107 protein-coding genes, 3 tRNA genes and 1 pseudogene (2 of these 111 cut by a window edge) are annotated in these 115,343 nt (G+C 72.2%); 48 read left to right on the forward strand and 63 right to left on the reverse strand.

The genetic code is table 11. From position 1 onward, the window contains the following. A protein-coding gene (locus AB0G01_RS03960; RefSeq protein WP_360939396.1) for a helix-turn-helix transcriptional regulator crosses the window boundary here: on the reverse strand, positions 1-814 show its 5' portion. It extends 512 nt beyond the left edge of the window; only the first 814 of its 1,326 coding nucleotides appear in the window; it begins with the start codon at positions 812-814; its stop codon lies beyond the left edge, outside the window. A 252-nt stretch (positions 815-1,066) separates the two neighbouring features. On the opposite strand from AB0G01_RS03960, the gene AB0G01_RS03965 reads away from it, so the two are divergent. Continuing rightward, a complete protein-coding gene (locus AB0G01_RS03965; protein WP_360939398.1) occupies positions 1,067-1,414 on the forward strand; it encodes a hypothetical protein in 348 nt (115 codons plus the stop codon). A 13-nt stretch (positions 1,415-1,427) separates the two neighbouring features. Continuing rightward, positions 1,428-1,790 carry a hypothetical protein gene (locus tag AB0G01_RS03970; RefSeq protein ID WP_041311488.1) on the forward strand — a complete coding sequence of 121 codons (363 nt, stop codon included), beginning with the start codon at positions 1,428-1,430 and terminating at the stop codon, positions 1,788-1,790. Between the two features lie 280 nt (positions 1,791-2,070). Here AB0G01_RS03970 and AB0G01_RS03975 read toward each other — a convergent pair whose 3' ends face one another. Continuing rightward, positions 2,071-2,766, reverse strand: a complete 696-nt coding sequence (locus tag AB0G01_RS03975; RefSeq protein ID WP_360939400.1) for an SDR family NAD(P)-dependent oxidoreductase — start codon at positions 2,764-2,766, stop codon at positions 2,071-2,073. A 583-nt stretch (positions 2,767-3,349) separates the two neighbouring features. Here AB0G01_RS03975 and AB0G01_RS03980 point away from each other — a divergent pair. Next, entirely contained in the window at positions 3,350-3,964 is a 615-nt protein-coding gene (locus tag AB0G01_RS03980; protein WP_360939402.1) for a TetR family transcriptional regulator, read from the forward strand. A 21-nt stretch (positions 3,965-3,985) separates the two neighbouring features. Here AB0G01_RS03980 and AB0G01_RS03985 read toward each other — a convergent pair whose 3' ends face one another. After that, positions 3,986-5,173 (reverse strand): amino acid deaminase/aldolase, encoded by a 1,188-nt coding sequence (locus tag AB0G01_RS03985; RefSeq protein ID WP_360939404.1) that lies wholly within the window; start codon positions 5,171-5,173, stop codon positions 3,986-3,988. Between the two features lie 74 nt (positions 5,174-5,247). Here AB0G01_RS03985 and AB0G01_RS03990 point away from each other — a divergent pair, with 74 nt between their 5' ends. Then, entirely contained in the window at positions 5,248-6,564 is a 1,317-nt protein-coding gene (locus AB0G01_RS03990; protein ID WP_360939864.1) for a D-arabinono-1,4-lactone oxidase, read from the forward strand. Here the strand turns inward: AB0G01_RS03990 and AB0G01_RS03995 are convergent. From AB0G01_RS03995 to AB0G01_RS04005, 3 genes are all read right to left on the reverse strand, one after another. Beyond that, on the reverse strand, positions 6,501-7,151 hold the full coding sequence (locus tag AB0G01_RS03995; protein WP_360939406.1) for an NAD(P)H-binding protein: 651 nt from the start codon (positions 7,149-7,151) through the stop codon (positions 6,501-6,503). The genes AB0G01_RS03990 and AB0G01_RS03995 overlap by 64 nt on opposite strands. Positions 7,152-7,166: 15 nt before the next feature. Continuing rightward, entirely contained in the window at positions 7,167-7,784 is a 618-nt protein-coding gene (locus tag AB0G01_RS04000; RefSeq protein ID WP_360939408.1) for a hypothetical protein, read from the reverse strand. Between the two features lie 809 nt (positions 7,785-8,593). Beyond that, positions 8,594-8,676, reverse strand: a tRNA-Leu gene (locus AB0G01_RS04005). A 118-nt stretch (positions 8,677-8,794) separates the two neighbouring features. Here AB0G01_RS04005 and AB0G01_RS04010 point away from each other — a divergent pair. From AB0G01_RS04010 to pknB, 7 genes are all read left to right on the forward strand, one after another. Beyond that, positions 8,795-9,982 carry a DUF3662 and FHA domain-containing protein gene (locus tag AB0G01_RS04010; RefSeq protein WP_360939410.1) on the forward strand — a complete coding sequence of 396 codons (1,188 nt, stop codon included), beginning with the start codon at positions 8,795-8,797 and terminating at the stop codon, positions 9,980-9,982. A 54-nt stretch (positions 9,983-10,036) separates the two neighbouring features. After that, complete coding sequence (locus AB0G01_RS04015) at positions 10,037-10,501, forward strand: FHA domain-containing protein (protein WP_015097475.1); 465 nt, start codon at positions 10,037-10,039, stop codon at positions 10,499-10,501. Then, entirely contained in the window at positions 10,498-11,886 is a 1,389-nt protein-coding gene (locus AB0G01_RS04020) for a protein phosphatase 2C domain-containing protein (RefSeq protein ID WP_360939413.1), read from the forward strand. The genes AB0G01_RS04015 and AB0G01_RS04020 overlap by 4 nt, the downstream gene beginning before the upstream one ends. 4 nt (positions 11,887-11,890) lie before the next feature. Next, positions 11,891-13,375, forward strand: a complete 1,485-nt coding sequence (locus AB0G01_RS04025; protein WP_360939415.1) for an FtsW/RodA/SpoVE family cell cycle protein — start codon at positions 11,891-11,893, stop codon at positions 13,373-13,375. Further along, on the forward strand, positions 13,372-14,835 hold the full coding sequence (locus tag AB0G01_RS04030) for a penicillin-binding protein 2 (protein WP_360939417.1): 1,464 nt from the start codon (positions 13,372-13,374) through the stop codon (positions 14,833-14,835). Before AB0G01_RS04025 ends, AB0G01_RS04030 begins: the two co-directional genes overlap by 4 nt. Then, positions 14,835-16,337 (forward strand): serine/threonine-protein kinase, encoded by a 1,503-nt coding sequence (locus AB0G01_RS04035; protein WP_360939866.1) that lies wholly within the window; start codon positions 14,835-14,837, stop codon positions 16,335-16,337. Before AB0G01_RS04030 ends, AB0G01_RS04035 begins: the two co-directional genes overlap by 1 nt. 69 nt (positions 16,338-16,406) lie before the next feature. Beyond that, positions 16,407-18,395 carry a Stk1 family PASTA domain-containing Ser/Thr kinase gene (gene pknB, locus AB0G01_RS04040; protein ID WP_360939419.1) on the forward strand — a complete coding sequence of 663 codons (1,989 nt, stop codon included), beginning with the start codon at positions 16,407-16,409 and terminating at the stop codon, positions 18,393-18,395. Between the two features lie 55 nt (positions 18,396-18,450). Here the strand turns inward: pknB and AB0G01_RS04045 are convergent, their stop codons facing one another. After that, complete coding sequence (locus AB0G01_RS04045; RefSeq protein ID WP_360939421.1) at positions 18,451-19,095, reverse strand: aminodeoxychorismate/anthranilate synthase component II; 645 nt, start codon at positions 19,093-19,095, stop codon at positions 18,451-18,453. 66 nt (positions 19,096-19,161) lie between these two features. Between AB0G01_RS04045 and AB0G01_RS04050 the strand changes: the two genes are divergently transcribed. Continuing rightward, positions 19,162-20,508, forward strand: coding sequence for an FAD-dependent oxidoreductase (locus AB0G01_RS04050; RefSeq protein WP_360939423.1), 1,347 nt, complete (start codon positions 19,162-19,164; stop codon positions 20,506-20,508). 64 nt (positions 20,509-20,572) lie between these two features. Here the strand turns inward: AB0G01_RS04050 and AB0G01_RS04055 are convergent, their stop codons facing one another. Then, on the reverse strand, positions 20,573-20,728 hold the full coding sequence (locus tag AB0G01_RS04055) for a hypothetical protein (protein WP_360939425.1): 156 nt from the start codon (positions 20,726-20,728) through the stop codon (positions 20,573-20,575). Further along, entirely contained in the window at positions 20,728-22,110 is a 1,383-nt protein-coding gene (locus tag AB0G01_RS04060; protein ID WP_360939427.1) for a class E sortase, read from the reverse strand. Before AB0G01_RS04060 ends, AB0G01_RS04055 begins: the two co-directional genes overlap by 1 nt. A gap of 140 nt (positions 22,111-22,250) precedes the next feature. Here AB0G01_RS04060 and crgA point away from each other — a divergent pair, with 140 nt between their 5' ends. Beyond that, entirely contained in the window at positions 22,251-22,517 is a 267-nt protein-coding gene (crgA, locus tag AB0G01_RS04065) for a cell division protein CrgA (protein WP_360939429.1), read from the forward strand. Positions 22,518-22,731: 214 nt separating this feature from the next. Continuing rightward, positions 22,732-23,145: a PH domain-containing protein gene (locus AB0G01_RS04070; protein WP_360939431.1), complete on the forward strand. Its 414-nt coding sequence runs from the start codon at positions 22,732-22,734 to the stop codon at positions 23,143-23,145. 43 nt (positions 23,146-23,188) lie between these two features. Here AB0G01_RS04070 and AB0G01_RS04075 read toward each other — a convergent pair whose 3' ends face one another. Both AB0G01_RS04075 and AB0G01_RS04080 read right to left on the reverse strand, forming a co-directional pair. Continuing rightward, the gene (locus AB0G01_RS04075; RefSeq protein ID WP_360939433.1) at positions 23,189-24,049 is read right to left on the reverse strand and encodes a rhomboid family intramembrane serine protease; all 861 of its coding nucleotides are present in this window, start codon (positions 24,047-24,049) and stop codon (positions 23,189-23,191) included. A 3-nt stretch (positions 24,050-24,052) separates the two neighbouring features. Continuing rightward, positions 24,053-24,601 (reverse strand): peptidylprolyl isomerase, encoded by a 549-nt coding sequence (locus tag AB0G01_RS04080; protein ID WP_360939435.1) that lies wholly within the window; start codon positions 24,599-24,601, stop codon positions 24,053-24,055. 95 nt (positions 24,602-24,696) lie between these two features. Between AB0G01_RS04080 and AB0G01_RS04085 the strand changes: the two genes are divergently transcribed. Next, on the forward strand, positions 24,697-25,314 hold the full coding sequence (locus tag AB0G01_RS04085) for a hypothetical protein (protein ID WP_360939437.1): 618 nt from the start codon (positions 24,697-24,699) through the stop codon (positions 25,312-25,314). 78 nt (positions 25,315-25,392) lie between these two features. On the opposite strand, the gene AB0G01_RS04090 is transcribed toward AB0G01_RS04085, so the two are convergent. After that, positions 25,393-25,947: a DUF2020 domain-containing protein gene (locus AB0G01_RS04090; RefSeq protein ID WP_360939439.1), complete on the reverse strand. Its 555-nt coding sequence runs from the start codon at positions 25,945-25,947 to the stop codon at positions 25,393-25,395. 125 nt (positions 25,948-26,072) lie between these two features. Here AB0G01_RS04090 and AB0G01_RS04095 point away from each other — a divergent pair, with 125 nt between their 5' ends. Beyond that, a complete protein-coding gene (locus tag AB0G01_RS04095) occupies positions 26,073-26,498 on the forward strand; it encodes a DoxX family protein (protein WP_360939441.1) in 426 nt (141 codons plus the stop codon). 255 nt (positions 26,499-26,753) lie between these two features. Here the strand turns inward: AB0G01_RS04095 and AB0G01_RS04100 are convergent. The 11 genes and pseudogenes from AB0G01_RS04100 to AB0G01_RS04150 form a co-directional block, all read right to left on the reverse strand. Continuing rightward, positions 26,754-26,826, reverse strand: a tRNA-Ala gene (locus AB0G01_RS04100). 38 nt (positions 26,827-26,864) lie between these two features. Beyond that, a pseudogene (locus AB0G01_RS04105) lies at positions 26,865-26,981 on the reverse strand (DLW-39 family protein); the annotation flags it as partial. Positions 26,982-27,016: 35 nt separating this feature from the next. Next, a tRNA-Ile gene (locus tag AB0G01_RS04110) sits at positions 27,017-27,090 on the reverse strand. A 55-nt stretch (positions 27,091-27,145) separates the two neighbouring features. Continuing rightward, positions 27,146-27,994, reverse strand: a complete 849-nt coding sequence (locus AB0G01_RS04115) for a DUF3566 domain-containing protein (protein WP_360939443.1) — start codon at positions 27,992-27,994, stop codon at positions 27,146-27,148. Positions 27,995-28,022: 28 nt separating this feature from the next. Beyond that, the gene (gyrA, locus tag AB0G01_RS04120) at positions 28,023-30,542 is read right to left on the reverse strand and encodes a DNA gyrase subunit A (protein ID WP_360939445.1); all 2,520 of its coding nucleotides are present in this window, start codon (positions 30,540-30,542) and stop codon (positions 28,023-28,025) included. A 46-nt stretch (positions 30,543-30,588) separates the two neighbouring features. Further along, the gene (gyrB, locus tag AB0G01_RS04125) at positions 30,589-32,556 is read right to left on the reverse strand and encodes a DNA topoisomerase (ATP-hydrolyzing) subunit B (RefSeq protein ID WP_360939447.1); all 1,968 of its coding nucleotides are present in this window, start codon (positions 32,554-32,556) and stop codon (positions 30,589-30,591) included. 239 nt (positions 32,557-32,795) lie between these two features. Beyond that, positions 32,796-33,305 (reverse strand): DciA family protein, encoded by a 510-nt coding sequence (locus tag AB0G01_RS04130; RefSeq protein ID WP_360939449.1) that lies wholly within the window; start codon positions 33,303-33,305, stop codon positions 32,796-32,798. 118 nt (positions 33,306-33,423) lie between these two features. Then, a complete protein-coding gene (gene recF, locus AB0G01_RS04135) occupies positions 33,424-34,539 on the reverse strand; it encodes a DNA replication/repair protein RecF (RefSeq protein ID WP_360939451.1) in 1,116 nt (371 codons plus the stop codon). A gap of 3 nt (positions 34,540-34,542) precedes the next feature. Beyond that, complete coding sequence (gene gnd / locus AB0G01_RS04140; protein WP_360939453.1) at positions 34,543-35,457, reverse strand: phosphogluconate dehydrogenase (NAD(+)-dependent, decarboxylating); 915 nt, start codon at positions 35,455-35,457, stop codon at positions 34,543-34,545. A gap of 30 nt (positions 35,458-35,487) precedes the next feature. Beyond that, entirely contained in the window at positions 35,488-36,624 is a 1,137-nt protein-coding gene (dnaN, locus tag AB0G01_RS04145) for a DNA polymerase III subunit beta (RefSeq protein WP_360939455.1), read from the reverse strand. 822 nt (positions 36,625-37,446) lie between these two features. Then, entirely contained in the window at positions 37,447-37,932 is a 486-nt protein-coding gene (locus AB0G01_RS04150; RefSeq protein ID WP_360939457.1) for a hypothetical protein, read from the reverse strand. A gap of 161 nt (positions 37,933-38,093) precedes the next feature. Between AB0G01_RS04150 and AB0G01_RS04155 the strand changes: the two genes are divergently transcribed. Both AB0G01_RS04155 and AB0G01_RS04160 read left to right on the forward strand, forming a co-directional pair. Further along, positions 38,094-38,924 carry a helix-turn-helix transcriptional regulator gene (locus AB0G01_RS04155; protein ID WP_360939459.1) on the forward strand — a complete coding sequence of 277 codons (831 nt, stop codon included), beginning with the start codon at positions 38,094-38,096 and terminating at the stop codon, positions 38,922-38,924. 3 nt (positions 38,925-38,927) lie between these two features. Then, on the forward strand, positions 38,928-39,131 hold the full coding sequence (locus AB0G01_RS04160; RefSeq protein ID WP_360939461.1) for a DUF397 domain-containing protein: 204 nt from the start codon (positions 38,928-38,930) through the stop codon (positions 39,129-39,131). A gap of 96 nt (positions 39,132-39,227) precedes the next feature. On the opposite strand, the gene dnaA is transcribed toward AB0G01_RS04160, so the two are convergent. Then, positions 39,228-40,790 (reverse strand): chromosomal replication initiator protein DnaA, encoded by a 1,563-nt coding sequence (gene dnaA / locus AB0G01_RS04165; protein WP_360939463.1) that lies wholly within the window; start codon positions 40,788-40,790, stop codon positions 39,228-39,230. Between the two features lie 442 nt (positions 40,791-41,232). On the opposite strand from dnaA, the gene rpmH reads away from it, so the two are divergent. From rpmH to AB0G01_RS04210, 9 genes are all read left to right on the forward strand, one after another. After that, positions 41,233-41,376, forward strand: coding sequence for a 50S ribosomal protein L34 (gene rpmH / locus AB0G01_RS04170; RefSeq protein WP_077010604.1), 144 nt, complete (start codon positions 41,233-41,235; stop codon positions 41,374-41,376). A 13-nt stretch (positions 41,377-41,389) separates the two neighbouring features. Continuing rightward, on the forward strand, positions 41,390-41,776 hold the full coding sequence (rnpA, locus tag AB0G01_RS04175) for a ribonuclease P protein component (RefSeq protein WP_360939465.1): 387 nt from the start codon (positions 41,390-41,392) through the stop codon (positions 41,774-41,776). After that, entirely contained in the window at positions 41,773-42,042 is a 270-nt protein-coding gene (gene yidD, locus AB0G01_RS04180) for a membrane protein insertion efficiency factor YidD (RefSeq protein WP_360939467.1), read from the forward strand. Before rnpA ends, yidD begins: the two co-directional genes overlap by 4 nt. A 3-nt stretch (positions 42,043-42,045) precedes the next feature. Further along, positions 42,046-43,134 (forward strand): membrane protein insertase YidC, encoded by a 1,089-nt coding sequence (gene yidC, locus AB0G01_RS04185; RefSeq protein WP_360939469.1) that lies wholly within the window; start codon positions 42,046-42,048, stop codon positions 43,132-43,134. An 18-nt stretch (positions 43,135-43,152) separates the two neighbouring features. Further along, entirely contained in the window at positions 43,153-43,692 is a 540-nt protein-coding gene (locus AB0G01_RS04190; RefSeq protein WP_360939471.1) for a R3H domain-containing nucleic acid-binding protein, read from the forward strand. Positions 43,693-43,836: 144 nt separating this feature from the next. Further along, positions 43,837-44,295 carry an NUDIX hydrolase gene (locus AB0G01_RS04195; protein WP_360939473.1) on the forward strand — a complete coding sequence of 153 codons (459 nt, stop codon included), beginning with the start codon at positions 43,837-43,839 and terminating at the stop codon, positions 44,293-44,295. A gap of 177 nt (positions 44,296-44,472) precedes the next feature. After that, positions 44,473-45,150: a 16S rRNA (guanine(527)-N(7))-methyltransferase RsmG gene (gene rsmG / locus AB0G01_RS04200; RefSeq protein WP_360939475.1), complete on the forward strand. Its 678-nt coding sequence runs from the start codon at positions 44,473-44,475 to the stop codon at positions 45,148-45,150. Between the two features lie 128 nt (positions 45,151-45,278). Beyond that, positions 45,279-46,190, forward strand: a complete 912-nt coding sequence (locus tag AB0G01_RS04205) for a ParA family protein (RefSeq protein ID WP_360939868.1) — start codon at positions 45,279-45,281, stop codon at positions 46,188-46,190. Beyond that, a complete protein-coding gene (locus AB0G01_RS04210; RefSeq protein WP_360939477.1) occupies positions 46,187-47,173 on the forward strand; it encodes a ParB/RepB/Spo0J family partition protein in 987 nt (328 codons plus the stop codon). Before AB0G01_RS04205 ends, AB0G01_RS04210 begins: the two co-directional genes overlap by 4 nt. Before the next feature lie 83 nt (positions 47,174-47,256). On the opposite strand, the gene AB0G01_RS04215 is transcribed toward AB0G01_RS04210, so the two are convergent. Both AB0G01_RS04215 and AB0G01_RS04220 read right to left on the reverse strand, forming a co-directional pair. Then, positions 47,257-48,201: a D-alanine--D-alanine ligase gene (locus tag AB0G01_RS04215; RefSeq protein ID WP_360939479.1), complete on the reverse strand. Its 945-nt coding sequence runs from the start codon at positions 48,199-48,201 to the stop codon at positions 47,257-47,259. A gap of 97 nt (positions 48,202-48,298) precedes the next feature. Then, complete coding sequence (locus tag AB0G01_RS04220; protein WP_360939481.1) at positions 48,299-49,615, reverse strand: PLP-dependent aminotransferase family protein; 1,317 nt, start codon at positions 49,613-49,615, stop codon at positions 48,299-48,301. 148 nt (positions 49,616-49,763) lie between these two features. Between AB0G01_RS04220 and AB0G01_RS04225 the strand changes: the two genes are divergently transcribed. Both AB0G01_RS04225 and AB0G01_RS04230 read left to right on the forward strand, forming a co-directional pair. Beyond that, on the forward strand, positions 49,764-50,408 hold the full coding sequence (locus tag AB0G01_RS04225) for a GNAT family N-acetyltransferase (RefSeq protein WP_360939483.1): 645 nt from the start codon (positions 49,764-49,766) through the stop codon (positions 50,406-50,408). A 217-nt stretch (positions 50,409-50,625) separates the two neighbouring features. Next, positions 50,626-51,621, forward strand: a complete 996-nt coding sequence (locus AB0G01_RS04230) for an ElyC/SanA/YdcF family protein (protein WP_360939485.1) — start codon at positions 50,626-50,628, stop codon at positions 51,619-51,621. Between the two features lie 356 nt (positions 51,622-51,977). Here the strand turns inward: AB0G01_RS04230 and AB0G01_RS04235 are convergent, their stop codons facing one another. The 10 genes from AB0G01_RS04235 to AB0G01_RS04280 form a co-directional block, all read right to left on the reverse strand. Next, complete coding sequence (locus tag AB0G01_RS04235) at positions 51,978-53,120, reverse strand: N-acetylmuramoyl-L-alanine amidase (RefSeq protein ID WP_360939487.1); 1,143 nt, start codon at positions 53,118-53,120, stop codon at positions 51,978-51,980. 169 nt (positions 53,121-53,289) lie between these two features. Then, complete coding sequence (trxA, locus tag AB0G01_RS04240) at positions 53,290-53,619, reverse strand: thioredoxin (protein ID WP_360939489.1); 330 nt, start codon at positions 53,617-53,619, stop codon at positions 53,290-53,292. A 26-nt stretch (positions 53,620-53,645) separates the two neighbouring features. Then, the gene (trxB, locus tag AB0G01_RS04245; protein ID WP_360939491.1) at positions 53,646-54,638 is read right to left on the reverse strand and encodes a thioredoxin-disulfide reductase; all 993 of its coding nucleotides are present in this window, start codon (positions 54,636-54,638) and stop codon (positions 53,646-53,648) included. A 95-nt stretch (positions 54,639-54,733) separates the two neighbouring features. Next, positions 54,734-55,474, reverse strand: a complete 741-nt coding sequence (locus tag AB0G01_RS04250) for a hypothetical protein (protein WP_360939493.1) — start codon at positions 55,472-55,474, stop codon at positions 54,734-54,736. Next, positions 55,471-56,088, reverse strand: coding sequence for an RNA polymerase sigma factor SigM (gene sigM, locus AB0G01_RS04255; protein WP_015105846.1), 618 nt, complete (start codon positions 56,086-56,088; stop codon positions 55,471-55,473). Before sigM ends, AB0G01_RS04250 begins: the two co-directional genes overlap by 4 nt. Positions 56,089-56,126: 38 nt before the next feature. Then, on the reverse strand, positions 56,127-56,381 hold the full coding sequence (locus tag AB0G01_RS04260) for a hypothetical protein (RefSeq protein ID WP_360939495.1): 255 nt from the start codon (positions 56,379-56,381) through the stop codon (positions 56,127-56,129). 22 nt (positions 56,382-56,403) lie between these two features. Continuing rightward, the gene (locus tag AB0G01_RS04265; protein ID WP_360939497.1) at positions 56,404-57,930 is read right to left on the reverse strand and encodes a protein kinase family protein; all 1,527 of its coding nucleotides are present in this window, start codon (positions 57,928-57,930) and stop codon (positions 56,404-56,406) included. Positions 57,931-57,967: 37 nt separating this feature from the next. Continuing rightward, on the reverse strand, positions 57,968-59,599 hold the full coding sequence (gene murJ, locus AB0G01_RS04270) for a murein biosynthesis integral membrane protein MurJ (RefSeq protein WP_360939499.1): 1,632 nt from the start codon (positions 59,597-59,599) through the stop codon (positions 57,968-57,970). Then, positions 59,596-61,869: a DUF6049 family protein gene (locus AB0G01_RS04275; RefSeq protein WP_360939501.1), complete on the reverse strand. Its 2,274-nt coding sequence runs from the start codon at positions 61,867-61,869 to the stop codon at positions 59,596-59,598. Before AB0G01_RS04275 ends, murJ begins: the two co-directional genes overlap by 4 nt. Further along, on the reverse strand, positions 61,866-62,411 hold the full coding sequence (locus AB0G01_RS04280) for an NUDIX hydrolase (protein WP_360939503.1): 546 nt from the start codon (positions 62,409-62,411) through the stop codon (positions 61,866-61,868). Before AB0G01_RS04280 ends, AB0G01_RS04275 begins: the two co-directional genes overlap by 4 nt. Before the next feature lie 129 nt (positions 62,412-62,540). Between AB0G01_RS04280 and AB0G01_RS04285 the strand changes: the two genes are divergently transcribed. Further along, the gene (locus AB0G01_RS04285) at positions 62,541-63,977 is read left to right on the forward strand and encodes a CCA tRNA nucleotidyltransferase (protein ID WP_360939505.1); all 1,437 of its coding nucleotides are present in this window, start codon (positions 62,541-62,543) and stop codon (positions 63,975-63,977) included. 95 nt (positions 63,978-64,072) lie between these two features. Next, on the forward strand, positions 64,073-64,342 hold the full coding sequence (locus AB0G01_RS04290) for a LuxR C-terminal-related transcriptional regulator (RefSeq protein ID WP_360939507.1): 270 nt from the start codon (positions 64,073-64,075) through the stop codon (positions 64,340-64,342). Here the strand turns inward: AB0G01_RS04290 and AB0G01_RS04295 are convergent. Next, complete coding sequence (locus tag AB0G01_RS04295) at positions 64,339-65,628, reverse strand: MFS transporter (protein WP_360939509.1); 1,290 nt, start codon at positions 65,626-65,628, stop codon at positions 64,339-64,341. The genes AB0G01_RS04290 and AB0G01_RS04295 overlap by 4 nt on opposite strands. Before the next feature lie 234 nt (positions 65,629-65,862). On the opposite strand from AB0G01_RS04295, the gene AB0G01_RS04300 reads away from it, so the two are divergent. Continuing rightward, positions 65,863-66,444 carry a YqgE/AlgH family protein gene (locus tag AB0G01_RS04300; RefSeq protein ID WP_360939511.1) on the forward strand — a complete coding sequence of 194 codons (582 nt, stop codon included), beginning with the start codon at positions 65,863-65,865 and terminating at the stop codon, positions 66,442-66,444. A 149-nt stretch (positions 66,445-66,593) separates the two neighbouring features. Here AB0G01_RS04300 and AB0G01_RS04305 read toward each other — a convergent pair whose 3' ends face one another. Further along, positions 66,594-66,992: an SdpI family protein gene (locus AB0G01_RS04305; protein ID WP_360939513.1), complete on the reverse strand. Its 399-nt coding sequence runs from the start codon at positions 66,990-66,992 to the stop codon at positions 66,594-66,596. 108 nt (positions 66,993-67,100) lie between these two features. Here AB0G01_RS04305 and AB0G01_RS04310 point away from each other — a divergent pair, with 108 nt between their 5' ends. Next, a complete protein-coding gene (locus tag AB0G01_RS04310; protein WP_360939515.1) occupies positions 67,101-68,192 on the forward strand; it encodes an esterase-like activity of phytase family protein in 1,092 nt (363 codons plus the stop codon). A 182-nt stretch (positions 68,193-68,374) separates the two neighbouring features. Beyond that, complete coding sequence (leuS, locus tag AB0G01_RS04315) at positions 68,375-71,149, forward strand: leucine--tRNA ligase (protein ID WP_360939517.1); 2,775 nt, start codon at positions 68,375-68,377, stop codon at positions 71,147-71,149. Between the two features lie 69 nt (positions 71,150-71,218). Here the strand turns inward: leuS and AB0G01_RS04320 are convergent, their stop codons facing one another. Further along, positions 71,219-71,965 carry a TetR/AcrR family transcriptional regulator gene (locus tag AB0G01_RS04320; RefSeq protein ID WP_360939519.1) on the reverse strand — a complete coding sequence of 249 codons (747 nt, stop codon included), beginning with the start codon at positions 71,963-71,965 and terminating at the stop codon, positions 71,219-71,221. A gap of 123 nt (positions 71,966-72,088) precedes the next feature. On the opposite strand from AB0G01_RS04320, the gene AB0G01_RS04325 reads away from it, so the two are divergent. Further along, positions 72,089-74,197 (forward strand): MMPL family transporter, encoded by a 2,109-nt coding sequence (locus AB0G01_RS04325; protein ID WP_360939521.1) that lies wholly within the window; start codon positions 72,089-72,091, stop codon positions 74,195-74,197. Here AB0G01_RS04325 and AB0G01_RS04330 read toward each other — a convergent pair. Together AB0G01_RS04330 and AB0G01_RS04335 are read right to left on the reverse strand one after the other, a co-directional pair. Then, on the reverse strand, positions 74,194-75,201 hold the full coding sequence (locus tag AB0G01_RS04330) for a YncE family protein (RefSeq protein ID WP_360939523.1): 1,008 nt from the start codon (positions 75,199-75,201) through the stop codon (positions 74,194-74,196). The two genes, AB0G01_RS04325 and AB0G01_RS04330, sit on opposite strands and share 4 nt — an antisense overlap. A gap of 282 nt (positions 75,202-75,483) precedes the next feature. After that, on the reverse strand, positions 75,484-77,514 hold the full coding sequence (locus tag AB0G01_RS04335; protein WP_360939524.1) for a DUF2339 domain-containing protein: 2,031 nt from the start codon (positions 77,512-77,514) through the stop codon (positions 75,484-75,486). Positions 77,515-77,686: 172 nt separating this feature from the next. Between AB0G01_RS04335 and AB0G01_RS04340 the strand changes: the two genes are divergently transcribed. From AB0G01_RS04340 to ptsP, 3 genes are all read left to right on the forward strand, one after another. Further along, the gene (locus AB0G01_RS04340; protein WP_360939526.1) at positions 77,687-78,553 is read left to right on the forward strand and encodes a ribokinase; all 867 of its coding nucleotides are present in this window, start codon (positions 77,687-77,689) and stop codon (positions 78,551-78,553) included. After that, positions 78,550-78,720 (forward strand): hypothetical protein, encoded by a 171-nt coding sequence (locus AB0G01_RS04345; RefSeq protein WP_360939528.1) that lies wholly within the window; start codon positions 78,550-78,552, stop codon positions 78,718-78,720. The genes AB0G01_RS04340 and AB0G01_RS04345 overlap by 4 nt, the downstream gene beginning before the upstream one ends. A 64-nt stretch (positions 78,721-78,784) precedes the next feature. After that, positions 78,785-80,416, forward strand: coding sequence for a phosphoenolpyruvate--protein phosphotransferase (gene ptsP, locus AB0G01_RS04350; RefSeq protein WP_360939530.1), 1,632 nt, complete (start codon positions 78,785-78,787; stop codon positions 80,414-80,416). Positions 80,417-80,663: 247 nt separating this feature from the next. On the opposite strand, the gene AB0G01_RS04355 is transcribed toward ptsP, so the two are convergent. The 9 genes from AB0G01_RS04355 to AB0G01_RS04395 form a co-directional block, all read right to left on the reverse strand. Further along, the gene (locus AB0G01_RS04355; protein ID WP_360939532.1) at positions 80,664-80,825 is read right to left on the reverse strand and encodes a hypothetical protein; all 162 of its coding nucleotides are present in this window, start codon (positions 80,823-80,825) and stop codon (positions 80,664-80,666) included. 146 nt (positions 80,826-80,971) lie between these two features. Then, complete coding sequence (locus tag AB0G01_RS04360; protein ID WP_360939534.1) at positions 80,972-81,841, reverse strand: LysR family transcriptional regulator; 870 nt, start codon at positions 81,839-81,841, stop codon at positions 80,972-80,974. Between the two features lie 28 nt (positions 81,842-81,869). Then, positions 81,870-83,060 (reverse strand): glycine C-acetyltransferase, encoded by a 1,191-nt coding sequence (locus AB0G01_RS04365; protein ID WP_360939536.1) that lies wholly within the window; start codon positions 83,058-83,060, stop codon positions 81,870-81,872. Further along, entirely contained in the window at positions 83,061-84,095 is a 1,035-nt protein-coding gene (tdh, locus tag AB0G01_RS04370; protein ID WP_360939538.1) for an L-threonine 3-dehydrogenase, read from the reverse strand. It abuts the gene before it with no gap. A 36-nt stretch (positions 84,096-84,131) separates the two neighbouring features. After that, a complete protein-coding gene (locus AB0G01_RS04375) occupies positions 84,132-85,595 on the reverse strand; it encodes an SDR family oxidoreductase (RefSeq protein ID WP_360939540.1) in 1,464 nt (487 codons plus the stop codon). A gap of 368 nt (positions 85,596-85,963) precedes the next feature. Then, positions 85,964-86,113, reverse strand: a complete 150-nt coding sequence (locus AB0G01_RS04380; protein ID WP_360939542.1) for a hypothetical protein — start codon at positions 86,111-86,113, stop codon at positions 85,964-85,966. Positions 86,114-86,200: 87 nt separating this feature from the next. Then, complete coding sequence (locus AB0G01_RS04385; protein ID WP_360939543.1) at positions 86,201-86,824, reverse strand: DUF1707 domain-containing protein; 624 nt, start codon at positions 86,822-86,824, stop codon at positions 86,201-86,203. Next, positions 86,821-87,474 carry a response regulator transcription factor gene (locus AB0G01_RS04390; protein ID WP_360939545.1) on the reverse strand — a complete coding sequence of 218 codons (654 nt, stop codon included), beginning with the start codon at positions 87,472-87,474 and terminating at the stop codon, positions 86,821-86,823. The genes AB0G01_RS04385 and AB0G01_RS04390 overlap by 4 nt, the downstream gene beginning before the upstream one ends. Continuing rightward, entirely contained in the window at positions 87,471-88,577 is a 1,107-nt protein-coding gene (locus tag AB0G01_RS04395; protein ID WP_360939547.1) for a DUF5931 domain-containing protein, read from the reverse strand. Before AB0G01_RS04395 ends, AB0G01_RS04390 begins: the two co-directional genes overlap by 4 nt. A 203-nt stretch (positions 88,578-88,780) precedes the next feature. On the opposite strand from AB0G01_RS04395, the gene AB0G01_RS04400 reads away from it, so the two are divergent. Beyond that, positions 88,781-89,977, forward strand: coding sequence for a GGDEF domain-containing protein (locus AB0G01_RS04400; RefSeq protein ID WP_360939549.1), 1,197 nt, complete (start codon positions 88,781-88,783; stop codon positions 89,975-89,977). 43 nt (positions 89,978-90,020) lie between these two features. On the opposite strand, the gene AB0G01_RS04405 is transcribed toward AB0G01_RS04400, so the two are convergent. Beyond that, entirely contained in the window at positions 90,021-91,196 is a 1,176-nt protein-coding gene (locus AB0G01_RS04405) for an AI-2E family transporter (protein ID WP_360939551.1), read from the reverse strand. A gap of 111 nt (positions 91,197-91,307) precedes the next feature. Between AB0G01_RS04405 and AB0G01_RS04410 the strand changes: the two genes are divergently transcribed. The 3 genes from AB0G01_RS04410 (at position 91,308) to AB0G01_RS04420 (ending at position 98,120) form a co-directional block, all read left to right on the forward strand. Next, on the forward strand, positions 91,308-93,482 hold the full coding sequence (locus AB0G01_RS04410) for a hypothetical protein (protein WP_360939553.1): 2,175 nt from the start codon (positions 91,308-91,310) through the stop codon (positions 93,480-93,482). A 165-nt stretch (positions 93,483-93,647) separates the two neighbouring features. Next, positions 93,648-94,466 carry a hypothetical protein gene (locus tag AB0G01_RS04415; protein WP_360939555.1) on the forward strand — a complete coding sequence of 273 codons (819 nt, stop codon included), beginning with the start codon at positions 93,648-93,650 and terminating at the stop codon, positions 94,464-94,466. Positions 94,467-94,727: 261 nt separating this feature from the next. Next, positions 94,728-98,120, forward strand: coding sequence for a hypothetical protein (locus AB0G01_RS04420; RefSeq protein WP_360939557.1), 3,393 nt, complete (start codon positions 94,728-94,730; stop codon positions 98,118-98,120). A 75-nt stretch (positions 98,121-98,195) separates the two neighbouring features. On the opposite strand, the gene AB0G01_RS04425 is transcribed toward AB0G01_RS04420, so the two are convergent. The 3 genes from AB0G01_RS04425 to AB0G01_RS04435 all read right to left on the reverse strand — a co-directional run bounded on the left by AB0G01_RS04425 (position 98,196) and on the right by AB0G01_RS04435 (position 100,531). Further along, positions 98,196-99,008 (reverse strand): GGDEF domain-containing protein, encoded by an 813-nt coding sequence (locus AB0G01_RS04425; protein WP_360939559.1) that lies wholly within the window; start codon positions 99,006-99,008, stop codon positions 98,196-98,198. Between the two features lie 103 nt (positions 99,009-99,111). Further along, the gene (locus tag AB0G01_RS04430) at positions 99,112-99,948 is read right to left on the reverse strand and encodes an exonuclease domain-containing protein (RefSeq protein WP_360939561.1); all 837 of its coding nucleotides are present in this window, start codon (positions 99,946-99,948) and stop codon (positions 99,112-99,114) included. Positions 99,949-99,973: 25 nt separating this feature from the next. After that, entirely contained in the window at positions 99,974-100,531 is a 558-nt protein-coding gene (locus tag AB0G01_RS04435) for a TetR/AcrR family transcriptional regulator (protein WP_360939563.1), read from the reverse strand. 148 nt (positions 100,532-100,679) lie between these two features. Between AB0G01_RS04435 and AB0G01_RS04440 the strand changes: the two genes are divergently transcribed. Beyond that, positions 100,680-103,820, forward strand: coding sequence for a BTAD domain-containing putative transcriptional regulator (locus tag AB0G01_RS04440; RefSeq protein ID WP_360939565.1), 3,141 nt, complete (start codon positions 100,680-100,682; stop codon positions 103,818-103,820). 217 nt (positions 103,821-104,037) lie between these two features. Here AB0G01_RS04440 and AB0G01_RS04445 read toward each other — a convergent pair whose 3' ends face one another. Next, a complete protein-coding gene (locus AB0G01_RS04445; RefSeq protein ID WP_360939567.1) occupies positions 104,038-104,388 on the reverse strand; it encodes a GatB/YqeY domain-containing protein in 351 nt (116 codons plus the stop codon). Between the two features lie 46 nt (positions 104,389-104,434). Here AB0G01_RS04445 and AB0G01_RS04450 point away from each other — a divergent pair, with 46 nt between their 5' ends. Both AB0G01_RS04450 and AB0G01_RS04455 read left to right on the forward strand, forming a co-directional pair. After that, a complete protein-coding gene (locus AB0G01_RS04450) occupies positions 104,435-105,058 on the forward strand; it encodes a TetR/AcrR family transcriptional regulator (protein ID WP_360939569.1) in 624 nt (207 codons plus the stop codon). A 102-nt stretch (positions 105,059-105,160) separates the two neighbouring features. Then, complete coding sequence (locus tag AB0G01_RS04455; protein ID WP_360939571.1) at positions 105,161-106,666, forward strand: carboxylesterase family protein; 1,506 nt, start codon at positions 105,161-105,163, stop codon at positions 106,664-106,666. 48 nt (positions 106,667-106,714) lie between these two features. Here AB0G01_RS04455 and AB0G01_RS04460 read toward each other — a convergent pair whose 3' ends face one another. Further along, a complete protein-coding gene (locus AB0G01_RS04460) occupies positions 106,715-107,125 on the reverse strand; it encodes a VOC family protein (RefSeq protein WP_360939573.1) in 411 nt (136 codons plus the stop codon). A 133-nt stretch (positions 107,126-107,258) separates the two neighbouring features. On the opposite strand from AB0G01_RS04460, the gene AB0G01_RS04465 reads away from it, so the two are divergent. Continuing rightward, entirely contained in the window at positions 107,259-108,236 is a 978-nt protein-coding gene (locus AB0G01_RS04465) for a WYL domain-containing protein (protein ID WP_360939575.1), read from the forward strand. Between the two features lie 130 nt (positions 108,237-108,366). On the opposite strand, the gene AB0G01_RS04470 is transcribed toward AB0G01_RS04465, so the two are convergent. Continuing rightward, positions 108,367-108,771, reverse strand: coding sequence for a VOC family protein (locus AB0G01_RS04470; protein WP_360939577.1), 405 nt, complete (start codon positions 108,769-108,771; stop codon positions 108,367-108,369). 113 nt (positions 108,772-108,884) lie between these two features. On the opposite strand from AB0G01_RS04470, the gene AB0G01_RS04475 reads away from it, so the two are divergent. Continuing rightward, a complete protein-coding gene (locus AB0G01_RS04475; RefSeq protein WP_360939579.1) occupies positions 108,885-109,862 on the forward strand; it encodes a YafY family protein in 978 nt (325 codons plus the stop codon). A gap of 121 nt (positions 109,863-109,983) precedes the next feature. Here the strand turns inward: AB0G01_RS04475 and dnaB are convergent, their stop codons facing one another. The 6 genes from dnaB to AB0G01_RS04505 all read right to left on the reverse strand — a co-directional run bounded on the left by dnaB (position 109,984) and on the right by AB0G01_RS04505 (position 114,523). Continuing rightward, complete coding sequence (dnaB, locus tag AB0G01_RS04480; protein ID WP_360939870.1) at positions 109,984-111,321, reverse strand: replicative DNA helicase; 1,338 nt, start codon at positions 111,319-111,321, stop codon at positions 109,984-109,986. Between the two features lie 446 nt (positions 111,322-111,767). Next, a complete protein-coding gene (rplI, locus tag AB0G01_RS04485) occupies positions 111,768-112,223 on the reverse strand; it encodes a 50S ribosomal protein L9 (RefSeq protein WP_360939581.1) in 456 nt (151 codons plus the stop codon). Positions 112,224-112,239: 16 nt separating this feature from the next. Continuing rightward, positions 112,240-112,479: a 30S ribosomal protein S18 gene (rpsR, locus tag AB0G01_RS04490; RefSeq protein WP_015105786.1), complete on the reverse strand. Its 240-nt coding sequence runs from the start codon at positions 112,477-112,479 to the stop codon at positions 112,240-112,242. A gap of 42 nt (positions 112,480-112,521) precedes the next feature. Next, a complete protein-coding gene (locus AB0G01_RS04495; protein WP_360939583.1) occupies positions 112,522-113,031 on the reverse strand; it encodes a single-stranded DNA-binding protein in 510 nt (169 codons plus the stop codon). Positions 113,032-113,041: 10 nt separating this feature from the next. After that, complete coding sequence (gene rpsF / locus AB0G01_RS04500; RefSeq protein WP_360939585.1) at positions 113,042-113,377, reverse strand: 30S ribosomal protein S6; 336 nt, start codon at positions 113,375-113,377, stop codon at positions 113,042-113,044. Positions 113,378-113,527: 150 nt separating this feature from the next. Then, complete coding sequence (locus AB0G01_RS04505; protein ID WP_360939587.1) at positions 113,528-114,523, reverse strand: hypothetical protein; 996 nt, start codon at positions 114,521-114,523, stop codon at positions 113,528-113,530. Between the two features lie 151 nt (positions 114,524-114,674). Between AB0G01_RS04505 and AB0G01_RS04510 the strand changes: the two genes are divergently transcribed. Beyond that, positions 114,675-115,343, forward strand: partial view of a deoxyribonuclease IV gene (locus tag AB0G01_RS04510; RefSeq protein ID WP_360939589.1) — the 5' portion only. It continues 102 nt past the right edge of the window; only the first 669 of its 771 coding nucleotides appear in the window; its start codon is at positions 114,675-114,677; its stop codon lies beyond the right edge, outside the window.

Below are 115,343 nucleotides of genomic sequence, written 5' to 3' on the forward strand. Positions count from 1 at the left end.
CGACCGCGAGCTCCGAACCGGAGTTCTGCGCCGCGAGCTGACCGAGCTGGAACACCTTCAGCGCGTCGTCGGGGGCGTTCTGGTGCAGGTAGACGCGGCCCATCCGGTACAGGATGTTCGCGACCAGCTCCTCCTTGCGACCCTGCTTCGCGAGGCCGAGCGCCTGGCCGAAGTGGTTGCGCGCGGAGTCGTACAGGCCGGTGTCGAACGACGTCCAGCCGGCCAGGTTGTGCAGGTCGGCGAGGGCGACGTAGAGCCGCTCCTTCACCAGGTCGGTGGCGTTCGCGCCGAGCATCTGCTGTCCCCAGGAGAGCTGGGCGACGACGGCGTCGCGGCACGAGCCGCCGCCGTACTGGTAGTCCAGGGTGCGCAGCGCCCTGGTGGCCGCTTCCACCTGTCGGACGTCGGTCATGCCGATCCGCCCGGGGGCCGGTGTCTGCGCGGGCGACGATGCCCAAGACCCGGAGTCCGTACCGAACACGGCCGCGCCCACGGTGATGGCGGCGGCGTGCGCGAGGAACTTCCTTCGCTTCACCGACTCGTCCTCCTCAGACTGGGGTGGCTCCGCGGTCGCGGCCACCCGCACTGCTGTGGCCTCGTCGTAGGCGAGACCCATGTACCCCCTGGGGACACCCAGGCCCTGGGCGATCCGGGCCAGGACGTCGTAGGCCATGACCTGACGACCCTTGAGGATCTCCGAGACCTCGGACTGCGACTGGCCCGTCAGCGCCGCGATCTGGCGCTGGGACACGCCGTGCCGTCGGAGCAGCCGGTACACCGAACTGATCTCGCGTCTGGCCAGCGCGTCCCGCATCTCCTGCTGGTCCCAGACATCCGGCGTAACAGGAGAGCTTTGCGAACCGATGGTGTTCAATTGCGCCCCCTCACAGTCCTTTGGGCGTCATCGGCAGAGTAGGGGCACTCCCCCAAGTGCAGGAAGTGCTGATCGGCGAGGCTGATCGGCCCTGCCGAACTCCACCGACCGCTTACCGTGGAACGACCACCGGCCAGCGCTGTGACGTCCCGATCCGGGTTGAATCATCGCAATCTGAGTTCCGGTAAGCGAGTGAGTACGGAGAGGAACTCGGCTGTGGACCTGATCGAGCGGGCGGTGACCACCTCAGGTGGGTCGGCAGCGCGCGCCGTCGCCACGGCCACCCCTTCTCCGGTTTCCCCGACTGTCCGGGAGTCGACCGACCTCGACTCCGGATGGCGCGGCTCGACCGGGCAGCGTCGCTGGTGGCGGATTCGTTGCAGCGACGTGGTGGACCGGGAGCGCTGCCTCACCGTGTTGGTCGACCGGGGCCGCGTGGTCCTGGTCGGCCCGCCGGGTGAGACCGCGGTGCTCTCGGCCGATCAACTCGTACAGCTCAGGGCCGCGCTACGCGAAGCCGCCGAGCAGGCGGAAAGGTGACGGTGACGTTTCGGTGGACGAGATCCTCGGACAAGTTCTTCGCAACGCGGTGTGGGAGAGGTTGGACCTGCTCAACGAGCTGGCCAACGAGGCCGACGCCCCGTCCCTGCTCTCGGTGGCCCGCTCCGAGCTCCCCCGGCTGACCGAGGGGTGGCGGGCGCTGCTGGCCTCGCACGAACCGGACGAGAAGGGCAACTGCCCCGAGTGCTCCGGTCGGTGGCGGCAGCAGAAGAGCCCCTGCTCGGTGTGGCGCGCCGCGTACGAACACCTGGTCGCGGGCGGTTTGGCCCCGCGCCCGGCTCGGCACCTGCGCTCCGCGCCGGTGACCCCTCCGGTCACCCGGTCGCGACGTGCGGCGGTGGCCCGAGCCCACTGACGGGCGGCCCCGACCTGTCGTTCCCCCGACGCGACACGGTCGAGCACCCGCCTACTGGCCGGCGGTCCGGGACGTGCGAACCCCCGACCGCGACGAACGGACCGCCGGCCGGCCACAACTCCACAATCATCCGCGGGCCGGTGTTGTGCACCTCCCTCCCCGACCGGCACTGGTCCGCGGGCACCACGTCGGCCCCGAATGTCTGCCCCTCCCGCGCAGACATTCGGGGCCGGTTCCACGTTCGGCCCGGGTCCCGACATCGGTCGGGCGCGGAGCCGGGTCAGCGCCGGGTGCCGGTGCGCCAGGTCAGGTAGCCGGCGACGCCGGGCAGCACCCGGCCGACGAGCTCGAAACCCTTCAACTGCCACGGGAACACCCGCTCGGCGCGGTCGCGCTCCACCACCCGGACGATCTCGGTCGCCACCCGGCGCGGGGTCACCGTCGGGATCAGCCGGGCGATGGCCGGGATGCGGTCCTCGGAGCCGGGGTTGTTCGCGAAGTACCGGCTGCTCACCTTGCCGGGCACGACTTCGCTCACCCCGACGCCGGTCCCCCGCAGGTCGAGCCGCAGGGCGGCGGTCAGCCCGCGCAGCGCGTAGCGGGACGCGGCGTAACCGGTCGCGCCGGGCCACGGCAACCGCGACGCCGGCGAGTTCACGGTGACGATCCGCCCGCTCCCGCGCTGCCGCATCCCCGGCAGGAACTCCCGGGTGAGGTGCAGCGCCGCGGTGAACGGCAGCGCGGTCATCGCGACGAGCTCGGCGGTCGGCGTCTCGTCCAGGAACAGCCACCGCCCCGCGCCCGCGTTGTTGACCAGCACGTCCGGCACGCCGTGCGCGGCGACGACCTGCTCGGCGAGCGCGCGGACCCGGTCGACGTCCGCGAGGTCGGCGGGGATCGCGACGGCACGACCGCCGAACCCGGAGATCCGCTCGACGACCGCGTCGAGCGCCTCGACGCCGCGAGCGACCAGCACGACGAGCGCCCCGCGCCGGGCGAACGCCTCCGCCGCCGCCGCGCCGATGCCCTGCGACGCCCGGTGACCACCACGGTCCGACCTGACAACTGCACGAATCCTCCTGGGCGAACGGGTAGCGCGGCGTGGTCCGAAGAGGAGCTCCGGCCCGGTCGTCCACACGGGACGGCGCGCGCGGCGGTGATCGCCAAGTCGCCGTCCAGCAGCGGCAAGCGGTCGGCCGACTCCACCGGGTAGTCACCGGCCGGCGACGGGTCGGTGAACAGCCAGTTGTGCGGGTTGGCGCAGGAGGTGGTGCTCACGGCCCGTGCGCCACTCGCCCGCAACGCGCGCACCGCGAGCCCGTGTGCGAGGTTGAGGTGGTGGACGACCGGCAGCGCGTCGTGGAGCAGGGTCCGTCCCGGCGCGTGCCCGCCGACGGTGGTCGTGGTCGCGCGCGACCTCACCGGTGTCGCCGTTCGGCACGGTCCGCCTCCAAATATGAAAGTAATTCGCATTGTAGGCGTGTTGCGCCCCAACCGGAAGTGCGGCGGCCGGGGAACCGGCACTATGGAACCCCGCACACCACCTACCAGGAGTCGCCGTGACGAGTTCGACCCCACTGCGCCGGCAACCGGTGCAGCAGCGCAGCGCCAAGCGCGTCGAGCGGATGCTCGAAGCCTGTGCCTCGCTCATCGAGGAGGTCGGCTACGACGGCGTGACAACGACGCTCATCGCGGAACGGGCCGGGGTCGCGGTCGGCTCGCTCTACCAGTTCTTCCCCGACAAGCGGGCCGTCGTGCAGTCGCTGACCCTGCGCAACCTGGAGAAGTTCATCGAGACCGTGGACGGCCGCTTCACCTCGACCACGCTGGAGCACTGGTGGGACGCCGTCGACTCGATCTTCGACGTCTACGTCACGATGCACCGCGAGGTGCCCGCGTTCAGCAAGCTGCACTTCGGCGACGTGGTCGACATGCGCCTGCTGGACGACCGGCGGGACAACAACACCGTCATCTCCGACCGGATCGCGGAGATGATCTCGACCAAGTTCGACATCCCGCTGGCCGAGCTCCAGCTCCCCATCTCGATCGCGGTGGAGGCGGCGGACGGCGTGCTGAACCTGGCGTTCCGCCGCGACCAGGGCGGTGACCAGCGCATCCTGGACGAGGCCAAGGCCCTGGTGCGCGGCTACCTGTCCACCCGCCTGCCGAGCTGACCCGACGCCCGGCCAAACCGCTCAGCCGAACGACCGCCCTTCACCCCGGTAGGTCGGCACGGTCCGCACCACCACGTCCCCGTCCACGACGTGGTAGTGCGTGAACCGCTCGGCGAGCTCGCCGGCCTTGGCGTGCCGCAGCCACACCCGGTCCCCGGGGGCCAGGGCGTCGGCCGCCCGGCCGACCACGGGCGTCTGCACCTCGCCCGCGCCCTCCAGCGGCAGCAGCCTCAGCCCCGCCGGCAGGTGCGGCGTCGGCCGGCGGTCGGGTCCGGCCGGGCCGGACGCGACGTACCCGCCGGAGAACAGCGTGGCCACGTGCTTCCCGGGCCGCCGCACCACGGGCAGCGCGAACAGCACGGCCGGCCGGGGCCGGAAGCCGGTGTACCCGTCGAACAGGGTCGGCCCGATCAACCCGGACCCGGCGGCCAGCTCGGTCACCGACTCGTCCGCCCCGGTCAGCTCCAGGCTCCCGGTGCCGCCGCCGTTGACGAAGTCCAGGTCCGCCACCCGGCGCACCGCCGCCACGGCCTCGGCGCGCCGGTCGAGGAGTTCCGCCGCCGACCGCTTCTGCATCCACCGCAGCGCGCGCCCGAGCAGCGGTCTCCCGGGCGGCGCGTCGCCGAGCCCGGCGATCTGCCCCTCGTACGCCATCACGCCCACCAGCCGGAACCCCGGCCGGTCGGCGATCCGCCCGGCCAGCACCCCGGCGTCGCGCGCGGTGTGCACGGGCGAGCGGCGCGGGCCGACGTGCAGTCCGGGCACGGGCCGCCAGGACACGTCGAACTCCAGGCACACCCGGAGCTCCGGGTGACCGGGCCCGAGCGCGGCGGTGACCAGGTCGAGGTGGGCGGTCGAGTCGACCACGATCGTGACCCGGCGGCGGGCCCGCTCGTCCCGCGCGAGCTCGCGCAGCGCACACCGGTCCGCCGTCGGGTAGGCCACCAGCAGGTCCTCGGCGACGTCCAGCGACGACAGCCAGAGCGCCTCGGCCAGTGAGTAGCACATCACCCCGGCGTATCCCGGCCGGGCGAGCACTCGTTCGAGCAACCAGCGGACCCGCACGGACTTGCTGGCCACCCGCACGGGCCGACCGCCCGCACGGCGCACCAGGTCGGCCGCGTTGTGGTCGAACGCGCCCAGGTCGACGGTCGCGAACGGAGGGTCGAGCTCCTTCGTCGCGCCGTCCAGGCGGCTTCGGGGTTGCATGGGCCTACGATACTTGAAAGGTGAAATGTTTTCACCTACGGTTCGTGGACCGAAGCACACCGGAGGTGGTGGTCATGGGCACGCCGTGGACCAACTGGGCGCGCACCGCGACCGCGAACCCGCACCGGGTGGAGCACCCGGCGAGCGCCGACGAGCTGAGCACCGCCGTCGCCTCGGCCTCCCGCGTGCGCCCGCGCGGGAGCGGGCACTCCTTCACCGACATCGCCGTCGCCCCCGGCACCGCCCTCGACCTCGACCGCTGGACCGGGGTCACCGACGTCTCCGGCACCCTCGTCACGGTCCGCGCCGGCACCACGCTCCGGCAGCTCAACGCCCTGCTCGACGTCCTGGGCCTGGCCCTGCCCAACCTCGGCGACATCGACGCCCAGACCATCGCGGGCGCGACCGCCACCGGCACCCACGGCACCGGCGCGGAGTTCGGCGGCCTGGCCACCCGGATCACCGCGCTGGACCTGGTCCTGGCGAACGGCGAGCAGGTCCGCTGCTCGGCCACCGAGCGCCCCGACCTGTTCGCCGCCGCCCGGGTCGGCCTCGGCGCGCTCGGCGTGATCAGCACGATCACCCTGCGCTGCGTGCCCGCCTTCGTGCTGCACGCCCGGGAGACGCCCGGCCGGCTCGACGCCGTCCTGGAGGAGTTCGACCACCTCACGGCCGTGGAGGACCACGTCGAGTTCCACTGGTTCCCGCACAGCGACGACGTGATCGTGAAGCGCGACAACCGGGTCGACGAGCCCCCGGCCCCGCTGTCCGCGCTCCGCCGCTTCTACGAGTACGAACTGGTGGAGAACGGCGCTTTCGGCCTGGTCTGCCGGGTCGCGAAGACCTTCCCGGCCACCACCCGGGGCCTGAACCGGCTGTGCGGCAAGCTGATCTCCGAGCGCGTCTACCGCGACGTCTCGCACCGCGTGTTCGTCACCCCGCGCCGGGTCCGGTTCGTGGAGTCCGAGTACGCGGTGCCGCGCGGCGAACTGCACGCGGTGCTCGCCGAGCTGCGGCGGGCGGTCGCGAAGCTGGACCACGGCGTGATCGTGCCGGTCGAGGTGCGGGTGGCGCGGGGCGACGACATCTGGCTGTCCACCGCGCACGGCCGCGACAGCGCCTACATCGCCGTCCACCAGTACCTCGGGATGCCCTACCGGCGGTACTTCGACGCGTTCGAGAAGATCGCCGTCGCGGTCGGCGGCCGGCCGCACTGGGGCAAGGTGCACACCCGCCGCGCCGCCGACCTGGCCCCGGTCTACCCGCGCTTCGCGGACTTCCGGCGGCTGCGCGCCGAACTCGACCCGGGCGGCAAGTTCACCAACGACTACCTCGACCGGGTGCTCGGGAACGCCTCGGCGACCGGCGTCGACCCGGAGACCACCTCGTAGACGTGCCGCGCGGTCTCCGGCCGCGCCAACGACTCCACGACCACGGCGGCCACGTCCGCGCGCGGCACCTGCCCGCGCAGCTCCCGCTCGGACACCTCGACCAGCCCGGTACCCGGCTCGTCGGTCAACCGGCCGGGCCGCAGGATCGTCCACGCCAGCGGCAGCGCGCGCAGCGCGTCATCGGCCGCGGCCTTGGCCCGCAGGTAGGCGTCGAACACCTCGTCGCCGGTCACCCGGCCGATGCCGGTGGTGCTGATCTGCACGTACCGGGACACCTCGGCCGCCACGGCCGCCGCCGCGAACAGTCGCGCCGCCTCGCGGTCCACGGCGTCCTTGCGGGCCACGCCACTGCCGGGGCCCGCCCCGGCGGCGAACAGCGCGGCGTCCGCGCCGCCCAGCACGCGGGCGAGTTCGTCCTCGGTGGTGCGCTCCAGGTCGCACAGCACCGGCGAACCGCCGGCCGCGCGCACGTCGTCGAAGTGGTCCGGGTCGCGCACCAGCGAGACCACCTGATCACCCCGCCGGGCCAGCAGCCCGGTCGTCAGCAGTGCGATCTTCCCGTGCCCACCCGCGATCACCAGACGCATGGGACCGACGGTAGATCAGGAAGCGGTGGTCAGCAGTTGTTCGTAGACCAGTTCATTCACCCATCGGGTGGTCGCGGTGTCCTCGACCGGCACGGTCTCGTTGCGCCCGGCCACGTCCGTGGACAGCTCGCACGCCTCGTCGGCCAGCAGCACCGAGACGCCGTAGCGGCGGACTCGCGGCAGGCAGTTGCCGAGGTAGTCGTGGGTGAACGCGACCGAGGAGGGCAGCACGGCCGCCGCGTTCCCGAACCGGGCGAAGGGCACCGCCGACGCGAGCGCGGTCCGCCAGTGGCGGGCGACCGCCAGCACCCCGATGATCCGCACGGCGGCCGGTGGCACCCGGCCGTCCATCTCGGGCCACACCCAGGTGGACACGGCGGTGCGGTCGGACTCGGGGCCCGTGCCCAGGCAGACGCGCTCGGCGTGCGCGTCGGCGAGCAGCTCGGCGACGACGATGACCTTGCGGCCCATCAGCACCATCTCGGGGAGCACCACACCGTGCCAGCCGAGCCGCATCGCGGCGGCGGCGGCCAGCTCCTCCGCGGAGCCGGGCAGTTCCGGAACCGGGATCGCGATGGACGACAGCGCCCGTGCGTCGCCGGTGTCCGCGATCCGTGCTGGTGTGCTGCTCACGCCAGGGCCTCCTCGGCAACCACGGCGGTGGGCCCCGCCGCGTTTCGACTCGTGCTCTGCATAAGACCTACCACCCGTCAACTCCACCGCCCCCGGCTCACCGGGCCCCTGCGATCGGCGGCGGGGACGCATCGGTAACCGGTCGATACCGCCTGACGGGAGTTCTGCCCGGCCATGCTGCCGTCCGGGTGACGTGCCCGGCCCCCGACCCTGGAAAAAGGTGCTCAGCGTGCCCACCCCAGCCACGCGCCGGCCACGGAAGTGACGCGCGCCACCACAAGCACCCCCGGTCGACCGACCGTTCACCGCCTCAAACCGACCGACCGCCCCCCGCCCGCCCGTTCACCGCGGGAAATCCGCGTCGATCGGCCGACGCGGTCACCCCCGCGGTCGCGAGCGCGACGGATTCCGGGGTTCCCGGCTATCGGCCTGTTCGGCGTCCTTTTGAGGACGGGTACTCCCCCGGTCGCATTCGCGGCGGATTTCGCACGGACCGCTGTCGGGCCCATTCCTCCGGCTACCGCCCGCGTGCGCGCCCGTGCGATGAAGATCACCACCCGATCGCGGGCCGACGCCACCGGCACGGACTCCGGGCCGGCCACCCGCCCGCGCCGCTGCGTGACGCACATCACCAATCGAGACAGCGGATCGACGCGAACGGACTACTCCCCCGACTAGCCCGAACGAGTGGTCTACGCCACAGGGACCCGCGTGCGCGAAGGTCCGGGAAAAGCGAAGAGGCCCCGCACTTGCGGGGCCTCTTCGCTTACTTCTACTCTCGAAGCCAGGGAGTGATTCCTGGTTCTGAGTGGGCGAGGGGGGAGTTGAACCCCCACGTCCTTTCGGACACACGGACCTGAACCGTGCGCGTCTGCCATTCCGCCACTCGCCCGGAGCGACGAGGAGAACCTTAGCACGGCCCTCGTCCGGGTTACCAATTGCCCCGTGTACCGCCACGTCACCCCGGATACGATCGGTCCGGAGAAGTCGACCGGGTCGGGAGGGTTGCCGTGGGCCGCGTACAGCGCTTCGAGCGTCGTCTCGAAGGCATCGTCGGCAACACCTTCGCGCGCGTGTTCGGCGGCAACGTCGTCCCGCAGGAAGTGGCCCAGGCCCTGGAGCGGGAGGCGGAGCTCAACGTCCGCGAACTGGCGGGTGGCAGGCTGCTGGCCCCGAACCACTACCAGGTTTTCCTGGGCCCCCAGGACCACGACCGGCTTGCCGGTGACGGCCAGGATGAACTACGCATCACCCAGCTCCTCGGGGACTCCGTCCGGGAGCACCTGGAGGAGAGCGGATGGGACACCTATGGTGACGTCGTAGTCTCCCTGGAGCGCTCCGACGCGCTGCACACCGGACAGTTCCGAACCAGCTCGTCCGTCGACCCCGATGTGAAAGTTTCCAGCCGACGGTCAGCACCACCTCGCACAGGAGACGGATCCATGAGCCAGCCTCCCGGCTACGGACAAGGACAGGGCCAACCCGGCTACGACCCCTACGCGCAGGGCGGCTACGGCCAACAGCAGGGTTATGACCAGCAGCAGGGCTACGGCCAGCAGCAGCCGGGCTACGACCAGGGTTACGCCCAGCAGCCCGGTTACGACCAGGGCTACGGCCAACAGCAGCAGCAGCCGGGCTACGGCCAGCCGGGTTACGACCAGGGCTACGGCCAGCAGCCCGGTTACGACCAGGGCTACGGCCAGCAGCAGCAGGGTTACGACCAGGGCTACGGCCAGCAGCAGCAGCCCGGTTACGACCAGGGCTACGGCCAGCAGCCGGGCTACGACCAGGGTTACGCCCAGCAGCCGGGCTACGGCCAGCAGGGGTACGACCAGGGCTACGGCCAGCCCGGCTACCAGGACCCGGCGCAGGGCTACGCCCCGCCGGCGGTCCAGTCCGGCGCGCGCCAACTGGCCGCGACCCTGCACCTGGACGACGGCTCGAACCGGACCTACAACCTGAAGCAGGGCGGCAACGTGGTGGGCCGCGGCCAGGAGGCGGACTTCCGGCTGCCCGACACCGGGGTGTCCAGGAGGCACCTGGAGATCACCTGGGACGGGCACAGTGCCATGCTCGCTGATCTCGGTTCGACAAACGGGACCACGGTGAACGGCACTCCGGTGCAGACTTGGCAGCTCGCGGAAGGCGACGTCGTCCGCATCGGCCACTCCTCGCTGGTCTTCCGCACCCAGGGCTAGTGGTCGAGACGGGCGAAGGCGTGACGGCACTCAAGGCAGGAGCGGTTACAACCGGTGCCAGAGCTGGTGATGCAGCTGACCAGAGCGGGCTTCCTCGTCCTGCTCTGGTTGTTCGTGTTGGCTGCGCTGAGGGTGGTCCGGTCCGACCTGTACGCGGCGTCGGGGCAACGCGTTCCGACGCCCGGAGTACTGCGTAGAGGTGCCAAGAAGGCCGCCAAGGGGAACAAAGCACCACGTCAACTCGTCGTGACGCACGGCGCGCTGGCGGGTACCCGCATCTCCCTGGACGGCAGGCCGATCATGATCGGCCGCGCGGACGACTCCACGCTCGTGCTGGACGACGACTTCGCGTCGACCAGGCACGCGCGGCTGTCCATGCGCGGTACCGACTGGTACGTGGAGGACCTCGGCTCCACGAACGGCACCTATCTCGACCGGGCGAAGGTCACGGCCCCACTCCGGGTCCCGCTCGGCTCCCCGATCCGGATCGGCAAAACGGTGATCGAGCTGCGATCATGACCCTCGTCCTTCGATACGCGGCCCGCAGCGACCGGGGCCTGGTTCGTTCCAACAACCAGGACTCCGTGTACGCCGGCCCCCGACTGCTCGCGCTCGCCGACGGCATGGGCGGACACGCCGCGGGCGAGGTGGCCAGCAAGGTGGTCATCGCCGCCCTGGCCCCGCTCGACGACGACGAGCCCGGTGACGACCTGCTCGGCCAACTGCGCGAGGCGGTGATCGCCGGCAACGGCGCGATCTCCGAGCTGGTGCAGTCCGACCCCGACCTGGACGGCATGGGCACGACGCTCACCGCCGTGCTGTTCGCGGGCTCCCGGCTGGGCATGGTGCACATCGGCGACTCGCGCGCCTACATGGCCCGCAACGGCACGTTCACCCAGATCACGCACGACGACACGTTCGTCCAGTCGCTGATCGACGAGGGCCGGATCACCGAGGAGGAGGCGGCGACGCACCCGCAGCGGTCGCTGCTGCTGCGCGCGCTGACCGGCCACGAGGTGGAACCGCGCCTGATGGTGCGCGAGGCCCGCCCCGGCGACCGCTACCTCCTGTGCTCCGACGGCCTGTCCGGCGTGGTGAGCCTGGAGACGCTGGAGGAGGCCATCCGCATCCCGGACCCGCAGGCCTGCGCGGACCGGATGATCGAACTGGCGCTCAAGGGCGGCGGACCGGACAACGTGACGGTCGTGATCGCCGACGTGGTCGACGTCGACTTCGGGGAGGACGTCCCGATAGTGGGCGGCGCGGCCGGCGACGGCAGCGAAGACCCACCTCCCCCCGACTCGCCCGCCTCGCGGGCGAGTTCGATAACGGGACCCCGGCCGGTCCCGCCGAGGGTCGAGCCGCCGCCGCCGGTGGACCCGCGCCGCGCGCGCGGCAACCGGATCAAGGCGCTGGCCCTGGTGGTGTTCCTGCTCCTGCTGCTGGTGGCGGCGGGTCTGGGCACCCGCTGGTACGTGCTGCGCCAGTACTACGTGGGCGCGGGGCCGGACGGCCAGGTGTCGGTGTTCCGGGGCGTTCCGGGCAGCGTGCTGGGCTTCGACCTGCACACGCTGGTGGAGGGCTCGTGCCCGCCCGGGGCGCAGGCGTGCGAGCCGATCAAGGTGGACGACCTGAAGGTCTCCACGCGGGACGTGGTGCGCAACGGCATCACCGACGTGGACGGCCAGGAGGGTGCCCGGGAGGCCATCCGCCGGCTGCGCACCGAGCAGACGCTGCCGTTCTGCCCGAAGGAGCAGACGACCGGCACCGCCCCCACGACCACGACCACCCCGGTGGACCCGTCGGCGACCACCACCACGCCGACCGCGTCCACCACCTTGGAGGGCACCCCGCTGCCCTCGCCCGTGCAGAAGCCGGGCACGGATTGCCGGAAGGGTCAGTAGACTTATGGGTTCGCCGGTCCCCGGCGCGGAGGGCAGGCCGCCCGCGACTGCGGGAGGCGGCACCCCGCTCGCGGCAAGCACCTCGCCGGGGTTGAAGCCGCCCACGAAGCGCTCCACGGAACTGTTCCTGCTCGCGTTCGCCGCCGGCCTGGTGACGATCGCGCTGATCCTGGTGGAGGCGAACCAGGAGCAGGAGCTCACGATGAACATCGTGTGGCTCGGCCTCGCCTACATGGGCCTGCTCACCGTCGCGCACCTCGCGGTGCGCTGGTGGGCCCCCTACGCCGACCCGGTGATCCTGCCGTGCGTGGCGATGCTCAACGGCCTGGGCCTGGTGATGATCCACCGGATCGACCTGGCGATGGCCGACGTGAAGCTGCCGAACAACGGGGTGTGGTCGCCGGCCGCGCCCAAGCAGGTGCTCTGGACGGCGATCGCGCTGGTGCTGTTCTGCACCGTGCTCAAGGTGCTGTCCGACCACCGCACGCTGGCCCGCTACGGCTACACGTTCGGTTTCGTCGGCCTGATCGCGCTGGTCCTGCCAGGCGTGCTGCCGAGCTTCATCGCGCCGGAGATCAACGGCGCGAAGATCTGGCTCAGCTTCGGCGCGTTCTCCATCCAGCCGGGCGAGTTCGCGAAGATCCTGCTGATGGTCTACTTCGCCGCGTTCCTGGTGTCCAAGCGCGAGCTGTTCACCACGGCGGGCCGCCGCTTCCTGGGGCTGGACCTGCCGCGCGCGCGCGACCTGGGCCCGCTGATCGGCGCGTGGCTGATCGGCGTCGGCATCATGGTCTTCCAGAAGGACCTGGGCTCGTCGCTGCTCTTCTTCGGCATCGTGCTCGTGCTCCTCTACGTGGCGACCGAGCGCGCGGCGTGGGTGGTGATCGGCGTGGTGCTGTTCTGCGTCGGCGCGGTCATCGCGTGGAAGATGTTCGGCCACGTCCAGATCCGGGTGGCGAACTGGCTCGACCCGTTCGCGGACGCGACGAACAAGGGCTACCAGATCGTCCAGTCGCTGTTCGGGCTCGGCACCGGCGGCCTGTTCGGCGCGGGTCTGGGCGGCGGCCGGCCGGACCAGATCCCGGAGGCGAACACCGACTTCATCACGGCGGTGATCGGCGAGGAGCTGGGCTTCGTGGGCCTGGCGGCGGTGCTGCTGATCTACACCGTGTTCGCGATGCGCGGGATGCGCGGCGCGCTGGCCGTGCGCGACACGTTCGGCAAGCTGCTGGGCGGTGGTCTGGCGTTCGCGGTGGCGTTCCAGATCTTCATCGTCATCGGCGGGGTCACCAAGCTGATCCCGATGACCGGCATCACCGCGCCGTTCCTGTCCTACGGCGGGTCGTCGCTGCTGGCGAACTACATCCTGGTGGCGCTGCTGCTGCGGATCTCCGACGCGGCGCGCTCGCCGAAGGCCACGCCCAAGCCCCGGCCCCAGCAGCCCGCGATCGCCGACCAGTTCACAGTCATGGTGGAGCGTCCCAAATGAACACACCGCTCCGTCGCGTCGGCGTGGCCATGATGGTCATGATGCTGCTGTTGCTGGCCAACGCCACCTACGTGCAGGTCATCAAGGCCGACGACTACCGCAAGGACCCGCTGAACCGGCGGGTGGTGCTCGACCAGTACTCCCGCGAGCGCGGCCAGATCATCGCGGCGGGCGGCGAGCCGCTGGCGACCGTGGAGAAGACCACCGACCGGCTGCGCTACCTGCGCAAGTACGCGGGGCCCGCGTTCGCGCCGGTGACCGGCTACTTCTCCACCGTCTACGGCGCGGGCGGCCTGGAGCGGGCCGAGGACGACCTGCTCAACGGCTCGGACGACCGGCTGTTCACCCGCCGGGTGTCGGACCTGATCACCGGCCGGGACCCGAAGGGCGGCAGCCTCCAGCTCACCGTGGACGCGGCGCTCCAGCAGGCCGCCTTCGACAGCCTCCAGGGCGTGACCGGCGCGGTGGTGGCGATCCGGCCGCAGACCGGCGAGATCATCGCCATGGCGTCCACCCCGTCGTTCGACCCGAACTCGCTGGCCAGCCACGACGTGGACGAGCAGCAGACCGCGTGGAAGGGGCTGACCGCCGAGGACGCCGGCCTGCCGCTGCTCAACCGCTCGGTCGCGGGCCTCTACGCGCCCGGTTCGACGTTCAAGCTGGTGGTGGCGGCGGCGGCGCTGGCCGAGGGCAAGACCAAGGACAGCGAGGTCGACGGCCGCCCGGTGATCACCCTGCCGGGTACCGACACCACGCTGCCGAACTTCAACGACTCCAACTGCGGCAACGGCGTGACCGCCAGCCTCCAGGAGGCGTTGGCGAAGTCGTGCAACACCGCGTTCGCGGTGCTGGCCGACCAGCTCGGCAAGGACAAGCTGACCAAGCAGGCGGCCAAGTTCGGGTTCGACGACTCGGACCTGAAGGTGCCGCTCTCGGTGGAGACGTCCACGCTGGGTCCCATGAAGGACCGGCCCTCGATCTACCAGACCGGCATCGGCCAGCGGGACGTGCTGGTCACGCCGCTGGAGAACGCGGTGATCGCGGCGACCATCGCGAACGGCGGGGTGCGGATGCGCCCGCACCTGATCCACAAGGTCCTCGCGCCCGACCTCCAGGTGATCAGCGAGGACAAGGGCGACGACCTCGCCGACGCGATGGAGGTCGAGCACGCCCGCGCGCTGCGCGACATGATGGTCGAGTCGGAGAAGAACACCTTCCAGGGCGGACGCCTGTCCGGGGTGACGATCGCGTCGAAGACCGGCACCGCCGAGCGCGGCGAGGACGTGAAGGCCACCAAGCCGAACGCCTGGTACGTGGCGTTCGCGCCGGCCGAGAAGCCGGAGATCGCGATCGCGGTCATCGTGGAGAACGGTGGTGACGTGGGCCTGGCCGCCACCGGCGGTCGGGTCGCCGCGCCGATCGGCCGCTCGGTCATCGGCGCGTACCTCGGGAGCCGATGATGCTGACCTCCGGCCAGTTGCTCGCCGAGCGGTACCGCCTGTCGAAGCGGATCGCGGTGGGCGGCATGGGCGAGGTCTGGGAGGCCGCCGACACCCGGCTGGACCGCAAGGTCGCGGTGAAGGTGCTCAAGGCGGAGCTGTCCGGTGACGCGGAGTTCCTCAACCGGTTCCGGATCGAGGCGCGCACGACGGCGTCGCTGAACCACCCCGGGATCGCCGCGGTGCACGACTACGGCGAGACGGCGTCGGTGCCGGACGGGCCGGAGGACACCGCGTACCTGGTGATGGAGCTGGTCGAGGGCGAACCGCTGGCGGCGGTCATCGCGCGCGGCCGGCTGGGCGCGGACCGCACGCTCGACGTGCTGGAGCAGGCGGGCAACGCGTTGCAGGCGGCGCACGAGCGCGGCCTGGTGCACCGGGACGTGAAGCCGGGCAACATCCTGGTGACGCCGACCGGCACGGTGAAGATCACCGACTTCGGCATCGCGAAGGCGGCCGACGCGGCACCCGTGACGCACACCGGCATGGTCATGGGCACCGCCCACTACATCGCGCCGGAGCAGGCGCTGGGGCACGCGGCCGAGCCCGCGAGCGACGTGTACGCGCTGGCCGTGTGCGGGTACGAGTGCCTCACCGGCCACCGCCCGTTCCTGTCCGAGAACGCGGTGACCGTGGCGATGATGCACATCAGGGACATCGCGCCCCCGCTGCCGCCGGACGTGCCGCCGGGCCCCCGCGCGCTGATCGAGGCGACCCTGGTGAAGGACCCGCGCCAGCGCTACCGCAACGGCGGCGAGTTCGCGGCGGCGGTGGGCGCGGTCCGCGCCGGCCAGCCGCTGCCCGCGCCGACCGGCCTGGCCATGGTGGTCGGGTCGGCCCCGACCCCGGTCCCGCAGCCGGGCCCGCAGCAACTGCCGCCGCAGCCGGCACCCCCTCCGCCACCGCAGGCGGTGTCCCAGCCGATGGGACAACCGATGGGACAACCGGCCCACCCGTCGATGCCGTTGACCCATCCGGGCTCCCGTCCCGGGATGCAGCCGGTACCGCCGCAGGTGAACACTCCGCGCACGGGCGCTTTCGGACCGTTGCCACCGCCGCCACGGCCACCGGGGCGCAATCGCGCCCTGCTGTGGGTTATGGTCGCTGTGCTGGTGGCCGTGCTGCTGGTACTCGGCGTGGTCATCCTGCGCGGGTTGGGCGAGGACGACGAGGGGCCCGGTGGGACGAGCCAGCAGGGCACCACGAGTGCCCACCCGTCCCCGCAGGACTCCACCGATCGTCTCCCCGGCAAGCGGACGGCCACGATCGCGCAGGCCGATTTCGTCGACCGCCCGGCCGACGAGGTCGCGAAGGAGCTCTCCGGGTACGGCCTGGAGCCGGAGGTGCGCGCCGACCGGGGTGACGTGCCACGGGACCAGCGGACGTGCCTGGTGTCGGATGTGAGCCCGACCGGTGAAGTTGCGATCGGCTCACGGGTGACGGTGACGTGTGTACCGACGTAACGGCCGAACGGTACTAAGGCGGACGGAAGCGATGGCAGGACCGTTGACGAGGAGCGGGACGAAGCACTGATGAGCACTCCGCGACTGCTCTCCAACCGCTACGAACTGGGTGAGACCCTCGGCTACGGCGGTATGTCGGAGGTCCACAAGGGCCGCGACGTGCGGCTCGGCCGGGACGTGGCGATCAAGGTGCTCCGTGCCGACCTCGCCCGCGACACCCAGTTCCAGGAGCGGTTCCGGCGGGAAGCCCAGAACTCCGCGGCGCTGAACCACCCCGCCATCGTCGCCGTCTACGACACCGGTGAGACGAACACCGAGTACGGTCCGCTGCCCTACATCGTCATGGAGTTCGTCGACGGCCGGACGCTGCGCGACATGGTGAAGACGCAGGGCCCGCTGACCGGCAAGCGCGCCATGGAGATCATGGCCGACGTGTCGGCGGCGCTGGACTTCAGCCACCGGCACGGGATCGTGCACCGGGACGTGAAGCCCGCCAACGTGATGATCACCAGGGCCGGCGCGGTGAAGGTGATGGACTTCGGCATCGCGCGCGCCGTGCACGACGGCCAGGCCGCGGTGACCCAGACGGCCGCGGTGATCGGCACCGCGCAGTACCTCTCCCCCGAGCAGGCGCGCGGCGAGGCGGTGGACGCCCGGTCCGACGTGTACGCGTCGGGCTGCGTGCTGTTCGAGCTGCTGACCGGCGAACCGCCGTTCACCGGCGACTCACCGGTGGCGGTGGCCTACCAGCACGTGCGGGAGGACCCGAAGCCGCCGTCGACGCTGAACCCGAAGGTGACGCCCGCGCTGGACGCGATCGTGCTCAAGGCGATGGCGAAGGGCCCGGCGAACCGCTACCAGTCGGCCGCCGAGATGCGCGCGGACCTGGTGCGCGTGCTGTCCGGCCAGCGCCCGTCCGCGCCCGCGGTGATGACGCCCGAGGACCGCACCGCGGTGATGAACCAGTCGCCGCGCACCGAGGTGGCCTCCGGCGGGCGGCACCGCCCGTCCGCGCTGCGCGAGGAGCCGGACGACTACGACCCGGTGGCCGAGGAGGAGGAAGAGCGCAAGGCCCGGCGCAAGAGGACGATCATGATCACGCTGGTCGTCCTGCTCTGCGTCGCCGTGCTGGGGCTCGCCGTCTGGATCACCACCTCGCTGCTGGACAAGCCCGACAACGCCGCCTCGAACAAGGTGCCGATCCCGGAGCTGAAGGGCCAGACCGCCGCGTCCGCGTCCGACGAGCTGCGCCGGCTCGGCCTGGAGCCGGTGCTGGTGAACAAGCCGTGCCAGCCCCAGCCCGGCGGGGCACCGACCTGCACCCCGGAGCAGGTCGGCCAGGTGCTGGAGACCGACCCGCCGTCCGGCCGCGAGGTCGACAAGTACTCCAAGATCAACCTGGTGGTCGGCGCGCCCCCCGAGGCCGTCGAGGTCCCCGACGTGCGGGGGCTCGCGCCCACCGACGCCCAGAAGAAGCTCGAAGAGGGCAACTGGGTCTTCAAGCAGGCCACCGAGACCACCGAGGTCGAGGACCCGAACCTGGTCGGCAAGGTCGCCGACCAGAGCCCCGCCCCCGGCACCAAGGCACCCAAGGGCAGCACGATCACGCTGACCATGGGCAAGGGCCCGGACCACGTGCAGGTCCCCGACGTCACCGGCCAGACGCTCCAGCGGGCCCGCGAGACGCTGGAGGGCAACGGGTTCAAGGTGCAGACCAAGGACGCGGACAGCCCCCGGGACCAGGGCGAGGTCGTGGCCCAGAACCCGGCACCCGGTCGCGCCGAGAAGGGCTCGATCGTCACGCTGAGCGTGTCGAAGGGCAACCAGTTCCTGATGCCGGACCTGACGGGGCTGACCGAGGGCCAGGCGCGCGCGAAGCTGGGCCAGCTCGGCTGGACCGGCGACCTGAACATCTCGGAGCGGGTCCCGACCACCGAGCTGGGCCAGGACAAGAAGATCTCCGAGACCGAGATCAAGACCGACCAGCCGGTGGGCAAGAACGCCCGGATCAACGTCAAGGTGTTCGACTTCAGGGTCGTGACCACGACGACCCGGTAGTCGTGAACGTGGAAAGGCCCCCGGCTCCGAGGAGCCGGGGGCCTTCGTCGTCGGGTCAGACCTGGCGGGCCGCCGCCGCCAGGTCGCGCATCCCGTTCTCCAGCTCGACCACGGTCCCCTCCGGGACCTCGAAGCCGCACACGCCGAGCCAGTTGGCGAGCATCCGGTGGCCGCCCTCGGTGAGCACGGACTCCGGGTGGAACTGGACGCCCTCCACCGGCAGTTCCCGGTGCCGCATGGCCATCACCACACCGGTGTCGGTGCGGCCGGTGACCTCGAACTCGGCCGGGATGGTGTCCGGGAGCACGGTCAGCGAGTGGTACCGGGTCGCGGTGAACGGGCTGGGCACGCCGGCCAGCACGCCCGCGCCGTCGTGGTGCACGACGGAGGTCTTGCCGTGCAGGAGTTCCGGGGCGAGGTCGACGGTGCCGCCCCACACCGCGCCGATGGCCTGGTGGCCGAGGCACACGCCGAACACCGGGACGCCGCGATCCGCGCAGTGGCGGATGACGTCCATGCTCCGGCCCGCCTTGTCCGGGGTGCTGGGGCCGGGGCTGACCAGCACGCCACCGACCTCGGCGATCTCGTCGAGCTCCACGGCGTCGTTGCGCCGCACCACGCACTCGACCCCGAGCTGGGCCAGGTACTGGACGAGGTTGTAGACGAAGCTGTCGTAGTTGTCGACCACGAGCACGCGCATGGCCGCCAGCGTAGCCGTGACCAACCTCTCGCCTGAAGTCAGCTTAGGCTCACCTAACCTATACTCATGACACGTTCTCTGCGCGTCGCCGTCGTCGGCGCGGGCCCAGCGGGCATCTACGCCGCCGACATCCTGACCAAGTCGGACGCGGACGTCTCGATCGACCTGTTCGAGCGGATGCCCGCCCCGTACGGCTTGATCAGGTACGGCGTCGCCCCGGACCACCCGCGCATCAAGGGCATCGTGACCGCCCTCCAGCGGGTGCTCGACCGGCCGGAGATCCGCTTCTTCGGCAACGTCGAGTACGGCGTGGACCTCAAGCTCGACGACCTGCGCCAGTTCTACGACGCGGTGATCTTCTCCACCGGCGCGGAGAAGGACCGGGCCCTCGACCTGCCCGGCATCGACCTGGCCGGCTCCTACGGCGCGGCCGACTTCGTGTCCTGGTACGACGGCCACCCGGACGTGCCGCGCACCTGGCCGCTGACCGCGTCCCAGGTCGCCGTGCTCGGCGTCGGCAACGTCGCGCTGGACGTCGCCCGCATCCTCGCCAAGACCGCCGACGAGCTGCTGACCACCGAGATCCCGGACAACGTCTACGAGGGGCTGAAGGCCAGCCCGGTCACCGACGTGCACGTGTTCGGCCGGCGCGGGCCCGCCCAGGCCAAGTTCACCCCGCTGGAGCTGCGCGAACTCGACCACTCGCCGAACGTCGAGGTCATCGTGCACCCGGAGGGCATCGACTTCTGCGCCGCCAGCATGGCGTCCATCCGGTCGAACAAGCAGGTCGAGATGGTGGTCAAGACCCTCCAGGAGTGGGCGATCCGCGACGTCGGCACCCGTCCTCGGCGGCTGCACCTGCACTTCCTGGAGGCCCCGGTCGAGGTGCTCGGCGCGGACGGCTCGGTCACCGGCCTGCGCACCGAGCGGATGCGGCTGACCGGCGACGGCGGCGTCGAGGGCACCGGCGAGATCACCGACTGGCCCGTGCAGGCGGTCTACCGGGCGGTCGGCTACCTGTCCTCGCACCTCGCCGACCTGCCGTTCGACCACACCTCGGGCACCGTGCCGCACCAGGCGGGCCGCGTGCTGGACCTGGACGACCAGGCCATCACCGGGGTCTACGTCACCGGCTGGATCAAGCGCGGCCCGATCGGGCTCATCGGCCACACCAAGGGCGACGCGCTGGAGACGGTGACGAGCCTGCTCGCCGACGCGCCGAACCTGCCCGAGGCCCCGGTCCACGACCCGGACGCCGTGGTCCGGTTCCTGGAGCAGCGCGCGGTGCCGTTCACGACCGTCGACGGCTGGCGCAAGCTCGACGCGCACGAGATCGCGCTGGGCGTGGAACGGGGCCGCGACCGGGTCAAGGTCGTGGATCGCGGGACCATGACGGACGTCTCCCGCGCCTGACTCCGCCCGACCCCCGTCGGCACGACCCGGCCGGAGCCCGCACCGCGGGCTCCGGCCGTCGTCGCTACTGGGTCGTCACGTTGTTGAACGGCAACTTCGGCTCCGCCCACGGGAACACCACGAACATCAGCAGCGCCACCACCCCGGCCACCAGGACCAGGGCCTCCAGCACGCGCACCGGTAGCGGGCCCGGGAGGTGCCGCCAGATCCAGCCGTACATCACTGCTCCTTGAGCTCTTCAGGCACGAACCCGGGGGCCTTGGGGTACGCCTGGGTCAGCACCGCGTGCACGATCAGCCGCTGCTTGTCGGAGAACCGGGGGTGGCAGGTGGTGAGCGTCATCAGGGCCGCCTGCTGCGCCTCGGGCGCGGTCCCGGCGAAGTGCGGCACCGCGTTGATCACCTCGCCCTGGCTGGGCAGCACGATCTCCTGGCCGACCGTCTTGTCGTAGGACCCGCCCAGCGGCGCGACCTCCGCGCACCTCGGCGACGTCGACTTCTCGGTCTGCGCCCACCCGGCGACCTCGGACGACTTGGGCAGCATCCGGTAGACGAACCAGTCGGTCCGGGTCTCGACGACCACCGCGTCGCACGAGTTCAGCAGGTCCAGGTCGTTGAACGGCGCGCCCTTGCCGACCCGGTGCCCGGCGACCGCGAAGTTGCCCGGACTCCCGGGCAGCGCGGTGTTCGGGTAGTGCCCGGGGCCGATCTCCAGGTCCTTGTCGGTGGTGCCCTCGACCACGGAGAACTTGTAGTCGGGGCCGAACACCGGGATGTACATCTTGGCGAACGCCTGGCCCGCGATCAGGTCGTGCTTCGCCTGCCGCTGCTCGTCGGTCGGTTCGACCGTGTTCGCGCCCCACTCGTCGTCCAGGGCGTGCGTGGCGTCGTCCTGCTTGCCGGCCGAGATGAGGTCGGTGACGTACACCTCGTAGACCACGAACAGCAGGATCACCAGACCGGCCGTGATCAGCAGCTCGCCCACCGCGCGGACGGTCTTGCGGCCGGCGCTGTCCTGGGGCGGCGGCGGGGGCTCCGCGCGGTCGTCCTCGTCGCGGTGCTCGTCGTCGAACTCGTCGTCGTAGGCGTCGTCGTAGGCGTCCCGGACCGGGGCGATGACCTCGGTGGGCGGGTCGTCGGGCCGGGGCCGGGGCGGTGGTGCGGGCCGCACGCCGGGCGGCGGACCCGGCGGCGGACCCGGTCGCGGCGGGTTCGGGCCGGGCGGCGGCGGGAGGCTGCCGGAGAACGCGTTGGTGTACCGGGTGGCCTCGGCCGGCATCGGTCCGGGGCGGGGTGCGCGCCGGTGCGGCACCGCCCGGCCCTGGAAGGGGCGGTCGTCCCCGGTGAGCCGACCGCTCAGCGACGGGGTGTCCGCGCCGGGTTCCGGACCGCGCGGCGCGACCGCCCGGGGCTGCCCCGCCGGGGGGGTCGGCGGCCTGCGGACCGAAGGCTCGTCCCAGGTCCCCGACGAGATCTGGGTGACCTCCTCCGGCTCGAACGGCGGTGGTGTGACGGGTCGGCGGTCCCCTGGCCTGGGGCGAGGTGGCCGTCCCGGCGGCAGGCCCGACGGGCCGCCTCGCGGCGGGGGCGGGTCGTGGCTCACCGAAATCCTCCCGGTCCGAACGTTCCAGAACTGCGCTGTGCTCTTCAGTGACCTGCTCGGCTACGTTAACGTGTTCATCCAGCAGTGGACGTAAACTCGCGCCACTGGGAGCTCATCCACCCCCGTCAGGCGAGGACAGAATGCCCAAGTCCAAGGTCCGCAAGAAGGCCGTGTACACGGCACCGTCCGATCGCCGCACCCCGGTGAAGGTGAAGGCGGCCGGTCCGTCCCACCCGGTCTACATCGCGGTGATGCTCGGTCTGATGCTGCTCGGCCTGGCGTGGCTGGTGGTCAACTACATCGCGGGCGAGAAGGTCCCGGTGATGATGGACCTCGGGAGCTGGAACTTCGGCATCGGGTTCGCCCTGATGATCGTCGGACTGCTGATGACCATGCGGTGGCGCTGACCACGCGCTACGCCACGTGGCGGACGGCCCGGACGTGTCACGCGTCCGGGCCGTCGCGCGTCCACCGGTCGTCCACCCGGTTCACCGGGGGGTCACCGAAGCACAGCGGTGTAACTCATCCCCAATGGGGACAACTCCTGTGGACAACTTTGCGCCAATTTGCACAAGCGCCGGTAGAACCCTCCAGTTGTCCACATGGGGAACACTCGGAGGGGTGACCGAACACCCCTCCTGGTCCCCCAGGCCCGTCGCCGTCGGCCTCACGTGGGCACTGGCCGCGATCGTGCTCCTGGGAGCCGCGCTGAGCGCCGAGAACACCACCCGACTGCTGTTGGGCACCGCGACCGCCTTCCTGGCCGCCCTGGCCGCGTACGGCACCGTCCTGCGGCCCCGGCTGGCCGCCGACGACACCGGGCTGACCCTCCGGACCGTCACCGGGCCGCGCCACCTGCCCTGGCACGAGGTCAAGGTCAAACTCGCGCACACCCGGCGGCTCGGCCGCGAGGTGACCACGCTGGAGCTGGACTGGGAGCGCGGCGAGGACGAGCAGCTCTACGTGCTGACCGTCACCGACCTGGGCGCGGACCCGCGCGACGTGGCCGACGTGCTGCACGCGCTCAGGCCGTGAGGCCGGTGGCGGGCACCGGCACCGGGACGTCCACCGGGACCGGTCAGCCGAGCTGACCGGTCCGCACGAACGCCATCACCACCAGCAGGACGACCGCGCCCGCCACCGCCGCGACCTGGTACCGGTCGCGGTGCGCGGCCGGCGCGTAGATCAGCCCGGCGGCCACCGCCGCGCCGACGACCAGCCCGCCCAGGTGGCCGAGCAGCGAGATGCCCGGCAGCGTGAAGCTGAGCACCAGGTTCAGGCCGATCACGCCGAGCGCCGAGCCGGGGTTGAGCTTGAGCCGCAGCACGGCCACCAGCAGCGCGCCCATCAGGCCGTAGACCGCGCCGGACGCGCCGGCCACGGGCGTGTTCACCCCGCCGAACAGGTAGACCGCGACCCCGCCGCCGAGCAGCGACACCAGGTACACGGCCAGGAAGCGGACCTTGCCGAAGGCCGGCTCCAGGTCCCGCCCCAGCACGTACAGGGCGATCATGTTCAGCCCCAGGTGCGCGAACCCGAAGTGCAGGAACCCGGACGTGAGCAGCCGCCACCACTCCCCGGCCCAGACGCCCGCCGGCCACAGGAAGAACTCCGCGAACAGGGGCGACCGCTCGTTGTTCGCGATGCTGCCGGCCTGGATCGCGGTCACGACGTAGGCCAGCACGTTCAGCGCGATGAGCGCCGGCGTGGCGATCAGCTTCTGCGAGAGCTCGGCACCGACCAGCGTCCTCTTGCTCCGGACCGTGCTCCGGGCCTCGGCGACGCAGTCGACGCAGTGGTGGCCGACCGAGGCCTCGCGGAGGCACTCCGGGCAGGCGGGCCGCCCGCACCGGGTGCACCGCAACCCGGTGGCCCGGTCCGGGTGCCACGCGCAGACGGCGGCACCGGCCGGGTCACCGGGGGAAGCGGGCGAAGTCATCGTTCAGGCGCGCTCGATCGAGACCTTCTCGATCACCACGTCGGTGACCGGGCGGTCGCCGGCACCGGTCGGCCCGGTGCCGATCGCGTCCACGACGTTGATCGACTCCTGGTCTGCCACCTCGCCGAAGATCGTGTGCTTGTAGTTGAGCCACGTCGTCGGCGCGACGGTGATGAAGAACTGGGAGCCGTTGGAGTTGGGCCCGGAGTTGGCCATGGCCAGCAGGTAGGGCTTGTTGAACTGGAGTTCGGGGTGGAACTCGTCGGCGAACTTGTAGCCGGGGCCGCCGCGACCGGTCCCGGTCGGGTCGCCGCCCTGGAGCATGAAGCCCGCGATGACGCGGTGGAAGATCGAACCGTCGTAGAACGGCCCGGAGTTCTCCCCCCGGGCGTTGGCCTCGGAGTAGGACTTGGTCCCCTCGGCCAGGCCGACGAAGTTGGCCACCGTCTTGGGCGCGTGGTCGGGGTGGAGGTGGATGCGGATGTCACCCTGCGAGGTGTGCAGGGTGGCCGTCACCTTGGTACCGACGAGCGAGTCGTTGCTGTCTGCCACGCACACCATCGTGCCATCCGGGAGCGGGAAGGTTCGGCAAGGGGCAGGATGGGTATTGCCGGGGGGTGACTGACCGACAGCTTGTGGAGCGCGACATGGACGAGGTGGACGCAATGGCCCGAGCCGGTGAATCGGTGGGCAAGGCGGTCGGCACGGGTCTGCGCGCCGTCCGCCGCAGCGCCGTCCGCGCTGGTCACGCCGGTGCCGACGTCGCGGTGACGTGGGCGGAGCTCGCGGAGGGCAAACTCGCCGAACGCGGGGTCACGGCCGACCACGTGCGCGGGGTGGTCGCGGACCGCGCCGGCGCGCTGGTGGAGAAGGCCGAGCAGGTCGAGAAGTCGACCCGCAAGACCCGCAAACAACTGGCGAAGCGGGCCAAGGGCGTCCGTAAGGACGTGGCCAAGGCCGCCGAGCGGGCCCGCAAGGAGACCCGCTCGCGCGCCAAGGATGTGAGCAAGGCCGCCAAGCAGGCCCGCAAGGACTTCGCCGCCGCGCAGCAGCCGAAGAAGAGCCGCAAGTGGCCGTGGCTGCTGGGCCTGGTCGTCGCCCTGGGCGTGGCCGGCTACGTGGCGCTGACCCGCCGCCCGGAGGAAGTCCACCTGGAGGAGGTCGACGAGCAGGTCGAGTCGCCGCCCCCGGTGAACCGCACCACCGCCGAGAACGCCGCCCGCAACGGCCGCCCGGCGGACCAGAGCGTGACCGACCGCCGCTGAGGCGGTCGACACCGCGGTTCCGACCCGCACCGCGCCGACCACCTCCCCCGAGGCGGGCGGCGCGGTCGCGCGCGTCGGCTAGAGGCCCAGGTTCCCGATCACCGTCTCGGCGATCCGCTTCGCCTTGATGGTCTGCTGCTGGTTGCTGGTCACGACCACGGCCGCGCCGCCCTTGGCGACCGCGTAGACCGCGCCGGTGTCGCCGACCAGCGAGCCGCCCGCCCAGCCGGCGGGTGCGGACGCGGGGCTGGAGTCGGCGACCGGCGCGGCCCGGTCGACCACCGCCTTCGCGGTTCTCTCCACGCCCTGGAACACCCAGACCGACAGTTGGACGTCGGTCCCGTTCGCGTAGAAGAAGCAGGCCGGTCGGGGCTGGTCGGCGGACAGCCGGACCTTCCGCACGAGCTGGCCGTTGGCCTCGGCGACGACCCCCGGCTCCAGGTACGGGCACGTCCCCTCGGCGACCGGCTCCGGCACCGGCGGCGGGCCCGCCGGCCCGGGTGCGGAGGAGGGCGTGCTCGACGCCGCCGACGCGGTGGGCGGGCCGGACTCGGCCGGTTCCGCCGTCCCGCAGGCGGTCAGCGCGCCGAGGACCAGCAGGGATGGCAGGGCAATGCGCAGCGCTCGGTTCATAGGGCTGCCAGTCAATCAGAATCCCAACAGCGAATCGACAGGGTGACGACCTAGGCACGCATCGTTAAGGGGGTTAGCTTGTCCTTACCCTGCCAGGCCGCCCTGCAATGTGAGGACTGACCCTGATGAACGTCTTTGACCGCGGTCGTGATCACGCCCTAGCGCTGTTCCGGATCGTCGTCGGCGTGTTGTTCGTGTGTCACGGGGCACAGAAGTTGTTCGGAGTGCTGGGCGCGGAGGAAGCCGTGTCCCCCACCTCCTGGCCGTCCGGTCCGGCCGGACTGATCGAACTCGTCGGCGGTGCGCTGATCGTGCTGGGACTGGGGACGCGCGTCGCGGCGCTGATCTCGTCCGGTGCGATGGCGTACGCCTACTTCGTGGTGCACCAGCCCGCCGGCCTGCTGCCGATCCAGAACAACGGCGAGCTCGCCGCCGTGTACGCGTGGGTGTTCCTGCTCCTGGTGTTCACCGGCCCCGGCTCGTGGGCGTTGGACAAGGTGATCGCCGCACGCCGGCAGCACAACACCTCGTCGAGTCTGGCCAACGCCTGATCGAGCGAATGACGAAGCGGACGTCGCAACGGTGCGACGTCCGCTTTCCTACTTCTCCACCCGGTGATGTTCGAAGTGCCCCGAGTGCGGCGGACAACCGCTCACCCGATCCGGGGATGACCCGATGTCAGGCGCGCAAGACGCCGGATACCAACGACACGGGATGCGCACTACGTCGGGTACCACGACACGGGGTGGGCACGACGGCGGGCACGAACGACAAAAGGCCCGCGGTGACCGCGAGCCTTGAGTACGTGGAGACGAGGGGAATCGAACCCCTAACCCCCGCCTTGCAAAGGCGGTGCTCTGCCAATTGAGCTACGTCCCCTTGCGAGGAGCGGCAGATCTCCGCCCTTCGCAGGTTCAGTCGGTCGGAGCAGTGGCCTCGCGCCACAGGTCCGCGTCGGCCTTGGCCGAGCGGTTGCGCTTGACGAAGAACAGGACCGCACCGGCGACGGCGACAAGTGCGATGATCTTCTTCACAGCATTTCCCCTCTGCAATCCTGCGAAACTTCCGGTGGGCCTAGGAGGACTTGAACCTCCGACCTCTTCATTATCAGTGAAGCGCTCTAACCGCCTGAGCTATAGGCCCTCGGGGCAACGACCGCAACAGTACACGATCCACTGTCGTGGCCCCAAATCCGGGGTCACTCGCGTTCGGACAAGGTCACTTCCAGTCCACCCGCGAGATCCGCCGACACGTTGTAGACGAACGCGCCGACCGTGGCCAGGGCCGTGAACAGCACGATGTTGACCGCGCCGACGATCGCCGCCACGCCGAACACCCGCCCCGCGCTGATCAACGGGTCACCCGAGGTCTCGTTGCCCTGGAGCAGGTCGTTCGCGGTGTTGTTGATCTTGTCCCAGACGCCCATGCCGTTCAGCACGCCGTAGAGCACGCCGACCGCGACCAGCCAGACGAAGAACAGCGCCACGCTCAGCACCAGCGCCAGCTTCAGCACCGACCACGGGTCGACCCGCTTGACCTGGAGGCTCGCCCGGCGCGGACCCCGGCCGGGACGGCGGGTGGCCGGCCCGGACTGCGCCGGCCTGCCGTTGGCCGCGCCGAGGTTCACCGACGTCCGGCCCGAACCGCCGAGCAGGCCGCCCGGCGACCCGGCCGAGTCGGCCGGCTTCGGGCGGGCCACCGCCACCGTGTCCGGGTCGGAGGCCGGGTACGCGGGCGGCGACCCGGCCTCCGCCGTGGGCTGCTCGGGGGTGACGTCGCCCGGTCCGACCTGCTGCGCCTCGCCGTACCGCGCGTCGCTGGTCACGCGCTGCCAGGGCGGCGGCGCGGCGGACGACTCCTGCTCGGTCGCCGGGGGTTCCGCCGCCGGGCTCCCGCCCGCCGGGGTGGCCGGCGGGGCGGGTGTGGCGGCGGTCGGCGCGGCGGACGCACCCGATGAGGCCTGCACCGGCGGCTGTTCAGGTGTCGACTCGGCACCGGGCCGGGTGATCACCGCGGTCTTGTCCTCTGGCTTCTCGGGTGAACTCACGAGCAGTCCTCAACCTCTCGTTCGCGCGCTAGTTGGCGGGTTCCCCGTCGACCGGTTCCCCGTCGTCACCACTGGGGACGTCTCCGGCCTCGTCCGCGTTGCGTGCCACCGCGATGAGAGTGGTCCCCTCGCCGAGGTTCATCAACCGGACGCCCTTCGTCTGCCTGCCCGCTTTGCGCACCTCCACGGCGCTGGTCCGGATGACCCCGCCGGAGGAGGTGATGGCGTAGAGCTCGTCGTCGACGTCGACGATGAGCGCGCCGACAAGCCTCCCACGCCTGCGGTCGTGCTGGATGGTCAGCACGCCCTTGCCGCCACGGCCCTGCACGGGGTAGTCCTCGATCGGCGTGCGCTTGGCGTACCCACCATCGGTGGCCACCAAAACAAACAGGCCCTCTTGGACGACGCCCATGGACAGCAGCTCGTCCCCGGAGTTGAAGCGCATCCCCAGGACGCCCGAGGTGGCTCGTCCCATCGGCCGCAGCGCCTCGTCCCCGGCGTGGAACCGGATGGACTGGCCGTCCGCCGACACCAGCAGCAGGTCGTCGTCGGCCGAGCAGAGGACCGCGCCCACGAGTTCGTCGTCATCGCGCAGGTTGATGCCGATAAGACCACCCGATCGGTTGGAATCGAAGTCGGACAGCTTCGACTTCTTCACCAACCCCTTCTTGGTGGCCAGCACCAGGTACGGCGAGACGCCGTAGTTCTTGATCTGGATGACCTGGGCGATCTCCTCGTCCGGCTGGAACGCCAGCAGGTTCGCCACGTGCTGGCCCCGGGCGTTCCGGTTCGCCTCGGGCAGCTCGTACGCCTTGGCCCGGTACACCCGGCCCTTGTTGGTGAAGAACAGGATCCAGTCGTGCGTGGAGCACACGAAGAAGTGCTGCACGATGTCGTCCTGCTTGAGCTGCGCGCCCTGGACGCCCTTGCCGCCGCGCCGCTGCGAGCGGTACAGGTCGGTCTTGGTGCGCTTCGCGTAGCCCGTGCGGGTGATCGTGACGACGACGTCCTCGACCGCGATCAGGTCTTCCATCGACACGTCGCCGTCGAACGGCACGATCTTCGTGCGCCGGTCGTCGCCGTACTTGTCCACGATCGCCAGCAGCTCCTCGCGCACGATCGCGCGCTGCCGCTCCGGCTTGTCCAGGATGTCCTTGAGGTCCGCGATCTCGACCTCGATCTCGGCGAGCTGGTCGATGATCTTCTGCCGCTCCAGGGCCGCCAGCCGGCGGAGCTGCATCTCCAGGATCGCGTTGGCCTGGACCTCGTCGACGTCGAGCAGCTCGATCAGGCCGGTGCGCGCGGCGTCCGGCGTCTGCGACCGGCGGATCAGCGCGATGACCTCGTCGAGGTGGTCGAGCGCCTTGACCAGGCCGCGCAGGACGTGGGCGCGCTCCTCGGCCTTGCGCAGCCGGAAGCGGGTGCGCCGGACGATGACCTCGATCTGGTGCTTCACGTAGTGCCGGATCATCTGGTCCAGGCGCAGCGTGCGCGGCACCCCGTCGACCAGCGACAGCATGTTCACGCCGAACGAGTACTGGAGCTGGGTGTGCTTGTAGAGGTTGTTCAGCACCACCTTGGCGACCGCGTCCCGCTTGAGCGTGACCACGATCCGCATGCCGATGCGCTTGTTCGACTCGTCGGCGATGTTCGCGATGCCGGTGAGCTTCTGGTCGCGCACCAGGTTCGCGATGTTCTCCACCAGGTTGTCCGGGTTCACCTGGTAGGGCAGCTCGGTGACGACCAGGATGGTCCGCCCCTTGCTGTCCTCGTCGATCTCCACGACCGCGCGCATCTTCACCGAGCCGCGACCGGTGCGGTAGGCGTCCTCGATGCCCGAGGTGCCGAGGATCTGCCCGTGGGTCGGGAAGTCCGGCCCCTTGATCCGGGCGATCATCGCCTCCAGGGTCTCCTCGTCGGGAGCCTCCGGGTTGTCCAGCGCCCACACCACGCCGTCCGCGACCTCGCGCAGGTTGTGCGGCGGGATGTTGGTGGCCATGCCGACCGCGATCCCGGACGAGCCGTTGATCAGCAGGTTCGGAATGCGGGACGGCAGGACGACCGGCTCCTGGATGCGACCGTCGTAGTTGTCCCGGAAGTCGACCGCGTCCTCTTCGATGTCGGCCAGCATCTGCATGGCCAGCGGCGTGAGGCGGCACTCGGTGTAGCGCATCGCGGCGGCCGGGTCGTTGCCCTGGGAGCCGAAGTTGCCCTGGCCGTCGATCAGCGGGTAGCGCAGGGCCCACGGCTGGGCGAGGCGGACCAGCGCGTCGTAGATCGCCGAGTCGCCGTGCGGGTGGTAGTTGCCCATCACGTCGCCGACCACGCGGGCGCACTTGTTGTAGCTGCGGTCCGGGCGGAAGCCCGAGTCGTACATCGAGTACAGGACGCGGACGTGCACGGGCTTGAGGCCGTCGCGCACGTCGGGCAGCGCTCGTCCCACGATCACGCTCATGGCGTAGTCGATGTACGAGTTCTGCATCTCCTGCTGGAGATCGCGCGGCTCGGTGCGGTCACCGCCACTAGGAGGCAGCGTCGTCTCAGTCACGGTTCTTCTTTCCTGTTCGCCGGCCGGGGAGGACTAAACGGGACGCTCAGACGTCCAGGAACCGCACGCCCTTGGCGTTGCGGGTGATGAACGATCGGCGCGCCTCGACGTCCTCGCCCATCAGCACGCTGAACAGCTCGTCGGCGGTCGCCGCGTCGTCCATGGTCACCTGGAGCAGCACCCGGTGGGCCGGGTCCATCGTGGTCTCCCACAGCTCGTCGGCGTTCATCTCGCCAAGACCCTTGTAGCGCTGGATGTTGTCGTCCTTGCCGATCTTCTTGCCCGCGGCCAGGCCCTGCTGGATCAGGCCGTCGCGCTCGCGGTCGGAGTAGGCGAACTCCGGCTCTTGGCGCTGCCACTTGATCTTGTACAGCGGCGGCTGCGCGAGGTACACGTGACCGGTTTCGAGCAGCGGGCGCATGAAGCGGAACAGCAGGGTGAGCAGCAGGGTGCGGATGTGCTGGCCGTCGACGTCGGCGTCGGCCATCAGCACGATCTTGTGGTACCGCAGCTTGCTCAGGTCGAACTCGTCGTGGATGCCGGTGCCCAGCGCGGTGATCAGCGACTGGACCTCGTTGTTCTTCAGCACGCGGTCGATGCGCGCCTTCTCCACGTTGATGATCTTGCCGCGGATCGGCAGGATCGCCTGGAACATGGAGTCGCGGCCCTCCTTGGCCGACCCGCCCGCGGAGTCGCCCTCCACGACGTAGATCTCGCACTCCTCCGGGTTGGTGGAGCGGCAGTCCTTGAGCTTGCCGGGCAGGCCGCCGATGTCCAGCGCGCCCTTGCGGCGCACCAGCTCCCGGGCCTTGCGCGCGGCCATCCGGGCCTGCGCGGAGGAGACCGCCTTGGTGACGATGACCTTGGTCTCGTTCGGGTGGCGCTCGAACCAGTCGGCCAGGTGCTCGTTCGTGGACTTCTGCACGAACGACTTGGCCTCGCTGTTGCCCAGCTTGGTCTTCGTCTGCCCCTCGAACTGGGGCTCTTTGAGCTTCACCGAGATGATCGCGGCGAGACCCTCGCGGATGTCGTCGCCGGTGAGGTTGGTGTCCTTCTCCTTGAGCAGCTTCTTCTCGCGCGCGTACTCGTTGACCACGCGGGTCAGCGCGGCGCGGAAGCCCTCCTCGTGGGTGCCGCCCTCGTGCGTGTTGATCGTGTTGGCGAAGGTGTACACCGACGGCGTGTACCCGGTGTTCCACTGCATCGCGACCTCGACTTCGAGGTCCTCCCCCTTGGCCTCGAACGAGATGACCTTCTCGTGCACGGCCTCGCGGGTGTGGTTGATGTGGCGGACGAAGTCCTCCAGGCCACCGGGGTACTGGAACCTGCGCTCGCGCACCGCCGCCACGTGACCCTCGGCGTCGGCCTCCACGTCGGTGTCCTGCACGCGCTCGTCGCGCAGGATGATGGTGAGGCCCTTGTTGAGGAAGGCCATCTCCTGCAACCGGCGCGAGATCGTCTCGATGTTGTACTCGGTGGTCTCGAAGATCTCGGCGTCCGCCCAGTACGTGATGGACGTGCCGGTCTCCTCGGTGGGCTCGCCCTTGCGCAGCTCGTGCGCGGGCTTGGTGCCCTCGTAGCGCTGGTTCCACGTGAAACCGTCGGTCTTGATCTCCACGTCGATCGCGGTCGACAACGCGTTCACCACGGAGATGCCGACGCCGTGCAGGCCGCCGGACACCGCGTAGGAGTCGCTGTCGAACTTGCCGCCCGCGTGCAGCTTGGTCAGCACCACCTCAAGGGTGGGCTTCTTCTCCACGGGGTGCATGCCGACCGGGATGCCCCGGCCGTCGTCGATCACCCGGACGCCGCCGTTGGCCAGCAGGGTGACGTCGACCAGGGTCGCGTACCCGGCCATGGCCTCGTCGACCGAGTTGTCCACGACCTCCTGGATGAGGTGGTGCAAGCCGCGCTCGCCGGTCGACCCGATGTACATGCCGGGCCGCTTGCGGACCGCCTCCAGACCCTCTAGGACGGTGATCGAAGACGCGCTGTACTCATTCTTGGCTGCCACGGGCCTGGTGTCTCCTCGGACGTCAAGCGACTCGCCACCGGAGGGTGCGACGCTGCGGTCACGCTGTACCCCTCGATTCTACTGGGCAACCGGTCCAGAAACACACCGAGGACACCCCTGGTTTGCTCACAGAGGGCCGGAAGTGAAGACCGAAGGGTCCGCGCTGCGGTTGCCGGGCTGCGAAACGGCTGCTGAGCGCTCACCGCGCCGTAGAATCGCCGCTGACGCCCTGGCGCGACTCACCCGTAGGTGTCACGGGGTCCGCGACCGGGGGCGTGCCTGGGACCGTAGCGCCAACTGGGTGCCGCCGGTCCCTGCACCTTCAGCTTCCGCACCACGCCGTCGCCGACCCCGGCCGCGATCCGCTTGAGCAGCTCGCGCTGCAACAGCCGCAACTGGGTGGCCCACGCCGTGGAGTCGGCCTGGACGGTCAGCTCACCGTCACTGAGAGCGACGGGCTGGGCGTGCTCGGCCACGTCCTCGCCGACCAGCTTCGGCCACCGCGCGAACACCTGGCCGCCCGCGAGCCGCTCGGTCCACCCCCGGTCGGCGGCGATCCGGGACGCCAGCCTGCCCAGCGGCTGGGGGTCGCGGTCGTCCGGTCCCGCGCCGGACCAGCGCCGCCGGCGACGCCGCGCCGCACCGCCCGAGGCACCCGCGGCACCCCGGCGGACGACCCGCGATCCGCGCTCCCTGGCCGACGCCCGTGCCGCCTCCAGCGCGGCGCGGGCGAGGTCCGACCCCGTCAATCCACCCTCTTCAGCGACTTCAGGTGTGGACAGGTGCCCTTCTGTGGCCGAGTTATCCACACCATCCACAGGGTTGTCCCCAGATGTGGGTCCAGTCTCACCCGATTGGGTGAACTCCTCAGGCACGGTGCACCTCCCCGTGGCGAACCTCGAAACGCGCGCCTTCGAGCTCCTCCGGCACGTCCTCGGCGACGGCCGCGGTGATCAACACCTGCTCCGCCGCAGCGGCCACCTTCGCCAACTGCCGCCGCCGGTCCCGGTCGAGTTCGGCGAATACGTCGTCCAGCACGAGCACCGGCTCCGCGCCGTCGGCGCGCAGCATCCCGTACCCGCCGAGCCGGAGGGCCAAGGCGAAGGACCATGACTCCCCGTGACTGGCGTAGCCCTTGGCCGGCAGCTCGCCGAGCGCCAGCTCCAGGTCGTCGCGGTGCGGTCCGACCAGGCACACGCCCCGGTCGATCTCCTGCCCGCGAACCCGGCGCAGCTCCTCCAGCAACGCCTCCTCCAGCGCCGCCCGGTCGGGCGTTCCCGGGAACGCCGCGCCCAGGCTCGACCGGTACCCGATCACCGCCGGCCGCGACTCCGGCGCGACCTCCGCGTACGACCGCGCCACGTGCGGAGCGATGTCGGCCACCAGGTCGAGCCGGCCCGCCAACAGCTCCGCGCCGTGCCGGGCCAGGTGCCCGTCCCACACGTCCAGCGTGCCCGCGTCCGACGACCGCACCGAGCGGATGCTCTTGAGCAGCGCGCCGCGCTGCTTGAGCACCCGCTCGTAGTCGCCGCGCACCCCCGCGTAACGGGGGGACCGCGAGGTGAGCAACTCGTCCAGGAAGCGCCGGCGCTCGCCGGGGTCGCCGCGCACCAGCGCCAGGTCCTCCGGCGCGAACAGCACCGTCCGCAGGATGCCCAGCACGTCCCGCGGTCGCGGCACCGGGCCGCGGTTGATCCGCGCCCGGTTCGCCTTGCCCGCGGTGATCTCCAGCTCGACCAGCAGCTCCCGGCCCTCGTTGACCACCGCCGCGCGCACCACCGCGCGGGCGGCACCGTGCCGGATCAGCGGCGCGTCCGTCGCGACGCGGTGCGAGCCGAGGGTGGCGACGTAGCCGAGCGCCTCGACCAGGTTCGTCTTGCCCTGGCCGTTGCGCCCGACGAGCACGGTCACCCCCGGCTCGAAGGCCAGGTCCGCCTGCTCCCACGATCTGAAGTCCGCGACTTGCAGGTGTCGGACGTACAAGGCTCAGCTCTGCGTGCTGCCGGAACCGGAAGACGGACCGGCGGTCTGCACGGCGTGCCCGCCGAACTGGTTGCGCAGCGCGGCGACCGCGCGCATGGCGGGCGAGTCGTCCTGGCGGGAGGCGAACCGGGCGAACAACGCCGCGGAGATCACCGGCGCGGGCACCGCGTGGTTGATCGCCTCCTCGACGGTCCACCGGCCCTCGCCCGAGTCCTCCACGTGGCCGCGCAGGTCGTCCAGCTCCGGGTCCGAGTCCAGCGCGCGGACCAGCAGGTCCAGCAGCCAGGAGCGGACCACGGTGCCGCGCTGCCACGCCTTGATCGTGGCGGGCACGTCCTCGACCAGCTTCGACGCCTCCAGCAGCTCGAAGCCCTCGGCGTAGGCCTGCATCAGGCCGTACTCGATGCCGTTGTGCACCATCTTCGCGAAGTGGCCCGCGCCGACCTTGCCGGCGTGCGCGAAGCCCTCCTCGCGCGGACCCTCCGGGCGCAGCGCGTCGAAGATCGGCATCGCCCGCTCGACGTGCTCGGCCTCGCCGCCGACCATCAGGCCGTAGCCGTTCTCCAGGCCCCACACGCCGCCGGACACGCCGGCGTCGACGTACGCGACGCCCTTGGCGTCCAGCGCCTCGGCGTTCTTCGAGTCGTCGGTGAAGCGCGAGTTGCCGCCGTCGATCACGAGGTCGCCGGGCGCGAGCAGCTCGCCGAGCTCGGCGATGGTCTGCCGGGTGATGTCACCGGCGGGCACCATCACCCAGACCACGCGGGGTGCGGCGAGCCTGCCCACCAGGTCGGCCAGCGAGTCGGCGTCGGTCACGTCCGGGTTCCGGTCGTAGCCCACCACCTCGTGACCGGCGCGGCGGATCCGCTCGCGCATGTTGAAGCCCATCTTGCCGAGGCCGACGAGTCCGAGCTGCACGGTCGTGTTCTCCCCTGGGTTCGTGGTTGATCAGCCGGGCAGGCGCACGGGCATGAGCAGGTAGAGGTAGCCCGGTGCCACGTTCCCATCCTCGTCCACCGGCTTGAGCAGCGCCGGGCGGCTCGGGGTGGTGAACGACAGGTGCGCCTTGGGGGTCCGCACGGCCTGGAGGCCCTCGTGCAGGTACGTCGGGTTGAACGCGATGGTCACCGCGTCACCGGTGTAGTCGACCGGCAGCTCCTCTTCGGCGCTGCCCTCGTCGTCACCGCCGGCCGAGAGCTTCAGCGACGAGTCGGCGAACTCCAGCCGGACCTGGGTGCCGCGCTCGGCGACCAGCGACACGCGCTTGATCGCCTGCACCAGCGAGTCGACCTCGATCACCGCGGCGGCCGAGTGCTCGGTGGGCAGTAGCTGGCGGTACTTCGGGAAGTCCGCGTCGAGCAGGCGGGTGGTGGTGCGCCGGCCGGTGCCGGACAGGCCCAGCAGGCCGTCGTTGGCGGCGAGCGAGAGCTCGATCGTCGCGCCGGACGCGCCGAGCGTCTTCGCGGCGTCGTTGAGCGTCTTGGCCGGGACGAGCACCGCGACCTCGCCGAGCGAGTCGTCGGGCTGCCAGTCGAACTCGCGCATCGCGAGCCGGAAGCGGTCGGTCGCGACCAGGGTCAGCCTGCCCTCGCCGATCTCCAGCCGCACGCCGGTCAGCATCGGGAGCGTGTCGTCCTTGCCCGCCGCGATGGCGACCTGGGACACCGCTTCGCCGAACACCTCACCGGGCAGCCGGCCCGCGAGCTGCGGCATGGACGGTAGCTGGGGGTAGTCCTCGACCGGCATGGTCGGCAGCGAGAAGCGCGCCGAGCCGCAGCTTATCGTCATCCGCGAGCCGTCCACCGCGATCTCCACCGGGTGGTTCGGCAGCGCCTTGGTGATGTCCGCGAGCAGCCGGCCGGAGACCAGCGCCTTGCCGCCGTCCGCGATCGTGGCCGGCACGCCGCACTGCGCCGAGACCTCGTAGTCGAACCCGGAGACGGTGAGCGCCTCGCCTGATCCGTCCTCCGCCCCGGCGTCGAGCAGAACACCACCGAGCACCGGGACCGGCGGCCTCGACGGCAGGCTGCGCGCGACCCAGGCGACGGCGTCGGCCAGGCCGTCGCGCTCGACGCGGATCTTCATGAGGCGTCCTCTCTCAAAGTCCTCAAGTCGGCGTGGTCCACGGCAACAACGAACGTTGCGGTGGGGGTTCGGGGAGCCGCGTCCCTCGCCGGATCGGTTCCGACCCTCGGCGCGGAAGCTCAACCGTAGAGCGTCGGGGAGCGGTTCGTCACCTCGGGGCCACACCCGGGTTCCCCCGGGGGCGGCGCGTTGTCCCCGGGTTCGACCCCCGCTGTTTTTTCTTTGTTCTTCTCTTCAAGGGAAGACAACAGCAACAGCAGTAGGGGCTGTGGATTGTGTGGATAACAGGCGTTCTCGCAGCTCGCCACCCCTGAGGGGCTGTGGACGAGTAAGGGTTGCCACCCGGGGACAGATCGGCGCACCCGGGGAGAACTCCGGCGGTGGTCCGATCGGTCCACAGGTTGGCCGAGTTGTCCCCGGGTGTATCCCCGGGTGTGGGCCGAGTTGTACCCGGGTGCTGCACAGGGTGATCGTGGCCTGGATCTCGCCCGATCAGCGCTTTTTGCGGGCCTGTGGACAACTCGGAACCGCCGGTTCACCCGCAGAACGCCCGTCGTCCCCGGTGTTCCGCCCCGGGTTCGGGCCGCCGCGCACCCCGTTCCAGGGCCTCCGAAGGGTCGCGTCGGGTCCCGAAAACCGCTCCCGCAACCCCCTCTCGACCCCCTCGCGGACCCTTCGCGGCCACTTCGCGACCCCCTCCGGCGACCGCGCCCGAGCCGTCCGACACCCGGGTGCGCACCCGGGTGCGCCCGCCCGCACCCGGGTGCGGGCGGTGCGGCTCGGGCCCGCACCCGGGTGCGGGCGGGCGCGAGCCCTCCGGCGTCAACCGGCCGATCGCGACGAGTGCTCGTGGAGGTCGGTGCCCTCGCGGAGCACCCGGTCGAGCCGGTCCGTCGCGCTCTCGGCGGCGTCGATCGTCCGGGCCACCGCCTCGGCCGCCTCCTGCGCCTCCTCGGCGGCCTCGATCGCCGCGCCGGCTTCGCGGCGCAACCGCCGTGCGAGGTCGGCGTGCCCGAGGCGGTCGGCCGCGTCGGCCCGTTCCCCGGCGAGGGCCGCCGCGCGCCGCGCCTGCGCGCCGGCGTCGAACGACTTCCCGGCGATCCGGCCGGCGGCGGCGATGAGCTCGACGTCGTGCAGCGCGGTCGCGATGTCGGCGTGCAGCGCCCGGACCTGGGCTTCGTGCAGGGTGATCTCCGCCGTGCTGCCGATCGCCAGGAGCAGGGTGCCCTCCACGCTGCCGCGCAGTCGGACGCGGACGTCGGCGTGGGGGCACAGGACCACGGTCGTGTGGGCTTCCTGGGTGTTCATCGGGTTCGTCCTCTCGGGAGCGCGGGTACCGCCGAATGGCCCTGCGGTCTACGGCCAGATCGCCCGCCATGGGAAGATTCCGGTGACAGGCACACTGTTTCCGGGAAAACATCACATGATCCCGGAATAATGGCAACACGAGTCACCGGGACGGAGTACGGATGCCGAGGAAGTCGCCGGGGCCGAAGGCGAAGGGTCTGGGCAGCGAGCTGCGCGTCCTGCGCAAGGACGCCCGCGTCACGCTCGAACAGGCGGCAGCGGCGATCGGCCTGTCGAAGCAGGTGCTGTCCCGGCTGGAGACCGGCCAGCGGAACATCGTCCCGGACGAGGTCGCCGGACTGCTCGGCCTGTACGGCGTCACCGGCCCGCGCCGCGAGCAACTGCTCACCATGGCGCGCACGCTGGACGACCCCGGTTGGTGGGAGCTGAACGCGCCCGGCCTGACCCAGGAGTCCGCGACCCTGGCCGACTACGAGGAGCGCGCCGCGCACATCACCGACTGGTCGCCGCTGCTCGTGCCGGGTCTGCTCCAGACCCCCGACTACGCCCGCGCGTTCATGCTGGACGACGGGCTCACCTCCAGCGAGGTCGAATCGCGGCTCGGCGCGCGGATGCGCCGCCAAGAGCGCCTGGACCGCGACGACGTCCACTACACCGCGCTGCTCGGCGAGCCGGCGTTGATCGGCAACGACGACATCCACCGCGACCAGTTGGCGGCCCTGGCGGTCGCCGCCGAACGCCCGAACGTGACGATCCGGGTGGTGCCGACCCGGTCGATGCCGCGACTCGGCCGCGTCGGTGCCTTCATGGTCCTCGACATCCCGCCGTCGACCGTGGTGCACGTCGAGATGGCCCGGTCGGGCGCGTTCCTGGACGAGGAGGCGTTCACCACCCCCTATCTCCGTCGCGCCGGGCGACTCGGGGAAGTCGCGCTCAGTGCGACACTGTCCCTGCGTCGGATTGTCGGTCTGCGAGACGAAGTGGGTGTGTGATTGATGCGGCTACCTGCGCTGGTGTGGCGGAAGTCGGCCCGATCGGAGTCGCAGTCGAACTGCGTCGAACTGGCCTCCCTCCGGGACGGCGGGGTCGCGGTGCGGGACAGCAAGCTGGGCGGGGCGAGCCCGGTGCTGGCACTCGACCCGGCCGGCGCGGCGGCGTTCCGCGACGCGGTCAAGCGCGGTGCGTTCGACCCGGCCTGACCCCGTCCCACGGCAGAACGCGGCAGCGCCCCGGCAAGGGGTGCTGCCGCGTTCGCGTGTGGACGGGTCGGTCCCGGGGTCCGCTCAGGGGTCCGCTCAGGGGGCGTGGCGGGCGCGCTGCTTGATGCGCGACGTCAGTTCCTGCACCTGCTCGTAGACCCGGCGGCGCTCGGCCATCTCCTTGCGGATCTTCTTGTCCGCGTGCATGACCGTCGTGTGGTCGCGACCGCCGAACGTCTGCCCGATCTTCGGCAGCGACAGGTCGGTCAGCTCGCGGCACAGGTACATCGAGATCTGCCGGGCCTGGGCCAGCACCTTCGTCTTACCGGGCCCGCACAGGTCGTCCATGCTCACGCTGAAGAACTCCGCCGTGACGGCCATGATGGTCGGCGCGGTGATCTCCGGGGCGTGCGAGTCCGGGATGAGGTCGCGGAGCACTATCTCGGCGAGCTGGATGTCCACCGGCTGCCGGTTCAGCGAGGCGAACGCGGTGACCCGGATGAGCGCGCCCTCCAGCTCGCGGATGTTGCGCTCGACCCGCGACGCGATGAACTCCAGCACGTCGGCGGGCGCGGCCAGGCGGTCCTGGGCGGCCTTCTTGCGCAGGATCGCGATCCGGGTCTCCAGCTCGGGCGGCTGGATGTCGGTGATCAGACCCCACTCGAACCGCGTGCGCAGGCGGTCCTCCAGCGTCTCCAGCCGCTTGGGCGGCCGGTCGGAGGACACCACGATCTGCTTGTTCGAGTTGTGCAGCGTGTTGAAGGTGTGGAAGAACTCCTCCTGGGTGCCTTCCTTGCCCTCCAGGAACTGGATGTCGTCCACCAGCAGCACGTCGATGTCCCGGTACCGCCGCTGGAACGCGACCTTCCGGTCGTCGCGCAGCGAGTTGATGAAGTCGTTCGTGAACTCCTCGGTCGACACGTACCGCACCCGCATGCCGGGGAACAGCCGCTGGGCGTAGTGCCCGACGGCGTGCAGCAGGTGGGTCTTGCCCAGCCCGGACTCGCCCCAGATGAACAGCGGGTTGTACGCGCGGGCGGGTGCCTCGGCGACCGCCACCGCCGCCGCGTGGGCGAACCGGTTGGACGCGCCGATCACGAAGGTGTCGAAGTTGTACTTCTCGTTCAGCCGGGTCTGCGACGAGGCCGGGTTCGCGGGCCGGGTGAACGGCGTGCCGCTCGGCGCACCGCCGCTGAACGTCGGCCAGATCTCGGTGACGGCGGCGAGCGCGTCGCCCTCCTCGTCCACCTCTTCGTCGGTCTCGGAGTCCTCGGTCCCGAGCGGCAGCTCGGCCTGCCCGAGGCCGTTGGTCGGCGGACCCGGCACGGGCATCGGCATCGGCATCGGCTTGACGCCGGGCACGGGGATCGGCGTGGTCGGGGGGCTGTTCACCGGCTCGGGTGAATCGACCTTCACCGCGAGTGACACCGGACGGCCCAGCCGGCGGGACAGCGCGGCCGTGATCGGCTCGCGCAACGCCCGCTCGATCGCCTCTTTCGCGAAGTCGGAAGGCGCGGCCAGCAGCGCGGTCCCGTCGAGCAGGCCGATGGGACGGGTCACGCGCATCCACGCGCGCTGCTGCGGGGACAACGTGCTGGCAGCGAGCTCCAGCACGACCTGTTCCCACACGCGACCCAGATCGGCCTGGTGGTCGGACACCTCCGCGCCCCCTCCCCTCGGTGTGACTGCCCTGCGGCCGTGCCGGTCCCCGGGGGCCGACACGACGTGGACACGGAGAATAGAGGCATCCACAGAGTTATCCACAACTGTGCACGAACGCGCGTCGGTGGCAGCGGGTCCCGTTGCTCTCCGAACACCCTGCGGTGCGTGTCACGACGTCCCGTCGGCCCACGTCCGCCTGCGAAGGCAGCACGCTAACAAGGCGCGAGCGGTACCACAAGACGTTGGTCGTCGCGACTGTTTTACGTGCCCGGCACGTCGCGGACCGTGGCTGCGCACACCCTACCGGGGACCCCGGTTTGAGTCCCGCACCCGGGGCTGCGTACCCTGGAACCGTCTCCGCTTGCGAGGCGTGCTCTTTGCGCGCGCCCATGGACCCGCTGGGGACGACCACAGACGTTAAGCACCCGGGAGTCCGACCGTGAGCAAGGGTAAGCGCACTTTCCAGCCCAACAACCGCCGCCGCGCGAAGACGCACGGCTTCCGGCTGCGTATGCGCACCCGCGCCGGTCGCGCCATCCTGGCGGCGCGCCGCGGCAAGGGCCGCCAGCAGCTCTCCGCCTGATCGCCGCAGAGCCGTGCTTCCCGCGGCCAATCGGCTGACCCGCAGCCAGGACTTCGGCCTGGTGGTCCGCCGAGGCCGCCGGGCCGGCCGGCCCCGGCTGGTTCTGCACGCCCTGATGCCCGGAGTCCAGGACTCCGGCGACCTCGGGGCGCGACCGGGTACCTCGGCGCAGCCCACCTTGGACCAGTCCAAGGTGGGCTTCGTCGTGAGCAAGGCCGTGGGCAACTCCGTCGTCCGGCACCGGGTGAGCCGCAAGCTGCGGCACCTGGTGCGGGACCGGCTGGCCGGTCTGCCCCCGGGTTCGTCCCTGGTCGTGCGCGCGCTCGCGCCGGCCGCCGAGGCGAGCAGCGCGGAACTCGGCGACGACCTCGACGCCGCGCTGCGCAGGCTGCTGCGATGACCGACCGGGTGGGCCCCGTGACCCGGGTGCTGCTGCTGCCGATCCAGTTCTACCGGCGGTTCATCTCCCCCGCGTTGCCCCCGACTTGCCGTTTCCACCCGAGTTGCAGCACCTACGCGGTGGAAGCGCTGACCGTCCACGGACCGTTGCGCGGCTCCTGGCTGGCCATCCGCCGGCTGGGCCGCTGCGGACCCTGGCACCCTGGTGGCCTGGACCCCGTTCCGCCGAGGCGGACCACGGTCCCCGACCTTCCTGCCGAGGAGTAGCCAGTGCTCAACTTCATCTACTACCCGGTGTCCTTCATCCTGTGGTGTTGGCACTGGGTGTTCGGCCACGTCTTCGGCGAGGCGAGCGGGTTCGCATGGGCGCTGTCCGTGGTGTTCCTCGTCTTCACGCTGCGTGCGCTGCTCTTCAAGCCGTTCGTCGGCCAGGTGCGGTCGATGCGCAAGATGCAGGAGTTCGCCCCCGAGCTCCAGAAGATCAAGAAGAAGTACGCGAACGACCGCCAGCGCCAGGCGCAGGAGATGCAGAAGCTCCAGTCCGAGCACGGGGTCAACCCGCTCGGCGGCTGCCTGCCGATGCTCGTGCAGATCCCGGTGTTCATCGGTCTGTTCCACGTGCTGCGCTCGTTCAAGCCCGGCTGGGGCGAGGTGTACTTCTTCGACGCCCAGGGCGTCGAGTCGTTCGTCAACGCGAAGCTGTTCGGCGCGAACCTGTCGACGTTCATCACGATGCCGGCCGAGGAGCTCGCGAACTTCGCGACCGACCGCAACGCGGTCCTGTTCGTCGCGGTCCCGCTGATGATCGTCGCCTCGATCGCCACGCACTTCACCGCGCGGCACTCGGTGGCCCGGCAGACGCAGGTGGCGGCGGAGAACCCGCAGACCGCCATCATGAACAAGCTGACGCTGTACATCTTCCCGCTGGGCGTCCTGGTCGGTGGCTTCTTCTTCCCGATCGCGATCCTGCTCTACTGGCTGAGCAACAACGCCTGGACGCTGGCGCAGCAGTACGTCGTGTACCACCGCATCGACCGCGAGGAAGCGGAGAAGAAGGAAGTCGCGACCCAGCAGCGCCAGGCGCTCGCCCCGAAGCCGGGCATGAAGCCGAAGCCCGGCGCGAAGCCCGTCCCGGGCGTGAAGCCCGCCGCCGGTGCGAAGCCCACGAGCGGTGCGAAGCCGGCCGGTGCGAAGCCGGCGGCCGGTACCCGGCCCGCCGCCAAGAAGCAGGACACGCCGCCGGCCGACTCGGCCGAGGTCGAGGAGTCGACCGCGAACGGCAGCTCGTCCACCGAGATTCCCGGTCTGAGCCCAGACCGATCCCCAGGCAAGAAGCAGGGCAACAAGAGGCGTCGTTGACCCTGGAGAGGAGACATCGTGTCGGAGACGTTGCAGGCGACCGACGTGGACGTGCCCGAGGCCGAGGCCCCGCAGGCGCGGTCGGGGAGTTCGGAGGACCTGCTCGTCCAAGAGGGCGACATCGCGGGTGACTACCTGGAGCGGCTGCTCGACCTGCTCGACTACGACGGTGACATCGACCTCGACGTCGAGGCGGGTCGGGCGATCGTCAGCATCGACGGCGGTGACGACCTGGAGAAGCTGGTCGGCCCGCGCGGCACCGTGCTGGAGTCGCTCCAAGAGCTCACCCGGCTGGCCGTGCAGCAGGAGACCGGCGTGCGCAGCCGGCTCATGCTGGACGTCGCGGGGTGGCGCGCCGGGCGTCGGGCCGAGCTGGCCGAGCTCGGCAAGTCGACCGCCGAGAAGGTGGTCGCCAGCGGGGAGAAGGTGCGGCTGCACCCGATGACCCCGTTCGAGCGCAAGGTCGTGCACGACGCCGTCGCGACGGTGGCGGGCGTGCACAGCGAGAGCGAGGGCGAGGAGCCGCAGCGCCGAGTCGTGGTGCTGCCCAAGTCCTGAAGCGGTACGCGGAGCGGCCCCCGGTTTCACGTGAAACCGGGGGCCGCTTTGTCGTGTCGGTGCCGGCCGGGGTGCGGGTCGCGGGACTGTGTCTCTTCGGTCAACCACTTCCCAGCACCGAGTTTCACGTGAAACGGTCCGAGGATGACTGAGATCGTCCGGAAGCTCCGGGTTGCGGCTTACGCAGTGATCATCGAGGACGACCGCATCCTGCTCTCCCGGTGGCTCGGGCCGGAGCGCCCGCGATGGATTCTGCCCGGCGGCGGGATCGACCACGGGGAGGACCCGTACGACGCCGTGATCCGCGAGGTGTTCGAGGAGACCGGGTACCGGGCCGAGGTACACCGGTTGCTCGGCATCCAGAGCGTGCGGGGACCGCTCAACCTCGACGGCGCTGATCTGGACTACCACCGCCTCCGCATCCTGTACGAGGCGAAGGTGGTCGGGGGCGAGTTGACCTACGAGGTCGGCGGTTCGACGGACCAGGCGGCCTGGGTGCCGCTCGCCGAGCTGCCCGATCTGGACCACGTCGAGTCGGTGGACGTCGGGCTGGAGATGTACTGGAAGCGCCCGGTAGACGGCCGACCCGCCGACCTGGGGTGACCGCTCCCCTGTTTCACGTGGAACGCCGTCGTGCTGATCACGTCGATTTGGCGTGTCGGCGGGGTGATCCGTCATAGTGTCGTCGGCACATTCGAGGGCGTTCCCCGCCCCCTGGCCGCCCCCATCAATCCACCGGCTACAGCACCGCCGTGTGGTTTCACGTGAAACGACGGAGACATGGCCGTAGCTCTGGAGGACCGCGCGAAGCGGGTTTTCGGTGACCACTACCCCAAGGCAGTCGCCTTCTGGAACCTGCTCGTCGAGCACGGGGTCGAGCGCGGACTCATCGGCCCCCGCGAGGTCGACCGCCTCTGGGAGCGTCACATCCTGAATTCGGCGGTCGTTGCGGAGTTGCTTCCCCCAGGTTGTCGTGTGGTGGACGTAGGCTCGGGCGCGGGCTTGCCGGGCATCCCCCTGGCGATTGCCCGCCCCGACCTCACCCTCACGCTCTTGGAGCCCATGGCCCGTCGGGTGGCGTGGCTGACCGAGGTGGTCGACGCGCTGGAGCTCAAGACCGAGGTGGTCCGGGGACGGGCCGAGGAGGCGGCGGTGCGGGAACGGCTGGGCGGCAGCGACGTCGTGACGGCCCGCGCCGTGGCTCCGCTCGAACGGCTCACCCAGTGGTGCCTGCCGCTCGTTCGGCCGGGCGGGCGGCTGGTCGCTCTCAAGGGCGAGAGCGCCGCAGAGGAAGTGGACCGCGACGCCGAGGCGGTGCGGCGGGCCGGCGGCATCCGGCCCCGGGTCGTCACGTGTGGCAGTGATGTCCTGGAACTGCCGACCACCGTCGTGCTGGTGGAGCGCGACGAGCAGGCGAGCCGCCGTGACGGCGCGCGTCGCAAGAGGAAGGATCGGTGACCGTGTACCCCGACCCCCTGCACCCGGTGTTCCACGCGGCTGGTGTTTCACGTGAAACCGGAACAGCGGGTGCGGTGGGCGCGGGTGAAGTGCTCCGTCCCGACACCGCCCGGAGTGTCAGCGGACCGATTTCCAACGGCTCGGACGACAACGCAGGAGACAGCACCGTGTGGACCCCCATCGCGGAGGAAGCAGCGCGCGCTACCCGTGTTCTGCACCCCGACTCCTCCCAACTCCCCCGCCCCAGCCACCGCCGCGTCCTCACCGTGGCGAACCAGAAGGGCGGCGTGGGCAAGACGACGAGCACGGTGAACGTGGCCGCCGCGCTCGCCATCCACGGACTCAAGGTCCTCGTGATCGACCTCGACCCGCAGGGCAACGCGAGCACCGCGCTGTCCGTGGAGCACCGTTCCGGCACCCCCTCCGTGTACGAGGTGCTGATCGGTGAGATGTCGGTCGCCGAAGCCGCTCAGGTCAGCCCCACCTCCCCCAACCTCTACTGCGTGCCCGCCACGATCGACCTGGCGGGCGCGGAGATCGAACTCGTCTCGATGGTCGCCCGCGAGTCGCGCCTCAAGGAGGCGTTGAGCCCCGAGGCGCTGGACCCGATCCGCCCCGACTACGTGTTCATCGACTGCCCGCCGTCGCTGGGCCTGCTCACGGTCAACGCGATGGTCGCGGCCCAGGAGGTGCTCATCCCGATCCAGTGCGAGTACTACGCGCTGGAGGGCCTGGGGCAGCTCCTGCGGAACATCGAGCTCGTCCAGGCGCACCTCAACCCGACGCTGCTCGTCAGCACGATCCTGCTGACGATGTACGACGGGAGGACGAAACTCGCCGACCAGGTCACCAGCGAGGTCCGCGGGCACTTCGGCGATACGGTCCTCAGGACGGTGATTCCGCGCAGCGTGAAGGTGTCGGAAGCACCCGGATTCGGTCAGACGGTGCTCACCTACGACCCCGGGTCGCGGGGCGCGATGAGCTACTTGGACGCGGCACGCGAGATCGCCGAATACGGCGCGGAGATGGGGTCGGCATGACGGAGCAGCGCAAGGGTGGGTTGGGCCGCGGGCTCGCGGCCCTCATCCCGAGCGGTCCACCGGTTGGTGCACCGACACCGGCCAGGGTTGCCCTGAACGGGAACGGCACCACCCCTGCGCCCTCCCCCGCCGACGCCACGCCGTCGGGCGAGGTCGCCGGCGCGGTGTACCAGGAGCTGCCGGTCACCTCGATCCGCACGAACCCGAAGCAGCCGCGACTGGTGTTCGACGAGGACGCGCTCCGCGAGCTGGAGCACTCCATCCGCGAGTTCGGGCTCATGCAGCCGATCGTGGTGCGCGCGACCGGGCCGGACACGTACGAACTGGTGATGGGTGAGCGCCGCTGGCGGGCCACCCAGTTGGCCGGGCTCAAGACGATCCCGGCGATCGTCCGGCACACCGCCGACGACGTGATGCTGCGGGACGCGCTGCTGGAGAACATCCACCGGGTGCAGCTCAACCCGTTGGAAGAGGCGGCGGCGTACCAGCAGTTGTTGCAGGAGTTCGACGTCACGCACGAGGAGCTCGCCGACCGGATCGGCCGCAGCCGGCCGGTCGTGACCAACACGATCCGGCTGCTGAAGCTCCCCCTCCCCGTGCAGCGGCGGGTGGCGGCGGGCGTGCTGTCGGCGGGTCACGCGCGGGCGCTGCTCGGCCTGGAGGACCCGGGCGTCCAGGAGGAGTTGGCGACGCGGATCGTGGCCGAGGGCATGTCGGTGCGGGCCACCGAGGAAGCGGTGACCCTGGCGAAGTCGGCCGAGCCCGCGAAGGCGAAGCAGACCCGGCGCAAGCCGATCCAGGCACCGGGGTTGCAGGAGCTCGCGGAGCGGCTGTCCGACAACTTCGACACGCGGGTGAAGGTCGAGTTGGGTCAGCGAAAGGGCCGGATCGTGGTCGAATTCGGGTCCGTTGACGATCTTGAGCGGATCATCCAGCTCATGTCGCCAGAAGAGACAAATCGGACACGTACGTCGGACGTGTGATCACCCACGGCCCTTATGTCACGGTGACGATAACGGCCCGCATCCAATCGGATACGGGCCGTTACCTCATTGCTGAGCAATGTTTACCGTGAAACAGCGCGTTCGACGAGCCCCGCGTAGATCTCCCCCAGAGACGCGCCGGCCGCCTCAACCGCCATCGGCAACAGCGAGGTCTCGGTCAAGCCGGGCGAGACGTTCACTTCGAGGAAGTGGACCGTGCCGTCCGGCGCGACGATCGCGTCCGTCCGCGACACGTCGCGCAGACCGAGCAGCCGGTGCGCGGCCACGGCGAGCTCGCCGACCGCCTGGCTCGACTTGTCGTCCAACCGCGCCGGCGCGTGGAAGTCGGTGAGGCCGGCGGTGTACCGGGCGGTGTAGTCGTAGATGCCGTTCTCCGGCACGATCTCGACCGGCGGCAGGGCGTACGGTCCGTCGGGCCCGTCCACGACCGCCACGGCCACCTCGACGCCCGCCACGTACCGCTCGGCCAGCACCGTGTCGCCGTACGCCAGGCACCCGACCATCGCGGCGGGCAGGTCCGCCGCCTCGTGCACCACCTGAGCGCCCAGCGCCGACCCGCCCTGGTCCGGCTTGAGCATCAGCGGTAGGCCGAACTGCTCGACCATCGCGTCGAGCACCGGCTTCGCGCCGAGCTCCCGGAAGGTCGCGTGCGGCAGCACCGCCCAGTCCGGCGTGGCCAACCCGGCGCGCGCGATCTCGCCCTTGGCGGTCGGCTTGTCCCACGCCCGTCGGCACGCCCGCGAGTCCGTGCCGACGAACGGCACCCCGACGAGTTCCAGGATCGTCTGCACCGACCCGTTCTCGCCCTCGCCGCCGTGCAGCGCGACGACGACGGCGTCCGGCCGGTGCTCGCGCAGCCGGGTCAGCAGGTGGGCGTCGGCGTCCCACTCCTCCACGACCAGACCCGTCGAGCGCAGCGCGGCGGACAGCCGGCGACCGGATCGGAGGCTCACCTCGCGCTCGTGCGACAGACCTCCGGACAGCACGGCGACCCAGCGGTCAGACAACGTTCTTCTCCTGCGGTGTGGAGCCCGGCGGTGCCGAGCTCAAGCGGCGTCGGGCTCGGCGGGTCAGGCTCGGTGGGTCGGACTCGGCGGGTCGGACTCAGGCGGTGTCGGGCGAGGGGGTCTGCGGCCCGGAGACCGCACGCGCGGCGGTGGGGCCGAACGTCTCGCGCAACTCCAGCTCGTCCTTGATCACGTTCGCGAGCCGGCGCACGCCCTCGCGGATGCGCTCCGGCGTCGGGTAGCAGTACGAGATGCGCAACTGGCGGCTGCCCAGGCCGTCCGCGTAGAAGCCGGTGCCGGACGCGTACGCCACGCGCTGGGTGATCGCCCGGGGCAGCATCGCCTTGGTGTCGATCCCCTCCGGGACGGTCAGCCACACGTAGAACCCGCCGTTCGGCTTGTTCCACGTGGAACCGACCGGCATGTGCTGCTCCAGCGCCGAGATGGCCGCGTCCCGACGTTCCCGGTACGCCTCCCGGTAGGTCTTGACCTGGCCCTTCCAGTCGTGCGTCGACAGGTAGCGCGACACGATGAGCTGGTTGAGGGTCGGCGGGCACAGCGTGGCCGACTCGGCGGCCAGGACGAGCTTCTCGCGCACGGCGTGCGGCGCGAGCACCCAGCCCACCCGCAGCCCCGCCGCGAACGTCTTGGAGAACGACCCGAGGTACACGACGTTGTCCGGGTCGGTGGACCGCAGCGCGGGGTACGTGACGCCGTCGAAGCCGAGCAGCCCGTACGGGTTGTCCTCGACCACGAGAATCCCGTGCCGCCGGCAGATCTCCAGCACCTCGGCCCGGCGCTGCACGGCCAGCGTCACGCCGGCCGGGTTGTGGAAGTTCGGGATCGTGTAGAGGAACTTGACCCGCTGACCGGCCTTCTCGACCGCCAAGACCGCCTCCTGGAGCGCGGCGGGCACCAGGCCGTCCGCGTCCATCGCCACGTGCACGACCTGTGCCTGGTAGGCCGCGAACGACCCGAGCGCGCCGACGTAGGAGGGTCCCTCGGCCAGCACGACGTCACCGGGGTCGCAGAAGATCCGGGTGACCATGTCCAGGCCCATCTGGGAACCCACGGTGACCACGACGTCGTCCGGGTGGGCGTTGATGCCCTCCAGCGCCATCACGTCGCAGATCTGCTCGCGCAGCTCGGGCACGCCGTGCGCGGAGCCGTACTGGAGCGCGACCAGGCCGTCCTGGGCGATCAGGTCGCCGACCTCGGCGGCCAGCGAGTCGAGCGGAAGTGCCGCCAGGTGGGGCATCCCCCCCGCCAGGGACACCACCTCGGGTCGGCTCGCCACCGCGAACAGCGCCCGGATCTCCGATGCCGTCATCCCCGCCGTGCGCGCCGCGTACCGGCGCAGGTGGGGGTCGAGGCTTCTGGCACCCTGTTTGGCGGGCTGTCCGGGCAGGTTCACGGGGAACTCCGACGAGGTAGTGGTTACCGGCGGGTTTGTTCCTGGCTGAGTGTAACCGCCGTCCCGTTAGGGGCATCCGTCTTCCAGACCGGGGTCACATCCGCCTATCCTCGTAGGGATCGCATTTCGGGGGCTTGGGGAGGTCGGGGTGTCGCGACGCATCGTGGGCGTCACTCTGGACAACCTGGAGCACCTGTCCAAGCACAGCCGGACGTGTGTGTTCTGGGAACTCGCGCCGCACCTCAAGGAGCAGGCCGAGGAGTACGGCGACACGGAGTTCGAGAAGGAGGCCTGGGTCTCCAGCGTCCTGCTCGAATGGGGCTCCTGCGGTCGGATCATCTACCTCGACGGCATCCCGGCCGGTTCGGTGTTCTACGCGCCGCCGGCGGCCGTGCCCAGGTCGCTGGCCTTCCCCACCTCCCCCGCCAGCCCCGACGCGGTGCTGCTGACCGGGCTGGAGGTGCTGCCGGAGTTCCGCGGCGGCGGGCTCGGGCGCGTGCTGGTGCAGACCGTGGCGAAGGACCTGACCAGGCGCGGCGTGAAGGCCGTCGAGGTCTTCGCGGACAACCAGCCGTCCGACGACGAGCGCTCCTGCGTGATACCGGCCGACTTCCTGCTCCAGGTGGGCTTCAAGACCGTCCGCCCGCACCCCAAGTGGCCCCGGCTGCGGCTGGAGCTGCGCACCGCGTCGTCGTGGAAGGAAGACGTCGAGGCGGCGCTGGAGAAGCTGCTGGGCACGGTGTCCGTGTCGACGGCGACCGCGACCGCCGAGCCGAGCTTCCGCCCCGTCTAGCCCGGTCCAGGGCGGTCCAGCCCGGTCCAGGGCGATTCAGCGCTGGTTCAGCGCGGTCTGGCGCGGTGACCCCGGTCGGAACCGGTGGCCAAGGCCGCCGGAGGTGTGCCGTCCGGTGGGTGCCGGGGAGCGGTGGTGCCCGGTCTTCCCTCCCTGGGAGGTGCCGGTCGGGTAACGCGGTGCGACACCCGTCCGGTGATCGGATTACCTTGACCGCGTGCTGTACGCGATCCTCGCCGTGATGACGGCCGTGTTATTCGTCCTGGGCGTGCGTCGTGACCGCCGTCGCGTGGCCAACGCCGTCTGGCTCGGCCTGACCCTGGTGTTCTCCCTGCTCTGGCTGGTGTCGCGGGACGACCTGCCGGAGTGGCTGGACCACGTCATCGGGTACGCCTTCGTGATCGCGCTGCTCGGCTCCGGGCTCGTGCTGCCGGTCGTGCTGATCATCAACGGCGTGGTGATGCTGCGGCGTGAGGGGCGGGCCCTGGGCAACCTGCTGTCGCTGCTCACCGGCCTGGCGATCATCACGCTGGCGGGGGTGTTCATCTTCGCCGTGGCCGACGACCGGACGTGGGTGCACGCGGTCGTCGGCTCGCTGGTGATCACCGCCGCGTACGTCGCGTTCCTGTTCGTCAGCCTGCTGCTGTACTCGATCATCTACGGCAAGACCGGCCGCCGGACCGGCTTCGACGCGGTGATCGTGCTCGGCGCGGGCCTGATGGGCGACCGCGTGCCTCCCCTGCTGGCCGGCCGGCTCGACCGCGCGACCAGGGTCTACCACCGCGAGGTGACGGCGGGGCACGCGCCGGTGATCGTCGTCTCCGGGGGCCGGGGTGCCGACGAGGAGACGTCCGAGGCGGTGGCGATGCGCGGGTACCTGCTGGACCGCGGGGTGCCCGACGACGTGATCGTGCTGGAGGACCGGGCCACGACGACCGAGGAGAACTTGAGGTACAGCAAGGCCCTGCTCGAAGAACGCGGCCACACCGGCCGGACGGTCGCGGTCACCAACAACTACCACGTGTTCCGCACCGCCGTACTCGCCCGCCGCCTGCGGATGAGGACCGAGGTCATCGGCTCGCGCACGGCGTGGTACTTCTGGCCCAGCGCGTTCCTGCGCGAGTTCGTGGCCATCCTGGCGAGGAGGCCGATCCCGCACGTGCTGGTGTGCGGCCTCCTGGTGGGCCTCTACCTGTTCCTGGTGCTGGCCTAGCCGGGCGGTGGGTTCTTCGAGTCCTGGACGGCCCTGCGCAAGCCGCGCCGAGGCGATCCCACCAGTCCCGCGCTAACGCTGCCGCTGCGGCAGGGAGCCGTAGCGGCAGGGCGGACGGCACCCGTTCGTCCTCGGTGCGGTGCACCAGCCGGATCTTCGCTCCTCGTACGCCGAGATCGGCCAGGCGGAGCACGGCCAACGCCTGGTCGCGGTCCTCCCGCGTCGGCTGGCCGGATGACCTCCGCCCCCCGAGCGCCTTCGACCACCTGTCCGCCGCAGGTTGATCCGGGTGCGGGTGGTGCGGAGGTTCCGCACCCGGATCACGACCGCGTGCTGTGGTGGCGCGGTCCGATCGGCTACCGGGCCTGCCCGGTGGTCAGCTCGTGCCTCATCAGGTCGTCCAGGGTGAACGTGCCCGTCGGCTGGTCGTCCTTGCCGAGCAGGTACAACCTCTTCACCGCGACCAGGATGCCCTCGGCCACGACGTCGCGGAACGACGGGTTCGCGAGCCTCGCCCGGTCGCCCGGGTTGGTCAGGTAGCCCACCTCGACGCGCACGGCGGTGCACTTCGTCATCCGCAGCATGTCCCACGTCTTCGGGTGGGTGCCGCAGTCGCGCATCCCCGTCCGCGCCACTAGTTCGCGCTGGATGAAGCCCGCCAGGCCCTCGCCGACCGTGGACGACGTGCCGTTGCCCGTGCCGAAGTGGAAGCTCGCGATGCCCGCCGCCACGGCCGACGGGTTCGCGTCGCTGTGCAGCGACAGGATCAGGTCCGCGCCCGCCTCGTTGGCGAACTTCGCCCGGCTGCCCTCGTCCGGGCAGTGGTGGGGGCCCCGGGTGAGCAGGGCTTCCATGCCGGTCGCGGCCATCTTGCCTTCGAGCAGCCTGGCCAGGTCGAACATCACCTCGGCCTCGGACACGCCGTCGACCACGACACCGCGGTCCTCGCCGCCGTGACCCGGGTCGATGACGATCCGCTTGCCGGACAGCCTGGGGCCGGACTTGCGCACCCGCTCCTGCTCGCGCAGGAACACCGGCCTGCCGCCCCGCACCTTGGGCTGGAGCTGCCGCAGCGCCCGCACCGTGTCCGGACCGCACATCCCGTCGATGACGAGCCCGTAGTCGCGCTGGAAGCTCCTCAGCGCCTGTTCGGTCTGCTGGCCGAACTCGCCGTTCGCGCGCCCGGCGTCGTAACCCAGCTCCAGCAGGCGTTCCTGGAGCGCGGACACGTCGTCGCCGGTCACCGGTTGGGCCATGAGGAACGCCAGTGGGCGGTCGCCCAGGCGGAACGTGGCGTCGCGCAGCGCGCGGTACGTGGCCGGGCCGACGATGCCGTCGGTGATGAGACCCCGCTGCTGCTGGAACGCGCGCACGGCGTGCTCGACCGGGAGGTCGAACACCTGCGACGGCTGCGGATCGGACAGCAACCCGAGCCCGGTCAGCGTGGCCCTGACCTCGGCGACGTCCGGACCGAAATCCCCGCGGCGGAGTAGCGGCATGTACCCCTCGTTCGCTATGGCACCGACATCCGTCGATGCGCCGGTTGACGTCTCATTGTGCCTTGCCTGAACGGATGACCCACGTTGGGCTACTGGGAGTGGCCGCCCCCACGAAAAAGCGCGACCCGTCCGTCTTTGGTTTGACGGACGGGTCACGCTCCGGGTTGCCTCAGGACAGGACGTCGGAGAGGTCGTTGAGCAGCGCCGCCTTCGGCTTCGCACCCACGATCTGCTTCACCGGCTTGCCGCCCTGGAACAGGATCATGGTCGGCACCGACATGATCTGGTAGTCCCGCGCGATCGACGGGTTGGCGTCGATGTCGAGCTTCGCCACGGTGATCTTCTCGGCGTGCTCGGCCGCGATCTCCTCCAGCACCGGCGCGACCATCTTGCACGGGCCGCACCAGGTCGCCCAGAAGTCGACCAGGACCGGCTTCTCGCTCTGGAGCACGTTCTCCAGGAACGTGTCCTTCGTCACCGGCACGGTGGCGCCTGCCATGTTGCTCTCCTCTGTCGGAACGGGTGCTAGCTGGTGGTGACGGGCTCGCTGTAGCCGCCGCCGACGTGCTCCGAGGACAACGCGGCCTCGGGGTTGCCGTGCTCGGCGAGCCAGCGCTCCGCGTCGATCGCGGCGGAGCAGCCCGAGCCGGCGGCGGTGATCGCCTGCCGGTACGTGTGGTCCACCAGGTCTCCGGCGGCGAACACGCCGGGGACGTCGGTGTACGTGGTCTGGCCCGCGACCTTGACGTAGCCGGCGTCGTCCACGTCGACCTGGCCGCGCACGAGCTCGCTGCGCGGGTCGTGGCCGATGGCGACGAAGAAGCCGGTGAACGGGTGCTCGCTGATCTCACCCGTCCGGGTGTCCTTGACCTTCACGCCGGACACCGTGCCCTGGCCGACCACCTCGGTGACCTCGGCGTTGAGCAGCCACTTGATCTTCTCGTTGCTGCGCGCGCGCTCCAGCATGATCCGGGACGACCGGAACTCCTCACGGCGGTGGATGATCGTCACCGACCGGGCGAACCGGGTCAGGAAGGTCGCTTCCTCCATCGCCGAGTCGCCGCCGCCGACCACCGCGATGTCCTGGTCGCGGAAGAAGAAGCCGTCGCACGTCGCGCACGCCGACACACCCCGGCCCAGCAGCTCCTGCTCACCGGGGACGTGCAGGTAGCGGGCCGCCGCACCCATGGCGAGCACCACGGTCCGGGCCGCGTAGCGGGTGCCGTTGGCGGTGACGTACTTGACGTCGCCCGCCAGCTCCACCGACTCCACGTCCTCGGCGCGCAGTTCCGCGCCGAACCGCTTGGCCTGCTCCCGCATCTGCTCCATGAGGTCGGGGCCCATGATGCCGTCCCGGAAGCCGGGGTAGTTCTCGACTTCGGTCGTGGTCATCAGCGCGCCGCCGTACTGCGAGCCCTCGAACACCAGTGGTTCGAGCTGCGCGCGCGCCGCGTAGACCGCGGCGGTGTACCCGGCGGGCCCCGATCCCACGACGATCAGGTTCCGAACGTCCGACACCCTCGACCTCCGTTAGTCGTGACAGGCATGGCCTGCACTGCCTTCAACGGATCGTAGGGGGCACTGATTCCTCATCGGACGGGTGAGGTGGACTACTACGGGGTGATGCTGCTCTTCGCGAGCACCCCGTTGGGGTTGTCCGGACCACACGTCTCGGGGTCGAGCACCACGATCTGGAACGCCCCGGGCTTGCCACCGGGGAGGATCGCCATCACGGCGTCCCGCCCGTCGAGGGTGATCGGGCTGACGCCGAGCGGCTTCGAGCCGACGATGTCCCCGCCTCGGAGGCACCCCGCGAGCTTGTCCTGGTTCTCCAGCGGGCCGTAGTTCTGCGCCTTGAGCACGTCGCCGAACACCGGGCCGAAGTCGTTGCCCTTGACCGCGAGCGGGGCCCCGTCGCCCGGGGCCGGCCTGGTCGACGGGCTGGTCGGCAGCGCCACCTGGTCGCCGGGCGGTGGTGCGACGGTGTCGCCCTGCGTCGAGACGACCACGACGCCCACGCCCACGGCCGCCGCCGCGAGCAGCCCCGCACCCCAGCCGAGCTGCTTCTTGCGACGCTTGGCGGCCAGGTCGACCACCGGCGCGACGGGGCGGGCCTCCGCTGCCAGCGCGGCGTCGATCCGGTCCGCCACCTGTCGCGGCATCGGGATCGGCGGCAGGTTGTGCAGGTCGTCGAGCGTGGCGTCGAGCGCGGCCAGGACCGCCTGGGCCTCGGGGTCCTCGGCCACCGCCGACCGCAGCTCGGCTTCGCTACCGGGGTCCAGGACCCCGGCGTGCAGATCGGCCAGCAGGTCGACGGACCACGGCGGCCCGGAGCGCCGCACATTGCCGGTCATCGTTCCTCCAACTGACGTCCCTGTTGCACCTGCACATCGGTCACTGGGACGTTCGCATCTGCACTTTGGTTCCGGAGGTGCCCCAGAACTTTGGCCAGCTTCGCCCGGCCGCGAGCGCACCGCGATTTGACGGTGCCCTCCGCGATCCCCAGGAGCTGGGCCGTTTCCGCCACCGAGTAGCCCTCGACGTCGACCAGCACGATCGGGGCGCGCTGCTCCTCCGGGAGCTCCGCGAGCGCCGCTTGCACGACCAGCCGGGTCTCCCGCTCGGCCATCGCGTCGCGCGGGGCCACCGGCTCGCCGGGCCCGGCCTCGGGCAGCGGCACGGTGGGTCGGGTCTGCCGTCTGCGCATCCGGTCCAGGCAGGCGTTGACCACTATTCGGTGCAGCCAGGTGGTGACCTGCGACTCGGCCCGGAAGCTCGCGGCGGCCCGGAAGGCGGAGATGAACGCCTCCTGCAACGCGTCGGCGGCCTCCTCCGGGTCCCGCAGCGTGCGCAGCGCGACCGCCCACATCCGGTCTCGGTGCCGTTTCACCAGCTCCGAGAACGCGTGCGGGTCGCCCGCGGCATGCGCCGCGATGAGGTCTGCGTCCGAGCTGGCTGCGGCGGTCACAGGTCAGAGGGTATCGGCCCTCGTCCGTGTTGCTCCGATCACCCGTTCAGTGCAGTGCCGGACGCGGTGGTCTCCGGGGCGGCGTCCGGGGTGGTCCCCGGGGCGTCCGCCTCGGCGGCCCGGCGCAGCCGCAGCCGCCGGTAGCCGACCGCCCACACCACGATCGCCGCGCCGGCCAGCGACAGCAGCGCGCCCCGCACCCAGGGCAGCGACTCGCCGCCCACGGTCAGCACGGACACCGCCAGCAGCAGCGCGGCGAGCGGCAGGTGCGCGGTGGTGCGCTTCGGGGGCATCGGGGTTCCTCTCGCGGCCGGGCTACTGGGCCCGCGTGTAGACCAGCTCGGCGATCTCGGACCTGTTGTTGCGCCCGCTGCCGCCCAGCTTGGTGATCCACACCAGCACGTGCTGGGTCGCGTCCTGCTCGTCGAGCTGGATCTGGGTCTGCCCGGCCGACAGGGTGGCCACCGCGATGACCTTGGTCTCCTCCAGCGGCGCGCCGTCCGACGCGGCCACCCGGATCTCCACCACGGTCCCCTCGCTCGGCGACGTCACCGCGACCGACGCCAGCTTCACCGGCTCGGCGAAGCTCGACATCAGCCCGATCCCCGGCTTGAGCGACGGGAACGGCTCGAAGTAGTTCTCGGTCTGCCAGACCGTCGTCGGGTTGTTGTCCACCGCCCGGTTCGCCCGGTTCGCGTTGTCCGGCTGGTTCGTCACGTCGTAGACGCCCACGGACCCCGGCTGCACCGGCCCGGCGGGTGCCGGGGGCGGCGGCGGTGCCGGCTCGCCGGAACCCGGCGGGGTGGACTGGCCGATCACCACGGTCGGGCCGCCGTTCCCGGCGGGGGCGTCGCTGAAGAAGTTCACGATCTGGAAGCCCAGCCACACCACCACGGCCAGCGTGGCGATGGCCAGCACGGCCACGCTGATCAGCAGCTTGCGCTTGTGGTCCTTGCCGCGCGGCGGGCGCTGGGTGGTCCACACCGCGCCGTCGTCGCCCGGCTCGGGCACCGGTTCGATCAGCGCGGTCTGCGCCTCGGACTCGGAGATCTGGTCCAGCACCTGGAGGATCGCCGCCGACGTGCGGATGCCGCCCACGCTGGTGTCCTCCAGCGAGCGCACCGCCACCGACGACAGCTCGTGCGGCACGTACGGGTGCAGCGCGCTCGGCGCGACCACCGCCCCGTCCGGTCCCGTCGGGGCCACCGGCACGTCCTCCGGACCGCCGGGCAGCGCCCACCGACCGGTGAGCAGCAGGTACAGGATCGCGCCCAGGCCCTTCACGTCGTCCCGGGCGATCGCGTCCGGCCGGGGGCCGGGGAACGCCAGCCGCAGCCGGCCGTCCGAGGTCACCCGGATGCGCTGCGGGTGGTCCGCGCCGAGCACCAGGCCCGCGTGGTGCGCGCCCTCGATGGCCGCGCCCAGCGGCCCCAGCAGCTTGGTCGCCGCGCCGGCGGGCAGCGGACCTTCGGCGACCAGGTCCATCAGGTCGGTGCCGCGCGTCCACTCGGCCACGACCATGCCGAGGATGCCCTCGTCGAACCGGATTCCGGTGCCGGGGGTGAGCACGTCGATCACCCGGGCCACGCCCGGGTGGGTGAAGCTCGCGGCGTGCATCGCGCGCTCGACGGTCCGCTTGGCGCGGGCCAGCGCGGTGTGGTCGGTCGGGTTGCCCACCAGGATGGTCAGCGCCACGTCCCGGTTGAGCTGGCCGTCGCGACCGCGCCACAGGTGCGCGGCGCACCGCTGGTCGACACCCGACTGGGCGAGCAGCCGGTAGCGGCCGTCGCCGATCACCCCGCCGGGTACCAGCGAGGTGTTCTGGATCGGGCCGCTGCTCACGCGCCCGAGGGTACGGGAATCGGTCGGAAGGGCGCGGTCATCGCCGCCGCACCAGTCGGATGATCTTGTTCGTCACCGGTTTCACCTCGGGTACCCGGAACACGGCCAGCAGCGCGAAGCTCAGCGGCAACCCCACGATCGTGAGGACCACCAACTCCACCCACGCGGTGACCACCGGGCCTTCGGTTCCCAGCAGGTGCACGGCGAGCCGCGCCGCGCCCGCCGCCACTCCGAAACCGACCGCCGACGCCACCACGGTCAGGCAGATCGTCCACGCGGTGTACCCCGTGCGCAGCCGACCCAACCTGATCCGCAGCCACACCTGGCCGACCAGGCAGCCGACCACGAAGCTCAGCGACATCGCGATGGACACGCCCACCGCGAGCTTCTCGCGCGGCGCGAACTCCAGGAACCCGTACAGCAGCGTGATCCGGACCACGACGATGATCCCCTGGATCAACGTCGGCGTGCGCGCGTCCTTCAACGCGTAGAACACCCGTAGCTGGAGCAGCGTGATCGCGTACGGCACCAGGCCGAACGCGGACAGCGCCAGCGCCATGCCCACCCGCTCGCCGCCGGCGATGCCGGACGCGCCGTGCGAGAAGATCGCCAGCCCGATCGGGAGGCCCGCGACGGTCATCAACGCGCTGAACGGCATCAGCAGGATCGCCGACATCCGGTTGCCGAACGACAGGTCGCCCACGAGCGCGTCCACGTCGGCGGCGGCGGCGGCACGGGCCATCTTCGGCATCAACGCCGTCAGCAGCGAGACGCCCAGCACGCCGTAAGGCACCTGTGCGACGAGCCACTGGAAGTTGTACGCGGTCAGCGCGCCCTCGGCGTTCAGCGCGACCCGGGTCAGGATCGCCATGCTGGCGATGCCGAACCCGACGTAGAGCAGCACCCAGAACGCGAGGCCGCCGAACTCGGCCAGCCGCCGGTCCCAGCCCCACCGCCAGCGGAACCGGAAGCCGGTGCGCTTCATCGCGGGCAGCAGCACGGCCGCCTGCACGCCCACGCCCAGCACCGTGCCCAGGCCCAGCACCACCAGCTTCGGCTCGCCCATGCGCACCGGGTCGAGCGTGATCTCCCCCGGCATCAGCCAGTACACGACCAGCGTCAGGATCATCACCAGGTTGTTCAGCACGGGTGCCCAGGTGGGCAGGCCGAACACGTTGCGGGTGTTGAGGATCGCGCCGAGCAGCGCCGACAGGCCGTAGAACACGATGCCGGGCAGCACCAGGTAGGCGAACGCGGTGACCAGCTCCGGGTTGGCCTGGTCCGAGTCCTTGGTGAACATCGCGGTGAGCAGCGGCGCGCAGGCCACCGCGATCACCGTGCCGACGCCCAGCAGGACCGCCGACATGGTGATCAGCCACTGCGCGTAGGACTCGCCGCGGTCCGCGTCCTCCTTCTCGGCGCGCACCAGCAGCGGGATCGCGACGCTGGTCAGCACGCCGCCCAGGAGCAGCTCGTTGATCATCGTCGGCAGCGTGGTGGCGGCCTGGTAGGAGTCGTTGAGCATGCCCGAGCCGATGATGGTGATCAGCATCAGCTTGGACAGCAGCCCGGACGCGCGGCTGACGATCGTGGCGATGGCCATCGAGCCGGAGGCCCGTGCCACCGAGGGGGGCTTCGCCTGCTCGGCCACCGTGGGTGTTCCGCTCAACTCGTGCTCGACTTCTCCGGCGTGACGCCGGCGGCGTCGTTCGGCACCGCTGACGCGGCGGCCCGCGAGGCCCGCGCCCGCCGGTAGATGCGCCGGGCGGACAGCAGGACCAGCAGAGCGCCGGCGAGGACGGTGATGACGATGGTGATGGTCCCGTACGCGGAGGAGGACACCTCCAGGCGGGCCCGGTCACCGAGCTCCACGCCGTCCGGCGTGGTCAACCGGACGTGCACCGGGAACCGGCCGGACCGCTGCACCTCGACCGGCACGGTGAGCTGCCGGTCGCCGCCCGCCGGCAGCAGCTGGTCCGGGAGCTGCTGGGTGACGATGCCCGGGGTCTCCTCGACCACGATCCGGACCGTGATCCGCACGTCCAACCGGTTGCGGATGGTCACCGGGATGGGGCTGTCGCCGGACGCGAGCAGGATCAGGCTGTTCGGCTCGGTCACCGACACCTTGCCGCGCAGGCCGGAGAGCTGCTCGTCGGCGACGGCCAGCGCGGTGCGCGCGCCCGTCTCGTTGCCCCGCCACGCGCCGGACACCGACCGCAGCAGGCTCAGCCGCAGCGGCGCGACCAGCTCGTCCGGCTTGGTGGACTCGCGGTCCTGCTGGCTCATCGCCTTGAGCAGCTCCTGGAGCTGCCGCCAGGACTCGGCCACCTCGGCGGTCACCGCGGGCGGCACCTCCTGCGCGCCCGACTCGACCGGGTAGCTCAGCGCCGCGGTCTGCTCGGCCGGCGAGCCGACCAGCGCCTGGAGCCCGACCGGGGTGGCGAACCCGGAGGCGACCAGGCCCTTCGTGGTTTGCAGGAACGTGTTGACCTCGCCGGTCGGCGCGTTCCACCGGCGCGGCGGGCTGATCACGACGTTCTGCCCGGCGGCCTGGAAGCCGGTCCGGTAGGCGAGCGCGGCGAGCGCGTTCTGGACCGACACCGGGCGGGTCTCGGTCGGCGTGGTGATGCCGCCGGCCAGGGAGCGGGGCACCGCCGCGCCGCGCAGCGCGTCGGACACCATGCCGTCGATCCGGACGGCGGTGATCGGCTTGCCGCCCGCGTCGAGGGTGACCGGGCCGCTGCCCGGCGTGCCCGCGACCGCGGACTGGTCGACCACCAGGGACGTGACGCCCTGCGCGGCCAGGTCGGTGAGCGCCTGCTGGTCCAGCACGCCGTCCTCCGGCCACGCCAGGCCGGGCAGCGCCCGCACCTCCAGCACGTCGTGCACCTCGTCCGCGCCCTTGGCCGCCAGCGCGACCAGGTCGGTCAGCCGGGCCCGGGACAGCGCGACCAGGTCGGCGTCCGCGTCGGGCAGCGCCACCACGCACCGGCCGCCGGCCAGCAGCCGGAGCTGGGCCAGCCACAGCTCGGCCTCGTTGCGGCCCTTGCCCGCCCCCCGACCCTGGACCTGGTAGCCCTTGCCCATGGCCTGCACGGTGCGCAGCAGGTCCGGGTCGACGGCCAGGCACACGCCGCCGCCCAGCGGGCCCTCCAGGGCCGACTCGTAGGCCTTGAGCAGCCCGTACAGCCGACCGCCGAGGGCCAGCGAGGAGGCCAGCTCGTCGTCGGCGAGGACCGGTTCGAGGCCGTCGGACACCATCCGGGGCCGGTCGGCCAGCGGCCACAGCACGGTGATCTTCGCGGGGTTCGCCGGGACGGGCAGGGCGTCGCCGCCCGGCACCGCGAGCACCGGGAGCAGGGTGCTCAGCGCGGCCAGCCGGGCGCGGTAGCCGCGCTCCAGGCTGCCGTTGATGTTGGCCAGCACCGGGTAGACGCCGGGCTGGTCGATGCGCAGCGAGGTGTTCTCCGGGCCGCGCACCGGCACGGTCAGGCTGAAGGGCTTGCTCTGGCCCATCTTCAGCTCGTCCGCGATCCGGGTGAACCACGGTTGCACGGACTCCGCGTCGGTGGGTTCCCGCAACGCCTGCCGGACGGCCTCCTCGCTGGTCAGCGCTTCACCGCGCTCCAGCCGGAGTTCCAGGTCGGCGATGTCGCGGTCACCGACGTTGACGATCTTGCCGGTGATCGTGACCGAGTCGGTGCCGGCGGTGACCAGCCGGGGCGACAGGTCCTCGATGTCCAGCCGCAGCAGCGGTTGCGCCGTGCTGCCGGGTTGGTAGGAGGCCGGGCGGGTGGCCCACACCTGGGTGGCGGGCGCGGGCTTCACCGGAATCCGGCCGCCGTCCGCCGGAGCGGCGATCGCGGTCGAGCCGGCGACCCCGGGTGAGCCGACGACGAGGATTCCAGCCGTCGCGAGCACGGCCAGCAGCCGTTTCACGCGTACTCCGCTCCATCCACGTTGGCGTCGGCCAGGTCGAGCCCGGCCGGGGCTGAATCGAGCAGCTCGACGGCCCGGCGCACCAGACGTCGCTCGTCCGCGTAGGCGAGTCGCTCGTCCAGTTCGCCAAGGGGCACCCACGCCACCTCGGTGACCTCCACGTCTTCGTCGGATAGCTCGCCGCCCAGCGCTTCGAGGAGGAAGTGGTGGACGGTCTTGTGCACCCTGCGGTCCTCGGCGACGAACCAGTAGTCGATCGAGCCGAGGGGCCGGAGCACCCTGCTATGGATACCGGTCTCCTCGGCGACCTCGCGCACCGCGGTCTGCTCCGCCGTCTCGCCGGCCTCGATGTGACCCTTGGGCAGTGACCAGAGCAGCCTGCCACGCCGGTCCAGCCGGCCGATGATCGCGGCGGCCCGGTGGAGGTCGTCCAGCACGAGCCCGCCCGCCGAGGTCTCGTCCACCGTCCTCAGGCGGCGGCCTCGGCGTCGGTTCCGGCGCCTCGGCTTGGGACCGCCGGAGCGACCGGACGAGTGGGGCATGGTCCTGATGGTAGTGGTGAGCGGTGATCACAGGGCGTGGCGACCCTGTTGCGCATTGTGATCGACCCGGTGGGGGCGTGGCCGAATCCGTGCGGGGACGTGCGCCCCGTACCAGTACGCTGGCTCTTCGTGTCCGAATCGAACGTGTCCACCGATGTGGTGGAACTGCTGAGCGGCTTCCCCGTGGCCGACGATCTGGCCCGGCGGTTCGCCGCCGCCGGCCACCGGCTGTACCTGGTCGGCGGCAGCGTGCGGGACGCCCTGCTGGGGCGGCTCTCCAGCGGGTTCGACCTGGACTTCACCACCGACGCCCGGCCGCCCGCCGTGCAGAAGCTGCTGGCCGGGTGGGCGGACGCGGTCTGGGACACCGGCATCGCCTTCGGCACGGTCGGCGCGACCCGGCACGGGCAGACCGTCGAGATCACCACGTTCCGCGCGGACGCCTACGACGGCGTGACCCGCAACCCGGAGGTGACCTTCGGCGACACCGTCGAGGGCGACCTGGTGCGCCGGGACTTCACCGCCAACGCGATGGCGTTCGACCTCGTGGCCCGGGAGCTGGTCGACCCGACCGGCGGGCGGGCGGCGCTGGCCGCGCGGGTGCTGGACACCCCGGCGACGCCCCAGGAGTCGTTCTCCGACGACCCGCTGCGGATGCTGCGCGCCGCCCGGTTCGTGTCGCAGCTCGGGTTCACGCCCGCGCCGCGCGTGGTCGACGCGATGACCGCGATGGCGGACGAGCTGGCCCGGATCACGCCGGAGCGCGTGCAGGTGGAGCTGTCCAAGCTGCTCACCGGCGCGCACCCGCGCGCGGGCGTCGAGCTGGTGGTGGCCACCGGGCTGGCCGACGTCGTGCTGCCGGAGCTGCCCGCGATGAAGCTGGAGATCGACGAGCACCACCAGCACAAGGACGTGTACCACCACTCGCTGGTCGTGCTGGAGCAGGCGATCGACCTGGAGGACACCCCCGAACCGGACCTGGTGCTGCGGCTGGCCGCGCTGCTGCACGACATCGGCAAGCCGGACACCCGGCGGTTCGAGGAGGGCGGCGGCGTCTCGTTCCACCACCACGAGGTGGTCGGCGCGAAGATGGTCCGCAAACGCTTGCGGGCGTTGCGGTACTCGAAGGAGATCGTCGAGGACGTCGCCCAGCTCGTGTACCTCCACCTGCGGTTCCACGGCTACGGCTCGGGCGAGTGGACGGACTCGGCGGTGCGCCGGTACGTGACCGACGCCGACCACCTGCTCTCCCGGCTGCACAAGCTGGTGCGGGCCGATTCGACCACCCGGAACCGCCGGAAGGCCAACGCGCTCCAGCGCACCTACGACGAGCTGGAGCGCCGGATCGCCCGGATCGCCGCCGAGGAGGACCTCCGCCGGGTGCGGCCGGACCTGGACGGCAACGAGATCATGCGGCTGCTCGGCCTGCCGCCGGGACCGCAGGTCGGGCGGGCGTGGAAGTTCCTCAAGGAGCTCCGGCTGGACCGGGGACCGCTGGACCACGACGAGGCGATCACCGAGCTGCACGCGTGGGCGCGGTCGGAGGGAATCGAACCACCCGGCTGACTGATGGCTGAATCACCCGCTTTCCGTTAGCCAAGTGACACGCAGTTGCGGGACCATGACTGTGTGCGTCGGACGCACACTGGGGGTGGTTTCGGGTGAACACGTGGGGACTGTCGACCGAAGGCGTGACGCGGGAACAGGGCCTGGCCGCGCTGAGCGACCAGCAGCGGGCCGTGCTGCGCTGCCTGGCGAGGGGGCTCGCCGACCACGAGATAGCGCGCGTGCTGGCGGTGAGCCACCCGCACGTGGGACTGGTCGTCACCGAGATCCTGCGGGCGCTGAACCTGCGCGACCGGATGGCCGCCGTGGTCTTCGCCCACGAGACGGGGGTCATCCGGCTGCCGGTGCCGGGCGCGCTCGGCTAGCGCCGCCGCGCCAGTGCCAGGTAGGCGACCGCGCCGACCAGGTAGGTGAACGCGGCGGCGATGATCAGGCCGGGTGAGCGGCCGTCCAGGGGGACGACGGCGGCGGCGGCCGAGATCGCCACGACCTGCACGATGTTGAACAGCGTGTCGTAGAGGGCGAACACCCGGCCGCGGACCTCGTCGCCGATGTCGCCCTGCACGGACGCGTCGACGCACAGCTTCACCACCTGGCCCGCGAAGGTCAGGAAGAACGACGCCGCCAGGATGGTCGGCAGCACCATCGGCAGGCCGAGCGCGAGCTGGGCGGCGGCGGCCAGGCCGAGCGCGCCGCAGATCGCGCCGGAGCGGCCGAACAGAGCCACCAGCCGGTCGGTCACCAGGCCCGCGAGCAGCAGGCCCGCACCACCGGCGAGGGCCACCTCGCCGAGCCCCGCCAGGCCGGCCCGGAACGGGCCGAAGTCCTCCAGCCCGTTGCGCATCAGCAGCAGGGTGAGCAGCAGGGACGCGCCGAACGCGGCCCGGTGGGCGAGCAGCCCGGCCAGCGAGGCGGCCACGGCGGGCGCGCGCCAGGCGGCCCGCCCGCCGTCCAGCAGGCCCATCGCGACGGCGGTCACCGTGCGGCTCGGCTCGTCCACCTCGTCCGGGCCGAGCGCGCCCCGGCGGAACCGGGCCGCCAGGAACGCCGCGACCAGCGGGCCGACCACCGCGCACGCCGTGGTCCAGGCCGAACCGCCGTCACCCTCGCCGAACAGCCCGCGCAGGCCGACCGCGCACCCCGCGCCGAGCACGGTGGTGAGCGACCCGAGGGTGGTGACGAAGGCGTTCGCCTCGACCAGGTGGTCCGGTCCGACGACGTGCGGCAGCGACGCGGACAGGCCGGAGCCGACGAACCGGCTGACCCCGGTGACCAGCAGGGCCGCCGCGTACAGCGGCACGCCGTCCAGGCCGGCCCCGACGGCGGCGGCCGTGACCAGGATGAACACCGCGCGGGTGAGGTTCGCCACGAGCAGCACGCGCCGCCGGTCCCAGCGGTCCAGCAGCGCGCCCGCGAACGGGCCGACCACCGAGTACGGGAGCAGCAGCACCGCGAACCCGGCGGCCACCGCCAGCGGGTCGGCGTGCCGCTCGGGGTTGAACAGGACCGCACCGGCCAGTCCGGCCTGGAACACGCCGTCGCCCCACTGGCCCGCGAGCCGCGTGGTGAAGAGCCTGCGGAAGTCCGCGTTCGCCAAGAGCTTCCGGGCACCGAGGTGGTGCTTCGCCGTGGCGGGACCGGCAGTCGTCACCCGACGACTCTAAGCCTTGCCCACCGCGAAGGCCGGACCCGTGCGGGTCCGGCCTCCCCGGGTCGGACGCCCGGTCGCCTCTCGGCGGGTCGCGCTGCGCGGCTCCAGCCGGACGGTATTCCGCGAAGGCGGTTTATGTTGGGCCCGGGGGACTCGATGGCGTCCGACGGTTGGTGCAACGACCACGGTAACCCGGATGTTCCGCTCCCGGGGTGATCCGGGTCGTCTGGGATCATGGTCCCCGTGCGTCCTGATGCGGAAGTCGAACCGGGTTCCCTGCTGGTCGCGGCAACGAGCCTGACCGACTCGAACTTCCGCCGCACGGTGGTCTACGTCATCGACCACCGCGGCGAGGGGACCCTGGGCGTCGTGCTCAACCGGCCCAGCGAGGTCGCCGTGCACGACGTGCTGCCCGCGTGGGGGCCGCACGTGACCCGGCCGCAGGCGGTGTACATCGGCGGGCCCGTGGAGCAGAAGACGGCGCTGTGCCTGGCGGCGCTGCGCACCGGCGAGGACCACCGGTCGATCGAGGGCGTGGTGAACGTGCACGGCCCGGTCGCGCTGATCGACCTCGACTCGGACCCGGACGCGCTGGTCGCCAGGGTGCGCGGGCTGCGGGTGTTCGCGGGCTACTCGGGGTGGGGCGACGGCCAGTTGGCGGGCGAGATCGAGCGCGGCGACTGGATCGTGGTCCCCGGCCTGCCCGACGACGTGCTGTCCCCGCCGAACAGCGACCTGTGGGGCCGGGTGCTGCGCCGCCAGGGGATGCCGACGGCCCTGCTGGCGACCTTCCCGACCGACGTCCGCCGCAACTAGCGCACCGCGCCCGCTTCTCCCCCGACGACGACGAACGGGCCGTCGTCGTGACCGGCCTCGTCCGGACTCCGCTCACCCTGGTCGTGCTCGCCTCGGCCGCCGACCCGGCCACGGGTGGGGCGTCCCGGTAGCCCGCTCGCGGACGTCGCTCAGGCGCGCTGGAGGACGCCGCACGCCCCGGCGCACGCGCAGCCGCCGCAGCCGGAGGTCTCGGGCTCGGGCAGGGCCTCGGCCGCGCGGTGGCCCAGGACGCCGCCGGCACCGGCGATCACCAGCGCGCCGACCAGCCCGATCAGGCCGACGACCAGCGCGGTCGACGGGTCGACCGCGACCACCGCCGCCGTGACCAGGGCGATCGCGCCCGCCACGACGGTGGGTACCGCGGCCACCTTGTTGGCGAGGGTGAACGCCTCGTCGTCACGCAGCGTGGCCTTGCTGCGCACCCCGAAGAACCTGTTCCGGGGGAGCCGACCGCGCATCCCCAGGACGCCGACGGCCCCGAGAGAGCCACCGACCAGCCCGAGCACCACAAGCAGCACGATGTTCACGCCGTCGAGGGTAAGCGCGGGCGTCGACCCCGGGCGAACCAGGTCCGCTGAACGGTGTCACCCGACTGACGCTATCGCGCGGATCACCGCACCGGCAGGCTCGGCACCATGAGATCTCGATCTTGGCTGGCCGCCGTGGCGCTGGTCGTCGGCACCGTCGCCGCCACCACCCCGGCGGCTGCCGCCGCACCGCAGGCCCGGTACCTCGGCCACGCGACGCTCCCCCACAAGTCGTTGTTCCAGAACACCACGGTCGGCGGCCTGTCCGGCATCGACCGCGACCCCCGGACCGGCGAGTACGTCCTGATCAGCGACGACCGCTCGAACATCGACCCGGTCCGGATCTACACCGCACGGCTGGACGTCGACGCGACCGGCGTGCACGACGTGGCGCTGACCGGCACCACGCCGCTGCGCGGCCCGGACGGCGGCACGTACCCGGCGAACGCCGTGGACCCCGAGGACGTCCGGGTCGACCCGCTGACCGGCGACTACTGGTGGTCCCAGGAGGGCAACCGGGCCGCGACGCCGGTCCAGCCGTCGATCCAGCGCTCCACCCGCGCCGGCGCGCACCGGTCCACCCTCCCGCTGCCCGCGAACTACGCGATCACCCCGGACGCGGGCCCGCGCGGCAACCGCGCCCTGGAGGCGATCACGTTCGACGCCGCCGGCGGGCTGGTGACCTCGATCGTGGAAGGCCCGCTGCTCCAGGACGGCGAGGAGTCGACCGTCGACCGGGGGTCCCTGGCCCGGATCACCGTGCAGACCAGGTTCGGCCACGTGCTCTCCCAGCACGCCTACCCGCTGGAGCCGCTCTTCGCCGCACCCGAGCCCGGCCCGTGGGGTCCGGACACCGGCGTGCCCGCGATCCTGGCCGACCCGCGCCACCCCGGCCACTACTTCACCCTGGAGCGGAGCTGGGTGCCCGGATCGGATTACAAGGTGCGGCTCTACGAGATCGACCTGTGGGGTTCGACCGACGTGAAGGGGGTGGCGAGCCTGCGCGACACGGCCGCGAAGCCGGTGCGCAAGACGCTGGTCGCCGACCTGGACGACTTCCCGCTGCCGCTGATCGACAACGTCGAGGGCCTGGCCTGGGGCCCGCGCCTGCCCTCCGGTGAGCGCACGCTCGTGCTGGTCGCCGACGACAACTTCGCCGCCGAGGAGGTCACCCGGTTCATCGCCCTGGCGGTCCGCTGAGGCCGGGCCGGGACGAGCGCGGCCTCGGCGTCGACTGCTACCGTTGACGTCATGAGCACGGCCCGCCTGCTCCTCAGCTAGCCGCGCGGACCCACACCAGGGTCGGCGCGGCAACCCCTCATGCCTGTCCTGGGCTGGGGGGTTTCGTCTTGCCAGGGGCCGGCAACCGAAGGGAAACCCAGATGAGCACCGACGCGTCCGAGACGCCCGCGTTCCGCTACACCGCCGAGCTGGCCGCCGAGGTCGAGCAGCGGTGGCAACGGGAGTGGGAGGAGCGCGGGACGTTCCACGCGCCCAACCCGGTCGGGCCGCTCCGGGGCGAGGTGCCCGCCGACAAGCTGTTCGTGCAGGACATGTTCCCCTACCCGTCGGGCGCGGGCCTGCACGTCGGCCACCCGCTGGGCTTCATCGGCACCGACGTGTACGCCCGGTACCACCGGATGACCGGCCGGAACGTGCTGCACACGATGGGTTTCGACGCCTTCGGCCTGCCCGCCGAGCAGTACGCCGTGCAGACCGGGCAGCACCCGCGCAAGACCACCGAGGAGAACATCCGGACCTACCTGCGGCAGATCCGCCGGGTCGGCCTGGGCCACGACGAGCGCCGCCGGATCTCCACGATCGACCCGGGCTACTACAAGTGGACCCAGTGGATCTTCTTGCAGATCTTCAACTCCTGGTTCGACGACCGGGTGCGGAAGGCGCGCCCGATCGCCGAGCTGGAGGCCGAGTACGCGGCCGGCGCGCGGCCCACCCCGGACGGCCGGCCGTGGGCGGAGCTGACCGGTGCGGAGCGGCAGAAGGTGCTGGGCGGCCACCGCCTGGCGTACCTGTCCGAGGCACCGGTGAACTGGTGCCCCGGCCTGGGCACCGTGCTGGCCAACGAGGAGGTCACCGCGGACGGCCGCAGCGAGCGCGGCAACTTCCCGGTGTTCCGGCGCTCGCTGCGCCAGTGGATGATGCGGATCACCGCCTACTCCGACCGCCTGATCGACGACCTGGACCGGCTGGACTGGCCGGAGAAGGTCAAGTCCATGCAGCGCAACTGGATCGGCCGCTCGCACGGCGCGCGGGTGCGGTTCGCGGTCGGCGGGCACGACGTCGAGGTGTTCACCACCCGCCCCGACACGCTGTTCGGCGCGACCTACCTGGTGCTGGCCCCCGAACACCCGCTGGTGGACGGGATCGCCGCCCCCGACCGGGTGGACGCGATCGCCGAGTACCGCCGCGCGGTGGCCCGCAAGTCCGACCTGGACCGCCAGGAGAACAAGGAGAAGACCGGCGTCTTCACCGGCGCGCACGCGGTCAACCCGGCCACCGGCGCGGAGATCCCGGTCTACGTCGCCGACTACGTGCTGATGGGCTACGGCACCGGCGCGATCATGGCGGTGCCCGGCCAGGACCAGCGGGACTGGGACTTCGCCACGGCGTTCGACCTGCCGATCATCCGGACCGTGCGGCCGGCCGAGGGCTTCGAGGGCGAGGCGTACACCGGTACCGGCCCGGCGATCAACAGCGGTTTCCTGGACGGCCTGGACGTCGCCGAGGCCAAGAAGACCGTCATCGCCTGGCTGGAGGAGCACGACCGCGGCGAGGGCACCGTGCAGTTCAAGCTGCGCGACTGGCTGTTCTCCCGCCAGCGGTACTGGGGCGAGCCGTTCCCGATCGTCTACGACGAGCAGGGCACGCCGATCGCGGTGCCCGAGTCGATGCTCCCGATCGAGCTGCCCGACGTGGACGACTACTCGCCCCGCACGTTCGACGCGGAGGACGCGAACTCGGAGCCGTCGCCGCCGCTGTCCCGCGCGGACGAGTGGGTCGAGGTCGAGCTGGACCTGGGCGACGGGCCGCGCAAGTACCGCCGCGAGACCAACACCATGCCGAACTGGGCGGGTTCCTGCTGGTACCAGTTGCGGTACGTGGACCCGACCGAGACCGAGCGGTTCGTCAACGCGGAGAACGAGCGCTACTGGCTGGGCCCGCGCACGACCGAGCACGGCGCGGACGACCCGGGCGGCGTCGACCTGTACATCGGCGGCGTGGAGCACGCCGTGCTGCACCTGCTGTACGCCCGGTTCTGGCAGAAGGTGCTGTTCGACCTGGGCCACGTGTCCGGTGACGAGCCGTACCGGCGGCTGTTCAACCAGGGCTACATCGAGGCCTACGCCTACCGCGACGAGCGGGGCGCGCCGGTGCCGGCCGAGCAGGTCGAGGAGCGCGGCGGAAAGTACTTCTTCGAGGGCGCGGAGGTCAAGCGCGAGTACGGCAAGATGGGCAAGAGCCTGAAGAACGTCGTGACGCCGGACGACATGTGCGACCGGTACGGCGCGGACACCTTCCGGCTGTACGAGATGTCCATGGGCCCGATGGACGTGTCCCGCCCGTGGGCGACGAAGGACGTCGTCGGCGCTCAGCGGTTCCTGCAACGCCTGTGGCGCAACCTGGTCGACGAGGAGACCGGCGCTCCTCGGGTCACCGACGAGGTGCCGGCCGAGGACGCGGTGCGGTTGCTGCACAAGACGATCGCGGGTGTGCACGACGACTACCTGAACCTGCGCTACAACACGGCGGGCGCGAAGCTGATCGAGCTGAACAACTTCGTCACCAAGCACTTCCCGGGCGGCGCGCCGCGCGCGCTGGCCGAGCCGCTGGTGCTGCTGCTGGCCCCGCTGTGCCCGCACGTGGCCGAGGAGCTGTGGGCGAAGCTGGGGCACCCGGAGTCGTTGGCGCACGGGCCGTTCCCGCGTGCCGAGGAGAAGTACCTGGTGGAGGACACCGTCGAGTACCCGATCCAGGTCAACGGCAAGGTGCGGGCCCGGGTCGTGGTGGCCGCGTCGGCGTCGGCGGACGAGGTGAGGGCGGCGGCGCTGGGTGAGCCGAAGGTGGCCGAGCTGCTGACCGGCGAGCCGCGCAAGGTGATCGTGGTGCCGGGCCGGCTGGTGAACGTGGTGCTGTGACCCCGCTCGCGGCGCGCCGTCCACCGCGGGCGGTGCGCCGCCGCCGGGCGGGGTCCGCGCGGCGGGCCGTCAGCGGCTGTCGAAGCCCATCTCGCCGATGAGCTGGGCGAGCATCGAGTCGAACAGCGGCTCGGGGTTGGCCACCGCGAACGGGAAGCGCCCGAAGACCTCCAGCGCGACGTGCCCGTAGAGCCGCACCCAGGACTGGGTGATGTGGTAGACCGCGCTGAGCGGCAGCAGGTCGCCGTCGGCCGGGATGCCGCGCGCGCCGACCGCGTCGATCAGGACCCGCTGGAACACCTCCAGGTCCGAGTGCAGCGAGTCCGGCACGTGCTCGCCGTGGTCGTGCGGCACGCGGTGGCTCGCGATCAGCCGCCCGGCGACCTCCAGGAAGACCCGGCCGAACTGGTCGCCGACCTGCCCGCGCCCGTCCGGACCCGGACCGCGCGCGCCGAGCGCGGTCTCCGTGGACGCGAACACCAGCGCGAACTCCTGCGGGTGCGCCAGCGCCCAGTGCCGGAAGCCCCGGCACACGGCGTGGACCTGCGCGGTCACGTCGTCGTCCGGGATGCGGGCGAGGCCGTCGTTGAGCTCGGCGGCGAGGTCGGTGCAGATGTCGTCGGCCAGGTGGTGCAGCAGGTCTTCGCGCGAGTCGTAGTACCGGTAGAGCGCCGGGGCGGTGATGCCGAGCTCCCGGGCGATGGCGCGGAGGGTGACGGCGTCCCGGCCGTGTGCCACGAGCAGGGCACGCGCCTGCCGACGAATGTCACGCTCCGTCTCCGCGCGCAGGCGTTCACGGCGGGTGGCCTCGGTCATATGTCACCCCATCGGGTTGTCCGCGGTGTTCACCGGTTGTACGGTCGGCCCAGACTTCGGTGAACGGTGTTTACACAGTTCACACCATTCACGCCACCGTAACGCATCAGCTTGGGAGGACGCGTGTTCGCGAACTGGGGATCGCTGGCGTACCGCCGCCGATGGGTGGTGCTGATCGCGACGGTGGTGCTGGCGGTGGCCGGCGGGGTGTGGGGGCTCGGCGTCTTCGACAAGCTCAGCCAGGGCGGTTACGACGCGCCCTCCAGCGAGTCGGCGCGCGCCAACCAGGTGGCCCAGGACGCGTTCGGCCGCCAGGGCGGCGACGTGATCGTCGTCTACGACACGGTGGACGAGGCGGCCCTCGGGAGGATCTCCGCGCGACTGGCCGAGCTGCCGCAGGACGCGGTGCTCCAGGTGCAGCCGCCGTTCCCGTCGCCGGAGGCCGGCAAGTCGCTGGTCGCGATCACGTTGCGCGGCACCGACTCCAACACGCACGTCAAGCAGTACGAGCAGATCGCCGACCAGCTCCGGGTCGACGGCGTGACGCAGCAGGTCGGCGGCCTCGTGCCGACGCAGAAGGCCATCAACGACATGTCGTCCTCGGACCTGACCAAGGCCGAGGCCGTGTCGCTGCCCATCGTGCTGGTCCTGCTGGTGATCATCTTCGGCGGCCTGGTCGCCGCGTCGCTGCCGGTCGCGGTGGGCGGCCTGACGATCATGGCCTCGCTCGGCGTGCTGCACGCGGTGTCGCTCGGCACGGAGGTGAACTCGTTCGCCGTCAACGTCGCCAGCCTGCTCGGGCTGGGCATGGCGATCGACTACGGGTTGTTCATGGTCGGCCGGTTCCGGGAGGAGCTGGCCGCCGGGCGCGGCGTCGAGGCCGCCGTCAAGCGGACCGTGCTGTCGGCCGGCCGCACGGTGGCGTTCTCGGCGACGCTGCTGGTGATCGCGCTGGCCGGGCTGCTGCTGTTCCCGCACGGGTTCCTCAAGTCGCTCAGCTACGGCGGCATGTCGGCGGTCGCGATCGCCGCGCTGGTGTCGCTGACCCTGCTGCCCGCGCTGCTCGGCGTCCTCGGCCACCGGGTGGACAAGCTGGGCGTGCCGTGGCGCGGGAACAGGACGCCGTCCGAGGAGGGCTGGCGGCGGTTGGCCGGCCGGGTCATGAAGCGGCCGTTGCTGTTCGCGCTGCCCATCGTCGGCGTGCTGGTGGCGCTCGCCGCGCCGTTCCTCGGCGTGCGGTTCGGCGAGGTCAGCGAGAAGGTGCTCCCCGAGGGCAACGCCGCGCGAGTGGCCGCCGAGACGATCAACCGGGACTTCGCCGGGCTGGCGTCCGGCGGGATGAAGATCGTCCTCACCGGCGACCCGTCGCCGGCCGACGCCCAGGAGTTCCTCGCGCGGGTCGGTGACGTGCCCGGCGTCGGTGACGTGCGGTTCGCCGCCGAGCCCGAGAACGGCGTGTGGCTGCTCAACGCCGGTCTGGAGCAGGACCAGCTCTCCGACGAGTCCAAGCGGGCGTTGCGGGACGTCCGCGCGCTCGCCCCGCCGGGGTCGGGCGAGGTGCTCGTCGGCGGGAGCACGGCGATGGTCTCCGACAGCCTGGACGCCATCGAGGACAAGCTGCCGTGGATGGTGCTGCTCCTGGTCGGCGCGACGTTCGTGCTGATGTTCCTGGCGTTCGGCTCGATCCTGCTGCCCGTCAAGGCGGTCGTGATGTCGGCGCTGTCGCTCGCGGCCACGTTCGGCGTGCTGGTGTGGGTGTTCCAGGACGGCCACGGGGCGTCGCTGCTCGGCGTCACGCCCGCCCCGCTGGAATCCGGGATCGTGGTGCTGATGGCGGCCATGGTGTTCGGCCTGTCCACGGACTACGAGGTGTTCCTGCTGTCCCGCATGGTCGAGGCGCGCGGTCGCGGCGCGACCACCGAGGAGGCGGTGACGACGGGCCTGGCGAAGACCGGTCGGGTGATCACCGCCGCCGCGCTGCTGCTGATCATGGTGACCGGGGCGTTCGCGTTCTCGCAGGTCACCATGATGCGGTTCGTCGGCGTCGGCATGATCCTGGCGCTGGCGCTGGACGCCACGGTGGTGCGGATGCTCCTCGTGCCCGCCGTGCTGAAGCTGCTCGGCGACGCCGCGTGGTGGGCCCCCGGACCGCTGCGGCGGATCCAGGAGCGGATGGCGATCCACGAGGACGCGCCCCCGGTCGAGGAGGAGAAGGTGCCCGCCCGGGTCTAGCCCGGCGAGGGCTCGAACGCGACGGTCGCGGCCTCGAAGCCGCGACCGTCGCCGTCCAGCCCGCTCAGGTGGAACGTCGCCAGCACCGAGTTGTCCGCGCTGTCCAGCACGGTCGTGGTCTTGCCGCCGGCCAGGAAGACCCGGCGGTCGCCGGGCGCGATGGCCAGGCTCTCCACGTCCACGTCCACGTCCAGCGTGGTCGTGGACCCCTTGGTGGTGTCGAGCACGACCACGGACCGGTCCAGCGCCACGTACACGTGCCTGCTGTCCGGGGTCACCGCGACGCTGCCCGCGCCCTGCCCGATCGGCATGGACCACACCGCCTTGCGGGTCTTCGCGTCGATCGCGGTGATCGTGCCCGGCCTGTCCCCCAGGTGCAGCGAGCTCACGTAGACCTCGCCGCCGTCCGGCGCGACCGCGACGTGCTGCGGCAGCCCGCCCACCTCGACCGTGCCGATCAGCGTGGTGGACTTGGTGTCCACCACGCTGACCGTGCCGTCCTGCGCGTTGGCCACGTACAGCTCCTCGCCGTCCGGGGTGATCGCGATGCCCTGCGGCTGCCTGCCCACCCGGATCGTCGCCACCAGCCGGAACGGCTCCGGCTCGATCACCGCGACCACGTCGCCCCCGGTGACGTACAGGCGCTGCCCGTCCGGCCGCAGCACGGCCTGCGCCAACTGCGCGCCGGTGTCGATGCGGCCCACCACACCGGCACCGGGCGCGACGGCGGTGATGTCGCCCGCCCGGCCGTTGACCACGAAGACCCGCCTGCCGTCCGCCGACACGGCCGCGCCCGTCGTCCACGCGCCGGTGTCGTCGTGCGAGAGGACCGAGCCGGTCCGGGTGTCCAGCACCTCGACCAGGCCGTCGTGGGAGACCAGGTACGCCCGCTGGACCTGGTCGCCGGCCACCGGGACCACGACGGGCGCGGGGGTCTGGTAGGCGAGCGTGCAGCAGACGACGAGCAGTACCGCGATGCCGAGGACCGCTCGCTTGGTGGACATGCACGAATCGCAGCACCGGCCGACGGGACCGGCCACCGTGGTCCTACGGACGAGTGGCTTCTTCGCTGGAACGGGTGATCTGTCCGGCGTGCCGGGTCGACTGCCGCCCGCGACGGCGGGGCGGGCGGCAGCGCGCCACAAGTGTGTCCGACGCCGGTCGCTCGGGGGGCGAAACGACCGACGCCGGACTCCTGCCGGTGCGCTGCACCGGTGGTCTGAACCCCCGCCGACGTAGAACTACCACCAGGTTGACGCAAGGTGGGGGATTTTGGCTCCCGAGTGCTACGAAATCGCCGAAATTCGTCGGGTTGCCACCAGCTTGGCGTAACGGGTGCCCGCCGTCAGCAGGACGAGACCCGCCCCGATGAACGCCAGCACGCGGGCGATGCCGTCGAGCGCGGACAGGTCGAAGAGCAGCAGCTTGGCCACCGCGGCACCCACCAGGACCAGCCCGGCGACCCGCAGCGGCCGGACGTCGATGCCCCGGACCAGCAGCACCAGCGCGGCGAGGGTCCACGACACGGTGACGACCGCGTGGCCGAACAGGAAGCCCGTCGTGGTCTGCGACACCGACAGCGCGCCGCACATCACCACGCCGGCCGCCGCGTAGAGCACGACCAGGCCGATCCCGATCCACGGCAGCGGGTGCCGGTCGAGCACGCCGAGCCGCACCGCGGCCCAGGGCAGCACGACCGCCAGCACCAGCAGGACCGCCGAGGTCAGCAGCCCGGTGACCAGCCGACCGGTGCCGATCAGGTCGGCCTGCTGGACGAGCAGCAGCCGCAGCGGCACCACGTGCGCCACCGCCAGCACGAACCCGACGCCGCCGAACAGCGCCGAACCGAGCAGCGACCCGCGCGAGTGCAACCGGGTGGCCACGACCGCCAGCACCAGCGCCTCACCCAGCACGACCACCGCGCGGGGACTCGCGTCGAGCGCCACCGTCGTGGTGACGAACAGCGCGAACACCCCGACACCCGCCACGCCCGCGGCGAACGGCTTGGGCAGCGACCGCCGGCCGAACACCCACAGCGCGAGCATCAGCACGGCGATCACCGCGGCCAGCCCGGTGGCCCAGGTCCGGTCCAGGACGGCCGTGGTCAGCAGGGCGGGCAGCGGCGAGCCGATCGCCAGGCCGAGCGCCGTCCGGTCGTCCGGCCGGATTCGGGCGGTGAGCACCGCCGACGCCACGCCGACCACGGCGGCGGCCAGCGCCACCCCGGCCAGGACCGCTTGGCCGTCCGTCCGGCCGATGGTGAGCACGGTCGCGAGCAGCGGCGGCACGCCGGCGGTGACGGCCAGCGCCGGCCAGTTCCGCTTGAGATGCACGGGACTCGCGGCCACCTTCAGCACCAGCAGGAACGCCACCAGCAGCGGCGTGAACCCCTGGGTCACCACGGGTGCGCACACCGCGCCCGCGCCGACCACGCCGACCGCGAACGCGACCGAGTTCCACCGCAGGGCGAGCAGCAGACCGCCGGCCGCGACCGCCAGCCCGGCCGCCAGACCGGCTCCCTCGGGCAGGTACTCGTAGATCGAGGTGGCCGCGACGACGTCCAGGTACAGCACCGCGACACCGGTGGCGGCCACCGCGAACGCGCCGGTGCGCGCGGTCTCCGTGCGGTGCAGCCGCAGCGCGGTCCCGATCAGCGCCGCGCCGAGCAGCGCGCCGCCGACCACCCTCGGCACCGGGCCGAGGTAGCCCCGCTGGACGGCGAGGACCAGCAGCATCACCACGCCGAGCAGGGTGACCGCACCGCCGACCCAGGCCAGCAGCTTGCTGCCCGCGCCGGGCTTGCTCAGCCGGTCGAACAGGGTGGGGCCCGGCGGGGGCGGCGGCAGTTGCGGAGGACCGCCCCACGGCATCGGCGGCGCGTGCTGCGGCGTCGGCTGCGGCGCGTTCTGCGGCGCGTGCTGCGGCATCGGCCAGGGCGCGGCGTGGGGTGCGGTGTGGAATGCGGCCTGGTGGGGCCGGCCGGGCGGCGGGTAGGCGGGCTGCCCGTAGCCGGACCCGGTCGCACCGGCCCACGGGGGCGTGACCGTGGGCGCGGCCATGGTCGGCGTCGACACCGGCGTCTGCGTCTGCGGCGTCTGCGTTGGTGTCGGCGTCTGTGTCGTCGTCGGCCCGGCGAGCGCGGCAGGCGGCTGGGTCGGGGTGGCGGCGGTGGACGGGACCGGGGCGGGCTCGGGTGGCGCGGTGGTGTCCGCCGGGTGGGTGCGGACGGCCCGCAGCTCCAAGCCGACCGCTTCCAGTCGACGACCGAGGTGGCCGAGCTCGTCCGCGAGCCTCGTCAGGGGGTCCGGTCCAGTCATGTGACCAGACTCGACGCAAACGGGTGCGTCCGAATCCGTACCTCTACTCAAAGGCGCGTACCGAAGAGGTCACGGCCGGGTAACCGAGGAGGTGCGAGCCGTCCGGTATCAAGGGAGTGTTCGCGGACCACGAGATGGCGCTCGGCGCGTGGCCGAACCGGAGGACGGCGGTGTGCGAGAAGTGACGGTACTGGTGCTGGGCTCGGCCAACGCGGACCTCGTCGTCCCGGTGCCCCGCCGCCCCGGCGGCGGGGAGACGGTCCTCGGCGGCGACACGTCGGTGCTGCCCGGCGGCAAGGGGGCCAACACGGCCGCCGCCGCCGGCCGGCTGGGGTGCGAGGTCGCGCTGGTCGGCGCGGTGGGGCCGGACCAGTACGGGGAGCTGCTCGTGCGGTCCCTCGGTGCGGCGGGGGTGCGGACCGACCTGGTCCGCACCTCGGACCGGCCGACCGGGCTGGCCTACATCACCGTGACGCCGGACGGCGAGAACTCGATCGTCGTCGCGCCGGGCGCGAACTCGGACGTGTCGGAGTCCGATGTGGACGCCCTGTCCTGGGACGGCGTCACGGTCCTGGTGTGCTCGCTGGAAGTCCCGTTGGCGACCGTCGTGCACGGGATCGCGGTAGCGGCCTCACGCGGGGTGCGGCCGGTGCTGAACCTGTCCCCGGTGACCGGCGTCCCGCCGGCGACGCTGGCGCTGCTGGACCCGCTGATCGTCAACGAGCACGAGGCGCTGGAGCTCGCCGACTCGTTCGAGGGCCTGCTGGACCTCGGTCCGCGCTCGGTCGTGGTCACGCTGGGCGCGCGCGGCGCGGCCGTGGTGACTTCGGAGGGCGTGGTCGAGGTGCCCGCGCCGGCCGTGACGCCGGTCGACACCACCGGCGCGGGCGACGCGTTCGCGGGCGCGCTGGCGGCGGGCCTCGCGGCGGGCGAACCGCTCGTCGACGCGGCCCGGTACGCGGCGCGGGTGGCGGCGACGTCGGTGACCAAGCCCGGCGCGCAGCCGTCGTACCCCGGGCCGGAGGAGGTGCTGGCGTGAAGCGGTCGGGCATCCGGCACGCCGCGCCGAACGCCGGACCGGCCCGGCTGGGGCACGCCGACGAGGCCGGGCCGGACGCCGACGTCCTGCCGCGCTGCGGCGTCCCTGCCGACCGGGTGCGGGCCGGCTCCCCGGCGCACGGGTCGTGGGCGGGTTTCGCGCGGTAGCGGAGTTGCCGCAAGTGGCGTTGGCTGTTCACGTCCCGTCGACCCGAAGGGTATGGTCTAGACCATGTCGAGCGCGCGGCTGAGCGGTGTCGGAGTCAGTTCCGGGAGGGCTTCCGGGCCCGTGGTGCGAGTGTCCGAACCGCTGGGTGAACCACCGTCCACACCGGCCCCCGACGACGTGGCCGCCGAGGCCGCCCGCATCCGCCCGGCGGCGGACCTGGTCGTCGAGCGCCTCGTCGCCCGCGCCGCCCAGGTGACCGGCGACGCCAAGGCCGTCCTGGAGACCACCGCCGCGATGGCCGCCGACCCGGCGCTGCTCTCGCAGGCCGAGAAGCTGGTGGCGGACGAGTCGCTGCCCGCCGCGCGCGCCGTGCACCAGGCGGCGGCCGGGTTCATCACCGCGCTGGAGTCCGCCGGCGGCTACCTGGCCGAGCGCGCCCGCGACGTGCAGGACGTGCGCGACCGGTTGGTCGCCGAGCTGCTCGGCGTGCCCGCCCCCGGTGTGCCGGAGCTGTCGTCCCCGAGCGTCCTGGTGGCTCGCGACCTCGCGCCCGCCGACACCGCCGGCCTCGACCCGGCCAAGGTGCTCGCCCTGGTCACCGAGGAGGGCGGCCCCACCTCGCACACCGCGATCCTGGCCCGTTCGCTGGGCATCCCGGCCGTCGTGGCGTGTCGCGGCGTGCTCGCGCTGGACGCCGGCGCGCTGTCCGTGGACGGCGACACGGGCGTCGTCCAGGAGTCGGACGGCACCGTCGTCGCCGCGAACACCGGCGAGAAGGCCGAGTGGAACGGTGTCGGGGTGCTGCGCGACGGCCACCGGGTGAAGGTGCTCGGCAACGTCGGCTCGCCGGGCGACGCCGAGGCCGCCGCCGCCGGCGGCGCGGAGGGCGTCGGCCTGTTCCGCACCGAGTTCTGCTTCCTGTCCGCCACCGCCGAACCGACCGTCGAGGAGCAGCGCACGGCCTACGCGGCGGTGCTCGCGCCGTTCGCCGGCAAGCCCGTCGTGGTCCGCACCCTCGACGCGGGCGCGGACAAGCCGCTGGCGTTCCTGGAGCCCGACCCCGAGCCGAACCCGGCGCTGGGCGTGCGCGGGTTGCGCGTGGCGTTCGACCGGCCCGAGCTGCTGGACCGGCAGTTGGAGGCGATCGCGCTCGCCGCCGGGGACAGCGGCGCGGACGTGTCCGTGATGGCCCCGATGGTCGCGACCGCCGCCGAGGCCGCGTGGTTCGTGGAACGCGCCCGCAAGGCCGGCCTCGACCGGGTCGGCGTGATGATCGAGATCCCGGCGGCGGCCCTGGCCGCCCGCGAGATCCTGGCCGTGGTCGACTTCGTGTCCCTGGGCACGAACGACCTGGCCCAGTACGTGTTCGCGGCGGACCGCCAGGTGGGCGCGGTCGCCGCGCTGAACGACCCGTGGCAGCCCGCCCTGCTCCGGCTGATCAAGCTCGTCGGCGAGGCCGGCACGGAACTCGGCAAGCCGGTCGGCGTCTGCGGCGAGGCGGCGGCCGACCCGCTGCTGGCCTGCGTGCTGACCGGGCTGGGCGTGACCAGCCTGTCCATGAACCACACCGCGCTGGCGGGCGTCGGCGCGAAACTGGCCACGACCAGCTACGACGTGTGCCAGCTCGCCGCACGCGGCGCACTGGCGGCGGCGGACCCGGCCTCGGCGAAGCTCGCCGCCCGCGCACCCCACTAGCCACGCCGCACACGCACGACCCACCACGCACCCTCCACTCCGGACCAGCCGACCTCCCCTGACCGTCCCCGACCGCCGCACCGGCTCACGCTGCTGGTGCGGCGCGTTGGTGCGGCGCTGCTGGGTGCGGCGTACCGGCTCACGCTGCTGGTGCGGCCCTGGTGGTGCGGTGCTGCTGGGTGCGGCGCTGCTGGTGGGTGAGCGGTCAGCGCGAGAACGTGCGCGCGGGTCACTCGTCGCTGCGGGGTCACTCGTCGTTCAGGAGCTTCACCACCTCGACCTGTTCGGTGGGCACTCCGCCGGCGGGTGGCGGTTCGTTCTGCTCGGTCCCGGTCGGCGCGTCCGGTTGCAGCGCCGGCGAGGCGTTCCGCGCACTGTCCCCCGGTGTCGGTGCGTGGTGCTCTGCCATGGTTTTCTCCCCGTGTTGTAGGTCTGCCGACTCCCACGATGCGCGGCCCGCCGAGGTCGCGCCAGGGTCGTCACGCCACCGTGTGACCTGTGCTTATGCCGGCAGCGCCAGACGTAACCCGACCGGGCGGTCAGCCGGGCGCGCGGTCAGCCGGACCGGGCGGCCAGCGTCTCGCAGACCAGGCGGATCACCGGGTGGTCCTCCGCGCCCTTCCGGACCGCCGCGAACACCCGGCGCAGCGGGGCCGTGCCCCGGACCGGGACGCCGCGCAGCGCGTGCCGGGGCACCAGCGCCACGCCCGCGCCGGCGGCGACCAGCGCGCCGATCGCGCTGAAGTCGTTGGACGTCTGGGTGATCCGCGGTGCGAAGCCGGCCTCGCCGCAGGCCAGCTCCACCACGTCGCGCACCGGGTTGCCGGGCGGCGTGGCCACCCAGTCGTCCTCGGACAGCCGCCGCAGGTCGACCGCTCCACCGTCGGCCAGCCGGTGGCCGGGCGGGAGCACCACGTCGAACGGCTCGGTGTACAGCGGGAACCGGGTCAACCTGCCGTCGTCGCGCCGGGGCCGGTACTCCTCGGTGATCGCCAGGTCGATCTCGCCGTCGAGCAGCAGCGGCACCGACGCGTCCCCCTCCACGTCCCGGACCCGCACCACCACGTCCGGCGCGGACGCCCGCAGCACGGCCAGCGCCGGCGCGACGACGAGCGTGATCGCCGACGCGAAGCTGCCCACCTCGACCAGGCCCGCCGTGCCCCCCGCGAGCCCGGCCAACGTCGCCTGGGCGCGCTCCAGCTCGGCGGCCACCGCGTTCGCGTGGCGCACCAGCAGCTCGCCCGCCGAGGTCAGCGACACCCGCCGGCCGCGCCGGCGCAGCAGCTCCTGGCCCACCTCCGACTCCAGCGCCGCCAGTTGTTGCGACACCGCCGAGGGCGTCAGGTGCAGCGCCCGCGCGGCGGCGGTCACCGTGCCGTGGTCGGCCAGCGCCCGGAGCACGCGCAGCCGTCGGGGGTCGATCACCCGCCCGGTGCCCGGCCTCGGAGGCCGGTCAGCCCGCGTCCCGCATGATCGCGCGCGCCGCGACGAACGCGTCCACCGCGCGGTGCACGTCGTCCGTCGAGTGCGCCGCCGACATCTGGGTGCGAATCCGCGCCTTGCCGTGCGGCACCACCGGGTACGAGAAGCCGATGACGTAGATCCCCTGCTCCAGCAGCAGGTCCGCCATCCGGGACGCCTCGGCCGCGTCGCCGATCATCACCGGGATGATCGGGTGCTCGCCGGGCAGCAGGTCGAAGCCCTCGGCGGTCATCCGCTCCCGGAACAGCGCCGTGTTGTCCCTCAACCGGGTGAGCAGCTCGCTGGACGAGTCGAGCAGGTCCAGGGTGGCGATCGCGGCGGCGGTGATGGCCGGCGCGAGCGAGTTCGAGAACAGGTACGGCCGCGACCGCTGGCGCAGCATCTCCACGATCTCCGCGCGGCCGGAGGTGTAGCCGCCGCTCGCCCCGCCCAGCGCCTTGCCGAGCGTGCCGGTCACGACGTCCACCCGGTCCTGCACGCCGAACAGCTCCGGCGTGCCGCGCCCGGTCGGTCCGGTGAAGCCGACGGCGTGCGAGTCGTCGACCACGACCAGCGCGTCGTAGCGGTCGGCCAGCTCGCAGATCCCGTCCAGCGGGGCCAGGTAACCGTCCATCGAGAACACGCCGTCGGTGGCGATCAGCCGGTACCGGGCGTCGGCGGCGTCCTTGAGCTGCCGCTCCAGGTCGTCCAGGTCGCGGTTCTCGTAGCGCAGCCGGCGGGCCTTGGACAGCCGCACGCCGTCGATGATCGACGCGTGGTTGAGCTCGTCGGAGATGATCGCGTCCTCCGCGCCGGTCAGCGTCTCGAACAGACCGCCGTTGGCGTCGAAGCACGAGCTGTAGAGGATGGTGTCCTCGGTCCCGAGGAACTCCGAGAGCCGCCGCTCCAGCTCCTTGTGCGGTTCCTGCGTGCCGCAGATGAAGCGCACGGACGCCATGCCGAAACCCCAGCGGTCCAGCGCGTCCTTGGCCGCCCCGACCAGCGTCGGGTGGTCGGCCAGGCCCAGGTAGTTGTTGGCGCAGAAGTTCAGCACCTCGTCGCCCGCGCCGACCCGGACGGCCGCGCTCTGCGGGGTGGCGATCACCCGTTCCGCCTTGTAGAGACCCGCCGCGCGGATCTCGTCCAGGCCGGTACGCAGGTCGTCGCGCATCGCGCCGTACATTCAGTGAGCTCCCGTCCAGTCGAGGATGACCTTGCCGCACTTGCCTTCGCGCGCGGTGGCGAACGCCTCTTCGTGCTCGGTGTGGTCGAACCGGTGCGTGATCACCGGGGTCAGGTCGAGGTCGCGCTGGAGCAGCACGGACATCGAGTACCAGGTCTCGAACATCTCCCGGCCGTAGATCCCCTTGAGGTGCAGCATCTTCAGCACGACGCTGCTCCAGTCCACGGGGAACCCGCCGGCGGGCAGGCCCAGGATCGCGATCCGGCCGCCGTGGGCCATGTTGCCGATCATGTCCTGGAGCGCCACCGGCTGACCGGACATCTCCATGCCGACGTCGAAGCCCTCGGACATGCCCAGTTCGAGCTGCGCCTCGGCGATGGTGCGCTCGGCGACGTTCAGCGCGAGGTCCACGCCCACCTTGCGGGCGATGTCCAGCCGGTGGGCGCTGACGTCGGTGATGACGACGTTGCGCGCGCCCGCGTGCTTGGCGACGGCGGCGGCCATGATGCCGATCGGACCCGCGCCGGTGATCAGCACGTCCTCGCCGATGACCGGGAAGGACAGCGCGGTGTGCACGGCGTTGCCGAACGGGTCGAAGATCGCGGCCACGTCCAAGTCGACGGGCGTGCGGTGCACCCAGGCGTTCTGCTCGGGCAGCACGACGTACTCGGCGAACGCGCCGTCGCTGTGCACGCCGAGGCCCCGGGTGTGCGCGCAGAGGTGGCGGCGGCCGGCCTTGCAGTTGCGGCACGTGCCGCAGACCAGGTGGCCCTCGCCGCTGACCAGGTCACCGACCTCGACGCCGGTGACCGAAGGCCCGGTCTCGACCACCTCGCCGACGAACTCGTGGCCCAGGACCAGGGGCGCTCGGACGTTCCGCGCGGCCCAGTCGTCCCACGAGTCGATGTGCAGGTCGGTGCCGCAGATGCCGGTGCGCAGCACCCGCACGACCACCTCGGCGGGGCCGGGGGTGGGATCGGGAACGTCCTGGAGGGACAGTCCCGGCCCGGCGGTCGCCTTGACCAGTGCCTTCATGGCGGCAGTGTGCTCCCGTCGGGCTTGTGCAGTCCATCAGGACTTTCTGAACTCGCTTGTAAGCTCCGCTTCACTGGTGATGTTCCGGACCATGCCGCCGAACACGAGCCCGTGGAACGGCCAGACCGCCCACCAGTAGAGGTGCCCGGCCAGCCCGCGCGGCACGAACACCGCGCGCTGGCGGTAGGCGGACCCGCCGTGGCCGTCGTCCGCCACCTGGAGCTCCAGCCAGGCCAGCCCCGGCACCCGCATCTCGGCCCGGAGCCGGAGGAGCTTGCCGCGCTCGATCTCCTCCACCCGCCACCAGTCCAGCGCCTCGCCGACGTGCAGCCGGCGCGGGTCCCGCCGGCCGCGCCGCAGCCCGACCCCGCCGGCCAGCCGGTCCAGCCACCCCCGCACGGCCCAGGCCAGCGGGAACGAGTACCAGCCGTGCTCGCCGCCGATGCCCTCCACGACCGCCCAGAGCTGCTCCGGGGTGGCCGTCGTCGCCTGCTCCCGGACGTCCGCGTAGGACGAACCGCCGGACCAGTCCGGGTCGGACGGCAGCGGGTCGGAGGGTGCGCCCGGGATCGACGCGCCCGACCAGCGGGTCTCCACGTCGGCGTTCATGATCTTGGCCAGCGCGAGCTCCACCGCGCGGTCGTAGCCGGTGACCGGGCCGGGCAGCAGCCGGCGGATGTCGTCCTCGCGGCAGACCACCTCGTGCACCAGCGACTCGATCAGCGGCGCGGCGATCGAACGCGGGACGGGCGTGATGAGGTTTACCCAATGTGATGACAGCCTGGGCGTCAGGAACGGCACCCCGACGACCTTGCGCGGGAGCAGGCGGGCGACCCGCGCGTACCGCACCATCATGTCCTCGTAGGTCAGCACGTCCGGGCCGCCGACGTCGAACGTGCGGTTGATCCCGTCCGGCAGGCCCACCGCCTCCACCAGGTACCGCAGCACGTCCCGGACCGCGATGGGCTGGATGCGGTTGTGCACCCAGCGCGGGGCGATCATCACCGGCAGGCGCTCGGACAGGTAGCGCAGCATCTCGAAGCTGGCCGACCCGGACCCGATGATCACCGCCGCCTGGAACACCACGGCTGGCACGTCGGAGGCCAGGAAGACGTCCCCGACCTCCTTGCGCGAGGCCAGGTGCGGGGAGAGCTCGACCCCCGGCGGGTGCAGTCCGCCCAGGTAGACGATCCGCTTGACGCGGGCCTCCTCGGCGGCGCGCGCGGTGTTCTCGGCGGCCCGCCGGTCGGCGTCGGCGAAGTCGGCGTGGTTCAACGAGTGGACGAGGTAGTGCACGACGTCGACGCCGTCCATCGCGGCGGGCAGCGTGGCGGCGTCCAGCACGTCCCCCCGGGCCACCTCGACGTCGCCGGCCCAGGGGACGTCCCGGAGCTTCCCGGGCTCCCGCACCAGACAACGCACTTCGTGGCCCTCGGCCAACAGGCGCGGCACCAACCGCCCGCCGAGGTACCCGGTCGCACCGGTGACAAGGCAACGCATACCCCGATCCTCGGGGTGCGGGACCGTTCGCGCACGACAGGCGTGGTGCGGGTGGTCGTCCTGGCGATCGCGAAGCGGTGTCCCAACCCGAGGCGGCGGTCACCGCGTACGACCTGACGGTGGGCGGGACGGCGTCCGCCACGTGCGCCACTTGAGTGCGCTGATCCGACAAACCAATACCTTCGCAGCCGTCCGGTCGTCCAACGCCGTCCCGCGAAGCTGGTCGAACGCCGACGAGCAGACGTCGGTCTCCCCCGGGTGGTCCAGGCAGTCGGCGTCGGTTGGACCTCCACGTACGCGGTCGTGTGCGCCGGGACGTTCAGGCGCAGCAACGTTAAGGGCGTCCCGATCACGTGGTGCTCCCCCTGTCACACCGGTGCGAACTCGTGGAGCTTGGTGGCTTCGAGCTTGCCGACGCCGTACCAGCCGAACCGCTGGGCGACACCGGTCGGAGGAGTGCGGTCGTGGCCGTCATCTCGAAACCTGAACTCTGGACCGCCCTCGACTTCCACCAGCACCCGACCGTTCCGGCACCCGCCCGGTACCCGCCGCCGATCGCGGCGGGTGGACGACCTCCCGGAGCCGGACCTCGTCCCCGGTCCGCGTCACGCGTTCCGGAACCACTTGCCCTTCGTCTTGATCTCCAGCGACCCGCCGGTCAGGTTCCCGCGCAGCACGAAGTGCGGACGCCCGCCGGTCCCGCCGACCTTGTCCTTCACCGATCCCGCCGTCAACTGCACGTCGTTCGCGTCCACCGACGCCCCGTGCGGCAGCAGCAGCTTCACCGACCCGGCCAGCACGTCCAGCTCGATGTCCACCACCGCGTGCGGGATGGTCGCCTCGCGGAAGTCCAGGTCCGTCGACCCCAGCCGGTTGCGCACCACCAGCGTGCGCGGTACGACCCACGCCCCCTTCCGGGACACCGACGAGAACGTCGACTTCAGCTCGACCTGCGCGGACCCCTGCGCGGACCCCTGCGCGGACCCCGGCACGGACGCCCACGCCAGGTCGTGCGCCGCCGCGAACTGCCGCTCTTCGGTGCTCACCACACCGGTCAGGTCGAGCAGCACGACGTTCAGGTCTTCCCGGGTCCGCGCCGCCAACGCCTGGTCGGTCCGCTCGGTGAACTCGTCCAACGTCAGCAGCCCGCGCCCGATGGCCTTCTGCAACACCCCCACCACGTGCTCGCGTTCGGCGTCGGACACCCGCCACTGCCTCGGATCGGTCATGTCGCCTCCGGTTCGACGTCGAGCCCGTGCTCGATCGCGTAGCGCGCCAGCTCGACGCGGTTGTGCAGTTGCAGCTTGCGCAGGGTGGACTGCACGTGGTTCTCCACCGTCCGGTGCGAGATCACCAGCCGGTTCGCGATCTGGCGGGCCGTCAGGCCCTTCGCGACCAGCCGCAGCACCTCGGTCTCCCGCTCGGTGAGCTGCGGCTTGTCCTCGTCCGGCGTCGCCGCCATCCGCCGGTACTCGCCGAGCACCAGCCCGGCCAGGCCGGCGGTGAACACGGCGTCGCCGGCGGCCGTGCGGTTGACCGCCTCGACCAGCTCGTCCGCCGACGCCGACTTCACCAGGTACCCGGACGCGCCGGCCTTCACCGCCTCCAGCACGTCGTCGTGCTCGCCGCTCGCGGACAGCACCAGCACCCTGGTGCCGGCCAGCGAGCCGGTGATCATCGTCGTCGCCTCGACCCCGGACTGCTCGCCCAGGTTGAGGTCCATCAGCACCACGTCGGGCCGCACGGCGCGGGCGATGCGCACGGCCGAGGCCGCGTCGCCCGCCGTCGCGACCACCTCGAACCCGCGCTCGGCCAGGTCCCGCGCGACACCGTCGCGCCACAGCGGGTGGTCGTCGACCACCATCACGGAAACGCTCATCGGTAGACCCGCACCTCCCACTCCGTGCCCTCCCCCGGGCCGGTTTGCAGCTCCAGCGTGCCACGCAACGCCTCGACCCGGCCCCGGATCGACTGGGCGATGCCCATCCGGCCCTCGGCCTCGGCCGACGCCAACCGCCCGTCCGGGATGCCGGGACCGTCGTCGCGCACGCTGAGCACCACCTCTTCCCCCAGGTCCTCCAACAACACCCAGGCCCGCGCGCCGTCGCCGTGCTTGTCCACGTTGGACAACGCCTCGCGCACCACGGCGGTCAGCTCGAACGCGGTCGCGGCGGGCAGCATCACCTGGGTGGCGGGGGTGGCCACCTGCACCCGGGGGGTCGCCAGCAGTTGCAGCGCCGGCCGGAGGTCCGCGTCACCGTCCACTGTCGACTCGGTCGGCGCGGCGGCCACCAGCGACCGCAGCGCCACCTCCTGCTCGCCGGCGAGCTCGGCCAGCTCGGCGGCCTCACCGCCCAGTTCCAGACCGCGTTTGCGGACCCGGGCCAGGACCTGGAGCACACCGTCGTGGATGGACCGGGCCAGGCGTTCGCGCTCCGCCGTCGCCGCCTCGGTCCGCAACGCCTGCGACAGCCGCACCGACGCCCGCCGGGCGGTGCTCGACGCCATGCCTACCAGCAGGCCCGCGCCCGCCAGCAGCACCACGTCCCGCACCAGGTCCACGGTCAGTTCGCGCCGGATCAGGTACGTGCTCAGCCCGACCACCAGGCCCGCCAGCGCGCCTGGGACCTGGCCGCCGAGCGCGCCCGCGGCCACCGCCGGGACGCACGCCCAGATGGTCGTGATGAGCGGGACGTTGTAGAGGAACTGGGTGTCGGTCATGATCGGCAACGACAGGGCCATGAGACCGCACGCGACCACCAGGTCGGCGGACACGACCCAGGGCCGCCGGCCGGACTCCCGGCTGTAGGCGCGGATCGTGAACACCGACCAGACCGCCATCGCCCCGATCACGGTCCACGCGAGCCACGGCCGGGCGTAGGTGTCGCGGTGCACGACCACGTTGCCCAGGGCGAACGCGAACGTCACGATGCGTAGCGCCACGGTTCCCCGCCAGAGGTGCTCGACGGGGTCCTCGATCACCGGTGGACCCGCCTGGGCGGCATTTGTGTGCACGGTGTGCTCCCTTCACCGCTGAGTTTGCCGTGCCGGGGTGGCGTGGCTAACCCCCAGGTGGCCGTCTGTTCCACGACCGCCGGGTGTGGAAGGCTGGCCAGCACTACCGGGTGTGACCACCCGGCAACACCGCGCGATTCGACTCCTACCACGCGGGGGGTGGGCTGAGCGTGCGAGAGTGGCCACTGTGGACGCTGAAGCGCGCCACCCTGGCCTACTGGCTGCTCGTCGACGCCCTCGCCCTCGCGGTGGTCGTGTACGTGATCGCCGCGTCCCCGCAGCCCGGCCCGGCCGAGGTCGCGCGGTTCGGCGTGATCGCCGGCACCGCCGGTGCGGTGATCATCGGCAGCTCCATCCTCAACCACCGGACGGGCGAGTCGGAGCACAACCCCTGGGCCGCGCACCTGTGCTACCTCACCGCCGGCGTGATCGTCCTGCCGTGCAACCTGCTCGTCCTGCTGCTGTTCGGCCCCGCGCTGCACGGCGTGCTGGCGCAGCGCCCCGAGTCGCACCGCTGGGTGTTCACGCTGTCCGCGACGGCGCTCGCGGTGTTCGGCACCCGGTACCTGATCGGCTGGGACGACCCGACCCGGGACCTGGGGGTGGTGGTGCTCGGCGCGACCGCCCTGCTGGTGGTGCGGGCGGCGCTGATCTCGGCCGGGCTGAAGCTGCGCAGCCCCCGCGCCACGGCGGAGGAGGTCCTCGGCGAGCCGATCGACGCCGTGCTGGGGATCGTCGCGGTGAGCATCGGCGGCCTGATGGGGTTCGTGGCCGCGACGACCCCCGTGCACGCCCTGATGGCCGCCGCGCCGATGGCCCTGCTGGAGCGCGCGGCGCAGTTGCCGCAGTGGCGCAGGTCCGCGCAACGCGACGCGAAGACCGGCCTGGCCAACGCCGTGCACTGGGACGGCCGCGCGCGGTACGAGCTGGCCAAGGCCCGCTCCCGGAGCCGGCCGGTGGCCGTGATGCTGCTCGACCTGGACCACTTCAAGCGGGTCAACGACCGGATCGGGCACCTGGCGGGCGACGCCGCGCTGAGCGCGATCGCCGTGCTGCTGTCCGGCACGGTCCGCCGGGGGGACCTGGTGGGGCGGTTCGGCGGTGAGGAGTTCGTCGTGCTCCTGCCCGACGCCGAACCCGCGATCGCCCGGTCCGTGGCCCAGCGGCTGCGGCACGCGGTGGCGGACCTCGCGGTCACCACGGTCGGCACGGACGGCCGGGAGCACCTGCTCACCGGCCTGACCGTGAGCATCGGCGTGTCGACGACCCAGCGGTTCGGCTACGAGCTGCCGAACCTGCTGGTCGCCGCCGACTCCGCACTCCTGGCCGCGAAGGGCTACGGCCGCAACCTGGTGGAGATGGCCTGAACCGCCCCCGGACCGCCGGCCGAGCCGTCGTCCGGGCCGGGCGTCAGCCCCGCTTCCCGCCGTCCTCGTCGCCCAGGTCGTCCACGCGGTCCCCGCCGGTGTCCGGCGGGCCGCTCTCCTGGGGTTCCAGGACGTCGACGCTCTTCGGCGCGACCGCCCTGTCCGAGTCCGACAGCAGCGACCGGATGCCCGAGTTCAGCACCGCCAGCAGCGGCACGGACAGCAGCGCGCCGGCGATGCCGCCCACGACCAACCCGGCGGTGATCGCCAGCACCACGGCCAGCGGGTGCAGCTTGACCGCGCGGCCCAGCAACAGCGGTTGGAGCACGTGGCTCTCCAACTGCATCACGCCGATCAGGATGGCCAGCACGACCAGCGCCGCCACCGGCCCGACCGCCACCAGGGCCACCAGCACCGACACCGCGCCGGTGATCACCGCGCCGATGATCGGGATGAACGCGCCGAGGAAGACCAGCGCGGACAGCGGCACGACCAGCGGCACGCCCACGATCCACAGGCCGATGCCGACACCGACCGCGTCGACCACCGCCACCAGCGCGGTCGCCCGCACGTACGACACCAGGGACGCGAACCCGCGCCGCCCGGCCACGTCCGCCCGGTCGCGCACGTCCCGGGGCACCGCGCGGACCAGGAACCGCCAGATCCCGTCGCCGTCGTGCAGGAAGAAGATGAGCGTGAACAGCGCGAGGATCAGCCCGGTCAGCAGCTCGCCCACGGTCGCCGCCGTGGTCAGCGCGCTGGACGTGATCTGCGCCTGGTTGTCTTTCAGCGTCTGGAGCGCCTTGTCCAGGTACTGCTGCACCTGGAGGTCGCTCAGGTGCAGGTCGTCGTGCAGCCAGTCGCTGATGGTGTCGAGGCTCGCGTTGACCTGCTTCTGGAGTTCCGGCAGGCCGTTGGAGAACTCGGTGATGACGAACGTCAGCACCCCGCCCACCACGGCGATCCCGCCGATCAGCACCAGACCGGTGGCCAGCCCCCGGGGCACGCCGACCCGCACCAACTGCGCCACGGCGGGTGACAGCAGCGCCGCCAGCAGCAGCGCGATCCCCGCCGGGATCACGATCGTGGTCAGGTACCCCACCACCATGCCGACCACGTACAACGCGGCGACCACCGCGACGAACCGCCAGCTCAACGCCGCGCTGATCCTCAACAGCCGTGGCACCCGAGCACTGATCTCCGACTCACTCCCCGTCACCGGGCCACCGTAACCCGGTTGGGCCCGTGGCAGGTCGAACACACCGCCGACAGCGTTGTGAGTTGCCCGAAACGCTGGTCACGGATGTCGTCGGGGTGATCGGATCGGACCGTGACCGACGCCGAGGAGTTGATCCGCGCCGCCTTCGCGGCGGGCCGCCGGATCCGGTTCGACGCCAAGACGCCCCGCCGGGACCGGACCGTGCGCGGCGAGGTGCTGTCGGCGCTGCTGGTGCAGCGGATCCCCGGCGCGGCGCTGCGGCTGGTCGGCGCGCACGTGGTCGGCCCGTTCGCGCTGGAGGGGGCCCGGGTCGAACACGTGGTGGACTTCCTCGACTGCACCTTCGAGCAGCCGCCGGACCTGCGGATGGCGCGCCTGGTCGGTTTGCGGATGCGCGGCTGCAAGGTGCCCGGGTTGTGGGCGCGCAACCTCCGGGTGGGCAGCGACCTGGTGCTGGAGGCCGGATTCACCAGCGACGGCGTGGTGGACCTCACCGACGCCTCGGTCGACGGCACCTGCCGGCTGGCCGGCGCGGTGCTGCGGAGCAAGGGCGACCACGCGCTGCTCGCCGCGCGCATCCGGCTGTCCGGTTCGCTCCAGGCCATCGCGCTGCGCGCGAGCGGCGAGGTGCGGCTGCGCGGCGCGAACATCGGCGGCTCGGTGCACCTGGGCGGCGCGCGGCTGGTCAACCCCGGCCAGAACGCGTTCGACGGCTCCGGCGTCACCATCGCGGGCAACCTGTTCTGCGACGCCGAGGGCGGCCGGTTCACCACCGAGGGCCGCATCCTGCTCGACGGCGCGCGGGTCGGCGGCAACGTGGTGTTCTCCGGCGCGCGGCTGCGGGCGAGCGTGGTGGACCGGCCGGTCCTGGTGATCCCGCGCGGCACCGCCGACGAGGCCGCCGCGCTGGTCGCCGACCGCATCCGGGTGGAGGGCAACGTCGAGCTCGACGACGGGTTCACCTCCAGCGGCACGGTCCGGCTGCCCAGCGCGGAGATCGGCGGCTACCTCCGGCTCTCCGGCGCGGAGATCGGCCGGCCGGAGGTCGTGGACGCGCTGGAGGCCCGCGAGGTCGTGGACCGCATCCCGGTGGCGCTGCACGCGGACGGCGTCCAGGTGCGCGGCGACCTCGAAGCGCGCGGCGCGGTCAACGGCGGGTTCACGGGCGACGGGGCCCGCGAGTCGGCGTTGCGCGCTTACGGGCAGGTCCGCCTGGTCGACGCGTACGTGAAGGGCAGCGCGAGCCTGTCGGGCGTCCAACTGCACGGGCCGGGCATCGACGTCCTGTTCGCCGACCGGCTGCGCGTGGGCGGCACCTTGTTCTTGCGTGATTTGCGGGCGAGGGGCTCGCTGCGGCTCCAGAACGCGGAGATCGGCTCCACCCTCGACTGCTCCGGGGCGTCGCTGCTGGCCCCGCGCCTGCGCGCGAACGGCACGGTCAAGCCGTCGTTGGACGCGCGCGTCGCCACGATCGGCAAGGACCTCCTGTGCAGTCACGGGTTCAGCGCCGCCGGCGGTGTGCGGATCAGGTTGGCCGAGGTCGGCAAGATGGCCACGTTCACCGGCGCGCGCCTGGGCGGTCCGGGCTCCGACATCGCGTTGAACGCCTACGGGCTGACCGTCAGCCAACTCGTGCTGCGCTTGTCGGAGGACACCACCCCGGTCGGTCGGGTCGTGCTGCGGCGGGTGAGCGCGACGACCGTGCAGGACGGTCCGGGGCTGTGGGCGGCGACCGGTGGCGTGGACGTGGAGGACTTCACCTTCGGCTCCATCTCGTCCTCGCCGGCCGTGGACGTGCACACGCGGCTGCGTTGGCTGCGCGAGGTGCAGCCGGACTTCGCGCCGGGGCCTTACGAGCAGTTGGCGAACGTGTACCGCGACGGCGGTGAAGAGGAGCTCGCGCAGCACGTCCAGTTGGAGAAGCAGCACCGGCGGTACTCCGAGCTCGGACCGGCCGGCCGGGTGTGGGGCTTCCTCCAGCGGTGGACGGTGGGCTACGGCTACCGGCCGTGGCTGGCGATCGCCTGGCTGTCGGCGTTCTGGCTGCTCGGGGCGCTGTGGTTCCTGGGCCACGAGATGCCGAACCTGAACAAGGACGAGTCGCCGACCTGGAACCCGTGGCTGCTGGCGGTGGACCTGCTGATCCCGATCGTCGACCTGGGCCAGGACGGCAAGTGGAAGTTCAGCGGGGCCTCGCAGTGGCTGTCGAGCGCGCTGATCGCGGTCGGCTGGATCCTCGCCTCGACGGCGGCGGCGGGCGCGGCCCGGGTGCTGAAGCGGGTCTGACCAGCAATGGCTACTCAGCGTTAAACCCGACAACACGCTGTGTTGATCACACGATCCGGGGAACCCGGCGGCGAAGGGGTGCGAGCCGCCCTCGCCTGGGGCACGCTCGACGGCGTCGGCTTGATCGCCTTCGATCATCCGTGCCGATGAACCCAGGGCATTCAGGTGGAGGTACCAGTGTTGTCGTCGGCCGGTCGAGCGGGGTCGGGGGTGTGCCGCGTCAAGCGGCTGCTCACCCGTGCCCTGCTGGTCGCCGGCGGCACCCTGGCCGGCACCGCCGCCGCATGGGCGCTGTCCACCGCACCGGCCACCGCGCAGGTGGCCGAGGCCGACGGCCTGGTCACCGCCGTCACGCAGGTCGTGGCGGACCAATCCGTCCCGGAGGCCCTCGCCCCGGTCGGCGAGATCGTGCGGGGCCTCGACGCCCCGTCGATCACCCAGCGGGCGGGCGAGGCGGCACCGCCCGACCTCGGCCAGGTCGCGGACGGCCTCCGCGACACGGTCGACCGGATGGGTGCCTGGCTCGACCCGCACCTGTCCGCGCCGGCCGCGCCGGTCCACACCGAGGCCCTCGCGGGCCGTCCGGTGGAGATCGACACGCCGCGCACCGAGTCCACCCCCGCCGCCACCGCCGTGCCGACCTCCGTCGGCACCCCGGTGGTGCAGGGGCCCTTCGGCAAGTTCAGCGAGAGCTGGGCGTCCTCGCCGGCGCAGCCGCTCGACGTGCCGACCGACGAGGTCCAGCACCACTCCCAGCCGGGAAACCCGGCCGGACCGCCGTTCGCCCCGTTCGCGCCGCCACTTGGGGTGCCGGCGCACTGTGCGTGCGGCGGCGACGGTTCCGGCTCCGCAGGCGGCAACAGCGGCCCGTTCACGGCCCTGTTCGCCGACACCGTCGATTCCGCTGTGGCTCGGGCTCTGCTGCCCGCCACCGAGCGGAACACCGTGATGCCCGGCAAGTCGCCCGGCATCACCCCTGACTGATCTCCGCGCGCGGTCCGCGACGGCCCACCAGCCGTCCCGGTAGTCGACCGACGCGCGTTGTCGCGCACCTCTGAACCCAGGTTCTGAAACCGGTCGAGCAACCGCGCCACCACCCCCCCGATCCGGGTGGTCGCCCTCCTGACGCGGTGCCCGCGTCCGACCACCCTTCACCTCCCGCAAGGGACATTGGCAGAAGGAGAACCCATGCAAACCTGGGCCAAGCGCGGTATCCAATCCGCACTTGTCACGGGTGGTTTGCTGATGCTCGGTACGGGCATCGCTTCAGCCCAGGAGAACGTCAACCCCGACGCGCCGCCACCGCCGCTGGACGCGCTGCTCCAGATGCCCCTCAAGGTCGACGACAACGCCCTGGGCACTCCGGCCGGCGACCGCGCCCCGGAGATCGACCAGCAGGTCGGTGCCCGGAGCGCACCGCACGCTCCGACCAATCCCCTGGTGCGCGACGCGCAGCACCGGGTGAACCCGCTCGACACCTCGCGGGCCACCCGCGGAATCGGGGCCGACATCGACGCCGTGCCGCCCACCCAGTTCTGCGCCGGCACGTTCGACGCCGGCACCTGCGAGCAGGCCACCAGGAAGGCCGGCTCGCCGCACCCGGCCGGCTCGATCGCGGGCCGCGAGTTCACCGCGCCGCACTTCGACGTGGTCGACGTCCCCGACACCGGTGCGGCGCTGCCGCGCGACTTCGTCGCGGAGACCATCGCGAAGCTGCGCGCCCAGGCCGGCCCCGCCGCGAGCCCCGTCGGTCCGCTGTCCGGGAGGCCCGCCCACCAGCGGTCGCTGTCCGCCCCGCCGACCGCCAACGGCGACCGCGGTCCCGGCACGGGCGCGGTGTCCGGCTCCGTCGCCGGCTTCCCGCTGCACACGCCCCTCGACCCCGCGGCCGTCGCCGAGGCCACGACCGCCCCCGCCGCGTCCGACGCGGCACCCGTCACGGACGACGTGCGGCCCGGCCACGAGGACGCGATCCAGCCGGCCGAGGGCGGTGCGCACGCCGGCGGCCCGGCGGCCACCCTCCCGGTGACCCTCCCCGTGCCCGGCGTCACCGGGCACCGGGACGCACCGACCGGCCGCGCCCTCCAGACCCCGACCGGCGGTGCCCTGACCGGTGGTGCCCTCACCGGCGGGACGCTGACCGGCGGGACGCTGACCGGCGGGGCGCTCGACGGTGAGGCGTTGGCCGGCGAGGCGTTGGCCGCCCCGGCGGTACTGCCCGACCACGACGTGCGGGTGCCCGACACGGACAAGATCGACCTGTGCGGCACGGGCATCACGGAGGGAGCTCTTCCCGGCGTCGGCTGCGAGATCGACGTCGAGTCCACCACCGGCATCGACGGCCTCGTCCCCGGCGACCTCGACGAACTCCTGGCGGGCCTGCCCGTCGAGGAGTCCGGCGAGGTCGGTGCCGCGGGCGACGCGTCCGCGAACACCTCCGAGGACAAGGTGATCAAGACCGGCGGTCCCGCCACCACGCGGGACGACATCGGCAAGGCCCACCGCAACGCGGTCACCGCGCCCACGGCGGTCGACCGCCACGCGCTCGACCGGCGCGCGTTCGACCACCGGGCGCTCCACCACCGGGCGCTCGACCGCCGGGCGCACGAGCGCCAGGCACCCGGCACCCCGCTCGACCCGACCGGGGCGACCGGTCGGCTCGGCCCGGTGACCGGCAACATCTTCGAGACCGCGACCTCCGGTCCGGGGCAGGTTTCCGGCGAGACCGCCCGGCTGCTCGCCGGCGGCGTGTCGGACGTGGTCGGCGGGTTCGTCCCGCAGCCGGGCGCACCCGCCGTCGCCGACCAGGGCCCGCGCGGCCTGGTCCCGCAGTCGGAGGCCCACACCCCCGCGACGCCCGGCGTCGACCACGGCGGTGGTGCGCTCAGGTCCGTGGCCGGGGGGAACGTCATGACCACCCGCAGCCGCAGCCTGCCGACCGGTGACGCGCCCGGGACCGAGCGCGCCGTGCCGCTCCAGGCGTTCGCGGACGTGGCGGCCGACGCCGCCGGGTCCGGCGTGCTGCCCGACACGACGCCCGAAGCCCTGGCCTCGGTGCCCGCGCACCTCCAGCCGGCCGCGCTGGGCGGGCCGGCGGCGACCGCCGGACCCACCGGGCTGGCCGAGTCCGCCGGCGACCTCTCCGAGGACGGCCCGCTCGCCGCGCAGGACCTGACCGCACTGGCCGGGCCCCGCCCGACGATCCACCACGTGCCGATGGACGTGATCGACACCGCGACGGCCGCCATGCTCGCCGAGGCGGCGCGGCTGAGCGGTGCCGACGACGCCGAGAACGCCGCCCGCGCGGCCGAGCTCCAGGGCATCGACCTGCCCAAGAGCATCGACAGCCTGATGGCGTCGACCGAGGTGCCGACGCTGTCCAGCCTGGACGGCCTGCGCTCGTTCGGCAGCCTGGACCGGTTGTCCGACCTCGGCGTGGTGCGCGGCCTGGACCCGGCCGCGCTGGTCGACCCGGCTGCCCTGGCCGACCCGGCCTCGGTGACCGACACCGTCCAGTTCCCGAGGCTGACCGAGCTGCGCGGCTACCAGGAGCTCGTCGACCCGCGCGCTTTGCCGGTGGGCGGGCTGCCCGCCGCGGCCTCGGTGACCGACACCGTCCGGCTGCCGAAGCTGCCGATCGACCAGTTGCCGCTGAACGAGCTGCCGCTGCACCTGCCCGAGCTGAACCGGCTCCCCGACCCGATCCGGTTCGACGCCCTGCCCACGACCCGGTTCGCGACGTCGGACGCCATGACGACCGAGTTCACGGCCCCCGAGTTCGCGAAGGCCGGGCCGCCGGCGCTGCCCGCCGTGCCCGCGCTGCCCGACCTGACCAGCCCGCCGAAGGTCGGCGGGGTGCCCGACGTCTCCAACCTGGTGGACATCCGGGGCCTGCGGCGCGCGACCACCGCCGTCGGCCAGGGCCTGGACCTCGTCCAGGGCCCGGAGGGCCTGGGCCGCGTGCAGGCCGGCCTGAACCACCTGCGGGGCCAGGAGGCCCTGGGCCGCGCGGACCTCACGCCGGGCCTCGACCACGCCCGGGGGCCCGAGGGCCTGGGCCGCGTCCAGAGCCGGGACGGCCTGGGCCGGTTGAGCGGGCCGGAGGGCCTGGCGCGCGTCGACCAGGCCTTGGCCCACGCCCAGGGTCCGGAGGGCATCAAGCGCCTGGACCGCCTGGAGCGCGCCGGTGCCCGTGAGGTCGTGAACAACCTGACCGACCGGATGCTGCACGCCGCGACGACCAGGGAGCTCCCCCGGCTGAAGTCCGGCGTGCCGGTGCCGTCGCTGGTCGAAGAGCGCTCGTTCTCCGGCACGCTGCCGCTGATCGGGAACTCCCCGGCGCTGCCGAGCCTCCCGCCGCTCGGTGCCCGGGGGCCGCGCCGCTCGCTCGCGCCGCAGCTCCCCGTGCCCGCCGGCCTGCCGCTCGTGCTCCCGCTGCCGGGCTTCGCCCAGCCGCGCCAGCTCACCCCGGACCTGCCCCCGCTGTCGGTGATGAAGCCGAAGCTGAACCGGGTCGACGGCATCGGCGTGCCCAACCCGCTGGCACCCGAGCGCGCCTACGCGCCGGCCCTGGCCGGGTTGGACGCGCAGACCGTGTTCGACGCGCTGGAGGACACCGCGATCCTGCCCCGGATCTGATCGACACCCGCCCCACCGGCGGCTGAGCCCCTGGCACGACTTCGTGCCAGGGGCTCAGCCCCGTCCGGGGGCGGGTCAGTGCCGGAGGCGTTCCTCGACGTGGGCGACGACCGCGTGGGTGGGGGCGTCGCCGTCGCTGGTCACCCAGCACACCCGGACGCCGGGCCGGACCCGGCGGCCGGCGATCCGCACCGCCCGCCCGGCCAGCTCGCGCACCCTGACCGCGACCGCCTCGCCGCTGCCGCTCGGGTGCTCCGCGACCACGGCGAACTCGTCCCCGCCGTAGCGCGCCACGGTGTAGTCGTCGCGCAGCCCCTCGCGCAGCCGGCCGGCGAGCACGGACAGCAGCTCGTCGCCGCGCAGGAAGCCGTGCTCCCGGTTCACCGCCGCGAGCTGGTGCACGTCCACCAGGACCAGCGACGCCAGCGTGCCGTGGGTCCGGGCCCTGGTCAGCGCCTGGTCCAGGCGGTCGAGCAGCAGCGCCCGGCCGGGCAGCCCGGTCAGCGCGTCGAGCATCCGCGCCGAGTGCGGCACGTCCGCCTGCACCGGCCGCAGCACCACCAGCACCTGCCCGCGCAGTTCGAGCGGCTGGTACTCGGCCCACACCCGGGCGTGCGGCAGCACGACGGGGATGACCAGCGGGGCCCCGGTGCGCAGCACCTGCGCGACGAGCTCGGCGCACGGCGGCAGCGGCGCGCCCGAGACGTCCCACGCCTCGCACCGGCGGGAACCGGGCAGCGCGGCGCACGGCACGCCCAGCATCGAACCCGCGACCCGGTTGCCCGCGAGCACCGCGCCGGTGTCGTCCAGCAGCAGCACGCCGAACGGGAGCCCGGCGACGAGGTCGTCCCACACCGCACGGGAAGTCGTGGTCTGCACGGTGCGCATAGGACTCGTGCCTTCCGCCGGGTGGAGGCTGTCCGTCAAGAGCCTCCCCGCAGGTCGCGGCGTTTTCAATAGTCGCGATACCACCCGGTCCGGTGATCTTTCGTCAGTCCTGTAACGACCCGACCATCGACTGGAAGTCGTCCTCCGACACGATCGGCACCCGGTACGCGCGGGCGCGCCGGGCCTTGCCGGACAGCGTGAACGGGTCGGCGGCCACCAGCACCCGCGTCGACCGGGTGACGTAGCCCCGGCTGACCAGTCCGGCGGCCTGCGCGCGGGAGATCCAGACGTCCCGGGGCTCGGTCATCTGGCCGGTGAAGACCACCAGGTCACCGCGGGTCAGCGGGACGTCCTCGACGGTCCGCACGACGGTCGCGTGCCCCCGGCGGACCTCGGCCACGTCGTCGCCGGGCAGCCGGGGCCACGGCACGGTCGGCGCGTCCAGCACCCCGTCGCGCAGGTAGTGCGCGAGCAGCCGGCCGGTGGCGCGGGCGTCGTGCAGGGCGGAGTGCGCGTCGTCCAGGACGACGCCCGCCGCGTCGCAGCAGGCCTGGAGGGACCGCTTCACGCCGGGCAGGAAGAGGGGCGCGAGGCGCATCGTGCACAGGCCGTCCACCGCGAGGTCGACGCCCAGCCGGCCGAACTCGGCGGCCAGGAACCGCGCGTCGAACGCCAGGTTGTGCGCCACCAGCACCCGGCCGGACAGCAGCCGCGCCAGCGTCCCGGCGACCTGCGCGAACGTCGGCGCGTCCCACACGTCGGCGGCGCTGATCCGGTGGACGTGCTGCGGGCCGAGGTCCCGGCCGGGGTTCAGCAGCGTGCACCACTCGCCGGCGGGCCGGCCCAGGTCGTCCAGCAGCACCACGGCGATCTCCACGACCCGGTCCGAACGCCCTGCCGCGAACCCGGTCGTCTCCACGTCGACCACGGCGTACCCCATGACCGCCGGAGCTTAACGATCAGGATCACCCGCGCAGCGCCCGGAGCGCGAGATCCACGACGGTGTCGGAGAACGTGCCGGTCAACGGCCCCGTACGCAGCAACCACCGCTGGTACACCGGCCCCAGCAGCAGCTCGGCGGCGGCGGGAACGTCCACGTCCCCGCGGATCTCCCCGGCCCGCTGCGCCGCCGCCAGGCGCTGCTCCACGACCACCCGCCGGGGCGTGAGCAGGAGGGTGACCAGGTCCGTGCGGACCTCGTGCACGAGGGCCCGGCACACCTGGTCGAACCGCCGCTCGACCAGCTCGTCGACGGCGTCGCGCAACTCGACCTTGAGGTCCTCGCCCAGGTCGCCCCACGGCCGGACCGCCCGCCCGACGGCCCTGAGCTCGACGAACGCGTCGAACAGCAGCGGTCCCTTGGACGGCCACCACCGGTAGATCGTCTGCTTGCCCACCCCGGCCCGCGCCGCCACGGCCTCGATCGTCAACTTCGCGTAGCCCAGCGCCTCGACCAGCTCCAGGGCGGCGGCGAGGATGGCCCGCCTCGAACGGTCGCTGCGCCGCGCCGCGTCGGGTGCCATCCCGTGATCGTATGCGCGCTTTTGCGGTCGTTCACATCTCTCGGGCCGAGCCATTCGGGGAGTGCGGGCGGGCGGCCGACCCCCCGGACCCGGCGGGTGGGGCGACATCGGCACCGCCGCCCGAGCGGCCTGCGGCAGTATGGCCGAGGTGCGGATCGGGGTGCTGGGGCCGTTCGAGGTCCACACGGACGACGGCGTCCCGGCGGTGGTGCCGGGTACCCGGCTGCGCGCGCTGGTGATCGCGCTCGCGCTGCGACCCGGTCGCGTGGTGCCGAAGGCGGCGCTGGTCGACTGGATCTGGGGCGGGCACCCGCCGTCCGACGCGGCGAACGCCCTGCAACGGCTGGCCTCCCGGCTGCGCAGGGTGCTGCCGGACGGCGTGGTCGACGGGCGGGCGGGTGGTTACCGGCTCGCGGTGGAACCGGAGGCCGTCGACGCCGTGCGGTTCGAGCGGCTGGTCGGTCAGGCGCGCGGTGCCGGGGAGGCGCGGCGGGTGGAGCTGCTGCGCGAAGCCCTCGACCTGTGGCGCGGCGCGGCCCTGGAGGGCGTCGACCTGCCGGACAGCGCGGCCCTCGGCGCGGCGGTCACCCGGCTCGACGGGCTGCGGCTGGCCGCGCTGGAAGACCGGTACGAAGCCGGTGTCCGCCTCGGTCACGGCGCGGACCTGGTCGCGGAGCTGACCGGGCTGGTGGCCGCGCACCCGGTGCGGGAGCGGTTCGTCGCGGCGCTGATGCGCGCCCTCGGCACCGCCGGCCGGAGCACCGAGGCGCTGGTGGTCTACCAGCGCGCCCGCGAAGCCCTCGCCGACGCGCTCGGCGTCGACCCGTCGCCGGAGCTGTCCGCGCTGCACGTCGCGCTGCTGCGGGGCGAGGTGGGGCGGCGGGAGGAGGGCCGGCGGACCAACCTGCGCGCCGAGCTGACCACCTTCGTCGGCAAGGACGCCGACGTCCTCGCGGTCCGCGACCTCGTCCTCGGGCACCGGCTCACCACCCTGATCGGGCCGGGCGGCTCGGGGAAGACCAGGCTGGCCGCGGAAACCACGCGCGCGCTGCTCGACGACCTGCCGGACGGGGCCTGGCTGGTGGAGCTCGCGTCCGTCGGCGCGGGCGGCGACGTGGCCCAGGCCGCGCTCGCCGTGCTCGGCCTGCGGGACGCGCTGCTCGGCGAGGCGACGGACGCGGAGCCGACGGACCGGGTCGTCGCCGCGCTCCGCGAGCGGGACGTGCTGCTGGTCCTGGACAACTGCGAGCACGTGATCGAGTCGGCCGCGGAGTTCGCCCACCGGGTGCTCGGGGAGTGCCGCCGGCTGCGGGTGCTCGCGACGAGCCGGGAACCGCTCGGCATCACCGGCGAACAACTGTGGCCGGTCGAGCCGCTCGCCCTGCCCGCGGTGGACGCCGATCGCGGCGGGATCGAGTCCTCACCGGCCGTCCGGCTGCTGCGGGACCGGGCCGGCGCGGTGCGCAAGGACCTCGTGGTCGACGGTCCCGTGCTGTCGACCATGGCCCGCGTGTGCCGGGCGCTGGACGGGATGCCGCTGGCCATCGAACTCGCCGCCGCCAGGCTGCGCACCATGTCCCTGGACCAGCTCGCCCACCGGCTCGACGACCGGTTCCGGCTGCTGACCGGCGGCAGCCGCACGGCGCTGCCGAGGCACCGGACGCTGCGCGCGGTGATCGACTGGAGCTGGGAGCTGCTCACCGGGGCCGAGCGGGTGGTGCTGCGCCGGCTCGCGGTGTTCTCCGGCGGCGCGAGCCTGGACGCGGCCGAGCGGGTCTGCGCGGGTGCGGCGGTCGAGGCGCGGCAGGTGCTCGAACTGCTGACCGCGTTGACGGAGAAGTCGCTGGTGGTCACCTCGGGCGAGGGGGAGCAGCGCTACCGGATGCTCGGCACGATCAGGGAGTACGCCGGGCACCGGCTCGCGGAGGCGGGCGAAGCGGAGTCGGCGCGCCTCGCGCACCTCGCGCACTTCACCGAGCTGGCCGAAACCGCCGAACCGCACCTGCGCCGCGCCGGGCAACTGGGGTGGCTGGCCGCGCTGGAGGCCGAGCACGACAACATCGCCGCGGCGATGCGCGGCGCGCTCGCGGCCGGCGAGGCGCGGGCCGCGATGCGGCTCGCCGCGGCGGCCGGCTGGTACTGGTGGCTGGCCGGGCGCAAGGTCGAGGGCAGCGAACTGGTCCTGGCGGCTGCCGCCGTGCCCGGCGAGGTGCCCGACGACGTCCGGGCGATGGTGTACGCGTTCGTCACGACGTTCCTGACCTCCGGGCGGGGCAGCGGCGAGCAGCAGGCCCGGGAGTGGATCCACGAGGTCCACGAGATCAGCCGGCGGGTGGCGGACCCGCACCCGTCGGTGCACCTCGTCGTCCCGCTGGAGCGCCTGCTGAGAGCGCCGGACGAGTTCCAGTCCGCGTACGAGCCGCTGCTCGCCCACGAAGACCCCTGGGTGCGCGCCGTCGCCCTGGTCCAACTGGGCAAGATGCGGATCATGCGCGGCCACGGCGGCCCGGAGGCGGACCACTACCTCGAACGGGCGCGCGCCGAGTTCCTCGCGATCGGCGAGCGGTGGGGGCTGTCGTTCGCCCTGACCGAGCTGGCGAACCGGATCGCGATGCGCGGCGACTTCGCCGGGGCGTGCGCGCACTACGAGCACGCGATCGCGGTCGTCACCGAGGTCGGTGCCGCCGAGGACGTCGTGCGGATGCGGTCGCGGCAGGCCCAGTTGCGCTGGCTGTCGGGCGACGAGGAGGGGAGCGCCTCCGCCCTGGCGGAGGCGCAGCGCGGCGCGGAACGGGTCGCCTGGCCGGAGGCGCTGGCCGAACTCGCCCTGTCGAAGGCGGAACTGGCCCGCTGGCGCGGCGACGCCGAGCAGGCGCGCCGGCACCTCGCCGACGCCACGGCCCTGCTGGGCGGCGACGCCGAGCAGCCGTACACCCACGCGGTCTGCCACGACCTCCTCGGCTACCTCGCCGAAGGGCTCGACGAGGCCCGCGCCCACCGCGTCGCGGCCTACCGCGCGGTGTCCGAGACGGGACTCGTGCCGATGACCGCGCAGGTGCTGGTCGGGATCGCGGACCTGGCGCTGCGGCACGACCGGCACGAGCAGGCCGCGCGGCTGCTCGGGGCGGGGGCCGGCGTGCTCGGGCTGACCGACCGGTCCCAGCCGGACGCGGCCCGGATCGAGGCGGCCGTGCGGCGTCGCCTCGGCGACGTGCGGTACGCGGAGGCGACGCGGGAGGGCGCGGCGGCGGACTGGCGCGAGCTGGCCGAGGTCACGCTCGCCTGGTGAACGCCGCCCACGCCCACCCGTGGCCGACGACCGCGATCCCGGTGCGCCAAGCGAGGGCGCGCGATTGACACCCGACGGGGCGACCCGGTCAACGGTCGGTGGACGGCTCCTCGCCGGACAGGCTCGTGGCGACCGCGAACCCCGCCCGGCACGCCGGGCAGTCGGCCTCGGACTCCTCCCCGCGCACGAACTCGCACCAGATCGAGGACCGGCCGGATCAGCTCAGGTACCGGTCCAGCACGGCGGCTTCCGCGCGGAGCCGTTCGGCGTCCTCGGTGCGGCCGAGCCGCTCGTACTCCGTCGCGGCGGCCGTGCGTTCCCGCACCTCCTCCTCGACGATCGACCGCAGGTCGGCTTCGGTGAGGTGCCGGCGTTCCGCTTCCGCCGCGCCCAGGCCGCTCGCCGCTCCGGCGACGTGCTCGTTCCCCGTGACGTGGGTCGGTGAGGTGCCGGCGGGGACGGCCTCGGCGTTGTCGATCGCGGCCAGCGCGGAGCGGAGCGCGGTGACGGCGACGCGGTCCCGGCTCTTGAGGGCGGCTTTCAGGTCGTCCCGCAGATCTGCGCGCATGGTGGGGTCCAATCCGGTAGAAGCGATACGAGTATATGGTATCGGGGTGCCTCGGGTTGCCGATCATGACCAGCGCCGTGCCCAGATCGCGCGGGCGTTCCAGCGCCTGCTCGCCGCGGACGGGTTCGCCGCCGTCTCGTTCTCGCGGGTGGCGACCGGGGCCGGGTGCTCGGTCGGGCTCATCCAGCACTACTTCCCCGACAAGGACGCGCTGCTCCGCTTCGCCTACGACGACGCCGTGAGCCGGCTGGGCGAGCGGGTGCGGGTGCGGGTCCGCAACGGCGAGGCCGCCCGGCTCCCGGTCGCGGAGGTGCTGCTCGACAGCCTGGTCGAACTGCTGCCGCTGGACGCGGAGCGGGACGTCGAGTACCGCGTGCGCCAGGGCCTCCAGGCCCAGGCGCTGCACCACCCCGGTCTCGCCGAGGTCGCCCGGCGCGCGGGCCGTGACCTGCTCGGCTACGTGACCGCGGTGATCGGGGACGGGGTGGGGCGCGGTGAGGTCGACGCCGGCGTCGACACCGGCCTCGCCGCGCGCGTGATCCTCGCGACCGTGCAGGGCCTGGCCGACCAGCTCGTGCTCTCGGGCGCGGACGCGTTCCCGGCGCGGGACGCGCTGGGCCAGGTCGTCGCCGCGGTGTTCACCGGGAACCGCGCCGTGCGGGACCGCTGATCGTCGCGCCGGGGGCGCGGGCTCCGTGACGGCAGCGGGGCCGTCCGGCTATGTTGGCAATATGACTGTATTGCCAACGAGGTCGTTCGGGGAGCGGGACCGATGACCGGCCCGGTGGTTGTCCGGCTGAGCAGCGGCACCGTTCGCGGTCGTCGGTTCGACGGGCACCTCTCGTTCCGGGGAATCCCCTACGCCGCGCCCCCGGTGGGCGACCGGCGGTGGCGACCGCCCGCACCGGTCACGCCCTGGTCCGGCGTCCGGGACGCGACCGGGCCCGGGAACCCCGCGCCGCAGTCGGCCCGGTCGTTCGCGGAGGTCACCTCCCTCGACGAGGACTGCCTGACGCTCGACGTCACCGCGCCGGCGGCCCCGGGCACCGGGCGACCGGTGGTGGTGTGGCTGCACGGCGGCGGTGGGACGAACGGAACCACTGCCGGTCGCGACGCCCGGCGGCTCGCCCTCGCCGGCGACCTCGTCGTCGTGGCACCGACCTTCCGGCTCGGCGTGCTCGGGTGCTTCGGCCACCCGGGCCTCGCCGACGGGGGCACCTTCGGCCTCCAGGACCAGCGGGCCGCGCTGCGCTGGGTGCGGCGGGAGATCACGCGCTTCGGCGGCGACCCGGCGAACGTGACCCTGGCCGGGGAGTCCCACGGCGCGCTGATGGTCGCGGCGCACCTCGTGTCGCCCGCGTCGGCCGGGCTGTTCCACCGCGCGATCCTCCAGAGCGCGTTCGCGGTCCTGGGCCCGACGCCGGCGCACACCCTCATCCCCGGCGTGCCGGCGCTCCCGCCGATGTGGACCCCGGCCGCCGAGCTGGACCGGCTCGGTGCCGCCACCGCCGCCGAGCACGGCTGGACCACGCCGGGCGGTGATCCCGGGGCGGCGCTCGCGCGGCTCCGGCAGGTCCCGGTGGCGGACCTGCTCCAGGCGTCGGACGCCTTCATCCGACCGGCCTTCGGCGGGCTCACCCTGCCCGAGTCGCCCGCGGTGGCACTGCCCGCCGGGCGCTTCCACCGGGTGCCGGTGGTGCTGGGCACCACCCGCGACGAGGCGCGGTTCTACGTCGGGCTCTTCGCGGACCTCGCCGGCCGGCCGGTCACCGCCGAGAGCTACCCGCGACTGCTGGCCGAGGCGTTCGGCGACGCGGCGGACGAGGTCGCCGCCCGCTACCCGCTCGGGGACGCCCCGACGCCGAGCCTCGCCTGGGCGCGGCTCTGCACCGACCGGGCGTGGGCGCGGCCGGCCTGGGAGCTGGGCCGCGCCTTCGCCGCGCACACCGGCACGTGGTTCTACGAGTTCGCCGACCGGGACGCCCCGCCGCTCGTGCCGCTCCCCGGCTTCCCCGCCGGTGCCCAGCACTCCAGCGAGCTGCCGTACCTGTTCGACTTCCCCGGCGGTCCGGTCCTGTCGGCGGCGCAACGCGCGCTCGCCGACGGCGTCCGGGGGTACTGGGCGGCCTTCGCCACCCGTGGCGACCCCGCGCGCGCCGACCTCCCGGCGTGGCCCGGCTTCGGCACCGGGCACGTCCAGTCCCTGGCACCGGACCGGATCGGCGGCACGGACTACCGGGCCGAGCACCGCCTCGACTTCTGGGCGCGCCTGCCCTGAGCGGTCGGGCGGCAGCCCCACGCCCTCGACGGCGAGCTCCTCGCCCGCTCAGACCTGCCGCTGGGTGATGTTGACCATCCAACTGATCCCGAACCGGTCCACGAGCGCGCCGGCCTCGTCACCCCACGACTGCTTCTCCAAGGGCGTGGTCACGGTGCCGCCGGCGGACAACTTCGCGAAGTGCCCGCGCAGTCCGCCGTCGTCGCCGCCGAGGTAGACCGCGACGTTGGTGCCCGGGTGGTGGGGCACTTCCTCCGGCACGTCCCAGGCCATCAGCGAGTAGCCGTCCGGGGTGTCGAGCCGGGAGTGCACGACCTGGTCCGCGCGGGGCGAGTCCGGCGAGCCGAAATCCGCCACCGTGCCCAACTCCAGTTCGCCGCCGAACACCTCCTGGTAGAACTCCATCGCCTGCCGCGCGTTGCCGCGGTAACCGAGGTACGGGTTGAGTCGAGACCCCACCTGGTGCTCCTTCGTGTCGGTGGAACAGCGGCCCGGACCGCGGAAGTGACCGCCGAGGGCGTCCGGGGGCCGCACACCGAGCTTCCCGGCAATACACGACACCTCGTGTCGTGTATTGCCCTAGGGTTTTCCGGTGCGCGCCGACCGGCTGGTCTCCCTGGTCCTGCTGCTGCGCCAACGCGGTCGGCTGTCCGCGACCGCGCTGGCCCGGGAGCTGGACGTGTCCACCCGCACCGTGCTGCGCGACATCGAGGCGTTGTCCCTGGCCGGCGTCCCGGTCTACGCCGAGCGCGGCCGGCACGGCGGGTTCGCGTTGCTGCCCGGTTTCCGGACCGAGCTCACCGGGCTCAACCACGACGAGGCCCTGGCCCTGCTGGTCGCCGGATCGCGGCGCGGCGCGCAGGCGTTCGGACTCGGTTCGGCGCTGGCCTCGGCCATGCTCAAGGTGGTCGACGCACTGCCGGCGGGTCACCGGGACGCCGCCGCCGGCGTGGCCGAGCGGCTGCTCATCGACCCCGAGACCGACCTCCTGTCCCGTCGGCAGGTCGCCGAGGAGGTGCCCGACCCCGTGGTGGCCGAGGTGCGGCGCGCGGTGCTCGCCGGGCACCGGCTGCGCATCCACTACGCGGCGGCGGCGGACCGGACCCCGGGTTGGCGCACGGTCGACCCGATCGGCCTGGTCACCGTGCGGGACCAGGGCTACCTGCTGGCCACCAGGTCCGGCGCGGACCGCACCTACCGGCTGTCCCGGATCTCGGCCGCCGAGGAACTCGCCGAACCCGCCCGGCGACCGGACCGGGTCGACCTGGACCGGGCCTGGCAGGAGCGCAGCGCGCGGTTCCGCAGCGGCGGCGACCAGGTCACCGCGCTGGTGCGGGTGGTGCCGGCCCGGCGGGAGGACCTGGTGGGCACCGCGCTGGCCGTCCTCACCGAGGAGGTCGAGGCGGACGGCCGGCTGCGGATGGAGGTGACCTTCCAGGACCCGAGGCACGCCGAGTGGGCGCTGTGGCAGTTCGCCACGAGTGCCGAAGCGCTGGCCCCGCAGTGGCTGCGCACCGCCCTGCACGACCGCGCCGCCGCGATCGCCACCCGTTACGCGGCCCCGGCCTGAGCGCCGGTGGGGCCCGGTGCCGAACTCGCGAAGGTGTTGCGGCTCGACCCCCACAACCGGGCGTCGTCGAGTGCGACTCGGACGGCCCACTCACGAAGAGAGTCGATCGCCCGGCCGCTGACAGGGCCGGTCAGCGGGCGACCCTCGCGCGGGCCTCGTCGGTGAGCGGGGCGAAGAAGTTGACCAGGTTGCCGTCGGGGTCCCGGAGCAGCAGGGAGCGGTTTCCCCACGGCATCGTGGTCGGCTTCCGCACGATCTCGGGGGCGACGGCCAGGCCCGTCAGCCGTTCGTACTCCCGGTCGACGTCCTCGACGAGGAATTCGAGGATCGCGGTCCGGTTCGACTCGGGTACGGCCGCCCCGGCACCGAACAGCGCCATCGTCTCGGCACTGCCGATGGCCAACGTGCACGACGGACCGACGAGCTCGGCGAACTGCTCGGCGGGCCGCCGCGCATCGAGGCCGGTCACCTGCTCGTAGAACCCGACAAGACGGGCGACGTCGTTGGTGATGACGCGGACGGAGACAAGCTGCACGGTGAATCCTTTCTGCGCCGGAGGACGGTTCTGATCCCGTCCTCCGAGGGGACACCGGACACGGTAAAGGCGATAGTGGACAGGTTCCGCCCGGTATTGGGAGGATCTTGTGCGTGACTCGGCCGATCGCCCGCGTACTGGCCTTGCTGGAGATCCTCCAGCGCGGAGGTACCCGCACCGTCGCCGAGCTTGCCGAACGACTCGACGTGGACGAGCGCACCGTCCGCCGCTACGTCGGTCACCTCCTCGACCTGGACGTCCCGGTCCGCTCGGTGCGCGGGCGGCACGGCGGGTACTGCCTGGCCCCGGGCTATCGGATGCCTCCGCTGATGCTCACCGACGAGGAGGCACTGGCCGTCCTGCTCGGTCTGGTCGCCGGCCGGCGCGCCGGGTTGCTCAGCACCTCGGCCGCCGCCGCCGAGAGCGCAATCGCGAAAGTCCGTCGAGTGCTGCCCGAAGCACTCGGCCGTCGGCTCGACGCGCTGCTGGAGGTCGCCGACTTCACCGCGCCCGCACGACCGGCGCTCACGACGGAGGCCGAGGTCCTGCTCACCGTCGCGGAGGCGGCGCGGGATCGTCACCCGGTCGAACTCGGCTACACCGCCGGCCACGGCGGTGCCGGCACACGCGTCGTCCACCCGTACGGGGTCGTGGCCCACTCCGGGCGGTGGTACGTGACCGGCTTCGACTCCGCCAGCGGGGAGGTGCGGACGTTCCGCGTCGACCGGATCACGACCGTCGAGATGCACGTCGGAACGTTCGACGCACCAGTCGGGTTCGACCCGGCCCAGCGGGTGCTGACCGCGATCGCCGAGACGCCGCACCGGCACGAGGTATCCGTGCGGATTCGATCGACGCCCGAACAGATCCGCTCCGTCCTCCCGCCGTCCGTCGCCCGGCTGGAGGAGATCGATCCCGGCACTTCCTGGGTGCGGGCCCGGATGCGGGCACAACGGCTCGAATGGATACCACCCCTGCTCGCCGCGCTCGACCGGCCGTTCGTCGTCGAACGACCCGACGCCCTCCGCGACCTGGTGCGAGCACTGGCCGGCCGGCTCGCCGGCCACGCCGAGGCGCGACCGGAGGACTGATCACGCGCTGGGAAATTCGACGTCCCACCGGCCTGAGAGCACAACGGGAGCAAAAAATCCCACGGAGGCGAAGGCGTGGCCGAGGGGGTCGGCGCAGGCACGGGGCCCGCAGGGGCGCGGGTCAGGACTGGGCGAGGTCGGCGAAGCGGCTGTAGTGCAACTGGTGCGCGACGGTGATGGTGGCGGTGGGGCCGGCGCGGTGCTTGGCGATGATCAGGTCGGCCTCGCCGGCGCGCGGGTCGTCGCGCTCCCACGCGTCCGGGCGGTTGATCAGGATCACCATGTCGGCGTCCTGCTCCAGCGAGCCGGACTCGCGCAGGTCGGAGAGCTGGGGGCGCTTGTCGGTGCGCTGCTCCGGGCCTCGGTTCAACTGGCTGATCGCGATCACCGGCACCTCCAGCTCCTTCGCGATCAGCTTCAGGTTCCGGGAGAACTCGGAGACCTCCTGCTGGCGTGACTCGGTGCGCTTGCCCGAGGACATGAGCTGGAGGTAGTCGACGATCACCAGGCGCAGGTCGTGCCGCTGCTTGAGCCGCCTGGCCTTGGCCCGGATCTCCATCATGGTCAGGTTGGGCGAGTCGTCGACGAACATCGGCGCTTCGCTGATCTCGCTCATCCGGCGGGCGAGCCGGGTCCAGTCGTCGTCGCTCATCCGGCCACCGCGCATGTCGCCCAGGCGGATCTTGGCCTCGGCGGAGAGCATGCGCATCACGATCTCCGTGCGGCTCATCTCCAGCGAGAAGATCGCGCTGGTCAGGCCGTGCTTCACCGAGCAGGACCGGGCGAAGTCCAGGCCCAGCGTCGACTTGCCGACACCGGGGCGGGCCGCGACGATGATCATCTGACCGGGGTGCAGGCCGTTGGTCAGCTCGTCCAGGTCGGCGAAGCCGGTCGGGATGCCCAGCGACGAACCACCGCGCGAGGCGATGGCGTCGATCTCGTCCATGGTCGGTTGGAGCAGCTCCTCCAGCACCACGTAGTCCTCGGTGGTGCGGCGCTCGGTGACCTCGTAGATCGCCGCCTGCGCGCGGTCCACCACCTCGTCCACGTCGGCACCCTCGGCACCGTTGTAGCCGAGCTGGACGATCCTGGTGCCGGCCTCCACCAACCGCCGCAGCACGGCCTTCTCGGCGACGATCTCGGCGTAGTAGGACGCGTTCGCGGCGGTCGGCACGGTGGCGATCAGGGTGTGCAGGTACGGCGCGCCGCCGACCCGCAGCAGCTCGCCCCGGCGCTCCAGCTCCGCCGAGACGGTGATCGGGTCGGCCGGCTCGCCGCGCCCGTACAGGTCCAGCACGCAGTCGTACACGGCCTGGTGCGCGGGCCGGTAGAAGTCGTTGGGGGCGAGCACCTCGACCACGTCGGCGATGGCGTCCTTGCTCAGCAGCATCCCGCCGAGCACGGATTGCTCCGCGGCGAGGTCCTGGGGCGGCTGCCGTTCGAAACCGGGCTCGGTCATGCCCCGGTCGTCCACCAGCGCCACCGCGAACTCACCCCAATTCTGTTCGTGCCCCAAGTTGTACCTCGTGGGTACGACAATCCCGGCGAGGCACGCTCAGCGACCCCGGCGACGCTAAGGCCCCCGGATGGACCAGGCAAACGAGCCTGTGGACAAGCCGGTGGACAGCCTGGGGATGGTTTCGCAGGGTTGGGCACAGCACCGGGGAAAGCTGTGGACAACCTGGGTACAACTCCGGTCGTGACAGAAGTTTCCCCAGGTCAGACCCTGTGGATAAGTGTGTGGAGAAATGCTTTGTCACACCCTCGGCGTGTCGCGTGTAACCGGCCGCTCGGCGTGTCGCGGCCTACCTGTCACAGCGAGTTGTCCACAGCCGGACGTGCGAAGGGGCCGCCCGACCGGAGCACCGGTCGAACGACCCCTTCAGCGGCGGAACACGCGCGGGCTCAGCCCGCGGCGGCGACCTCGACGGCCAGCGCCACCGTGACCTCCGGGTGCAGGCGCACCGAGACGGTGTGCTTGCCCAGGGTCTTGATGTGACCGGCGATGTCGACCGACCGCTTGTCCAGCGTGGGGCCGCCCGCGGTGCGGACCGCCGACACGATGTCGGACGAGGTGATCGAGCCGAACAGCTTCTTCGAGCCGACCGCGGCCTTCGCCTTGAGCGTCACGGAACCCAGGCCCTCCAGCGAGGACTTGATCTCCTTGGCGTGGTCCAGGTCGCGGACCCGGCGGGTCTCCTGCGCACGGCGGATGACCTCGACCTGCTTGGCCGCGCCCTTGGTGGCGAGGATCGCCACACCGCGGGGCAGCAGGAAGTTGCGGCCGTAGCCGTCCTTGACCTCGACGATGTCGCCGGGGCCACCGAGTCCGCTGACGTCAGCGGTGAGGATGAGCTTCACGGTGTTCTCCCCTTTCTCAGCGAGCGGTCGAGGTGTAGGGCAGCAGCGCCATCTCGCGGGCGTTCTTGACGGCGACCGCGACGTCGCGCTGGTGCTGCGAGCAGTTGCCGGTCACCCGGCGGGCGCGGATCTTGCCCCGGTCCGAGATGTACTTCCGGAGCAGGGTGGTGTCCTTGTAGTCGATGGCGTGCGCGTTGCGGTCCTTGCAGAACGCGCAGACCTTCTTCTTGGGCTTGCGCACAGGCGGCTTGGCCATGTGGTTACTCCTGGTATCACGCGGTGAGGTATGGGGGGCGGTCTAGAAGGGGGGCTCGTCGGAGAAACCGCCGCCGGAACCCGCCGGGGGCGCGGAGCCCCACGGGTCGTCGGCCGGGGCACCGCCGCCGCCACCGCCGCGAGACTGACCGCCGCCGCCGCCGAAGCCGCCGCCACCGCCGTCTCCACGGCTCACCTTGTTGACCTTCGCGGTCGCGTACCGCAGCGAGGGGCCGATCTCGTCGACCTCCAACTCGATGACGGTGCGCTTCTCGCCTTCCTTCGTCTCGAAGGAACGCTGGCGCAAGCGCCCGGTCACGACCACGCGCGAGCCTCGGGTGAGGGACTCGGCCACGTTCTCCGCGACCTGCCGCCACACGTTGCACCGCAGGAACAGCGCCTCGCCGTCCTTCCACTCCCCCGACGCCTTGTCGAAGGTCCGGGGCGTGGAAGCGACCGTGAAGCCGGCCACCGCGGCACCGGACTGGGTGAAGCGCAGCTCGGGGTCGGCGGTCAGGTTCCCGACCACCGTGATCGTCGTCTCGCCTGCCATGTCGAGACCCCTAGACCTTGGCGGCCGCGGCCTTGACGGGCTTCTGCCTCGGGGCCTTGGAGGGCTCGCGGCGCAGGACCTTGGTCCGGAGCACCGTCTCCTGGAGTCCGAGCTGGCGGTCCAGCTCCTTCACCGCGTCCGGGGACGAGATCAGGTCGAGCACCGCGTAGATACCCTCGGTGTTCTTGTTGATCTCGAAGCTCAGCCGGCGCTTGCCCCACACCTCGACCTTCTCGACGTTCCCGCCCGTGGTGCGGATGACGTTGAGGAACGTGTCAAGGGACGGCGCAATCGTGCGCTCGTCGAGACTGGGGTCGAGGATGACCATCACTTCGTAATGACGCATGAAGACCACTCACCTCCTGTGGACTCGGCGGCCACGGACTTTCCGTGGCAGGAGGGTCGTCGCGTCAGCAACCCGCAGAGGGTAGCAACCGGTCCCGGGGCACCGTCGCCGGGGGCCGGTTCCCGCTGGTCCGCGAGGGGCGATCGGGCCTCAGGGGGCCACCGCGCGGCGCAGCACCCAGGTGCGCACCAGCGCGCCGGTCACGCAGGACAGCGCGAGCACGGCCAGCAGCACGGGAACGCCACTACCGCCCGCCCGACCGCTGCCCGGCAGCGCCTGCGCGCGCCCGGCGGTCTGCACGCCGTCGGCGTCCGCGCCCGGCAGCCGGTGACCGGGGACGGTGCCGCCGTACCGGACGCCCGGCGGGAACCGGCCGGGCATCGCGAACGGCAGCGAGCCGTAGCCGGACAGCGGCACCCGGCCGAAGTCCCCGCCGAACGGGTTCGCCCCGGAGAGCGGCAGGTCCGCCCCGCCGACGCCGTCGACCGGCGCGAACCCGCCGGGCGGGTCACCGGGCCGACCGGTGTCCGGCGTGCCGCCGGGCCGACCCGGGTCGGGCGTGCCGGTGCCCGGCGGCGTACCGGGGTCGGGTGGAGTGCCGGGATCCGGCGTGGGCTCGGTGCCGGGCACGCCGGGCAGGTGGCCGATCGCCTCCTGCGCGGCGTCCGCGACGTCCTCGACACCGTCCTGCACGGGCGCGACGGCGGCGTTCACGCCGGTCGCGGTCACGCCGCAGAGGCGGGTCAGCGTCGCCCGGACGCGCGGGGTCACGGTGGTGAGGACCGGCCCGAGCACCGAAACTCTGCCCAGGTGGGCGACGACCTGGTCCGCGATGTCGCCGCCGGAGATCACGCCCGTCCCGGTGGGGATCGCGCCGATCGGGATCGGGGGCAGCGCGGTGAACGCCGACGTGAACGGCTCGGCGAGCGGCGGCCCGAGCAGCGGGACGGCCCGGACCAGGTCGGACACCGGTCCCACCACCGCGCCGGGGCTCAGCGACACGGGCGTGCCCGGTGCTCCCCGGACGGTGGTGGCACAACCGCCGACCACCACCGGCTCGGCCGCGTCGGCGGTGCCCGCCCCCGCCGCGCCGACCGCGAACACCACGGCCACCGCACCCGACAGCCGGGTGAGTCGGGTCCGCACGTTCCAGCCTCCCTGCCCTGCCACCACGCCGTTCCTACTTGCAAGTAACGAGCGTAGGGCCTCGTGGTGACGCGAGTCATGTCCGATCCGACGAAATTCCTATCGGCAGCCCCGGCCGACACGTTGCGGCACCCGACTACTCTGCACAGTCATGCGCATCGGGGCTCACGTCCGCGACGACGACCCAGTGGCCGCCGCGGCAGCCCGCGACGCCGAGGTCGTCCAGTTCTTCCTCGCCGACCCGCAGGGGTGGAAGGCTCCGACGCCGCACCCGCAGGCCGAGGCGCTGCTGGCCGCCGACCTCGACGTCTTCGTCCACGCCCCGTACGTGGCGAACGTCGCGTCGCTGAACAACCGGATCCGCATCCCGTCCCGGAAGATGGTCCTCCAGCACGCCGACGGCGCGGCGAAGGTCGGTGCCAAGGGCCTGATCGTGCACGGCGGCCACGTCGCCAAGGGCGACGACCCGGCCGACGGCATCGCGAACTGGCGCAAGATGTTCCAGCGCCAGGCGGCGGACGGCGGCTTCGCGGTCCCGATCCTGATCGAGAACACCGCGGGCGGCGACAACGCCATGGCCCGCACGTTCGACATGCTGTCCCGGCTGTGGGACGCGGTGGGCGAGTTCGACGCCGGGTTCTGCCTGGACACCTGCCACGCGTTCGCCTCCGGCGAGGACCTGGTGGGCGTCGTCGACCGGGTGCGGGCCATCACCGGCCGCATCGACCTGGTGCACCTCAACAGCTCGCGCGACGAGTTCGGCTCGGCCCGCGACCGGCACGCGAACATCGCGTCGGGCACGATCGACCCGGAGCAACTG

Source organism: Actinosynnema sp. NPDC023587 (assembly GCF_040640215.1).
GTDB lineage: Bacteria > Actinomycetota > Actinomycetes > Mycobacteriales > Pseudonocardiaceae > Actinosynnema.

Coding starts and splice junctions, on each gene's coding strand:
- AB0G01_RS03985 (WP_360939404.1), bottom strand. CDS start 5,173: ATGCAACCCCGAAGCCGCCTGGACGGCGCGACGAAGGAGCTCGACCCT.
- AB0G01_RS03990 (WP_360939864.1), top strand. CDS start 5,248: ATGGGCACGCCGTGGACCAACTGGGCGCGCACCGCGACCGCGAACCCG.
- AB0G01_RS03995 (WP_360939406.1), bottom strand. CDS start 7,151: ATGCGTCTGGTGATCGCGGGTGGGCACGGGAAGATCGCACTGCTGACG.
- AB0G01_RS04020 (WP_360939413.1), top strand. CDS start 10,498: ATGACCCTCGTCCTTCGATACGCGGCCCGCAGCGACCGGGGCCTGGTT.
- AB0G01_RS04025 (WP_360939415.1), top strand. CDS start 11,891: ATGGGTTCGCCGGTCCCCGGCGCGGAGGGCAGGCCGCCCGCGACTGCG.
- AB0G01_RS04030 (WP_360939417.1), top strand. CDS start 13,372: ATGAACACACCGCTCCGTCGCGTCGGCGTGGCCATGATGGTCATGATG.
- AB0G01_RS04035 (WP_360939866.1), top strand. CDS start 14,835: ATGCTGACCTCCGGCCAGTTGCTCGCCGAGCGGTACCGCCTGTCGAAG.
- pknB (WP_360939419.1), top strand. CDS start 16,407: ATGAGCACTCCGCGACTGCTCTCCAACCGCTACGAACTGGGTGAGACC.
- AB0G01_RS04045 (WP_360939421.1), bottom strand. CDS start 19,095: ATGCGCGTGCTCGTGGTCGACAACTACGACAGCTTCGTCTACAACCTC.
- AB0G01_RS04050 (WP_360939423.1), top strand. CDS start 19,162: ATGACACGTTCTCTGCGCGTCGCCGTCGTCGGCGCGGGCCCAGCGGGC.
- AB0G01_RS04055 (WP_360939425.1), bottom strand. CDS start 20,728: ATGTACGGCTGGATCTGGCGGCACCTCCCGGGCCCGCTACCGGTGCGC.
- crgA (WP_360939429.1), top strand. CDS start 22,251: ATGCCCAAGTCCAAGGTCCGCAAGAAGGCCGTGTACACGGCACCGTCC.
- AB0G01_RS04075 (WP_360939433.1), bottom strand. CDS start 24,049: ATGACTTCGCCCGCTTCCCCCGGTGACCCGGCCGGTGCCGCCGTCTGC.
- AB0G01_RS04085 (WP_360939437.1), top strand. CDS start 24,697: ATGGACGAGGTGGACGCAATGGCCCGAGCCGGTGAATCGGTGGGCAAG.
- AB0G01_RS04090 (WP_360939439.1), bottom strand. CDS start 25,947: ATGAACCGAGCGCTGCGCATTGCCCTGCCATCCCTGCTGGTCCTCGGC.
- AB0G01_RS04095 (WP_360939441.1), top strand. CDS start 26,073: ATGAACGTCTTTGACCGCGGTCGTGATCACGCCCTAGCGCTGTTCCGG.
- dnaN (WP_360939455.1), bottom strand. CDS start 36,624: ATGAAGATCCGCGTCGAGCGCGACGGCCTGGCCGACGCCGTCGCCTGG.
- AB0G01_RS04150 (WP_360939457.1), bottom strand. CDS start 37,932: ATGAACACCCAGGAAGCCCACACGACCGTGGTCCTGTGCCCCCACGCC.
- AB0G01_RS04155 (WP_360939459.1), top strand. CDS start 38,094: ATGCCGAGGAAGTCGCCGGGGCCGAAGGCGAAGGGTCTGGGCAGCGAG.
- AB0G01_RS04160 (WP_360939461.1), top strand. CDS start 38,928: ATGCGGCTACCTGCGCTGGTGTGGCGGAAGTCGGCCCGATCGGAGTCG.
- yidD (WP_360939467.1), top strand. CDS start 41,773: ATGACCGACCGGGTGGGCCCCGTGACCCGGGTGCTGCTGCTGCCGATC.
- AB0G01_RS04195 (WP_360939473.1), top strand. CDS start 43,837: ATGACTGAGATCGTCCGGAAGCTCCGGGTTGCGGCTTACGCAGTGATC.
- rsmG (WP_360939475.1), top strand. CDS start 44,473: ATGGCCGTAGCTCTGGAGGACCGCGCGAAGCGGGTTTTCGGTGACCAC.
- AB0G01_RS04210 (WP_360939477.1), top strand. CDS start 46,187: ATGACGGAGCAGCGCAAGGGTGGGTTGGGCCGCGGGCTCGCGGCCCTC.
- AB0G01_RS04235 (WP_360939487.1), bottom strand. CDS start 53,120: ATGCCGCTACTCCGCCGCGGGGATTTCGGTCCGGACGTCGCCGAGGTC.
- trxA (WP_360939489.1), bottom strand. CDS start 53,619: ATGGCAGGCGCCACCGTGCCGGTGACGAAGGACACGTTCCTGGAGAAC.
- AB0G01_RS04250 (WP_360939493.1), bottom strand. CDS start 55,474: ATGACCGGCAATGTGCGGCGCTCCGGGCCGCCGTGGTCCGTCGACCTG.
- AB0G01_RS04260 (WP_360939495.1), bottom strand. CDS start 56,381: ATGCCCCCGAAGCGCACCACCGCGCACCTGCCGCTCGCCGCGCTGCTG.
- AB0G01_RS04280 (WP_360939503.1), bottom strand. CDS start 62,411: ATGCCCCACTCGTCCGGTCGCTCCGGCGGTCCCAAGCCGAGGCGCCGG.
- AB0G01_RS04300 (WP_360939511.1), top strand. CDS start 65,863: ATGGTCCCCGTGCGTCCTGATGCGGAAGTCGAACCGGGTTCCCTGCTG.
- AB0G01_RS04310 (WP_360939515.1), top strand. CDS start 67,101: ATGAGATCTCGATCTTGGCTGGCCGCCGTGGCGCTGGTCGTCGGCACC.
- leuS (WP_360939517.1), top strand. CDS start 68,375: ATGAGCACCGACGCGTCCGAGACGCCCGCGTTCCGCTACACCGCCGAG.
- AB0G01_RS04320 (WP_360939519.1), bottom strand. CDS start 71,965: ATGACCGAGGCCACCCGCCGTGAACGCCTGCGCGCGGAGACGGAGCGT.
- AB0G01_RS04330 (WP_360939523.1), bottom strand. CDS start 75,201: ATGTCCACCAAGCGAGCGGTCCTCGGCATCGCGGTACTGCTCGTCGTC.
- AB0G01_RS04335 (WP_360939524.1), bottom strand. CDS start 77,514: ATGACTGGACCGGACCCCCTGACGAGGCTCGCGGACGAGCTCGGCCAC.
- ptsP (WP_360939530.1), top strand. CDS start 78,785: ATGTCGAGCGCGCGGCTGAGCGGTGTCGGAGTCAGTTCCGGGAGGGCT.
- AB0G01_RS04355 (WP_360939532.1), bottom strand. CDS start 80,825: ATGGCAGAGCACCACGCACCGACACCGGGGGACAGTGCGCGGAACGCC.
- AB0G01_RS04365 (WP_360939536.1), bottom strand. CDS start 83,060: ATGTACGGCGCGATGCGCGACGACCTGCGTACCGGCCTGGACGAGATC.
- tdh (WP_360939538.1), bottom strand. CDS start 84,095: ATGAAGGCACTGGTCAAGGCGACCGCCGGGCCGGGACTGTCCCTCCAG.
- AB0G01_RS04375 (WP_360939540.1), bottom strand. CDS start 85,595: ATGCGTTGCCTTGTCACCGGTGCGACCGGGTACCTCGGCGGGCGGTTG.
- AB0G01_RS04385 (WP_360939543.1), bottom strand. CDS start 86,824: ATGACCGATCCGAGGCAGTGGCGGGTGTCCGACGCCGAACGCGAGCAC.
- AB0G01_RS04390 (WP_360939545.1), bottom strand. CDS start 87,474: ATGAGCGTTTCCGTGATGGTGGTCGACGACCACCCGCTGTGGCGCGAC.
- AB0G01_RS04420 (WP_360939557.1), top strand. CDS start 94,728: ATGCTCGGTACGGGCATCGCTTCAGCCCAGGAGAACGTCAACCCCGAC.
- AB0G01_RS04425 (WP_360939559.1), bottom strand. CDS start 99,008: ATGCGCACCGTGCAGACCACGACTTCCCGTGCGGTGTGGGACGACCTC.
- AB0G01_RS04430 (WP_360939561.1), bottom strand. CDS start 99,948: ATGGGGTACGCCGTGGTCGACGTGGAGACGACCGGGTTCGCGGCAGGG.
- AB0G01_RS04435 (WP_360939563.1), bottom strand. CDS start 100,531: ATGGCACCCGACGCGGCGCGGCGCAGCGACCGTTCGAGGCGGGCCATC.
- AB0G01_RS04445 (WP_360939567.1), bottom strand. CDS start 104,388: ATGCGCGCAGATCTGCGGGACGACCTGAAAGCCGCCCTCAAGAGCCGG.
- AB0G01_RS04455 (WP_360939571.1), top strand. CDS start 105,161: ATGACCGGCCCGGTGGTTGTCCGGCTGAGCAGCGGCACCGTTCGCGGT.
- dnaB (WP_360939870.1), bottom strand. CDS start 111,321: ATGACCGAGCCCGGTTTCGAACGGCAGCCGCCCCAGGACCTCGCCGCG.
- rpsR (WP_015105786.1), bottom strand. CDS start 112,479: ATGGCCAAGCCGCCTGTGCGCAAGCCCAAGAAGAAGGTCTGCGCGTTC.
- AB0G01_RS04495 (WP_360939583.1), bottom strand. CDS start 113,031: ATGGCAGGCGAGACGACGATCACGGTGGTCGGGAACCTGACCGCCGAC.
- rpsF (WP_360939585.1), bottom strand. CDS start 113,377: ATGCGTCATTACGAAGTGATGGTCATCCTCGACCCCAGTCTCGACGAG.